Consider the following 115,343-nt stretch of genomic DNA (forward strand, 5'->3'; position numbering starts at 1 on the left):
GATCCCATCCCGAACTCAGCAGTGAAACGATGCATCGCCGATGGTAGTGTGGGGTTTCCCCATGTGAGAGTAGGTCATCGTCAAGATTAAATTCCGAAACCCCTATCTGCGTATGCAGGTAGGGGTTTTGTTTTGTCCGCAGGAAAGTTCGTGCAGCATTACTGAGCAGCTCTTGGCTGTCACCGTCTCCCGACAATGCTAAGGTTCGGCCCTAGCATTTGTATTTTTCCAAGGAAGCTTTTATGCCGGACGCCACGTCGCTCAATGCTGCTTTTATGGTGGTTCAAAGCAACAGTTTGAATGAACTGCGCAGCCTGGTGATTAGCGTAATGCGGCGTTATCCACTGGCGCCCCTGGAAAATGAAATTGCTCTGGTGCAGAGCAATGGCATCGCGCAGTGGCTTAAGTTGGCACTGGCCGAAGATCCGGAAGAAGATGACATGGGCGGCTGCGGTATTGCTGCAGCTATTGACGTGCAGTTACCTGGTAGCTTCATGTGGCAGCTTTATCGCATGGTCCTTGGACGGGATGAAATCCCGGTCAAATCATTGCTCGATAAAGCTCCGCTGACTTGGCGTTTGATGCGCCTCCTTCCGCAACTGATCAACCAGCCACACTTCGAGCCGCTGCAACGCTTCCTGACCCATGACACTGATTTGCGTAAGCGCTATCAATTGGCTGAGCGACTGGCGGATCTGTTCGACCAATACCAGGTCTACCGGGCCGACTGGCTCGAAGACTGGGCAGAAGGTCGTCACCAACTCCGCAACGGCAGAGGCGAAGCCAAGCCCCTGGCCCCGGCGAACTGCTGGCAGGCGGAATTATGGCGAGCGCTGTTGCTGGATGTGGGTGAGGAAGGCATGGCGCAAAGCCGTGCCGGTGTTCATCAGCGGTTTATCGAACGCATCAACAGCCTCGACGTCGCCCCCAGCGGATTGCCTTCACGGGTGATCGTTTTCGGGATTTCTTCACTGCCCGCTCAAGCCCTCGAAGCACTTGCCGGACTGGCCCGTTTCAGCCAGGTTCTGCTGTGTGTGCATAACCCATGTCGTTACCATTGGGCCGACATCGTCGCCGATAAAGACCTGCTGCGGCATCAATACAAGCGTCAGGCCCGCAAAAGCGGAATGCCTGTTGTGCTCGATCCGCAAACGCTCCACCAGCATGCTCATCCGCTACTGGCTGCCTGGGGTAAACAGGGGCGGGACTACATCAATCTTCTCGACAGCTATGACGATCCCAACAGCTATAGCTCCGCATTTCGTGACGGACGCATTGACCTGTTCAGCGATACCCAGCCAAAGAATCTGCTCAATCAATTGCAGGACGACATTCTCGAGTTGCGTCCACTGAGCGAGACGCGAGACTGCTGGCCAGCCGTCGATCTGGAGCAGGACGAGTCGATCCGTTTTCACATCGCCCATAGTGCCCAGCGTGAAGTTGAGATCCTCCATGATCAGTTGCTCGCGCGCTTCAGTGCTGATCCGGACCTCAGGCCCCGCGACATCATCGTGATGGTCCCGGACATCGACAGTTATGCACCGCATATTCGCGCGGTATTCGGTCAGCTTGAGCGCCACGATCCACGTTTCATTCCGTTCACGCTGGCGGATCAAGGCCAGCGTGGTCGCGATCCCCTGCTGATTGCTGTCGAACACCTGCTCAAACTCCCCGATAGCCGTTTTCCCGTCAGTGAGATTCTCGACTTGCTGGACGTTCCTGCATTACGTGCCCGTTTTGGCGTTGAGGAGCGAGACCTGCCGACGCTGCATCGCTGGATCGAAGGTGCGGGCATTCGCTGGGGAATGAATGCCGAGCAACGAGCGGGTTTGGGATTGCCTGAAGCGCTGGAGCAAAACAGTTGGCGATTCGGCCTGCGCCGGATGCTGCTGGGTTATGCCGTGGGCAGCGCCAACGCGTGCGAAGGCATCGAGCCTTACGACGAAATTGGCGGTCTGGATGCCGCGCTCATCGGACCTTTGGTGGCCCTTCTGGATGCGCTGGAGATTGCCCACCAGGAACTGACTCAACCTGCACCGCCCAAACAGTGGGGTGTGCGTCTGCAAGCACTGGTGCAACTATTCTTCCAAGCCAGCAACGAGCACGACGACTACTTGCTGGCCCAGCTGGAAGAGTTACGCGAAACCTGGCTCGACACCTGTGAGTCCGTCGGTTTACAGGACGATTTGACGTTAACCGTGGTACGGGAAGCCTGGCTGGCCGGGCTGGATCAAGGCCGCCTGTCCCAGCGTTTTCTGGCCGGTGCAGTCAACTTCTGCACCTTGATGCCGATGCGGGCGATTCCGTTCAAACGGGTCTGTCTGCTGGGCATGAACGACGGCGACTATCCGCGTGCGCAACCACCGCTGGATTTCGATCTCATGGGCAGTGACTACCGTCCCGGTGATCGATCTCGCCGCGAAGATGACCGTTATCTTCTTTTGGAAGCACTGTTGTCGGCCCGGGATCAACTCTATATCAGCTGGGTTGGCCGAAGCATTCGGGATAACAGCGAACGCCCGGCCTCCGTGCTGATCGGCCAATTGCGGGACCATCTCGCCAGCGGCTGGCGACTGCGCGATGAGGGCAAGGACCTGCTAGAGGCCATGACTCAGGAACACCCATTGCAACCTTTCAGCGCTCGCTACTTTCATGAAGGTGACGCGCTTTTCAGCTATGCCAATGAGTGGCAGGTACTTCATCGCGTCACTGATCAGGTGGCTGACGGTGAAGTACTTGAGGCTTACGTGCAGGAGGAGCCGCTGAGCCTCGGTCAATTGCAGGATTTCGTGCGCAATCCCGTGCGACATTTTTTCAGCCAGCGGCTCAAGGTATTTTTCGAAGCGGCTGAAGTGCCGTTAGCCGATGAAGAACCATTTGTCCTCGATGCGCTGCAACGCTATACCCTCAGCGACAGTCTGCTTGCAGCGGCTCTGGGACGCATTGAACACGCCGATCAGGCACTTGAAGACCAGGCCACACGCTTGCAAAACAGTGGGCTGTTGCCCATGGCCGGTTTCGGCGAATGCCTTCAGCGTGAGTTGATCGAACCGCTGCCGGATCTGGTGCGGCGTTATCAACAACTCCTGGCGTTATGGCCGACACCGCTTACCAGCGCTCTGCCGGTGAATCTTGAATTGGAAGGACTGCGTCTGGAAGGTTGGCTCAGTGGTCTGCACCAGCGTGCAGACGGAGGTTTGCTGTCGGTCACGACCATCCCCAATAGCATTGGCTCAATTAAAACCCGCAAATGGCATCGCTTGACGCGTCCTTGGGTCAATCACCTGGTTGCCTGCGCCAGCGGCATACCGATAACCACCGGGCTGGTGGCCAGCGACGACAGCCTGCTACTGGAGCCGCTGGAGAAGGGCGCCGCACTTGAAATCCTGGGGCATCTCCTGCAAGCCTGGCGCGCCGGCATGCGTCAGCCACTGCCGATTGCAGTAAAAACCGCCTTCGCCTGGCTTGGCCAGACCGATCCGCTGAAAGCCGAAGCCGCTGCCCGGAAAGCCTATGAAGGCGATGGTCAGACTACTGATGGAGAGCGCCGCGAAAGCCCTGCACTCACCCGGCAGTTTGCTGATTACGATGCACTGCTCGCTGACGAAACATTCCCCGACTGGTGCAACGCGTTGTACAAACCGATGCTTGAAGCCCCCTGGCGTTCACTGACCAGCGAGGAGGCTCGTTGATGACCACAAAAACGCCTCTGGCGCTGGCATTCCCCCTGCGCGGCAGCCAACTGATCGAAGCCAGCGCCGGGACCGGCAAGACCTTCACCATTTCCGCGCTTTATCTGCGCCTTGTACTGGGTCACGGGAATGACGCGAGTGGTTACGGGCGTGAACTGTTGCCGCCGCAAATCCTCGTTGTGACCTTCACCGATGCGGCCACCAAAGAGTTACGTGAACGTATACGTACACGCCTGGCCGAAGCCGCGCGGTTCTTCCGTGAGGAGACGACGGCGCCGGATGGCCTGATTGCCGAACTGCGTGATCAGTACGACCCCCAACAGTGGTCAGGTTGTGCAAATCGTCTGGACATCGCCGCGCAATGGATGGATGAGGCAGCCGTCTCAACCATCCACAGTTGGTGTCAGCGCATGCTGCGTGAGCATGCGTTCGACAGCGGCAGCTTGTTTACCCAGACCCTGGAAACCGATCACAGCGATTTGTTGGGCGAAGTCCTGCGCGATTACTGGCGATTGTTTTGTTACCCGATGCAAGGCGATGCGCTGAATTGGGTGCGCAACAATTGGGGCGGTCCGGCGGCATTGCTGCCGCGCGTGCGCGGTTTGTTCGCCAGCGAGCGCGACAGTGTTGAAGGAAAAGAACCGGCAGAGCTGATCAACGAATGTTTGCAGGAGCGACGTAGCGCGCTGCTCGAACTCAAGATGCCTTGGCGCCAATGGGCGGACGAGCTGCTGCTCATCTGTCATCAAGGCGTAACGAGCAAGAGTGTCGACGGTCGAAAAATGCAGGCGCGCTACTTCGAGCCCTGGTTCGAAAAAATCAAAGCCTGGGCCGAAGATGAAGCACTTGAGCAACTGGACATCGGCACCGGCTTCATTCGTCTGACGCCCGATGGCATGGCCGAAGCCTGGAAGGGCGAAGCACCCCGTCATCCAGGATTGGAGGCGATGCCCGGTCTCAAGGCCAGCCTCGACGGACTGCCGACCCCCGATGCTGCCGTTCTGCAACATGCCGCCCATTGGGTTGGAACACGCTTCGAGGAAGAAAAACGCCGCCGCGCGGAGATGGGCTTCGATGACATGCTGCTGCGCCTGGATGCCGCCTTGCAATCCGAGGGTGGTGAGCGCTTGGCGACCTTGATTCGTGAGCAGTTCCCGGTCGCGTTGATCGACGAGTTCCAGGACACCGACCCGGTGCAATACCGGATCTTCGAAAGCATCTATCGCATCGAGGACAACAATCCGGAATGCGGCTTGTTCCTCATTGGTGACCCGAAGCAGGCGATCTATGCTTTTCGTGGCGCCGACATTTACACCTACCTGCGCGCCCGTCAGGCCACTACCGGTCGACTGCATACGCTGGGCACAAATTTCCGCTCCAGCCACGGCATGGTCAGTGCGGTGAATCATGTTTTCGAACGCGCCGAGTCTCGTGAGCTGGGGCGCGGAGCCTTCCTGTTTCGGGAAAAAAATGGCGAAAACCCCGTGCCGTTTCTACCCGTCGAGTCCCAGGGCCGTAAAGAGGTTTTGCGCGTAGAGGGGGAAGTGGTCCCGTCCCTGAATATCTGGCATTTGTCCGCAGAGCAACCCCTGTCCGGTGCTGTGTACCGACAACAACTGGCTGCTGCCTGCGCCAGTGAAATCACGGCACTGCTCAACGGTGGACAGCAAGGGCGGGCGGGGTTTGTCGAGGCTGGCAAGGACTTCAGAGGTCTGCTCCCGGCGGATATCGCGATCCTTGTCCGCGATGGCAAAGAAGCTCAAGCGGTGCGAGGCGAACTCTCGGCCCGAGGTGTGCGTAGCGTTTATCTGTCGGACAAGGACTCGGTGTTCGCCGCACAAGAAGCTCACGATGTGCTGACCTGGCTCAAGGCCTGTGCCGAGCCCGATGTCGAGCGGCCTCTGCGAGCCGCGTTGGCCTGCATCACGCTGAATCTGTCGCTGGCTGAACTGGAGCGTTTGAATCAGGACGAGCTGGCCTGGGAAGCTCGGGTCATGCAATTCCGTGGCTATCGCGAACTCTGGCGCAAGCAAGGTGTGCTGCCGATGCTGCGACGTTTGCTGCATGACTTCCAGCTCCCGCAGGCATTGATTGCGCGCAGCGACGGTGAGCGAATACTGACCAATCTGCTGCACCTGTCCGAATTGCTGCAGCAGGCAGCGGCCGAGCTCGACGGCGAGCAGGCGCTGATTCGTCATTTGTCCGAGCATCTGGCGTTGTCCGGTCAGGCCGGCGAAGAGCAGATCCTGCGCCTGGAAAGCGACGAACAACTGGTCAAGGTTGTGACCATTCACAAGTCCAAGGGCCTTGAGTATCCCTTGGTGTTCCTGCCTTTCATTTGTTCGGCGAAACCGGTGGATGGCAGTCGTCTGCCGCTGCATTACCACGACGAAAACGGCAAGGCTCAGGTGACCCTCAAGCCGACTGCCGAGTTGATTGCCCTGGCCGATGATGAGCGTCTGGCCGAGGATCTGCGCTTGCTGTATGTCGCCCTGACTCGCGCGCAACATGCGTGCTGGCTCGGCGTGACGGATCTCAAACGCGGCAATAACAGCAGTTCGGTGTTGCACCTGTCGGCGTTGGGTTACTTGTTGGGGGGCGGATTGCCATTGGCCGAAACGGTAGGCTTGAAGCGCTGGCTGGAAGACTTGCAGCAGGACTGCCCCACGCTGACCTACGCTGAAATGCCGTCAGCCACCGCCGAGCACTACCGGCCGCCGCAAAATCAGGCGACCTTGCTCGCGCTGCGCGTCCCCAAACGCAAGGCCAGTGAAAACTGGTGGATCGCCTCGTACAGTGCCCTGCGCATTGGTGACCGTTTGAGTGTGGGCAGTGACGAAGCGCCGGAAAGCCCGCAAGCGCAAAAGCTCTTCGACGATGAACGCCTTGATCCGCACGCTCCACGAGAAGTGGCGGCCGGTGGCGGTGATATCCATCGATTCCCCCGAGGCCCCAACCCCGGCACCTTTCTCCATGGTTTGCTGGAATGGGCCGGCGACGAAGGTTTTGCCGCCACCCCACAAGCGGTAGAAGACGCGATTGCCCGACGCTGCAACCGCCGTGGCTGGGAAGGCTGGATCACCACGCTGAGCGATTGGCTGCAACATTTACTCAAGTCGCCACTGCACCTCGGCAGTGGGTCGGCACCGGTGATTTTCGAGCAACTGACCCAGTACCGCGTCGAGATGGAGTTCTGGTTTGCCAGCCATAAAGTCGACGTGCTCAAACTGGATGAACTGGTGTGCCAACACACCCACAACGGCGTTGCCCGAGTGGCGGCCGAACCGGTCTTGCTCAACGGCATGTTCAAGGGCTTTATCGACCTCACCTTCGAGCACGAAGGTCGCTACTACGTTGCCGACTACAAATCCAACTGGCTGGGTGTTGATGACGCGGCCTACACCGAACCGGCCATGGAGCAGTCGATTCTCGACAACCGCTATGACCTGCAATATGTGTTGTACCTGCTCGCCTTGCACCGGCAACTCAAGGCGCGGCTTGTCGACTACGATTACGACCGGCATGTCGGCGGTGCGGTCTACCTGTTCCTGCGGGGTTCGCGTGCCGCCACCCAAGGTGCGTATTTCGCCCGTCCACCCAAAGAACTGATCGAGCGACTGGACCGTATGTTCCAGGGCAAGCCAGAACCGAAGGCCGAACCCGCGTGGGAACAGGGAGTACTGCTATGAGTCGCACCTTCGCCGATTTGCTGCCCACACCCTTGGCGGCCGAAAGCCTGGCGGAACTGGCGCCGTTGAGTCGTGCCGATGACCTGCTGCTGTTACTGACGCGCTGGGTTGAACGCGGCTGGTTGCGAGCGCTGGACAAGGCCTTTGTCGCCTTCCTCCACGAACTCGCCCCCGACGATGATCCGTTGGTGTTGCTCGCTGCTGCGCTGACCAGTCACCAACTGGGCCACGGTCATGTGTGTCTGGATCTGTTCGAGACGCTGAAAGAACCGGATTTCGCCCTGTCGCTGCCCCCTGAAGGTGATCTGCACAGTAGTGGCGCGATGGTATTGCCTTCGCAATTGCTGGAAGCGTTGGACGGTGCCCATTGGTGCAAGGTATTGGCCTCCAGCAATCTGGTGGCGCTGGCCGCAGACGGTCGTGAATCCGCGCAATCTCGGCCTCTGGTTTTATCCGGCAAGCGCCTGTACCTGCGCCGCTACTGGGCTTACGAAAGACGCATCGACGATGCCTTGCGCCTGCGCTTGGCTGAACACGAAACGACGCCGGATGATTTACCCCAACGATTGACCGGTTTGTTCGGTTCCGCCAAAACCGGTGAAGTGATCGACTGGCAGAAACTCGCCTGTGCCCTGGCCACTCGCAGTGCGTTCAGCATCGTGACCGGCGGCCCGGGAACCGGCAAGACCACCACCGTCGTGCGTTTGCTGGCCTTGCTCCAGGCGCCCGCCGTGGAAGCCGGCAAACCCCTGCGCATCCGGCTTGCCGCACCCACCGGGAAAGCGGCGGCCCGGCTCACGGAGTCGATCAGCCAACAGGTCCGGACCCTGGCCGTCACCGAGTCGGTTCGCGGCCAGATCCCCTCTGATGTCACCACCGTGCACCGTTTGCTGGGTAGTCGTCCCGGCACACGACACTTCCGCCATCACGCGGGTAATCGATTGCCACTGGATGTGCTGGTGGTGGACGAAGCATCGATGATCGACCTGGAAATGATGGCCAACCTGCTGGACGCGATGCCGGCCCACGCGCGGTTGGTGTTGTTGGGGGATAAGGATCAGCTGGCATCGGTGGAGGCCGGCGCTGTTTTGGGCGATTTGTGCCGGGATGCCGAGGCGGGTTGGTACAGCCCGCAGACTCGCCAGTGGCTGGAAGCGGTCAGTGGTGAAAGCCTGGAGGCCAGTGGTTTGCAGGCCGACACCCTGGGCACTCATCCACTCGCCCAGCAAGTGGTCATGCTGCGCCATTCGCGCCGGTTCGGTGAGGGCAGCGGCATTGGACAATTGGCGCGCTGGGTCAACCAGCAACAACCTGAACACGCCCGCAAGTTATTGGCCGCTCGAAGCCACGACGATGTGTTTTCCCTGCCGCTCAAGGGTGAGCAAGACCGGGCGCTGGAGCGCTTGTTGCTCGAAGGCCATGGTGAAGGGCCGCAAGGCTATCGCCACTATTTGAATATTCTGCGCAGGCTGCGGCCAGCGCTCGACAGCCCGCTCGACGATGCAGGCTGGACCGAATGGGCGCGAGAGGTGTTGCAAGCCTTCGACGCTTTCCAGTTGCTGTGTGCCGTCCGTAAAGGGCCATGGGGCGTGGAGGGGTTGAATCAGCGAGTGACCGCCGCGTTGCTCAAGGCCCGACTGATCGACAGCGATCAGCAGTGGTACGAAGGGCGCCCCGTGTTGATGACCCGTAACGACTATGGCCTGGGGTTGATGAACGGCGACATCGGCATCGCCCTCAAACTGCCGGAACGTGAGGGACCCGACGCCGGCAAACAGGTGCTGCGCGTGGCGTTCCCACGCAATGATGGTCAGGGCGGCGTACGTTTTGTCCTGCCGAGTCGGCTCAACGATGTCGAAACCGTCTATGCCATGACCGTGCACAAATCCCAGGGCTCGGAATTTGCCCATACCGCGCTGATTCTGCCGGACGCCCTGAACCCGGTGCTCACCAAGGAACTGATCTACACCGGGATCACCCGGGCCAAGCACTGGTTCACCTTGATCGAGCCACGTGCCGGCGTCTTCGAAGAGGCCGTGCGGCGCAAGGTCAAGCGCTTGAGCGGGTTGATGCTGGAGCTCGAAGAGGGGATTGCACCAAGCCCTTGACGCCAGATTGCCCCTTTTCCACTACACTGTTGATGACATCTGTTTCCTGCATTGGAGACGCGCAGCATGGCTGAGGAAGGCAAGCAATCGATCACTATCAAGGCTATGGCCTACTTGGCTGGCGGCTTTCTTGTCGTCTTGGTATCTGCCACGAAGCTACTGGACACTTACTTCGAGATGACGCTGTTGCCTGACGCCAAAGTCTGGTTGTTAGGTGTGTGGGACTGGCTGCTGTTAGAAACGGCAATGCCGAATTGGTCACTGCTGATGATTACCGTGGCTTTAACCAGCATTGTGACTGTAGCGTTTTACTACTACCGCACCGCTGACGAACCCTACAGCGAGTTACATGAGATAGAGCGAAAAATTTACAAAACCAACAACCCTCAGTTTCCACGGTTGACCGATAACCAAACGCTGCTGATGGAAGCTTTGGCCTATCATGCAAACTTCAGAAAGGTTGCAAATCTAGACTCCATTTGCAAACTTGTCTCGCTCGGCAAGTTGGAAGTTGAGGACGGTCTAAAGCAACTACAAGTTAAACGTCTTGTGAGGCAAAAAGTAACCCGGGGTACGTTCGGTGCCACCATTTTCGAACTTACCCTGGCAGGTAAGGACTATGCGTTAGAGCGACTTGAGTTAACGTAATAGAACACCGGACACCTATTTACGTTACGGTTCCGCTACCTGATTCCGTGAAGATTCTTAGTCGGCAAACAACATCTCCCGGCTTTCCCCCATCAACAGGCCCTGATTCTGTTCAGTGACCGAGCGGATGTAATCCCACAACAAGGTGATCCGCTTGAGCTTGCGCAGGTCTTCGCGGCAGTACATCCAGAATTGCCGCGTAATGTTGATCTCTTGCGGCAACACCGGCAGCAGCCGTAGGTCCTGAGCCGCGAGGAAGCACGGCAGAATTGCAAGCGACCGCCCTTGCTGCGCCGCCACGAATTGCGCGATCACGCTGGTGCTGCGCAAATTGGCGCTGGCGCCGGGCAGCACATTCGCCAGGTACAACAGCTCTGAGCTGAATGCCAGATCGTCGACATAACTGATGAATGAATGCTTGCCCAAGTCTGCCGGGCGGCGGATGGGTGGGTGTTTGTCCAGATAGTCCTGGGTCGCGTAGAGCTGTAATTTGTAGTCGCAGAGTTTGCAGCAGACGTACGGGCCATGCTCCGGGCGCTCCAGGGCGATGACGATGTCCGCCTCGCGCTTGGACAGGCTGATGAAGTGCGGCAGCGGCAGGATGTCCACCGAGATCGCCGGATAGGCGTCGACGAAATGGCTCAGCTGCGGGGTGATGAAAAAGCTGCCGAAGCCTTCGGTGCAGCCCATGCGCACATGCCCGGATAACGCGACCCCGGACCCCGAAACCTGCTCGCAAGCCATATGCAGCGTGCTTTCAATCGACTCGGCATAACCGAGCAACCGCTGGCCTTCGGCGGTCAGGACAAAACCGCTGGTCCGGGATTTCTCGAACAGCAACGTGCCCAACGCCGCTTCCAGCGAGCTGATACGCCGCGACACGGTGGTGTAGTCGACCGCCAGGCGCTTGGCTGCGGTGCTGGCCTTGCGGGTGCGGGCGACTTCAAGGAAAAACTTGAGGTCATCCCAGTTCAGCGAGCCTAAAGACGTGATGTTTTTTTGCATGATGGACCGGCTTTTATGTGCGTTCTTATTAGAAGTTTGCACATCTATACTCCAAAAACAGCCCCATAACCAATTCGCAACACACGTCTCATCACAAGGCGACTTTCTCGCCTTGGCTCCCAAGATAAAAACAAGCATCCGGAGACCCACATGAACGCATCGCTCACGCCTAACGAAACCACCGTGCAGAAGGTCAAGCTGTTGATCGACGGCCAGTGGGTCGAATCCAAGTCCACCGAGTGGCATGACATCGTCAACCCGGCGACTCAGCAAGTGTTGGCCAAGGTGCCGTTTGCGACCACCGAAGAAGTCGACGCCGCGATCAGCGCTGCCCATCGTGCCTTCCAGACCTGGAAGCTGACGCCGATCGGCGCGCGGATGCGCATCATGCTCAAGCTCCAGGCGCTGATTCGTGAACACTCCAAGCGTATCGCCGTGGTGCTGAGTGCCGAACAGGGCAAAACCATCGCCGACGCTGAAGGCGACATTTTCCGTGGCCTGGAAGTGGTCGAGCACGCCTGCTCCATCGGCAGCCTGCAAATGGGCGAGTTTGCCGAGAACGTGGCCGGCGGTGTCGACACCTACACCCTGCGTCAACCCATCGGCGTGTGCGCGGGCATCACCCCGTTCAACTTCCCGGCGATGATTCCGCTGTGGATGTTCCCCATGGCCATCGCCTGCGGCAACACCTTCGTGCTCAAACCGTCCGAACAGGACCCGATGTCGACCATGCTCCTGGTGGAACTGGCCATCGAGGCCGGCGTTCCGGCGGGCGTCCTTAACGTCGTGCATGGCGGCAAGGAAGTGGTTGACGCACTCTGCACGCACAAAGACATCAGGGCGGTTTCCTTCGTCGGCTCGACCGCCGTCGGTACTCACGTCTACGACCTGGCCGGCAAGCACGGCAAGCGCGTGCAATCGATGATGGGCGCGAAGAACCACGCCGTGGTGCTGCCGGATGCCAATCGCGAACAAGCGCTGAATGCCCTGGTCGGCGCCGGTTTTGGCGCAGCGGGTCAACGCTGCATGGCCACCTCCGTGGTGGTATTGGTGGGCGCGGCCAAGCAATGGCTGCCGGACTTGAAAGCGCTGGCGCAGAAACTGACCGTGAATGCCGGCAGCGAGCCAGGCACCGATGTCGGCCCGGTGATCTCGAAAAAAGCCAAGGCGCGCATTCTCGATCTGATCGAAAGCGGCATCAAGGAAGGCGCCAAACTGGAACTGGACGGTCGCGAGATCACGGTTCCGGGTTACGAGAAGGGCAACTTCGTTGGCCCGACCTTGTTCTCCGGCGTGACCACCGACATGCAGATCTACACCCAGGAAATTTTTGGCCCGGTGCTGGTGGTGCTGGAAGTGAATACGCTCGACGAAGCGATTGCGCTGGTCAACGCCAACCCGTTCGGCAACGGTACAGGCCTGTTCACCCAGAACGGTGCGGCGGCGCGCAAATTCCAGAACGAAATCGACGTCGGTCAGGTTGGCATCAACATCCCGATTCCTGTGCCAGTCCCGTTCTTCAGTTTCACCGGTTCGCGCGGCTCCAAGCTCGGCGACCTCGGCCCGTATGGCAAGCAAGTGGTGCAGTTCTACACTCAGACCAAGACCGTCACCAGTCGCTGGTTCGATGACGACAGCGTCAACGACGGTGTGAACACCACCATCAACTTGCGTTAAGGAGCCGGACATGAAAATCGCTTTTATCGGTCTCGGCAACATGGGCGCCCCGATGGCGCGCAACCTGATCAAGGCGGGTCACGCCTTGCGTCTGGTTGATCTGAACAAAACCGTGCTGGCAGAGCTTGAGCAACTGGGCGGCAGCATCAGCGCTTCGGCCCGTGAAGCGGCGCAAGGCGCGGAACTGGTGATCACTATGCTCCCGGCCGCTGTACATGTGCGCAGCGTGTGGCTGGGTGAAGACGGCGTTCTCGCCGGTATCGGCCAAGGTGTACCGGCCGTGGATTGCAGCACCATTGATCCACAGACGGCGCGCGATGTAGCCGCCGCGGCTGCCAAGCAAGGCGTGGCCATGGCCGATGCGCCAGTCTCTGGCGGCACCGGCGGTGCAGCCGCCGGCACGTTGACGTTTATGGTCGGCGCCACCCCGGAACTGTTCGCCACCCTGCAACCGGTGTTGGCGCAAATGGGCCGCAACATCGTCCATTGTGGTGAAGTCGGCACCGGGCAAATCGCCAAGATCTGCAACAACCTGCTGTTGGGGATTTCCATGGTTGGCGTCAGCGAAGCCATGGCGCTGGGTGATGCCCTGGGAATCGACACGACTGTGCTGGCCGGGATCATCAACAGTTCCACCGGGCGTTGCTGGAGTTCGGAGATGTACAACCCATGGCCGGGCATCGTCGAAACGGCGCCGGCCTCGCGCGGTTATACCGGAGGCTTCGGTGCTGAACTGATGCTCAAGGATCTGGGGCTGGCCACGGAAGCGGCTCGTCAGGCGCACCAGCCGGTGGTGCTCGGCGCGGTGGCCCAGCAGTTGTATCAGGCGATGAGCCTGCGCGGGGAAGGGGGCAAGGACTTCTCGGCGATCATCAATAGCTATCGCAAACCGCAGTAAAAGAGCGGCTGCGAGAAGCCTGCATTGAAATGAAGACCTGTGGGAGCGAGCCTGCTCGCGAAGAGGGTGTGTCAGTCGACATAGATGTTGGATGACACACCGCATTCGCGAGCAGGCTCGCTCCCACAGTGACTGCATTTATCTGGAGACATTTACCGGGAGATCACATCGTGTGATCTCCCGGTTTTTTGCATCAGGCAAACACGAAATACTTGCGCACGGTTTCAACCACCTCCCACGTGCCTTTCATTCCCGGCTCGATGACGAAAATGTCGCCGGCACGCAAATGGATCGGCTCCTTTCCTTCGGGGGTGATGATGCAGTAGCCCTCGCGGAAATCGCAGTATTCCCACTTCACGTATTCGACATACCACTTGCCCGGCGTGCAGATCCAGGTACCCATGATCTTGCTGCCGTCTTCACTGGTGTAGGCGTTGAGGTTGACGGTGTGCGGGTCGCCTTCGAGTTTTTCCCATTTGCAGGCGTCAAGCACCGGCAGTGGATGAGTATCGCGAAGGACAGTAATCGGTGCGGTCATGTGGACTCCGGGCAGTGGGTTCAGGAACTGAAGTCGCACCCTATAGCGCCCGTGCACCGGTCAGTTGTCTGAACTCGACATCGAGGTGTCCAGAAACGCTCGATCCCGCGACTAAAGGGTCAAGGCGTGTAACAAGGCCTTCGCATAGCCGGGCAGCGCTTCAAAGTCCCGGGCGCAGAGCAGCAGTTTGCGTTGCGCCCAAGGTTCTTGCAGATCCCTGCACTTGAAAGGTGGTTCCCCCGGCCAGCGCTCGACGGCGGCCAGGGGCACGATTGCCATCCCGGCACCGCGGGCGACCATGCGCATCACGCCCTCGAAACCGTCAGTGCGGATGCGGATTTGCAGGCGTGAGCCGATGTGCAGGGCCTGTTCTTCGAGGTACACCGCGAGGGCGCTGTTGGCGTTCAGTCCTATGTAATGGTGGTGCAGGGTGTCGCTGAAACTTAAGGATTCACTGTCGGCCAACGGGTGATCTCGCGGCAGTATCAGCACCAGCGGATCGTCGCGAAAGGCGCGGGTCTGCAAGTCATCGGTGTCCACGGCGTCGGATACGATGCCGAGGTCTGCCGCGCCCTGGCGCAAGGCGTGGGTGATGCGCGCGCTGGGCAGCTCTTGCAGATCGATGTCGAGGTTTGGGTGTTCGTGCAGAAAGTCGGCGAGCAGCTCCGGCAGGTACTCGGTGATCGCCGTGGTATTGCACAACAGCCGCACCTGACCTTTGACGCCCTTGGCGTATTCGGCCAGGTCCTGTTGCATGCGTTCGGCTTGTTGCAGCAGCGCCCGGGCGTGTTTCGCCAAGGCTTTGCCCGCCGAGGTCGGCGTGACACCGCGCCGGCCACGCAGCAGAAATTCGATGCCGAACGAAGCCTCCATGGTGCGGATTCTCGCACTCGCTGCTGCCAGTGACAGATGACTGCGCGCGGCACCGGCGGTGATGTTGCCGCTGTCGAGGATGTTCAGGTAGAGGCGCAGGTCGGTCAGGTCGAAGTGCATGCTTAGTCCCAAGCTCGTTCCCACGCTCTGCGTGGGAATGCCTCAATGGACACTATGCGTCCGCTTCGGCAAGTGACGCGGAGCGTCACGGGCTGCATTCCCACGCAGAGCATGGGAACGATCAAGTCTCAGCCTCTTGCTTTGAAAGAGGCTGCCTCAGTATATGGCAGATTTTCACGAGGCCAATCCAGGCTCAGGATAGCCCCATGAATACACTCGCCGCGTTCTATCAAAACCTCGGACTAGCCTTATCTTTGCTGGTCATCGTCACCTTCATGCTGGCCGGTATCATCAAAGGGGTCATCGGCCTCGGCTTGCCAACCATCGCCATGGGGCTGCTGGGGCTGGCTATGGCCCCGTCGCAGGCTGCCGCGCTGTTGATCATCCCGGCAACGCTCACCAATGTCTGGCAATTGGCATTTGGTGGACATTTACGCGGGTTGATCAAGCGTCTATGGCCAATGCTGCTGGCCATCTTCTTCGGCACCGGCGTGGGCACGCTCTGGATCGGCATGGCCGGAGGTCATTGGGTGGTACGGGGGTTGGGCGCTGCGTTGTTGCTCTATTCGCTGAGTGGTTTGTTCCTGCCAACCTTGCGCGTGGGCAGTCGTACCGAAGACTGGCTCGGTCCGCTGTGCGGCGTACTGACAGGCGTCATCACCTCGGTCACTGGCGTCTTTGTGATTCCGGCTGTGCCTTATCTGCAAGCGCTCGGTTTGAGCAAGGACGAACTCGTGCAGGCGCTGGGCTTGTCGTTCACCGTTTCGACCCTGGCGCTGGCGGCCGGCCTTTGGTGGCGCGACGCCCTGGGTGGAGGTGAGTTGAGCGCGTCGTTGCTGGCGCTGATCCCGGCAGTGCTCGGCATGTGGCTGGGCCAATGGCTGCGTCAGCGGATCAGCGCCGCATTGTTCAAGCGTGTGTTCCTCATCGGCCTCGGCGTGCTCGGCGGCCACTTGCTGATCAGCGGATAGCGGACGACGGGCTGAGCATGTCGATGGCGCGGATTTCGAAGTCCCGTTCCAGGTATTCATCACGCTGTTCGAGAAAGTGCTTCATATGCGGCAGGTTCGAGTGCACGTCCAAGTGGGCCTGGGACTGCCAGATCTCGTAGAAGATAAACAGCGTCGGGTCGTGTTTGTCGCGCAGCATGTGGTACTCGATGCACCCGGGCTCGGCGCGGCTCGCTTTCACATAGCCGCGGAAAAACGCTTCGAAGGCGTCGGATTTTTCCGGGCGCGTCTTGGCGTGCAGGATGAAGCCTTGCAATTCACTCATCAGAAACCTCCTCAAATTAAGAATCGGCGCAAGTCTATGGCAACAATCACCTATTGATTCGTGCGTATTGGTCAAAAGGTTTTTGCGCATTCGGGGCTTATTCCGCGCGAAGCCAATCGCTAACCTGCCGCCATCCAATTTCTGACCTTCCGAGATTTCTCATGAAAAAAGTCCTGTTGCTCAATGGCGGCAAAAAATTCGCCCACTCTGACGGCCGCTACAACGCCACCCTGCATGAAGCCGCGTTGAGCGTATTGGACCGTGGCGGCCTGGATGTGAAAGCCACCTTCATCGACGAGGGGTATGACGTCGCCGAAGAAGTCGCCAAATTTCTGTGGGCCGACGTGATCATTTATCAAATGCCGGGCTGGTGGATGGGCGCGCCGTGGACCGTGAAAAAGTACATCGACGAAGTTTTCACCGAAGGTCATGGCAGCCTCTACGCCAGTGATGGCCGCACCCGTTCCGATGCGTCGCAGAAGTACGGCAGCGGCGGACTGGTGCAGGGCAAGCAATACATGTTGTCGCTGACCTGGAACGCGCCGCAGCAAGCGTTCGACGATCCGACCGACTTCTTCGAGGCCAAAGGCGTGGACGCGGTGTACTTCCCGTTCCACAAGGCCAACGAGTTCCTTGGCATGACCGGGTTGCCGACATTCCTCTGCGTGGACGTGATGAAGCGCCCGAACATTGAAGCCGATGTGGCGCGCTATGAGCAGCATTTGACCGAGGTGTTTGGCCTGTCCGCGTGAGGTTCCATTTGCCCCGCATCCAGCTACTATCAAGCCAGTTTTTGAATGAGGGGCCGCTGTGAAAGCCAGATCCGATGAGTTGCAGATTTTCGTCTGCGTGATTGAGTGCGGGTCGATTTCCGCGGCGGCCGAACAGGTCGGGCAAACCCCCTCGGCGGTCAGTCGCACGCTGTCACGGTTGGAGGCGAAGCTCGATACCACGCTGATCAACCGCACCACACGGCGCATGGACCTGACCGAGGAGGGCAAGTACTTCTTCGAGCACGCCAAGCGGATTCTCGATCAGATGGACGAACTCGAAGAGCGCCTCAGCTCACGTCAGCAAACTCCGTCCGGGCGCTTGCGGATCAACGCCGCTTCACCGTTCATGCTGCACGCCATCGTGCCGTACATTGACGAATTCCGCAGGCTCTACCCGGACATCCAGCTGGAACTCAACAGCAACGATTTGATCATCGATCTGCTGGAGCAAAGCACCGACATCGCCATTCGCATTGGCACGCTTTCCGACTCGACCCTGCATGCACGCTCCTTGGGTTGCAGCCCGCTGCACATCGTCGCCAGCCCGGCTTATCTTGAACAACAGGGTACGCCACGGGCGGTTGCGGATTTAAGTGAGCACGCGTTGCTGGGGTTTACCCATAACGAAGGCCTTAACCAATGGCCGTTGCGCTCGGTGCATGGTGATCGCTGGCCGATCGAGGCGTCGATCAGTGCCTCCAGCGGCGAGACCATCCGGCATCTGGCGCTGGAAGGCCAGGGCATTGCCTGCCTGTCGCACTACATGACCATCGACGACATTCGCGCCGGGCGATTGCAGATGCTGCTGGCGGACTTCAACAGCGGCTATCGCCAGCCGATCAACGCGGTGTACTACCGTAACTCGCAACTGGCCCTGCGAATTCAGTGCTTTCTGGACTTCATGCAGGGCAAGCTGGCGGCTTATGCGAATTCAGACTTCAAGGGCTGATTCGTGATTCCTGCGCAAGAGTGAATTGGGTCAGAGGGGATTTTTCATCAGTGATCACTCCTCGATACTCGTTGCATCACTTATTCACGCAGGGAGTTTCTCCATGAACGTATTCGTAACCGGCGCAGCGGGTTTCATCGGCGGCTCCATCTCCACCGGCCTGATCCGGGCGGGCCACAAGGTCACCGGCCTCGTTCGCAGCCAGGAACAAGCCGATGAACTGAGCGCGTTGGGCATCACCCCGGTGATCGGCACGCTCGACGACAGCGCACTGCTGGCCGAACAGGCTCGCGCTGCCGATGCGGTGATCAACGCCGCCAGCAGCGACCATCGCGGCGCGGTGGAAGCCTTGCTCAGTGCCTTGCGCGGCTCCAACAAAGTGTTCCTGCACACCAGCGGTTCGAGCATCGTCGGCGATGCCTCGGGCGGAAAAACCAGCGACGTTATCTATTTCGAAGACAAGCTGCCGGAACCGACCGTCGACAAGGCCGCTCGCGTGGCCATCGACAACCTGATCCTCGCAGCAGCGAAAGACGGCGTGAATTCGGCCGTGATCTGCAACACCCTGATCTACGGCCACAGCCTGGGCGTCAACCGCGACAGCGTGCAACTGCCACGCTTGCTCAAACAGGCGCGTAAAAGTGGCGTGGTCCGGCATGTCGGTCCGGGGCAGAACATCTGGTCCAACGTGCACATCGAAGACGTGGTGTCCCTGTACTTGTTGGCGCTGACCAAAAACCTGCCCGGCACGTTCTACTTCGTCGAAAGCGGCGAAGCGTCGTTCATCGACATGACCACTGCCATTGCCCAGGCGCTGGAGTTGGACGCGCCGCAAGACTGGCCGTTGAAAGATGCCGAAGCCGAGTGGGGGTACGAAATGGCCAGCTATGGTTTGGGTTCCAATAGCCGGGTGCGGGGGAAAAAGGCGCGTGAGTTGCTGGGTTGGGTGCCGAAGCGGATGTCAGTGATTGAGTGGATTCGGGACGAGATGGTTTGAGTTCGCTTTAGACCGCGTCGCTGCCTTCGCGAGCAGGCTCGCTCCCACAAGGAATTTGTGATCGACGCAAATCCCCTGTGGGAGCGAGCCTGCTCGCGAAGGCATTTCTGAATCCGCATAAACTGGCCGGGCCATCCGCAATTCCGTACCATCCGCGCACTTTCTTCTCGTCACTCCCTGCATGCGGTCCCCTCCATGAAACCAAAACGTCTACGCGCCGATGTCCTGGCCGGGCTCACGACCTCTTTTGCCCTGCTGCCCGAATGCATCGCCTTCGCGCTGGTGGCCCACCTCAATCCACTGATGGGGCTTTACGGGGCGTTTATCATTTGCACCCTGACTGCGCTGTTCGGTGGGCGGCCGGGCATGGTGTCTGGCGCTGCCGGTTCGATGGCCGTGGTGATCGTCGCGCTGGTGGTGCAACACGGCGTGCAGTACTTGCTGGCCACCGTGCTGCTCGGTGGGTTGATCATGTTGGCGTTTGGCATGCTCAAGCTGGGCAAGCTGGTGCGCATGGTCCCGCACCCGGTGATGCTCGGTTTCGTCAACGGCCTGGCGATCATCATTGCCCTGGCGCAACTGGAGCATTTCAAAAGCGGTGACACCTGGCTCAGCGGTACGCCGCTGTACGTGATGACGGGGCTGGTGGCCGTCACCATGGCCATTGTCTACCTGCTGCCGCGTCTCACGCGTGCTGTACCGCCAGCACTGGTGGCGATTCTGGGCGTCGGGCTGGCCGTTTATCTGCTGGGTTTGCCGACCCGTACGCTGGGCGACATGGCGCACATTGCCGGTGGCTTGCCGACCTTTGCACTGCCCGATATTCCCTGGAGCCTTGAAACCCTGCACATCATCGCACCCTACGCGATTTTGATGGCGCTGGTCGGTCTGCTGGAAACCTTGCTGACCCTGAACCTGACCGACGAAATCACCGAGAGCCGTGGCTTCCCCGATCGCGAGTGCGTGGCGCTCGGTGCGGCCAACATGGTCTCTGGCGTGTTCGGCGGCATGGGCGGTTGCGCGATGATCGGCCAGACGGTGATCAACCTCAGTTCCGGTGGGCGTGGGCGGTTGTCCGGGGTAACTGCGGGGGTGATGATTCTGCTGTTCATTCTGTTTCTATCGCCGTTGATCGAACGCATCCCGCGGGCGGCGCTGGTCGGGGTGATGTTTGTGGTGTCCCAGCAAACGTTCGCCTGGGCTTCGCTGCGGGTGCTGAACAAAGTGCCGTTGAACGACGTGTTGGTGATCATTGCCGTGACGGTGATTACCGTGTTCACCGATCTGGCGACTGCGGTGCTGTGCGGGATTATCATCGCGGCACTCAACTTTGCCTGGCAGCAGGCCCGGCAGCTTTACGCCGACAGTCATCTGGAAACCGACGGCAGCAAACTGTACCGGGTGCACGGCACGCTGTTCTTTGCCTCGACGACACCCTTCCTCAATCAATTCGACCCGGCCAATGATCCCGCTCAGGTCACGCTGGATTGCCGTCATCTGAGCTTCGTCGATTACTCGGCCATTGCCGCGCTGAATGCACTGCGCGAACGCTACACCAAGGCCGGCAAGCATCTGCGCGTGCTGCACTTGTCGGAACGCTGCAAGAAACTGCTGAAACGCGCGCGGGTGAGTCACGACTGAGATTGAACGCGACAGGTGTACGATGACCGCGGCGGACGATCCCCTGCCGCTGGGAGACTGACATGATGTACGACACGCTGATTCGCAACGCCCTGATCATCGACGGCAGCAACCGCCCCGGCTACTCCGCCGACGTGGCGATTCTGAACGGTCGCATCGAGCGCATCGGCGACTTGCACGACGCCACTGCCACTGAAGAAATCGACGCTGTCGGTCGCGTGCTGGCGCCGGGTTTCATCGACGTCCACACCCATGACGACACCGTGGTTATCCGCCACCCAGAGATGCTGCCCAAACTCAGCCAGGGCGTGACCACAGTGATCGTCGGCAATTGCGGGATCAGTGCTTCGCCGGTGAGTCTGAAGGGCAATCCACCGGACCCGATGAACCTTCTCGGCACTGCTGCGGCGTTTGTCTATCCCAGGTTCAGCGACTACCGCGCGGCGGTCGAAGCGGCAAACACCACGCTGAACGTCGCCGCACTGGTCGGCCACACCGCGTTGCGCAGCAATCATCTCGATAACCTGTTTCGCACCGCCACGCCGGAAGAAATCAGTGCGATGCGCGAGCAACTGCGAGAAAGCCTTGAGGCTGGCGCGTTGGGTTTGTCCACAGGCCTGGCGTATGCCAGCGCGTTCTCCGCGACCACAGACGAAGTGATGCAACTGACTGAAGAACTGACGGCGTTCGGCGCGGTGTACACCACCCATTTGCGCAGTGAATTTGAACCGGTGCTGGAGGCGATGGACGAGGCGTTTCAGATCGGTCGTCATGCGAAATCCCCGGTCATTATTTCCCACCTGAAATGCGCGGGTGCCGGTAACTGGGGACGCAGTCCGCAACTGCTAGCCTCTCTTGAAAACGCGGCGAAAACCCACCCGGTGGGCTGCGATTGTTATCCCTACGCGGCGAGTTCATCGACGCTGGACCTCAAGCAAGTCACCGATGCTCACCGCATCACCATTACCTGGTCCACGCCGCACCCGCAGATGGGTGGCAGCGACCTGATGGACATTGCCGCCGAGTGGGGCATGTCGTTGCTCGACGCCGCCCGCCAATTGCAACCGGCTGGCGCGGTGTACTACGCAATGGACGAATCAGATGTACGAAGCATCCTCGCGCATCCGCTGTCCATGGTCGGCTCTGACGGATTGCCGGAAGACCCGTTTCCGCATCCGCGCTTGTGGGGCGCATTCCCTCGCGTGCTTGGTCATTTCAGTCGCGATGTCGGACTGTTTCCGCTGCACACCGCCGTACACAAGATGACTGGGCTGTCGGCGGCGCGGTTTGGCTTGAAGGAACGTGGCGAAATCCGCGAAGGGCATTGGGCGGATCTGGTGTTGTTCAATCCGCTGACCATTCGTGACGTGGCGGATTTCAACGACCCGCAACGGGCGGCGGAAGGGATTGACGGGGTGTGGGTCAACGGTGTGTTGAGTTACCGCGATGGGAAAGCGAACGGTAAACGGAAAGGGCGGTTTTTGGCGCGGGAAGGGGATCTGCGTGACGGGTTTCAGTAAGCGTTATTAGTGGTCCGTCACACTAGTGGCACATTGCAATTAAAGAAAGCCGCCGCCAAGCCGAATCGCTGTTATTCGACCCAGCTACAATGGGGGTCTTTTCAGTCAGGGAGTAACTGCATGAGCTTCGGTAAAATCACCCCGATCCTGCGGATTTTCGATGAAGGCAAGGCGTTGGAATTCTACGTCGACTTCCTGGGTTTCAAGGTCGACTGGCAACATCGCTTTGAAGCGAATTTCCCGCTGTACCTGCAAGTCTCCCGTGGCGAGTGCGTGCTGCACCTGTCCGAACACCATGGCGACAGCACGCCGGGTTCGGCACTGCGCATCGAGACGGATGAGCTGGAGGCGTTTCAGCAGCAGCTGATCGCCAAGGAATACACGTTTTCGCATCCACAGATTCAGGCCATGCCGTGGGGCAGTCAGGACATGACCATTGCCGACCCGTTCGGCAATCGGTTGGTGTTCACCAACGCAATCAGCCTCTGAGCTTTCAGCCTTCGTCCGGCACCCGGTGGGTTTGGCGAAACTCGCCCGGGGGCATCCCGCGCCGGCTTTTGAACGTACGGTGAAACGAGCGGGGTTCGGTGAAACCCAAGTACTGGGCGATGTCCTGAATCGGCAGCGTGCTGTTGAGCAGGTAATGCTCGGCCAGCTCCTGACGCAGGTCATCGAGGATTTGCTGGTACGACGTGCCGGCCTGATGCAACTGGCGTTGCAGCGTACGCACCGACACGGTGAGCTGCTCGGCCACTTGCTCCTTGCGCGGCAGACCTTCCTTGAGCAATTGACGCAGGATGCTTTTGACCCGCTGTTCCAGCGATGCGTCCTCCAGTGTGGCCATCAACCCCATGGCATGTTCTTCCAGGGTGCGCAGCAATTGCGCATCGGCCTGGCGCAAGGGCAACTGCAAATACGGCAATGGGACAATCAGTGCCGAATAAGGCTGGTCGAACAGCACCGGACAGTCGAAGAATTGCTCGTACTGCGTCAGCGCAGTCTCGGCTGGGCGTGGATGTTCCAGCCAGACGGCAGCCGGCGACATCTGTGTATCAGCGATCCAGCGCGCGTATTGCAGCCAGGAGCCGAGCACGTTTTCCACCAGGTGCCGGCGGATACGCGGGCGTTGATAGCGACATGTCCAGATCAGGTGCACGTCGCTGTCCTGCACCTCGGTGCGGCTGACACCCATGTCTCCCACCAGTTTCTCGAACGGCATGATGCGGCTCATGGCATCGCCCAGTGTCGCGCAGTTCATGGTGATGTAACCCAGCACGCTCCAGGAGTTGGGTAACACAAAACGCGCGGCGTTGAGCCCGAACAACGGATCGCCCGAGTGTTCGCAGAAATAATCGAGCAGCCGTTCATGGGCTTCACCCGGCAACCGCAGGCTGTTGTCACTCAACTGCTGCGCCTGCAACCCGGCAGCCGCCAACGCAGGCTCGATGGCCACGCCCAGTTGTTCGGCATGGCGCAGGTATTTGAGCAACGGCGGAACGGAAGTGAAGCCCAGGGATTGCATGATCGTCTTCCTTTGATCAGGCCCGCGTGCGCGGATGAATGCGCTGAAAGGTAATTTGAAACCACGGCTAAAGTAAATGGCTGACGCCTGCGCGACGTTTGACTCAATTGGCTACTCGAACTGGCCGGATGCGACCGTGACACTTTCGGGCAGCTGACTAGTATGGGGGCCTGAAATATTACTGATCAGAACCGCAAAAAGGACACACGCATGCGACGCTGGAACGGCTGGGGAGATGCAAGCACGGTGGTCGAGCTGCCGGCCCAGGGCGCGAGTTTTCTCGCCCGGCGGGTGGGGGACGGTCGAGCGCTGCCCGATGCGACGCTTGAGACGGCATTGGCCCGAGTACCGGCCTCGCGGTTGCAGCAACACCCGTTGTACAGCGTGGATGCCCATGATCGTTTGCTGCATGCCCGGGGTCAGAGCCTGCCGGACTGGCTGGCGTTGCGAGAAGGCGCGTTGGGCAATTATCCCGATGCCGTGGCATTTCCCGAAAGCGCCGAACAGGTTCGCCAGTTGCTGGCCCTCGCCCATGAGCAGGACCTGTGCCTGATTCCTTATGGCGGCGGCACTTCGGTGGCCGGGCACATCAATCCACCGAGTTCCGCGCGGCCCGTGGTGACGGTTTCCCTGGCGCGTATGAATCGCCTGCTGGACCTCGACGAACAAAGTTTGTTGGCCACTTTCGGCCCCGGTGCGACAGGGCCGCAAGTGGAAAGTCAGCTGCGCGCCCGGGGTTACACCCTGGGGCATTTCCCACAGTCGTGGGAGCTGTCGACCCTGGGCGGTTGGGTCGCCAGTCGCTCCAGTGGCCAGCAATCGTTGCGCTATGGGCGAATCGAGCAACTGTTCGCCGGCGGGACCCTGGAAACCTTTGTCGGGCCGTTGGAAATTCCCACTTTCCCGGCCTCGGCGGCCGGTCCCGATCTGCGCGAAGTGGTGTTGGGTTGTGAGGGGCGTTTCGGGATCATTTCCGAGGTCAAGGTGCGGGTCAGCGCACTGCCGGCCGATGAACGTTTCTACGGGGTGTTTCTGCCCGATTGGCCGCAAGCGCTGCAAGCCATCCGCCAGTTGGCCCAGGCGCGCGTGCCGCTGTCGATGCTGCGCCTGTCCAACGCGGTGGAAACCGAAACCCAGCTGGCGCTGGCCGGTCATCCGCAGCAGATCGCCTGGCTGGAAAAGTACCTGGCCCTGCGCGGCGCCGGTGAGGGCAAATGCCTGCTGACGTTCGGCGTAACCGGCAATCGCCGGCAAAATGCGCTATCCCTGAGCCAGGCCCGCAAGTACCTCAAGTCATTCGGTGGGGTGTTTACCGGTACCTTGCTTGGCAAGAAGTGGGCGCAGAACCGCTTCCGTTTTCCCTACCTGCGGGAAAACCTGTGGAACGCCGGTTATGTGGTGGACACCCTGGAAACCGCCACCGACTGGAGCAACGTTGATAACTTGCTCACGCTCATCGAAAACAGCCTGCGCGATGCCTTGGCGGCTGAAGGCGAACGGGTGCATGTCTTCACCCACCTGTCCCATGTCTACGGCGAAGGATCGAGCATCTACACCACCTATGTGTTTCGCCCGGCAGTGGATTACCCCGCGACCCTGGCCCGCTGGCAGGCGCTCAAGCAGGCGGCCAGCCAGACCATCGTCGACAACCACGGCACCATCAGTCACCAGCATGGCGTGGGCAAGGATCACGCGCCGTACCTGCTGCGTGAGAAGGGCGTGCTGGCCATGGCCGCCTTGCAGGTGCTGAGCCGGCATTTTGATCCGGCCGGGCGGCTGAACCCTGGCACGCTGTTGCAGGAGTGACGGCCATGAGCCTGGACTGGAACGCCGCGTGGCGACAGCGCGTGCTGCCGACATTGGCGGATGAAACCTGGGACCTGATCGTCATCGGCGGCGGCATCAGCGGCGCCGGTATCCTGCGCGAAGCTGCGCGCCGTGGCTGGCGCTGTCTGCTGCTTGAGCAGCGAGATTTCGCCTGGGGCACCTCCAGCCGATCTTCGAAAATGGTCCATGGCGGCTTGCGTTATATCGCCAAGGGCCAGTGGCGCCTGACCCGCGATTCGGTCCGCGAACGCCAGCGCCTGCTCGACGAAGCGCCGGGATTGGTGGAGCCGATGAGTTTCATGATGCCGCATTACCGTGGTGGCTTTCCCGGACCGCGAGTGCTGGGTGGTTTGTTGTCCATTTATGACGCGTTGGCCGGACGGCGCAGCCATCGCTTCCATGACGCGCAACAACTGCGTTATCTGGCGCCGGGGGTAAAGGAACATGACCTGCTGGGTGGCACCTGTTTTGTCGATGCACTGACCGATGATGCGCGTCTGGTGATGCGCGTATTGGGTGAGGCTCGGGCCGACGGCGCCGTGGTGCTCAACGGCGTGTGCGTGCAGCAATTGCTGCGTGAAGAGGGGCGCGTTTGCGGGGTTCAGGTCGAAGACTGCGAGGGGGGCGGATTACTGACATTGCGTTGTGGTGTGCTGGCCGTGGCCACCGGCGCGTGGGCCGAGCGCTTGCGCCTGCCCGATGCCCCTCGCCAGTTGCGCCCGTTGCGTGGCAGTCATCTGTTGTTGCCGGGCTGGCGCCTGCCAGTGGCGCAGGCCTTCACCTTCCTTCACGAGCGCGACCGTCGACCGGTGTTCGTTTTCCCGTGGGAGGGTGCCACGGTGATTGGCACCACGGACCTCGATCATCGCGAGGATCTGGATGAGAGCGCGAGCATCAGCGCTGAGGAACTCGACTATCTGTTGGCGGCCTGTAATCAGCAATTCCCCGGCGCTGAAGTGGTCGCTGCCGACGTGCTGTCGACCTGGTCGGGCGTGCGCCCGGTGGTGGGCAGTGCGGCGGGTGAACTCAAACCGTCGAATGAAACCCGTGAGCATGTGCTGTGGCACGAGCCCGGTTGCGTGACGCTGGCCGGCGGCAAGCTGACCACCTTTCGCCCGCAGGCCATCGAAGTGCTCAAGGCCTGCGCGACCATGCTCGACCGCCCCTTTGATGATGACGCCGCGCCGGTGTTTGCCGCCGTGCCGCCGCTGGAAATCCCCGGGCTCTGTGGCAGCCAGTGGCGACGCCTGGCCGGGCGGCATGGCCGGGACCTGCCGAGGCTGGCGAAACTGATCAAGGAACTGGGCCATGACAGCGTTGGCGCCACGGACACCTTGTGGGCGGAACTGGCCTTTGCCTGTGATTCGGAAATGGTCCTGCACCTGGATGACCTGCTGCTGCGTCGCACCCGTCTGGGCCTGTTGCTGCCACGTGGCGCCGAGGAATACTTTGCGGCCATCCGCCGACTCTGCCAACCGCGACTCCGCTGGGATGATGAGCGCTGGCAGCAGGAGTTGCAGCGCTATCAGGCGTTATGTCAACGCCATCACGGTCTGCCCGGCAGTCGCGTTGAGCACCCATAACCCTGTAGCAGCTGTCGAGCGCAGCGAGGCAGCGTTCGGCGGCGAAGCCGTCGCAAAACCACCACCCCGCAGATTCAGAAAAACCTCCGGGGTAGAGATGACGAGAACGTTGTTCTCGGACGCAGCCTCGCTCCGCTCGACAGCTGCTACGGGCTACGGATTATAAGAATTCAGGAATGTGCGCGACCCATGCCCATTGAAGAGAGCTCCATGGATAACCACCCGAACAAGCGTTACCTGTTGGCCATCGACAATGGTACCCAGAGCGTGCGTGCGCTGCTCTTCGACCTGCAGGGCAATCTGCTGGGCAAAGGCAAGGTCGAGTTGCAGGCCTATTACTCGACACGACCCGGCTGGGCCGAGCAGGACCCGGAGTATTACTGGGCGAAACTGGGCGAAGCCTGCCAGCAGGTGTGGCAGCAAACCGGTATCGATCGTTCGCAGATTGCCGGCGTATCCCTGACCACTCAGCGCGGCACCTTGATCAATGTCGATGCCCAGGGCAAGCCGCTGCGCCCGGCAATCCTCTGGCTCGATCAACGACAGACTGAAGTCGAAGGCGGGATCAAGGGGCCGTGGGGCTGGCTGTTCAAACTGGTCGGCGCGCAAGCCACCGTGGATTATTTTCGCGCCCAGGCCGAGGCCAACTGGATCGCCCGCCACCAACCCGAAGTATGGGCGGCGACCGACAAGTTTTTGCTGCTCTCGGGGTTTCTCACTCATCGCCTGTGCGGGCGCTTTGTCGATTCCGTGGGCTGTTGCGTCGGCTACCTGCCGTTCGATTTCAAACGTCTGAAATGGGCCGCGCCCAGCGACTGGAAATGGCAGGCGCTGGCGGTGCGTCCCGAGCAATTGCCGAGCCTGCATAAGCCCGGTGAAACCCTGGGCTACATCAGCGCCGAGGCCAGCCGCCACACCGGCATTCCCGAAGGACTGCCCCTGATCGCCGCGGGTGCCGACAAGGCGTGCGAAGTCGTGGGTTCCGGTGTCGTCGACGCTGACACGGTGTGCCTGTCCTACGGCACCACGGCAACGATCACCAGTACCCGGTCGCGCTACCTGGAAATCGTCCCGTTGATTCCACCTTACCCGTCTGCGCTGCCGGATCATTACAACTGCGAGGTGATGATATATCGCGGCTACTGGATGGTCAGCTGGTTCAAGAACGAGTTCGGCCTGCGGGAAATGCAGCAGGCCAAAGCGCAGGGCATTGAACCCGAACAACTCTTCGATGCACTGGTCGACGCCGTGCCACCGGGGTCCATGGGGCTGATGCTGCAACCCTACTGGACGCCCGGCATCCGCGAACCGGGTGTGGAAGCCAAGGGCGCAATGATCGGCTTCGGCGATGTGCATACCCGCGCGCATATCTACCGGGCAATCCTCGAAGGCCTGGCGTATGCCTTGCGCCAGGGCATGGAGAACATCGAGAAACGTTCGAAGGTCTCCGTCAAGCGTTTGCGTGTCGCCGGTGGCGGCTCCCAGAGCGATGCGGCGATGCAGCTCACGGCGAACATTTTTGGCCTGCCGGCCGAGCGCCCGCACGTCTACGAAGCGTCCGGTCTGGGTGCGGCCATTTGCTGCGCGGTGGGACTGGGGCTGCACGCGGATTTTCCCACCGCGATGGCGGCCATGACACGGGTAGGTGCGGTGTTCATGCCGCAACCCGAGGCGCAGCAGATCTATGAGCGACTGTACAAAGAGGTCTACCTGCGAATGTACCGGCAGCTCAAACCGTTGTACCAAAGCATCCGCAAAATCACCGGTTACCCCGCTTAGGAATACACCGCAGCCCTCTGTGGGAGCGAGCCTGCTCGCGAAAGCGGAGTGTCAGTCACCATTGATTTTACTGACCCACCGCATTCGCGAGCAGGCTCGCTCCCACAATGTCCCGTGTTTTTTTTGCACCTTGGGTGTGGCGCTATCGGAGAGCTTTTCTGGTGAGATTGGACAGTGTCAGGGGCTGGGTCGGTTGTTAGGCTCAACCCCACAGCACGTCCAATAAGAACCAAAACAATGAAGCTGACATTCCTCCTGCTGCTGCTTTGTGGAACGGCCCCGATGGCGTGGGGGTGGTCCAACCATACGGTGGGCAGCTACCTGGCGTTGCAGGATCTGTCGGCCTTGCACAATGCTCCTCAGGTTGAAGTCGAGCCGCTGGAGCAGTTTCTCGCGCAACAATACGAAGCCGTGAGCGCGTTGCTGGAAGAACAGGAACAGTTCGCCCGCGAGCACTTCGCCCAGTACCCGCCGCGCCCCGATAACCTGCGGCTGCCAACCGTGCCTGGGGACAACTTGCGGCACGACTTCCTCACCGCGATGCGCATCAATCCACAGATTCATCTGGCGATGGTTATCCAGCCGTTGCCCGGCAAGGATTTGGCCGAGCGTGAACACCTTAAAACCGAGCAGGTCATGGTCGAGCAGACGCTCTCACCGTGGAATCGCCAGCGTTTCATCCGCGTGGCGGACGGCGAAAAAGTAGCGCCCCTGGCCGTGTTGGCCAGCGCTGCCGATGAGCCGGATTACGGCCACGACATCAACCTGTTCAGCGACAACCCAGGCTTGGTCGGCGCGTTGTACGGTTTCGGCCCGCAGTCTTTTGGCGATGCACGGTTTCAGTACAGCTCCCAGGCGCCGTTCCATATGGGGTTCTTCCATGAAAGTGAGGTGGTGTATGCCGCCGCCGGATTTCTTCAGCGCAGCTGGCCGGACTGGCGTGCCTACCAGTACAGGGGTTTGGCTAGATTGGCGTTTGCCACTGGCCATCCTTACTGGGGTTATCGTTTTCTCGGTTGGGGCCTTCACCACGTTCAGGATCTGACCCAGCCTTATCACGCCAAGCCACTGCCCGGTGTCGAACTGGCGAGCCTGCTGCTACTGGAAAGCAAGGCGTTGGCCGGCTTCGACGCCGATAAGCAGGCGGCCATCGAACGGGTCGCCACCCGGCACATGGAAGTGGAGAAATATCAGTCGACCTGGCTTCGTCGCCTGCTGCGCGAAGGCCAGCCACACCCGATGCTCAAGGCTTACGCCGATCTTGTACAAGACGTTCGCTACCCGCCGTACTCAGTGGACTACCTGCTCGAGGTGGTGAGTGCCGAGTCCGCCGACGCATCCGCCGCGTTCGATGAAGCCATCGGGCAGTGGCTGGACACGGCACCGGCCACCAGCGATTTCAGCGCCGGTAACCAGGTGCAGCGCGAAGACTTCGACCATCCGGCACTTAACCGACAGCTGTTCAGACTGCTGGGGCATTTCGGCGCGCACAGCCGGATTTATGTCAGTACGGGATTGGCGCCATAGCCATCGCGGCAACATGGCCCACTGACACAGACATCATAAAAACAATAAAACCAGGGAAGAGGAATAGATCATGAACACTCGATTTCGCCTGTCTGGCGCGGCGCTCCCCGGCGTCGGCCTGGCAGGGCTGCTGCAACTGTGCGCGATCGACGGCGTGCAGGCCAAGGAGTTCAGCGTGCTGGACAATCAGGTCACCGGTTCTTTCGACAGTACCTTGTCCTATGGCCGTTTGTGGCGAGTCCAGGGCCGGGACAAGAACAACGACGACATCAATACCAACGACGGCAATCGCAACTTCGACACCGGGCTGGTTTCCGAGGTGTACAAGATCACCTCGGAGCTTGAGGCCAACTATCAGAACTACGGAATGTTCATGCGCGGCACCGCGTTCTATGACACCCAATTGATGGACAAACGCAACGACTACTACCGCAACAACAACCCGTCGCAACCGAGCCAGAGTTACCCGCAGGATGACCACTTCACTGACCAGACCCGCGATATCGCCGGTAGCCGGGTGGAGATGCTCGACGCCTACGTCTATGGCAACTGGGACGTGGTACAGATGCCGGTCACGGCGCGTCTCGGGCGCCAGGTGTTCAACTGGGGCGAGGGGGTTTTCTACCGGGGCGGGATCAACACCACCAACCCGGTGGACGCGGCCAAGTACCGTTTGCCCGGGGCCGAAGTCAAGGAAGTGCTGGTGCCGGTGGAAGCGCTCAGCTTCAACATCGGCCTGACCGACACCCTGACCATGGAAAGCTTCTACCAGACGAACTGGAAGGAAACCCGCATCGACCCGGTCGGTACGTTCTACTCGCAGACGGACCTGTTCGCCGACGGCGGCAACACCGGCTACAACAACTTTACCAATACCGCGCTGGACACCCCGGTGCCTGGCTTCGGTAACGTGATCGACCTGTACAGCGCGCTGGGCAACAACCCCTCGCTCAACCAGGCCCTGAGCAGCACCGGCCTTTATGCCAACGGGGTGACCCCGACCTTCGGCAATATCGTCAAGGTGGCGACCGTCGGCAAGGATTACAACGCGCGCAATGACGGTCAGTTCGGTTTTGCCTTTCGCTACGTCGCAGAAGAACTCAACAGCACCGAGTTCGGGTTATACCTGGTCAACTACCACGCCAAGGAACCGACTGTCTCCGCCGATCTGGGGGGTTACCAGGGCATCGACATGAATGCCCTGACCAACCTGTTGACCGGAGTCGCCGGCAGTCAGGCGGGGCAACTGGCCAACGGCCTGGCGACCGTGGATGTGATGGGCAATATTCAGGCTCATCGTCGCTACGCGGAAGACATCCGCATGTACGGCTTCAGTTTCAACACCACCCTGGGCCAGGCGTCGGTGTTTGGTGAAGTGGCCTATCGGCCGAACCTGCCCATCGGGGTCGCCGCCACCAACGACCTGATCGGCGACCTGGCCAACGGCGCTGCCGCATTGGCAGGCGGCCAGAGCATCAACATTGGCGGGCAGCAAGTCACGCTCGATGGCCAGATCAACAACGCTGAGCGGGTGGAAGCGTTCAACACTTCCCTGGGCACCATTTACAACTTTGGTCCGAGCCTGTCTTTCGACTCGATGTTCGGCGTGTTCGAGCTGGCATCCGAGCACCTGCGCGGCAGTAACTTGCAGTACACCGCGTATGACGGCAGTAACCGTTACTACGCGGGCACCGGCAACTTTTCCTATGTGTCCGGTGGCCGCCGCAGCGACCAGGTCAACCGCGATTCCTACAGCTACACCGCAATGGTCAATGGCACCTGGAACGACGTGTATGCCGGGGTCAACGTCTCGCCCTACGTCGTCTACAAGGACGATTTCAAGGGCAACAGTTATCAGGCGGGCAACACCATCGAGGGCCGCAAGGCCTACACCCTGGGGATCAAGGCCAACTACCAGAACAAGCTGGAGGCCGAGCTGCAATACACCGAATTCTACGGTGGTGGGCAGGACAACGGCCTGCGTGATCGCGACAACGTCGGCTTCAACCTCAAGTACTTCCTTTGATTGCTACACACAACCCCCCTGTGGGAGCGAGTCTGCTCGCGAAGACGGCCGCACAGCCAATAAAGATGTCGCCTGACACACCGCTTTCGCGAGCAGGCTCGCTCCCACAGGGTATCTGCTGTGTTTTGCAGACCTGCTGGATTTTTTCGGAGAACGATCATGTTTCACACCTCACGCCTGACCAAAACCACACTGGCGCTGTTCCTGAGCCTGGCCGCCGGCAGCACGCTGGCCGCCATCACGCCCCAGCAAGCCGAGCAATTGAAAACCACGCTGACACCGCTGGGCGCCGAGCGTGCCGGCAACGCCGCCGGGACCATCCCGGCCTGGGCCGGTGGTATCACCCAGGCACCGGCAGGCTACAAGCCGGGTCAGCATCACCCGGACCCGTATACGGCGGACAAGCCGCAGTTCACCATCACCAAGGCCAACCTGGAACAGTACAAGGCCCACCTCAGCCCGGGTCAGATCGCCCTGTTCAACAGCTACCCTGACACCTTCCAGATGCCGGTCTATCCTTCTCGCCGGTCGGGCTCGGCGCCGCAGTGGCTGTATGACAACACCTTCAAGAATGCGACGTCGGCCAAGCTGCTCGACGGCGGGACCGGTTTTGCCGATGCCTATGGCGGCGTGCCGTTCCCCGTGCCCAAGGATGGCATCGAGGCGCTGTGGAACCACATCACCCGTTATCGCGGCACCTATGTAGTTCGACGTGCTTCCGAAGCGCCGGTGCAGCGCAATGGCAGCTTCGCGCTCGTGACCTCGCAACAGGAAGGGCTCTTCACCTATTACCGCCCGGGCGGGCAGTTTGCCGACCTGAAAAACACCCTGTTTTACTACCTGGCGTTCGTGAAGAGCCCTGCTCGGCTGGCCGGCGGTGCGGCGTTGGTTCACGAGACCCTGGACCAGCTCAAGGACCCGCGTCAGGCCTGGATCTACGATGCCGGCCAACGCCGTGTGCGCCGCGCGCCGAACCTTGCATATGACACGCCGATCGCCTCATCCGACGGCCTGCGCACGGCGGACGATACCGACTTGTTCAACGGCTCGCCGGATCGTTACGACTGGAAGCTCAAGGGCAAGCAGGAAGTCTACATTCCCTACAACAATTACAAGGTCGGCAGCCCTGAGGTGAAGTACGCGCAGTTGCTCACACCGGGTCACCTCAACCCGCAATACACCCGCTATGAGCTGCACCGGGTCTGGGTAGTCGAAGGCACGCTCAAGCCGGGCTCGCGGCATATCTATTCCAAGCGCGTGCTGTTTCTGGACGAGGACAGTTGGGGTGCCGCACTGGTGGATCAATATGACGGGCGAGGGGAGTTGTGGCGGGTGTCGATGGCCTACCTGAAAAACTTCTACGACCTGCCCACCACCTGGAGTGCGCTGGACGTTTTCCATGACTTGCAGGCGCGTCGTTACTACGTGCAGAACCTGGATAACGAAGAACCGGCCACCGTGGACTTCGCCCAAGCGGTGCCGGAAGACGCGTATTTCATGCCGTCGGCGTTGCGTCAGCGCGGGACGCGGTGACTCACCTGACGCATTCGCGAGCAGGCTCGCTCCCACAGGGTAATGGGTTGATTGATCGTGCCCACGCTCTGCGTGGGCATGCAGCCCGTGACGCTCTGCGTCACATTTAGGAGCGGACGCAGAGCGTCCGTTGCGGCATTCCCACGCGGAGCGTGGGAACGATCAAAAGTGAATGTCAAACGCGGAAATGGCTGACCATCATCTGCAACTGATTCCCCAACCGCGCCAGTTCAACGCTCGACGCGGCGGTTTCGTCGCTGGCAGCGGCAGTCTGTTCCGACACGTCACGTACATTGATGATGCTACGGCTGATCTCTTCGGCCACGGCGCTTTGCTGTTCGGCAGCGGCGGCGATTTGCTGGTTCATCGACTGGATGTTGGACACGGTGCGGGTGATGTTTTCCAGTGACACACCGGCCTTGCGGGTCAGCGCAACGCTGCTGTCGGTGAGGGTGCGGCTGTTGTTCATGACCGCCGACACTTGTTGCGTGCCGCTCTGCAGAGCGGCCACCAGGCCTTCGATCTCTTCGGTGGATTTCTGCGTGCGCTGGGCCAGGCCCCGAACTTCATCAGCCACCACGGCGAACCCACGACCGGCTTCACCGGCTCGGGCGGCTTCAATCGCGGCGTTGAGCGCCAGCAGATTAGTCTGTTCGGCGACGGCTTTGATCACGTCCATGACGCTGCCGATCTTGTCGCTTTCCTGTTGCAGCACACTCATGGCTTCGGTGGAGCGCACCACTTCGCTGGCCAGGCGTTCGATCTGGGCGATGGCTTCGTTGACCACCTTGTCACCCTCGCGCGCTTCGCCGTCTGCCGCTGCGGCGGCTTGCGAAGCTTCTTCGGCATTGCGCGCGACTTCCTGCACGGTCGCTGTCATCTCGTGCATGGCAGTGGCGACCTGATCGGTCTCGACCTTCTGGCTGTTGACGCCGGCGCTGGTTTGCTCGGTCACGGCGGACAGTTCTTCGGCGGCGCTGGCAATCTGGGTGACGCCGTCGCGGATGCCGCTGATCAGGTCGCGCAGAGTCACGCCCATACGTGCGATGCCTTGCTGCAACACACCCAGTTCGTCACGGCGAGTGACGTTGACGTTCTGCGTCAGGTCGCCGCTGGCGATGCGTTCCACCACAGCTAATGTGTCGCGAATCGGGCCGGTGATTTGACGAGTGATGATCACGGCGGCAATCACGCCGACCAGCAACGCGAGCAAGGTGCTGATCAATTGCAGGGTGCGGGCCTTGGCGCTCTCGGCATCGCGGCGGTCGAGCTGAATCTGATACAGCTGATCGCTCAGAGTGACGATGGCGGCGCCCTGGTCAGTCATTTCCTTGCGAGCCTGCACGGCGTCAGTGTTGGCCGCTTTATAAGCCTGCAAGGCGCTTCGATAGTTGGCCAGCGCGGTTTCCAGCTGACGCAGGGCATCTAACTGAGTCTCGGCGAATTGCACATTGAGTGGTTTGAGGCTGGCAATCGCCGCATCCAATTGGCCGACGGCTTTTTGCTCGGTTTCGACGTTGGTGGTGGCGGTGTAGCCGCGCACTTCGTAGCGGGCCAGGATGAACGCTTCCTTGGCGGCTGTGATGGCCTGGAATTGTTCGAAACGCTGATCACCCAGGGGCATTTGCTGCACCCGGGAACTGAGGGCATCGATCAAGGTGCTGGCGGTTTGTGCATGAGCTGCCATGGCGTCGCGGGCACTGTTGCCGGTGCGGTAGGCGCTGCGCATTTTGTTCAGGGAGGTCTGGTACGCCGCAATGACGGTGCCTTGCTCTTTAAGAAGCTTGAGGTTTTCCGGGCTCTTGAATGTCGACAGCAATGTTTGCTGTTGGGCCGAGAAGGCATCGAGGGTGGTCTGTACGTTCTGCGCGGCGGTTTCGTCGCCATTGGTCAGCATGTATTGCAGACGCACCACGCGCAGCTTGGTCAAGCCGGCGTTGAGCTGGGTGATGTCGCTCATCCAGTTGCTGCGATCAATCAAGCTGCCCAGGCTCGTCCAGCCCGTCAGGGCCAGGACGCAGGTCAGAGCCAGGACCAGGCCGAATCCCAGGCCCAGTTTCACGTTCACGCTGATATTGCCGAACCAGCTTTTCATCAATCCCTCCAGGAATGTTGTGCTTCTTGATCATCGATTGGCTGGAAGATTGTTGTTTTTGGGCGCCAGCAAGGTAGGTAGCAGGTTTGTATCGGCCGTATTTGCGAGAGCTGAAAGGATTTTGTAGGACGGAATCTGTAACAAGAGTTTTAAGCTTTTTTTCACATGAGTTTCACCCGCTGCCAACGCACGCCTCATTACCCTCTCGGGATTGAATGACAGTGGTACTGGCCGGCGAGGCGGTTTGATGTGGAATTGAGACTGAACCTGCTCGGGATAAAACGCTCGATTGATTTGAGCCGCTATGCCCGCTATCGCAATGCAGCGGTGGTGCTGGCTGCCGCGCTGCTGGCGGTCCCATTGACGGTATGGCTGTTACAGCCTGACGCCGTGCCGGATCTGGCCCATGGCAATGTCGCGGGCGCCAAGGCATTAGCGGACGGCTGGGCCAAGGGCGACATGATCGTGCTGGTGCGCCATGTCGAACGTTGCGATCACTCCGCGGCCCTTTGCCTGGCGGGCAGTGAGGGCATCACCGAGCGCTCCCGAAGCGTTGCGGTCAGCGTGGGCGCGCAGTTCCAGCGCCTCGGGCTGAACAAGGCCGACATTTACCACAGTCCGATCCTGCGTGCTGCACAGACCGCCGATTTTATGTTCAGCAAGGGTGGCTTCGGTGAGGATTGGCTAATCAGTTGCAAAGGCACAATGTTGCGTGAGGCCTTGGCGCACAAAGTAGCGGGCCGCAATCTGATTCTGGTGACCCACAGTGAATGCATGACGCAACTCGAAAAGAACCTCAAGTTGCCAACCTTGACTTTGGGTTATGGCGCCTCGCTGTTTATCTCCGCTCCAACGCCTCAAACGACACACATGCTGGGTTTCATTGACGCCTCCGACTGGCACACGGTGACCACCCAATGACTTTTCCTCAGGATCAGGACACATCATGCTGAATTTTTCCCGACACCGCTTTTACTGGGTGAACTTCGGTATTGCGCTAGTCTGCGCAGCTGCGGTTTTCCTGATGTTCGACATGACTACCATCGACATCGCCTTCAACAATCTTTTTTTTGATCCGGTCACCCAGACCTTCCCGCTCGACCAGGTTCACTTATTCGAGAAAGTCACCCACAAGTGGGCGCGCATCATTCCCAACTGGACCGCAGAAATCGCCTTGATCGGCATGATGCTGTCGTTTGCCTGGCCACTGGTCAACCCGCAAAAGCGCCCGCGTATCGGTCAATTTCTGGAGCGGATCAAAGCCGCCCCCGTGCTGCGGTTTACCTATGAGCATCGCCGCGACTTTATCTTTGTGGTGGTGGCGTTTGCCGTCTGCACCGGTGTGATCCATTTCCTCAAGGCCCACACCAGCGTGTATTGCCCGATTGAAACGACCCTCTATGGCGGCAAAATTGCGCACATGGAGTGGTACAACAACTTCCAACTGTTCCATGAAGCCGGTGACGGTCGCTGCTGGCCGGGTGGGCATGCGTCGGGTGGTTTCACCATGCTTGCGCTGTACTTCGTTGCGCGTCGCTACCAGTGGCGATATTCCAAAGCGGTGTTGTGGTTCTCGTTGGTGCTCGGTTTCGTCTACGGAACAACAAGGGTTCTGCAAGGCTGGCACTACATGTCCCACACCTTCTGGGCCGGGATCTTCGTTTGGCTGGCGTGTTTGCTGACGGCCCTGGCGTTTTACGGGCGGGCAAGACTGGACGTGCCGGTGCTGAAAAAGGGTTCGGCGTCAGCGGACATGAGCACCAAGCTGGACGCTGCACCACCCACCACTGTGTGAAAAACAGACAGTGAAAGGTTGTCCGTTCTTTCAGGCAAAAAAAAGCCCGCGGGAGGGCGGGCAAACTGTAGTTTCTTGAAGAGCGAGGACAATGTACCGATTGTTGAGGCGCGACGGGGTGAAGAAAAGTTCATGTAGATGAACGTCCACGGGCCAGAGCGTTCACGGCAAATGATCCGCCGCAAAGTCCGCCTCCGAACGCGTGCGCAACTGACCCTTGCGGCAGGCTTGCTGGAATCGTTCGTAGTCGCGCTCATTCTGGTCGGTGTAACTTTTTGCGTACTTGATCAGCGCCTCTGCCAACGCATCGCTCTTGCCGATGTACCCGCTGATCTGCGAGGCGTGCCCGGATGATTTGGCATGGGCGCGAGCAAGGGCGCGACCACACAAGCGTGCGTAGGCAGCAAATGCTTCGGTGTCGAAGGTTTCCAGTTCGGCTGAGATTTTCATGTCGCGCAACTGGCGCACATAAAAGTGTCGACCGCTGGGGCCGGTGGTCCAGCCGAGGAACAGGTCACTGGCCGATTGCATCAATCGCTGACCGTCGACCACTCGCTGACCGTTATGTCGCACACGGGATTTCGCCTTCACGTAATCGGCGAGCACCGAACGCCGCGCTTCCTTGAATTGCAGGAACAGCGGGAACTCTTGCTCATCCGTCAGCAGCGCCACCAGGCAGCGCGTGCCGACACTGCCTACACCCACCACTTTGAACGCCATGTCGTGAACGTGAAAACGTGACAGTAGTTCACGACGGTCAGCTTGCAGCGTGGTTCGGTAGTCGCCCATGAATGTGTCATACAGCGGGCGCCAGTCCGAAAGGCGCAGCCAGTCATCGTCGGCATCCAGCAGCGTGGTGTTTTTGTGCAGGTGGAAAATTTCCGGCAAGTCATCGCGAATGACCAGATGACCTTTCGCGTGACGTTCGCTGATTTTCGGCAGCAGTTCGGCATGCGTACGCCGCTCGGCTTTTGCAATGGCACGCTCCACGTGCTCCAGCGTGCCTTTGCTCGCCTGCCTGAGCAAGTCATCGTAACTGATGGACTCGTACCAGTTATCCAGTGAGCTTTGTTGGGCGCACTCCAGCATGCTTTCCTGATAGGCGCCGACCACTTGGCGGCAGACGGTTTCTTCCACCGTCTCACCGTGGCGCAGGTCCCGGGCCGCCACCATGAAACTCGCCACCAGGCGTTTCAGGTCCCATTCCCACGGGCCAGGGTGGGCTTCGTCAAAATCATTGACGCTAAACAACAGATTGCGCTCGGGTGTGGCAAAACCGCCGAAATTCATCAAGTGGCAATCGCCACAGATCGTCGATACCAGACCCATGTCGGGTGTGGCGGCCAGGTCATGCGCTTGCAGCAAGGCGTTGCCTCGATAAAAGGCGAACGGCGACACGAGCATGCGGCCATACCGTAACTCGACCAGCGATTTGATCCGGCCTTCGCTGGACCGCTTGATCAGCGGCAGCGGATCACGCGTTCCTTTCCCCATGGCCGCCTGAGCACTGCGCGAGCAGTTTTTGCGAGCATCCTTGCCTTGCTTCAAACGGTCTTCGAGGGTGGTCATGAGGGCTCTTTTTGGTTGGCGTTATTAGGTGAATTCGAACTGAGTGTAGAAGGGGAGTGTGTGATTGTCTGAAGGGTTTGAGCGGTTACGGGTTGCCGGATTAACAGGCAATTGGGTGGGGAAATCAGCAAAATATCCGGCCCCAGTCATTCTGAGTAGCCAGAATGTTATGTATACGATAATTTTAGTCATGAATGTTACGGTAACGGCACATGGACTACTCACTGATCATCTCCCGCCTCGGTAAGCAAATACGCGAAAAACGTATCAATCGTGGCCTGACGCAAGTCCAGCTCGCCGAACTCGCGGGGCTGACACGACATAAAGTCATCGCGGTAGAAAAAGGCACCCTTAGCGTCGGGATGATCGCTTTTGCGCGAATCCTGGCTGCGCTGGACTGTGAGTTATCGGTCATTCCGGCGGCGATGCCGACGCTTGAAGAGCTTGGGGATCTGTTCGCATGAAAATGACTTCGCTCAGTGTCAGCACTCCAGAAGGCAATAGCGGCAGAATCTTCAGCTCGCCTCCAGACATTGTTAGCGGCGCTGGAGGTCGTGCTTGACCGCTATCCGCAGCATCGAGAACGAGCCCCTCATGTTGTCAGTGCCATCCAACGAGCGGCTGCGCCATTTGTGCTGATGTTTGGGTAGGTTGTTTCGAGGAGAGGAAGGGGCGAGGAGGCTTCTGAACGGAAATCAATTAATTGAATGACGAGCGTTAGATTTTTATCTGATCAAATTTCCCATGGGCAGGAAACTTCCAGGGTACGCGGAACGCAGCGCCGCCTCTGATCAGATTTGCTTGAGCGGTAATTGCAGGCCACCAACGCACCAGGTTATGAGCCTTGTTCCAATAGGACTCATTTCTCCAATGCCTGGCCAGGCAGAAAACGGGTAGTCCAGATTCGCGAAACGCTCGTTTTTCTATATCGCCCTTTGTAAATTTATCTTGTGAGATTACCGCCCAGCCGCCTTCGTTACTCAGCACTGAAATCCAGTCAATGTCGGTGGTGTTTTGCGGAAATTTATCTCGCAGTGGCAATACCGAATGGCCTTCTATTTTAGTCAACTCATTCAACGCACGGGCCAATGCGGGAGGAAGGTTATTATCCAGCAAGAAGTTCAAGCGGCATTCCTTTGCTCAAAGTGCACCGCGGCTTCAACGGCTGCCGTAGAAATTTCATAGAGAAGTGCCACCCGTTTGGTGTCTTTTCCCTCTGTCTTATAAGCGCTGAAAATCGTCGCGGTATCGATTCCTGCCGTTGTGAGAACGGGTTTGCCGAAATTGCGAGAAGGGTCCAGAACGATGGCTTTACTGCGCTTGACGGGATACCAACGTTGAGCCGCCTCTGATTCCGTGTAGTCAATGCCCTCGTATAGAGAAGGTTTAATGACTTGCTCGAAGGCATATTGACGCTTTATCAGATCCAGAAGGGACTCATCCCCTGTTTCACTCAGGACGGTAGCGAAAATGCTTCGGCCATCGGTTTGAAAACGTTTGCAGGTAAACGGATAGGCCTGGTTAAACAATTCTTTTGCTTGCTGTGAGGCATTGCGGATGGCTTGCAGGCTGATACCGTGTTGGCGGAAGGCATGCACGAAGCGAATTTCAATGAGGTCATGAAAGCCTAGAACGGCCTCATCCAGGTCAGCCAGTTCAGAGCTCCAAATCCCCGGATACTGAACACCATGCGCGGTATATCCGAATAGCCACCGGCGAATATCGGCAGCCGGAATCCCCGTGTAAAGGGAGGCTTCTGCCGGTGTGTACAAGCCAATACCGACAAGGCGACCAGGCAGTTTGATGGTTTGCAATGTGGCCTCCTTGTCAGCCGGTGATTCGGCGAGGTGATTCTGGTGGGAAGGACGATCTCAAGCAACCGGTCGTGGACGAACTGCCATTTTGTGGGTTCAGCGTAGGTCTAAAGGTTGATCGGCACAATCAGCTCAGAGTCGTTAAGGTTTGAAGGAAATTTCCGATGAGCCTGTCCTTTAATTCGCCCGCAAGATGACCAGAAGTGAACTGAGGCTGTTGGCTGGAAACGTTCTGCTGAGTTGAAACCAAAAAAGCACCTGCGATGTTTTCGCCAGGTGCTTTCGTTATTGATGAGCTACGGCCATTTCGTTACATCGTCTAAACCTGTGCCCGCAATCGTCTACCGACGACATCCATCAAATCACAACCATCGCGCAGCGAAGTCACCAGTACCCGCGCCAGTTCACTGTGAACACCTTCGCCAAACGCGATGTTCTCCAGCAATTGAGTCGCGGTACGGATGCGGTAAGCCGCGGTTTCGTGCAATACGTCCAGCGGTGCTTCGGTGTCGATCAGCAACGACGCGATGGTGCAGTCGATGCCGGTGATAGGCATGTATCGATCCATGACAACCCCTCCATTGGGTAAACGAACGCGAGTATTCAGTGTTGGCTGGCGGATGGGGTTTCAGGTAGCCCATCGGGCGGGTCGAGGTTGTCCAGCGCGCGGTTTACCAACAGCTCGGCCAGTACGCTCAACTGCTGAATCGCCAGTGCCACATTGCGACGCGAGCCTTCGAGCTCACAGGCGAGGTCGGTGGTCATGACGTTGAGGGAGGCCAGTGTTTCGCAGGCGTGAGCGAGCAGGGTAGGAGTGTCGATTTCGGGGAGGAGGGTGAAGACGTGGCTGATGGGGTCGGGGCGTTGTGGGTTGCGCAGACGAGCGCTGACGGTGCGTTCGGTGGAATCAGCGAGATGAGTCAAATCGGGAGTGTCTGCATCTGAGCGTGCCTCAGATCCAGGTGGATTTGGAGTTATCTTTTTCAAATTGAATATCCTCACACTATTGATAAGAGCTACCAATCCCCTGCTGTCAAACAGGATTGGGTGGCAGCTGTGCGCGGGTTGACAGACCGGAAGTGTGAGAACCCGGTGCACCCGAAGATGCCCCGCGCACAGCCACCATAACGAGACTGCATGCGCGTGAGCATGCCGCCCGGTCGGGAGGGAGTGCAGATTACACTTTTCAGCCTGTCAAAGCCGATCGCTGTTTTGTAGCGACATCTGAAGGCTATCGACGTAGAACCGCATCCGCCAGTTCATGAAATTCGATACGAGTTGCGGGAAGTTTCCTAGGACGTGGACTACATCCATTTGGATAGCGTGCGAATCAGAGCATGACCCCTTACTAGTGGGGGGGCAGCAAGATCTAGGTCGATGTGATGGGACGATGGCTTGCCAAAAGTGAGCGAAAAATAAAAAAAGCCCGACACGAGGGCGCAATGCTGTTCACTTAAGCAATTTCAGTCACGACGCATGCTTGTAGCAGCTGCCGAAGGCTGCGTCGGCCGGTCCGCGCTCGGGCAAAGCAGTCGTGAACCCGGCTGCCGTGGTGTACCTGACGCACCGCAATGGCTGATTTTACGACTGCTTCGCCCGAGCGCGGACCGGCCGACGCAGGCTTCGCCAGCTGCTACAGATCGCATAACGGCTTAAGTGAACAGCATTACGACACGAGGGCGGGCTTCTTATCTGAGCAGCGGGTTAACCTCGTTTAGCTTCAGCTTCCATCATCACAAGGTTCTGCTGCTTGGTGGCTTCTGTCAGCACTTTGCTGTAGATACGCTTTTTTTGATTTGACTTGGCGTTACGAATAAAGTCGGCAAAGGGGCTCTTGGCGCCCTTAGTAAAAACATGCTTGTTCGACATCATTAATGCGCTCCTGATCCTGACCCGAGCTGAGCCGTTAAATCAGCTCGCATGTGTCGCTCGGTGATTTGGTAGTCAACTTTATTGCCCCCTGCTTTGTAAAGTCGTGCTGAATTGTCGATCGCACATGGCCGGCTCCAATTCTCAATATTCAGTAACCTCACCTTCCCTCAAAACCCACCCAGCCTCCCCAGCCATCAACCTGTACTGAACCTGCCGCATCCTCCCCGTCCGTCCCGCCTCAACATCCGCACTGTCATAAATCGGAAACCGGCGCACCAACATGTTCTCCACCACTGCAAACTCTTCTTCCCCCTGATACCCCTCCGCCATTTTTGCGTTCTCACTAACGGCCGGAAGGTAAATCTCGCTCAGCGATTTTTTGCGGTTGGCTGCATAGGCGACCAACTCACCCGGCATCCCGCGACCAGGTGATCGGGCGAAGACGTAAATCTCCGGTGAGCCATCGCGATCCAGGTCGGCGACTTCCGCGCGTGCGATGTTGCCGGTGAGTGGTCGAGTGATCTGCGCGTTGTCGATTTCCAACCCTTGAGGCGAAATGCGCACCACGGGGTTCCCGTCGACCCATTCCCCTTTCACATGAAATCGTATGCCTTGCAGTTCTAGCGTCTGATCAAACGGTTGGGCGCTGTCCGTCGAGGGGCTGAGGTTCAATGAAAGGCTGTAATAAGCGACCTGGTTGCGCCGTGCAGCGTTGCGCATGAGGTACACCTGAACCGTGTACTCGCCATCGACGGGCAACGGGCCCATGAAGTGGTTGCCCATGATCGATCCGTTGAACAGCGCAGAGTCGGCCCCCTTGGCGGTGATGTTGAAATAGGCGGATGCCTTGGAGGGCTTGAGGTCGACGGTCAGTATCTGGCCTGCCTTCGCATTGACGCGGTACTGCGCGGTGTTCGGGCCTTTGATCGATTGGTTGAACCTGACGCTATCGGCGCCTTTATCGAAAGGGACGTGCTCGACACGAGGTGCAAGTTCGGTGGCGGCGTGTGCATACGTGGAAACCACGGCCAACAGAACGACGATGATCAAGCGGTTCATGTTTTTTTCCTGAGTGGACCTGAGGCGAAAGGATAGATAAACCCGGCGAGGAGGCGAAGACACAAAACCGACAAACGTCACGGGTGAGTAGAGGCTGCGCTGCTAGGCTTGCCTACTCTGTTGCTTCCCATCAGGAGTCACGGCCATGAGTACTGCACTGGAAAACGTTCTGTACACCGCAAAAACCCACACTGTCGGTGGCCGCACCGGTACCGGCAAGTCCAGCGATGGCGAACTCGACGTCACCTTCAGCTCCCCCGGCTCGGGCAAGCCCGGCACCAATCCGGAGCAACTGTTTGCCCTCGGCTATTCGGCTTGTTTCATCGGCGCGATCCAGGTGGCGGCAGGCAAGATGAAAATCAAATTGCCGGAAGACACATCGGTGGATGCCGAGGTGGACTTGGGTAAAACCAGTGCCGGGGACTTTCAGCTGGCCGTCAGGTTGAACGTCAACATTCCCGGCTTGGAGGCGGGGGTGAAGCGTGAACTGGCTGAGGCTGCGCATCAGATGTGCCCGTATTCGCGGATGACGCGTGGGCATGTAGAGGTGGAGTTGAAGGTGGTTTAAATCCCAGCCACATACTGAAATTGCCTTTGTGGGAGTGAGCCTGCTCGCGATAGCCATCGTGCATACAATATGGATGTCGCATGACACACCGCCATCGCGAGCAGGCTCACTCCCTCAGGTGGATCAGCGGTGTGGCGACGATCTCGACACTTTAATGTTATCCAGCATCCGATTCACCGCCAGTTCCGCCAGCATTACACTCGCCGAGGCCAGCGACTCACAGGCATGCGCCAACAGGTCTTCGCCCTTCATATCCGGCGAAACGAAAATCGTGCTTGGCTTGCGGGCCACGGACGCTTTGAGGGGGGACCTGAGCGGTGATGGTGTTGCCGACCATGGCCGAGTCAGGTCCGGACGGCCTCAAGTGAAGCGGTTGTTGGAGCGTGCCCGTGCCTTGGCGGGGGTCGCCACCAGGGTCTTCTGGGTTATCAACGGCGTGACCTGCACGATGACTGTGGCTGGTGCCGAGAGTGCACCGAGCGAATCCGTGGCCTGGTAGGTGACGGTGGTGGAGAAGGGACTGGTGATCTTTTGCGGTGCAGTAACGCCATTATTTTTCAGCGACTATTTAGGCGCGCCGTTGCATGAACTATCGATCTCTCTGAGCAGCGTGTCGTTCTGGAAAATTTCCAAATGCACCTGGCAGGTCGCATCTTCAGGCATGCTCAGGCTAACTCCGTTAGACGAAACGCCGCTTTGCACCTCGCCTTGCTGACTAATACCGGCGCTTCCGTTCGAGCTGTTTTGGCGCACTGTCATTCGATACTGAAGTGACAGAGGCGTAGGGTTCTCAATGTGAGGACGGATCATCACAATCGCTCCGCTGCGCTGCATTTCGATCGACACGCCCAACTGGGAAAAGTCCATCATAGGGTTTACCTCTGCGTCGCGTTGGCGCTCATGTTATCGCCGTGCTGTATGATCGAGACCGTACCACCGAACCCGGTTTGATCAACTGTCGCCTGGTTAGCTTGCCCATACTGGCCGACAAACGCCTGATTGTACGCACCGTTCTGAACGACACTGGCCAGGTTGGAAGTGCCTTGCTGCACGACGCCGGTCTGGTTGTAAGCACCAGATTGATTGATCTCCAGACCGTTGTTCAATCCTTCCTGCTTGGCAGAAATCGAATTGACAACATTGCTTTGGTTGATCACCGCCCGATTGCCAATCCCCACCTGACTTTGAGCAAGACGTTGTGCGGCGCCATTCTGATCGACTCGTGTTTTGTTGTACGAGCCGATCTGCGAAATGGTGGCGACGCTGTTGCCCACGGTTATGCCGGCATAGCGCGTCTCGGGGGTCAGGTCTGCTGCCTGGCATAGTGCGCAGGTGGCGGACAGCGTAGCGGCCAGCCACCAGCGACGATTATTTTTGAGCGCCATTAATCTCTCCGTTTGTTAGCAATAGACTTTCGATTGGGGCAGCCGGCAAGGTGGTCATGAGTTCGTCATAACTTTTTAGATAGCCTTGCAACAACGGTTTGTGGAGATCGTCCGGGTTCTTCAGGTTCCAGCTACCGTCGCGGGCTCCTTGGGCAATCATGTGGATCAGTGCGGTTTCAATCGCTTCGCGCACGCATTGCTGAACAGGTTCGTTGCGCGACAACCCTGTTTCAACTTCTAGCAGGTGTTTGAATGAGACGAAGCGGAAAATGCCGAAGTCGACCTGAATCGAAAACACTGTTTTGGTCGTCGTGATGCTCTGAATAATGTCGCCAGTTCTGATGTCTACCGCCCTCAAGTTGACCGTAACCTGATCTTGCCGGTACAACTCCGATGGCCCGACGCCTAGATAACGAACACCAATGCCACCTGTTCTAACATTGCTTTCATAGGCGACGATGGCGCCCTCAATTACCATGTTAGCAGCACGTAATGGCGGTAACTGGCCTTGGGCCTTGTCTTGGGGATCCTCTAGTGCACGGATTATTTTGCGTTCTGTGAGCAGATCTTGCAGGTTTTCACGTTCGACCGGTTTGAACCAGCGGGAATCTCGCAGCGCGGTGATTAAGAGCGATGCAGCCCCTTGGGTCACCGAGGTTGAAAACGAGCTGTCAGGCGCCGGTTTGTATTGGCCGGTCTGATCGCGCAGGCCATATACCGCGACACTGATAGGGCCAGCAGGCGCAGGCAGGTTAGTCAAGTCACGGAGGCTCTGTGTAGCGGGCGCGAGCGTTGCCGGGGACAAGGTCGACGCGGGTCGAGACGTGACACAACCAGCGAGTAGTATTGCGGCAGATACAATCGACAATAACGAACGGACACGCATTTTCTTTCTCTTCCTGCACAAAAAAAACCCGCCGAAAAAATCGGCGGGGTTAAACAACTTAGTGCTGGTAGATAGTAGCGACGTTGCCGTTGCCGCCCGTCTGGCTGACGTTAGCAGTCAGATTATTGCCTGCCTGGGTCAGGCCAACGGTGTTGGTGGCAAGGAGTCCATTGCCGGTCTGGCTCACAACAGCGCGGTTGTTGGTACCGATTTGCAGCAGCGATTCTTCGTTGAAGGACGCGGTTTGAGTGCTGGAGGCAGAGTTGTTGTTGCCATATTGTTTAACGTCAGCGTTCAGGACACTGCCGTTCTGGTAAACAGTGGCACTGTTGAAGTCACCTGATTGCAGGGCATTAGCCGAGCTGAAGCCAGAGTTGACTTGCTGCACATAACCGATGTTGCTGTTGCCGCTTTGCTGCAGGCTGGCCGAAACCTGGATGTTTTTCTGCTGAGCCACGGTGCCGGTGTTGCCATTACCTGCTTGATGAAGGCTGGCTACAGCGCTGGTGTTGTCTTGCTGAGAAATGGTGCCGGCGGTGTAACTTCCGGATTGAGTAATAGTAGCGCTGGTGCCACGGTTAATATTTTGAGATGCGGTAGCTGTATTATTGTTGCTGTCACCCTGATTGATACTGGCCGATGTGTTGAAGTTGTTGTCTTGCGCGATTGTAGCGTTGCTGAAGCTGCCAGCCTGTGTCAGATCGGCACGCTGGATGTTTTCGCCAATTTGATTGATGACCGCACCGTTATTGTTACCAGCCTGGTTAGCGGCGGCACTGTTGTTAGCCCCATTTTGGTTGATGCTCAGAGCACTGTAGGTAGCGGTCTGATTGATCGGTGTTTTGGGGGCTGAGACGGTGCCAGCAATGTTGTTGCGGCCAGTCTGATTGATACTGATCGATGATCCGGTCGCACCGCTCTGGTCAACGTTCAATTTGTTACTGGAACCGTTCTGCGTAGTATTGACGCTGCTGGAGTCAGCCATGGCCGAACCGGACAGTGCTACCAGAACTGCGAGAGACAGAAGTGATTTACGTGAGTGCATTACAAACATCCTTTTTGAGTATGTGCTTATTGGTAGGGTATTGCGGGTTGGTTTTACAGCAGCTTTTATGGTTGATTGACTTGAAACTGTGTGGTCTGTCCGGTGTTCTTGTCGGTGGTAACAATTTGCAGCAGCCCACCTTGAAGATTGGTAATCGCGATGCGGAAGTCGGTGGTCTCAACAACCCCGGGTGAAAGTTGGCCGTCGGCGCCGACGATGCTCGAGGTCACGGCAGAGGACACCCGGCTTAGAATGGCGCTTTGCAACATGCTGTTAAATTGAGTCAGAGCAGTCTGTCCGGAAGCCGAAGAGGACGACTTTTCAGTATGGTCATTTTGCGCCTGCGCCTGGTTCAACAGTACCGGGCCGTTCAGCGGGTTACCGCCGAAGGAAGGGTTGTTGGGCACGTATACGAGTTCGCTGGCGTGTGCGGTATGTACTAAGCCAAACAAAAGCGTCAGGTTGATTACAGCCAAAGAAATACGGTGCATATAGGTGCCTTTCATAGCTCGTCGCGCCCCAAGTCGGGATCGCCAAAAAACTGTGCTAGTTGGTAATCAAGAATTGCCTGGTAAACCTGAGCAGCTGCGTTAGTTCCAATGGCAGGAATGAGCGTGCGGTTTGGCGGAAGAAACATCTGAAAAAGGCGACGGTTGCCGTAGTCGACAAACACCTGACTACCCAGGCGCGCGGTTGGTCGCTCGGTAATGGCAACTGTGAAGTTTCCGGCCTCATCCTTTTCACTCCACGCAATGGCAAAACTGTCGTAAAACGCTCGCCCCGCCATGGTGATTGTCTGTCCAATCACGACCCCCCCGACGTCTTTATGGTTAAGCGTTCGGTGTTGATCAACACTTGCGGTACTGTTAACGCTCTCCTGCGCAAAAACGGTAAAAACAACGCCTAGTTGGAGGGCAATAATGCTGAAAAGTTGAGGGCGGTTCATTGTTGTAATGGCACCGATACAGGTATGAAGCGATTTAAATACAAAAAATGGCATTTAGCCACTAAAAAAATGCATTAATTAAAGTTTGTTTTTGACGTCAATTTCTTGTTTTCTTTGTAGTGTAATTTATGGAAATTAACGTATGCGACAATAGAAATATGGCGTCATTTTTTTGTTGTAAGCGTGGGCGCATACGGAATTTTGTCTTAGTGCTGCTGGTATGAATTTTCTGTTGCTGAAGTTTATCCATTTAACGGCGACTTTCTTCAGGGCTTCGTATTCATCGAGGTGATGATCCTCAGTCCAGCCGCCCGCCAGTTGGATCAGCTCACACGCGAGCCAGTGTCGAAGGCTTTAGGCTTAAGGGCGCGCCGTGTCATGCACGGGATCGTGTTGGCGCAATAGGGTGCAAGAATGGGATTGGCATTGCAGTATCGAGCGGTGCTGCACGATCCTTTATCCGTATGGCTGGGTGTGATCTGGCGGAGGAAGCGCTGGCCGATCCAGCGAACGACGGTGACCGCCTTGCTGTTCCAGATCGCCTTGTAACGCGGGCCGTCCGGACATTCACTGGCTGGCTTGCCGCGCCATGGGATCAGCGTGTAGTCGTCGGGCATACCCTGAAGGCGCTCGCACTCGCCTGGGTCACCATGTCTTCTTTAAGGATGTGCCTTGACAGCCATCGTCCTATGAATCTTTCCTTTATGCAGGGAGTGTGTTCGGTCGGCAGAACGCCGGGGAGGATGTTGCTGAAAAGCTGCTGAAACTGACGTGAATCGACATGAATCCACAACAACCTTCAGCAACACATGAACCCCCAGATGCAGCGAAGCCCGCACTGGGCGGGCTTCGTTGGTGTCGCATTTGGTGGAGCCGGGGGGATTTGAACCCCCGTCCGCCAGTACTCCGCTGTCGGTACTACATGCGTAGCCGTGTCTATTAAGTTAACCCTCAGCGACCCGACGGGCAGGGTGCTTTGGGCGAGTTGTGTAAGTTTTAGCCGCTTCGTCCACAACGTACTGCACGGCGATTCTGTTCTATATGACAATCACTTTGGGTTTACAGACATCCCCTGATGATTGCTGGACCCGAAGGTACCAGGAGGGAAGGGCTAAGGCTGCTTACGCAGCGAGAGCGTATTCCCCGTAGGTTTCGTCATTGGCAACTATAAGAAGTTGCAACAGTGGATTTACGAGTTCTGTTACCAACTCGGCATGCACCTAAAGTTTCGCAACCGGCGTCGAATCCTAAACGGCCCCGAGCCTGTTGCTCTGTGAATCAAAGTGAGCAACAAGCCTGCGCAGTGTACGCCAACAAGGCTCAGAAGGCCAACCCGAAGGTTGGCCCTGAGCGCTGCGGTTATTTACCGCCTTTCTTGGCATTCTTCATGGTCTGGATGAGCTCACTCGTTTCACCAATGCAATCTTTAGTGCCTTGTTCAGTACCTTTTGCCTGATCCGCTTTGGCCTTCTCTACGCCTTCCTTGATCGTACCCATCATGTCTTCTGAACTCTGGAACTCCGCCTGGTTATTTTCGATCGTTTTCAGGTTGACCGCGCATAGGTCTTCAGCAGCAAATGAAGCAGAAGCCATCAGGGAAGCAGTAACGAACAGGCCGAACAGTACAGAATGTTTCATGTGCATCTCCTTGAACTGAAGAACCAGGCATCACTGACCATCTGGGCGAGCTGCCGAGTTTTGGAAGGCCCCACGTTTGCGGGACTTGATAGGTGGACTGCGGCGACAAGTCAGGGTTCGAATTTTCTACGGCAGGGCTGTCGATTCCAGCAAGAAGCATTACAGAAGGCGCATAAACACGCCTTCCTTGATGTTTGCTTCAGGTCACCCTGGCCTTGGTAACGCGGTCCACTAGATAGACTAGCCCGTGGTAGTCGATTGTGCTGTGTTGTGTCAGCCCTATCTCACAAGTGCGACTGGTCGAGATTCCCTCGCTGCACTGCTGAACCGCGTCCTTGAGCGTTCTCAACGCATGAGCATTCAATTCCGGCGTAGTGAATCCCTTGTCGCCGGCAAACCCGCAGCAGTGAATCCCTTCTGGAATGACCACGGTTTTGCTGCATTTGCGCGCCAGCTCGATCAACGCCTGGCTCTCGCCCAGATGCTGGGTGCTGCAGGTGACGTGCACCGCAATCGGCGCTTCCTGCGGAGTGAAATCCAGGCGATCCATCAAATGCGTACGGATGAAACGCACCGGGTCGTACAGGTCCAGTCGAACCTGGCCCAAATCCTCAACCAGCCGTAACGTGCAAGGGCTGGTGTCGCAGTAAATCGGGTCGAGCCCGCCGCGACTGGCGTGTAGCAAGGCGCCAATCAGTTCCTGGCGTTTGTGTTCGGCCTGTTCGGCGTAACCTTTGGAGGCAAATGGCTGGCCGCAGCAAAGGTTGTCCTGATTGTCCGGGAAGACCACCTGGTAACCGGCCTTTTCCAGTAGTCTGCGGGTTTTGTCGTACAGCGACATTTGCTCTATATCACCGGCCGCCGGGCCCATGACCCGCGAAACACACGCCGCCAGGTACACCACCCGGGGGCGCTCGTCCGACACGGTCGGACTGAAGCGAATGGCTTTTTCCGGCTGGGGCATGGCATTGGTCCATTGCGGGATCTGACCTTTGGACAGCTTGGTCAGTGTCGCCGAAAGTTTTGCCAGGCGTGGTGCTCCCAACAGCATCCGCGCGCCGTTGGCGACGTGCAGGGTGAAGCGGGCGCCTTGCAGTGCCGTGGCGAAATTTCCTTCGAGCCAATTCGCCGTTTTCACATGCTTGGCGTTACGGCTGCGGAGCTTTTTCACCAACTCGCCGGTATTGATGCCTACAGGGCAGCGCTGCGCACAAAGACCGGTGGCCGCGCAGGTGTCGATGCCTTGGTATTCGTAAGCCGCTTCGAGTTCGGTGGTGTCGACGCCGGCGCGCTTTTTCGCCTGAATATCCCGCCAGATCACGATGCGCTGGCGCGGGCTCAGGGTCAGGCCTTTCGAGGGGCACACCGGTTCGCAGAAACCGCACTCGATGCACTTATCCACAATCTCGTCGGCGGCCGGCAAGGGTTTCAGGTGCTTGAGGTGGATTTGCGGGTCTTCGCTGAGCACCACGTCCGGGTTGAGAATGCCGCTGGGGTCGAGCAGGCGTTTGAGCTGCCACATCAATTGGTAGGCATCACTGCCCCACTCCAGCTCGACGAAGGGCGCCATGTTGCGTCCGGTGCCGTGTTCAGCCTTCAGCGAACCGCCGAATTCCACTGCCACCAACTGCGCCACGTCGTCCATGAACGCCTGGTAGCGTGCGACTTCTTCCGGGTTGTTGAAGCCCTGGGTGAAGACGAAGTGCAGATTACCTTCCAGCGCGTGTCCGAAAAGGATCGCTTCGTCGTAGTGATGTTTGTCGAACAACTCGATCAGGCGGTTTACCCCGATGGCCAGTTGTTCCACCGGGAAGGTCACGTCTTCGATGATTACGGTTGTGCCGGTTTTACGAACGGCGCCGACGGCGGGGAAGGTGTCTTTGCGGATCGCCCAGAGGCGGGCGTTTTCCACCGGGTCTTCGGTGAAGTCGACCTGCTTCTCCACCGGGAACGAAGTCAGCGACGCCATGATTTGCGCCAGTTGTTCCTGCAGCAAGGTGGACGATGCGGCGCGGGATTCGATGAGCAGCGCGCAGGCATTGTTCGACAGGTGCTGTACGAAAGCGGGCATGCCGGGTTTGCTCTGCACCGAGCGCAAACTGCGCCGGTCCAGCAGTTCCACGGCCGACACCGGTTGGCTTTTCAGCACGGTCACGGCGTTACAGCAGGTTTCCACGTCGGGGAACACGATCAGCGCCGAGGCTTTGTTCGGGTGGTCGATTACCGTGTCGTAAGTCACCGCGCTGATAAAGCCGAGGGTGCCTTCGGAGCCCACCAGCAAGTGGCTCAAGATATCCACAGGCTCGTCGAAATCCACCAGGGCATTGAGTGACAGGCCAGTGGTATTTTTCAGACGGTATTTGTGGCGGATTCGCGCAGCCAATTCGGCATTGGCGCGGGTCTCGCGGCCCAAGGTGGCCAGACGTTCAAGCAGTGCAGCGTGGCTTTGACGAAACGCCGCGACACTGGCCGCGTCCTCTGTATCAAGGCGGCTACCGTCGGCCAGTACCAGCCGAATGCCGGCCAGCGTGTGATAGGTGTTCTGTGCCGTGCCGCAGCACATGCCGCTGGCATTGTTGGCGACGATGCCGCCGATTTTGCAGGCGTTGATCGACGCCGGGTCCGGGCCGATCTTGCGTCCGAACGGCGCCAGCCAGGCATTGGCCTGCGCGCCGATCACGCCCGGTTGCAGACGGATTTGGGTGCCTTGGCCACGGATCTCGCGGCCGTTCCAGTTATCCCCCAGCACGATCAGCACCGAGTCGCTGATAGCCTGGCCAGACAGGCTGGTGCCAGCGGCGCGGAAGGTCACCGGGACCTGATCCCGTTGCGCCAGTTTGAGCAGCGCGACGACTTCGTCTTCCGACTCGACGCGAATCACCAGTTGCGGAATCAGTCGATAGAAGCTGGCGTCAGTGCCGAAGGCCAATGTAGACAGCGGGTCGTCGAAACGTCGCTCTTGGGGGATCAGTTGCTGCGCATCTTTCAGGAAAGCCGCCGGTAGACTCATTGGTCCTCCAGGATCAAAACCACCAAGTCTTTCGGACCATGAGCGCCGTAGGCCAGTATCTGTTCAATGTCGGCGGTTTTCGACGGACCGGACACCAGCAGAGCGTTGGTCGGCATGCCTTGGGCCCAGTTGAATTCCTGCTGTACCTGATAGAAGTTGTCGCGGATCTCGCTAGCCTTCAGCAGGGCGAAATGCACCGGCGGTACCAGGCTCATCAAACGCGGTTCTTCGCGCGTTGGCCACAGAATCAGGCTGCCGGTCGCGGCGATGGCGCCAAGGGTGCCGGTCAGGCTGGCCGGGGTGTCATTGAACAACTCGGCTTTCCACTCTTCAATCGGGCGGTCGTAGGCCTTGAGTGCCGGCAGCCCCGGATTATTCGCCCAATGCTGTGAGAGGCGTTGACCGTGAGGCGTAGTCGGCGCGATCAACAGGCTTGGCAATTGGCGATCCTGCAACAACTGAGCTAATAGCGAAGGCCAGCCGTCGCTCGACGTCAGATGAATTTCGGTGTGCACCGCTTCCATCAATTTGCGCAGCTGCGGGATGCGTTGTTCAGCGGTATAGGTGTAGGGCGCTGTCACCAGTTCGACGTCAAACTCGTCAGGCACAGGCGTGGTGCCGGTCAGACTTTTCCGAAGTTTGGCGAGGATGTTTTGCTTGGCGCTCATCAGCGGTCTCCCTGTTTGGCCATATGGTCGCGGGCCATGTCGTGCAGTGAGCGGGCAGCGGGTTTTGGTGCGCTGTGGTTCTGCGTCCACGGGCCGACATTGTCTGGCGTGAGCGCGCGTAAACGCGTGGCGAAGAAACCGAACAGTCTGTACAGCGTCGGCGAGCTGTTGAGCCTGGCCCAGGCGTTCCAGATGAACCGTTCTTTGCGCGAATACTTGCTGCCTTGGCCACGCATGACTTGATGCGGGCTGTCCGGCGCTTTGACGTTCTCCTCACGAAGGCGACGCAACAGTGCCGGAATTGGGATTTTTACCGGGCAGACTTCGCCGCACGCACCGCAAAGCGATGAGGCGCTGGGGTGGTCCGGGACTTTCGCCAGGCCGACCATGTGCGGCGTGATGATTTTTCCGATAGGCCCAGGGTAAACCTCCCCATAGGCGTGGCCGCCGATTCGGGTGTAGACCGGGCAATGATTCATACAGGCGCCGCAGCGGATGCAGTTCAGGGTCTGACGCAATTCGCTGTCGGCAAACGCCTGGCTGCGACCGTTGTCGAGCAGGACCAGGTGCACTTCCTGAGGGCCGTCGAGTTCATGTTCCTTGCGTGGGCCGGAGATCATGTTCACGTAGGTGGTGATCGGAATGCCCAGCGCCGAACGGGTCAGCAGCGACAGCAGCGGCACCACATCGCGCAGGTTTTCCACGACTTTTTCGATACCGGTGACGGCGATGTGCACCGGTGGTACGGCGGTGGTCATGCGCCCGTTGCCTTCATTTTCCACCAGCAACAAGGTGCCAGTTTCGGCCACGGCGAAGTTGACACCGGAGACGCCGATGTCCGCTTCGAAAAATTTCTGCCGCAAGACTCTGCGACCGATCTGAATGAGTTGGTCAACGTCCTTGGTGTATTCCACGCCAAGTTTGTCGTGGAATAAGGACGCGACCTGACCGGCATTCTTGTGGATCGCCGGCATAATTATGTGTGAAGGCTTCTCGTGGTCGAGCTGGACGATGTACTCCCCCATGTCCGACTCCAGGCACTCAATGCCTTGAGCTTCGAGGACATGGTTCATCTCCATCTCTTCGCTGACCATCGATTTGCCCTTGATCACTTGCCGCCCCTCGTGAGCGCGGATGATCGAGAGGACGATGCCATTGGCCTCGTCCACCGTTTCCGCCCAGTGCACTGTCACACCGTTGCGGGTCAGGTTCTGTTCAAGCTGTTCGAGCAGGTCGGGCAACTTGGATAATGCACGGGCGCGGACAGCGTTGCCCAGCGCTCGCAAATGTTCTCGTTCGTGGGCATCGCCGAAGGACGCTGCCCGCTTGGCCATCAGCGAATCCATTGCCGTGCGAAAGTTGTTTCGCAGTTGCTTGTCGCCCAAAGCCTTGTGAGCCCGGGCGCGAAAATCTTCCTCGACGCTGACCGTCGGAATAATCGTGGACGTGCTCATCGGGCACCTCCGGTTCGCTGCCAGAGGAAACTGGCCAGGTGTTGGCCGCGCAGCGCTTCCTTCTGTTTCTCCAGCGAGCCGTTGATGTTCATCAGGCAACCGCAGTCGGCACTGAGTACCTTGTGCGCGCCGGACTCCTTCAACGACCGGGTCTTGTCCGCCACCATCGCGCCGGAAATGTCCGGCATTCGGACGCTGAAAGTCCCGCCAAAGCCACAGCATTCACTTTCATGATCATGATTGACCCGCTCCACATTGCTCAATTGCGCCAATAACTCGCGACCGTGCAGGTGGGTGTTCATCTCGCGGCGGGCCGAGCACGAGGTGTGCAACGCCACTTTGACCGGTTCGCCGCTGTCCTTGAGCTGCACTTTGCAGACAAACAACAGGAACTCGGCCAGTTCATACGTCCTGGCCGCCAATGCTTGAACCTGTTTCAGCGTGTGCGGTTCGTCCTTGAACAAGTCGGCGTAGTGTTCGCGCAACATCCCGGCACACGAACCTGACGGCACCACCACCGGATAATCCCCGGCGAACAGCGCCAGTTGCGAGCGAGCTACGGTCCTTGCCTGCTCGGTGTAACCCGAGGTGTAGGCCGGTTGTCCACAGCAGCTTTGCCCTTGCGGGTACTCGACACGAATGCCTTCGCGTTCCAGCAAGTGGATCGCGTCCATCCCGGCTTCCGGGTAGAACAAATCCACGACGCAGGTCCCGAACAGGTAGACCCGTGACGGTTTCTCGCTGGGGTATTGCCGAGGCTCGGGCAGTGGCGGGGCGACGCGGGTCGCGTTCGGCACAGCGTTGTAAAAAAGCTCGCTCATCAGGCGTCTCCGGGTGGTCCCGGTTATCCGTCCGCTGCGGCGGCTGAAAATAGTGTGGGCAACTTTCAGCAGCCTTGCAGACCGGGTTGTGAATTGCTGACGCCGGAATCGTGGTCCGGCGTCGGTTTTTGCTTTTTAACCTGTACTACTTAATGCACCAGCATGCCGGTGAACCAGTAGGCCTGAGCCAGGGTGATCAAACCGACTATCGTTGCAAAGAATAGGCTGTGCTTGAGGGTGAAGCGGAACAGATCCGATTCTTTGCCCACCAGGCCGGTCGCGGCGCAGGCTACGGCGATCGATTGTGGCGAGATCATCTTGCCGGTCACGCCGCCGCTGGTGTTCGCCGCCACCAGCAACACATCGCTAACGCCGATCTGATGCGCAGTCGTTGCTTGCAACGAGCTGAACAGGGCGTTGGACGAAGTGTCGGAACCGGTCAGGAACACACCCAGCCAACCGAGGAATGGCGAGAAGAACGGGAAGGCTGCGCCGGTACCGGCCAGCACCAGGGCCATGGTCGACGACATGCCCGAGTAGTTGGTGACGAAGGCAAACGCCAGCACCATGCCGATCGACAGGATCGGCCAGCGCAGCTCGTAGAAGGTCTCTTTCAAAGTGGTCAGACCAGTTTTGATGTTGATCTTCAGTACCAGCATCGAGATCAGCGCGGAGAAGAAAATAGCGGTGCCTGTCGCGGAGATCGGATCGAGCTTGAACACCGCCGGAAGGGCGGTTGGAGCCGCCACGATCGGTGCAACCTTGATCACCATTTGATCCAGGTGCGGGATGGCGAAGTTGAACACCCAGCTGTACATCGAGCCGCCGGCAGCGAACATTGCCTTGAACGGTTTCAGGGTCCAGATGGTGACCAGCACGGTGAGGATCAGGAACGGCGACCAGGCTTTGATGATTTCCAGGAGGCTGTAAGGCGAAGCGACAGTAGTGCGCTTCTGGCCGAAACCACCGGCGCTGGCTGTTACCACGGACGCCGAGACGGCGCCGACGATGTGCTGGCCGGCGGCGCGTTTCGGTTGCCAGACCTTCAGGAACAAGGTCAGGGAAATCAGGCTGGCCAAGGCCGAGGTGATGTCCGGCAGCTCCGGGCCGATGAAGTTCGAAGTGAAGTACTGGGTGACGGCAAAGCTCAGGCCGGCCACCAGTGCGGCAGGCCAGGTCTCCCGAACGCCGCGCAGGCCATCCATCATGAACACCAGCCAGAACGGCACGAACAACGACAGCAGCGGCAGTTGGCGACCGGTCATGGCGCCGATCTTGAACGCGTCGATGCCGGTCACTTGCCCGGCGACGATGATTGGAATCCCCAGGGCACCGAATGCCACGGGCGCGGTGTTGGCGATCAGGCACAGGCCTGCCGCGTACAGCGGATTGAAGCCCAGGCCGACAAGCAATGCAGCAGTAATCGCCACCGGCGCACCGAAACCGGCGGCGCCTTCGAGGAATGCACCGAAGCAGAACCCGATCAGCAGCACCTGCAAACGCTGGTCGTCGGTGATCGACAGTACCGAACTGCGGATCACTTCAAACTGGCCGCTCTTGACCGTCAGTTTGTAGAGGAATACGGCCGCCACAATGATCCAGGCGATGGGCCACAGACCATAGGCGAAGCCGTAACCGGCGGCAGCGAATGCCATGTCGACCGGCATCTGGAAGGCAAAGATCGCCACGGCAATGGACAACGCCAGGGTGATGCTGCCCGCCACATGACCTTTGAGGCGGAACACCGCCAACGCCAGGAAGAAAAATACGATAGGAATGACGGCCGCGAGGGCGGAGATGCCGAGACTGCCGAGCGGGGTATAGAGCTGTTGCCAGGTTTGCATATGGGGTGGCCCCTAATTGTTGTTGGTCAGACACTGGGCAGCGGTTTTGGTTAATTGGTAATACCAATTTACAATCGCTGTTGGCTAGGGTAAAAGCCTTATGTGCGGTGTGTCAATTTGCCGCCCTAAAACTTTTGTCGAATACGCCGTATGCAATGTTGTTGAGCGGTTTGATCGAGCGTCGTCTGGCCAGGTGATGTCGCCGCGCCAATAGACCAGAATAGACCGCCCGGCGAGTGGTCGGGATCGTGGAGAAATGAGTTATGGGGTTTGATCAGATTCGTCAGCGCCGTTTGTCTGACGATATTGTCGAGCGGCTCGAGGGAATGATCCTTGAGGGCACGCTGAAGTCTGGCGAGCGCTTGCCGGCCGAGCGGGCACTGGCCGAGCAGTTCGGCGTGTCACGCCCTTCGTTGCGTGAGGCGATTCAGAAACTGTCCGCCAAGGGCTTGCTGGTCAGTCGTCAGGGCGGTGGCAATTATGTCGTCGACTCGTTGGGGTCGACCTTCAGCGATCCACTGCTGCATCTGCTGGAAAATAACCCCGAGGCGCAGCGGGATCTGCTGGAATTTCGCCACACCCTGGAAGCGTCTTGCGCTTATTACGCGGCATTGCGCGCCACCGATGTGGACCGTGAGCGGCTGACGGCCGCGTTTGACGTATTGCAGGACTGTTATTCGCGCCATGACGACGTGAGTCGGGCCGAAGAGGGGGCGGCGGACGCCAGTTTTCACCTGGCCATTGCTGAAGCCAGTCATAACGCGGTGTTGTTGCACACGATTCGCGGGCTGTTCGATCTGCTCAAACGCAACGTGGTGACCAACATTGGCGGCATGTACAAGCAGCGCACGGAAACCCGCGACATGCTGATCACGCAGCACCGGGAGTTGTACCTGGCGATTATCGAAGGACGGGCGGAGCAGGCGCGCGAAATCTCCAGTCGACACATCTTGTATGTGCAGGAAGTGCTGGAAGAGGTGCGTCAGGAAGTGCAGCGCATGGCTCGGGCGGAGCGGCGCAAGGGGATGTAGTCGGCAAACGATCGTTCCCACGCTCTGCGTGGGAACGATCAGGGTGGGAACGATCAGGGTGGGAAATTAATCTTCCTTGCCCTTGTTACGCACTGCACGCGCCAATTCACGACCAGCGTCGCGTTCGCGTTCGGTGTCGCGCTTGTCGTATTCCTTCTTGCCCTTGCCCAGCGCGATCTCGCACTTGACCATGTGCTTGCTCCAGTACCAGGACAGGCACACGCAGGCATAGCCTTTCTGCTGCACGGCGGTGGCCAGCTTTTCCAGCTCGCGGCGGTTGAGCAGCAATTTTCGGGTACGGGTCGGGTCAGCAATGACGTGGGTGCTGGCAGTCATCAGCGGCGTGATGTGACTGCCGAGCAGCCAGGCTTCGCCATCCTTGAGCAGCACGTAACTGTCGACCAGTTGCAGCTTGCTTGCCCGCAAACTTTTTACTTCCCAGCCGGCCAGGACCAGACCAGCCTCGAACTTATGCTCGATGAAGTAATCGTGTCGCGCCTTTTTGTTCTGCGCGATGGTCCCTGTGGGGTGTTTCTTCTGTTTAGCCATAGGGGCGGCATTATAGGGAGTTGCGCGCAAGTCGGCTACGGTATCGCTACGTGCTTGAGCAGGTTGATTGAATCCCGGACAATGCGGCCTCTTTTTTGAACGCTTGGGCGTGATAACGATGTCGACAGACAAGGTTTCTGTCCACGGCAGTTGGGCTAGCCGCTGGGTCTTCATACTCGCCGCGACCGGTTCGGCCGTGGGCCTGGGTAGTATCTGGAAATTCCCGTACATGGTCGGCGTCTACGGCGGCGGGGCTTTCGTGCTGATGTTCCTGGCCTGTATCGCGCTGATCGGTGTGCCGGTCATGCTGGCTGAAACCCTGATCGGCCGTCGTGCCCGGCAAAGTCCGGCCAACGCCTTGAAGGTGCTGGCGCTGGAGGCGGGGCACTCGGCCAAATGGTCCTGGGGCGCGTTCGCCGGGATGATCACGGCGTTGCTGATCCTGTCTTTCTATAGTGTGGTCGGCGGCTGGTCGCTGGATTACATCATCGACATGGGGCGTGGCGATTTTCAGGGGGTAACGGCTGATCAAGTCGGCGCGTACTTTGGCAACGTGATTGCCGATCCTTGGCGCCTGACACTTTGGCACACGATTTTCATGCTGCTGTCGGCCGTTGTGATCGCCAAAGGCGTGGTCGCCGGGCTTGAACGCAGCTTGCGCATCATGATGCCGCTGCTGTTTGTGATGGTCATCGTGCTGCTGGGTTACAGCATGACCACCGGCCATTTCATGGAGGGCGTGCATTTCATGTTCGACTTCCACCCGGAAAAAGTCCTCGACGGTTTGCTGCCCGCCATGGGCCATGCGTTCTTCTCGCTGAGCGTGGGTGTCGGCTCGATCATGATCTACGGTGCCTACATGCCGAAGCACTCGTCGATTTCCGGGACTATTGTCGGTGTGGCGCTGCTCGACACGTTCGTTTCGCTGGTTGCCGGTCTGGCATTGTTTCCGATTGTGTTCGCCGCGGGTCTGAACCCCAGCGAAGGCCCTGGCCTGATGTTTGTCAGCCTGCCATTTGCCTTCGGCAACGTAGCTTTCGGCCAGTTGATGGGCGTAGTGTTCTTCGTGCTGGTCGCCGTCGCTGCCTGGAGCTCGGCAATTTCACTGCTGGAGCCGATGGTCGCGTACCTGGTTGAACGCACCAAGGTCAGCCGAGCCTGGGTGACGTTCTGGTTGGCTTTCACTTGCTGGTTCGTTGGTCTGGGCACCGTGTTTTCCTTCAATATCTGGAAGGAAGCCAAGTTTTTCGTGAACGAAGGCGGGATGTTCCACCTCTACCAATGGGGCGCGGCCGGCGGTCTGGACTTCTTTGGCGTGATCGACTTCTTCACCTCGCGGATCATGTTGCCACTCGGTGGTTTGTGTTTCGTGGTGTTTGCAGGCTGGATCATGGGGCGTGAAGCGGTGCGTGACGAGTTGTCGATCCGCAGCCCGATGCTGTTTGGCTTGTCCCTGTTCTTGATGCGCTATGTGGCGCCCATCGGCATTCTCGTAGTGTTTGCCGCCCAGCTGTGGAAGTGACGCCGACATGACAACGCATATTCAACGTTCGGCCCTGCTGCCGTACCCGGCGCAGGCCCTGTATGACCTGGTCAACGACGTAGCGCGTTATCCGGAGTTTCTGCCTTGGTGCTCGGCCGCCGAAGTGCTTGAGAGTTCACCTGAGCACATGCGCGCCCGCGTAGGGGTGGCCAAGGGTGGGTTGAGTCAGCATTTTGTTACTAGAAACACACTGGTTCCCGGCCATTCCATCGAAATGAATCTTGAAGAAGGCCCTTTCACTCAATTGCACGGCATCTGGTCGTTCAAGCCGCTGACTGAGAAGGCCTGCAAGATCAGTCTGGACCTGTCGTTCGACTACGCCGGACCGATTGTTCGCGCGACGTTGGGGCCCTTGTTCAATCAGGCTGCCAACACGCTGATGGACGCGTTCTGCCAGCGCGCCAAGCAGATTCATGGTTGAGGCCGTGATCGAGGTCGAGGTGGTGTATGCCGCCGTTGATCGTCAGGTGTTGCTGGTGGTCGCTGTGCCTGAGGGTACTTCGGTTCGTGAGACGTTGCGCCAATCTGCGGTAGGCGCGCAGTTTCCTGAGCTGGATCTGGATAATTGCCCGGTGGGAATATTCGGCAAGGTCATTGCCGACCCGCACGTGCGCCCGGTTCAGGCGGGGGATCGCATCGAGATTTACCGGCCATTGCTGGCGGATCCGAAGGAGGTGCGTCGGTTACGTGCCGCCAAGGCGGCCGAGGCCAAAGCCCGAAATCAGTGAGTGGCTAAACGCTGGACAATAAAAAACCCGGACATTCCGGGTTTTTTATTGCGTCGCAAATTATTGCGGCGAGGTGTTCAGCGGTTCTGGCGTCGGGACTGGAACGGTTTCTACGCCGTCGACGTCCTTCTGGATCTGGTCCAGCAACGAGCCTGGCTTGACCGGTTTTTCAGGTTTCGGCAACTCGAGGTGTTCTACGGGTTCTTTGATTGGCGTGTCGGTGCCGAGAATGGCTTCATCGCGGCTCATGCCGGGCATGAAATCACCAGAAAGGCTGACAAGCTGATCATTTGAGTTGAAGATAACAGTAACGCGTTCCTGCTGGCGTTCACCGCCACCCGGTTGCATGCTGTACAGATAATCCCAGCGATCGGCATGGAACGTGTCGGTCAGCAGAGGGTTACCCATGATAAACCGTACTTGCTTACGGGTCATTCCCGGGCGTAACTGGTCTATCATGTCCTGCGTGACGACATTGCCCTGCTGGATGTCGATTTTGTAAACCCCGGGGAATGAACAACCGGCGAGTGCGAGCAGTCCCACAAAGGTGAAACTGGTTAGCAAGAGCTTGGTGTTTTGCATCGGTGGGCGACTTCCACTATCTTGGCTGGGACAACGTAAACGCCGATCATACCCGCAATAAGAGAAGCTGCGAAGCAGCATCGCGAGAAAGCTGACCATGGTTGAAAATAGCGAACTACGCAAAGCAGGCCTCAAAGTGACCCTGCCACGGGTCAAAATTCTGCAAATGCTCGATTCCGCCGAGCAACGCCACATGAGTGCCGAAGACGTTTACAAGGCGCTGATGGAAGCTGGTGAGGACGTCGGTCTGGCCACGGTTTACCGTGTACTGACTCAGTTCGAAGCAGCTGGCCTTGTGGTACGGCACAACTTCGACGGAGGCCACGCGGTCTTCGAACTGGATGATGGCAAGCATCACGACCATATGGTCAATGTCGAAACCAGCGAAGTGATCGAATTCTTCGACGAAGAAATCGAGCGCCTTCAGAAAGCCATCGTCGACAAGTATGGTTTCGAGATGGTTGATCACAATCTGGTGCTGTACGTACGCAAGAAAAAGTAAGCATGTCGCGCGAATGTCACATTCGCGAAACGAACGAAGGCGACCCATGGGTCGCCTTCGTGCTGTCTGCCGTTCTTAAATTTTTGCGGTGACGACCATTTTTTTCGCGTGAGCCAAGGACTCCTTGGTCAGGTCGATGCCACCCAGCATCCGCGCCACTTCCTCCACTCGATCATTCTTGCTCAGCTTGGAAACGGCTGTGTGGGTTGCCTCTTCGCCGCGAACCTTGTGCACGAATAGATGCTGGTGACCCTGCGCCGCCACTTGCGGCAAGTGAGTCACTGTCAGCACCTGCCCGCGTTCCCCGAGTCGACGTAACAATTGGCCAACGATCTCGGCGGTCGGACCGCCGATACCCACATCGACTTCGTCGAACACCAGGGTGGGTACACGAGAGGTCTGTGCGGTGATCACCTGAATCGCCAGGCTGATCCGCGACAGCTCACCGCCGGATGCGACTTTGGCCAAGGCTTTTAATGGCTGGCCAGGGTTGGCGCTTACCAGTAACTCGACTTGCTCCAAGCCATTGGGCAGCAGTTCATCGCTGCTATTAGGGCGTAACTCGATGGTAAAGCGACCGCCGGGCATGCCGAGTCGCTGGATTTCCTGTTCAACGGCACTGGCCAGGCTGCTCGATGCTTGATGGCGCAAGTCACTCAGCTCGCGTGCCTTCTCCTGATAATGACGGGCGTAGGAGGCCAGTTCATCGCTAAGCCGCTCGATGGATTCATCGTTGGCATTCAGGGTTTCGATTTCATCCAGCAGGCGCTGCTGCATCTCCGCGACCTCCGTCGGCTGGATGCGGTGTTTGCGCGCCATGGTGTAGATCGCATCGAGGCGCTCTTCCAGATATTGCAGGCGCGCCGGGTCGGCGTCGAAGTTGTCGAGGAAGCGGTTCAACTCGCCCACTGCTTCTTCTACTTGAATCTGCGCGCTGGTCAGCAGGCTGCTGGCCTCGCCCAGGGCGCCGATCGAGTTGTTGACGCTTGAGAGGCGGTTGAGGCTGGCGGTCAGGGCATTCAGGACATTGCCGGAATCACTTTCGCTGCACTGCTCGACGACTTGCCGGCAGATGCCCAGCAGCGTTTCGGCGTTGGTGAGGTTCTTGTGTTCCTGTTCCAGTTGCTCCAGCTCGTTTTCGCCAAGACCAAGGTTCTCCAGCTCTTCGAGTTGATAGCTGAGCAATTGATGGCGAGCGCGTTGCTCGTCACCGGAGTTGGAAAGGCGCTCCAGTTCCTGGCGGGTCTGGCGCCAGCGTTGGGCGGCCAGTTGCACCTGACGGGCAAGGTCCGTTGCGCCGGCGTACTCGTCGAGCAGGCGGCGGTGGGTGTCTGTTTTGAGCAGCGATTGGTGTTCGTGTTGGCTGTGGATATCGATCAGCAGTTCGCCCAGAGCCTTGAGGTCGCCGAGCGGGCAGGGCGTGCCATTGATGTAGCCGCGGGAGCGCCCTTCAGCGGTGATCACCCGGCGCAGGATGCACGGGCCATCACTTTCGAGGTCGCGCTCAGCGAGCCAGGCGCTGGCTTCCGGGATATCGACCAGGTCGAAGGTCGCCAGAATGTCGGCCTTGTCGGCGCCGGGGCGGACCACACCGCTGTCGGCGCGATCACCGAGGGTCAGGCCCAGAGCGTCGAGCATGATCGACTTGCCGGCGCCGGTTTCCCCGGTGATCACGCTCATCCCGCGATCGAGTTCGAGATCGAGGTGTTCAACGATGGCGTAGTTATGTACGGACAGGTGCACGAGCATAAAGGCCGCTCCCAGGCTTTAGGTCTGGTTATTTATACAGTGTTTTATTTGCGCCTGACAATGCCCCTGTCTGGCTTGATTTGCTCGGCCTGACGAAATGCCAGGCGTATCGGTCAATCGCATTGCAGTGCTTTTTGTAGGGGTAATCGCAACCAACCCCTTGAAGCTGATTTTTGCGGCCCCATATACCGGGACAGAAGCGTGAGTTGAGCTCACGGACGAAATTGAAAGGAGAAATCTATGGCTGACGAACAGACAGTGGATACGCAAAATCAAGAGGCCAACCAAGGCTCCGCGGCTTCGGGTGAAGACCTCGCGGCTCGTGTACAAGTGCTCGAAGAGCAGCTGGCAGGCGCGCAGGATCAGGCTTTGCGTGTTGCCGCCGATCTGCAGAACGTCCGCCGTCGCGCCGAGCAGGATGTAGAAAAAGCGCACAAATTCGCCCTGGAAAAATTCGCAGGCGATTTGCTGCCGATCATCGACAGCCTGGAGCGTGGTCTGGAGTTGTCCAACCCGGACGACGAAAGCATCCGCCCAATGCGCGAAGGCATCGAGCTGACCCTGAAAATGTTCCAGGACACCCTCAAGCGCTATCAGCTGGAAGCCATCGATCCGCATGGCGAACCGTTCAACGCCGTTCAACATCAGGCAATGGCCATGCAGGAAAGCGCCGATGTCGAGCCGAACAGCGTGCTCAAGGTGTTCCAGAAGGGCTATCAGCTTAATGGCCGCCTGCTGCGCCCGGCCATGGTCGTGGTCAGCAAGGCCCCTGCACCAGTTTCGCCTTCGATTGACGAGCAGGCTTGAAATTGGCCGCAAGGCCCCCATTTATAAGTCAAGCGTTTAAGTGCTACCGCAGTTAGCCACCACTGCTGCGGCAACCAAATCCAAAGTTTCGGGAGAGTGAACATGGGCAAAATTATCGGTATCGACCTGGGGACTACCAACTCCTGCGTCTCCGTGCTGGAAAACGGCGTAGCTAAAGTTATTGAAAACGCTGAAGGCGCGCGTACCACGCCGTCGATCATCGCTTACGCCAACGATGGCGAAATCCTCGTAGGCCAATCGGCCAAGCGTCAGGCTGTGACCAATCCGCATAACACCCTGTACGCGGTGAAGCGTCTGATCGGTCGTAAGTTCGACGAAGAAGTCGTACAGAAAGACATCAAGATGGTCCCGTACAAAATCGCCAAGGCTGATAACGGCGATGCATGGGTAGAAGTGAACGGCCAGAAAATGTCGCCGCCACAAATCTCGGCTGAAATTCTGAAGAAAATGAAGAAGACCGCCGAAGACTACCTCGGCGAGCCGGTGACTGAAGCGGTGATCACCGTTCCGGCCTACTTCAACGACAGCCAGCGTCAAGCCACCAAAGACGCCGGCCGCATCGCGGGCCTGGACGTTAAACGTATCATCAACGAACCAACCGCGGCCGCTCTGGCTTACGGTATGGACAAGGCGAAGGGCGATCACACCGTGATCGTTTACGACTTGGGCGGCGGTACTTTCGACGTTTCCGTGATCGAAATCGCTGAAGTCGATGGCGAGCACCAGTTCGAAGTATTGGCCACCAACGGTGACACGTTCCTGGGCGGTGAAGACTTTGACATTCGTCTGATCGACTACCTCGTCGACGAATTCAAGAAAGAAAGCGGCATGAACCTCAAAGGTGATCCGCTGGCCATGCAGCGCCTGAAAGAAGCCGCTGAAAAAGCCAAGATCGAGCTGTCTTCTGCTCTGTCGACCGACGTGAACCTGCCGTACATCACTGCAGACGCCACCGGTCCCAAGCACTTGAACGTGAAGATTTCTCGCGCCAAGTTGGAAGCACTGGTTGAAGACCTGGTTCAGCGCACCATCGAACCTTGCCGCATCGCTCTGAAAGACTCCGGTATCGACGTTGGTGCGATCAACGACGTGATCCTGGTAGGCGGTCAGACCCGTATGCCACTGGTTCAGAAGCTGGTAACCGAGTTCTTCGGCAAAGAAGCTCGTAAAGACGTGAACCCGGACGAAGCGGTTGCCATGGGTGCAGCTATCCAGGGCGCGGTATTGGCCGGCGACGTTAAAGACGTTCTGCTGCTGGACGTTAGCCCGCTGACCCTGGGTATCGAAACCATGGGTGGCGTGATGACCGCGCTGATCGAGAAAAACACCACGATTCCTACCAAGAAATCGCAAGTGTTCTCGACTGCCGATGACAACCAGGGCGCTGTGACCATTCACGTGCTGCAAGGTGAGCGTAAACAAGCGGCTCAGAACAAGTCCTTGGGCAAGTTCGACCTGGCCGACATTCCACCAGCACCACGTGGCGTGCCACAAATCGAAGTGACCTTCGACATCGACGCCAACGGCATTCTGCACGTAGGCGCCAAAGACAAGGCCACCGGCAAAACTCAGTCGATCGTGATCAAGGCCAACTCCGGTCTGTCCGAGGAAGAAATTCAGCAGATGATTCGCGATGCTGAAGCCAACGTCGACGCAGACCGCCAGTTCGAAGAGCTGGCAACCGCTCGCAACCAGGGCGATGCGCTGGTTCACTCGACGCGCAAAATGGTCGCTGATGCAGGCGATAAAGTGACTGCCGAAGAGAAGACAGCAATCGAAGCCTCTGTTGTTGCTCTGGAAGCCGCTGTTAAAGGCGACGACAAAGCTGCAATCGAAGCCAAGGTTGAAGAGCTGTCGAAAGTATCTGCTCCAGTGGCGCAGAAGATGTACGCCGAACAGGCCCAGCCTGCTGAAGGCGCGGCACCGCACGACGAAAAAGCTGAAAAGGCTGACGACGTTGTCGATGCCGAGTTCGAAGAAGTCAAAGACCACAAGTAAGTTGTTGGTCGCCCGGTTGACTGCCTTCAGGCGGTGACTGGTAGGATGTCGCCGCGCGGGAGCTTGCTCCCGCGTTGGCGTGTCTGGAGTTAGCGAATTTTTACAGCATGCGACAACGCTCGCGTGTTGATGGTATGGCCGGGAATGCTCCTGCTTTTCGAGCCGAAAGTACCGCAATGAATCAAAGACCAGGATCGTTGAATTGACGTGAGTTGGGTCCGGGCCTGTATTGGGGCTCAACGAGTTTGGCAAGGCTCAGGAGAGGTTTGCCGGACGTCCTCAAGAGTGCAAAGACTTATGGCAAAGCGTGACTATTACGAAGTATTGGGTGTTGAGCGTGGCTCAAGCGAAGCGGACTTGAAAAAGGCCTACCGTCGCCTGGCGATGAAGCACCACCCGGACCGTAATCCCGATGACAAAGCGTCGGAAGAGATGTTCAAAGAGGCCAACGAAGCCTACGAAGTGCTGTCCGATTCCGGCAAGCGCGCGGCATACGACCAGTACGGTCATGCCGGTGTCGACCCAAGCATGGGCGGCGGCGGTGCAGGGTTTGGCGGTCAGAACTTCTCCGACATCTTTGGCGATGTCTTCAGTGACTTCTTCGGCGGCGGTCGCGGCGGTTCCCGTGGCGGTGCCCAGCGCGGCAGCGACCTGCGTTACACCCTGGAACTGGATCTGGAAGAAGCGGTACGCGGTACTACCGTGAATATCCGTGTTCCATCACTGGTCAACTGCAAGCCGTGCGACGGCTCCGGTGCCAAGAAAGGCTCCTCGCCAGTCACTTGCCCGACGTGCGGCGGTATCGGCCAGGTTCGCATGCAACAGGGCTTCTTCTCGGTGCAGCAAACCTGCCCGCGTTGCCATGGTCAGGGCAAGATCATTTCCGACCCTTGTAACTCCTGCAACGGCGAAGGTCGTGTCGAAGAGTCCAAAACCCTTTCCGTAAAAGTGCCGGCCGGTGTCGATACCGGTGACCGCATTCGCCTGTCCGGCGAAGGCGAAGCGGGCGCTCAGGGCGGACCAACGGGCGACCTGTACGTGGTGATCAATGTGCGCGAGCACGCGATCTTCCAGCGCGACGGCAAGCACCTGTTCTGCGAAGTGCCGATCAGCTTTGTCGATGCGGCATTGGGCGGCGAGCTGGAGATTCCGACCCTCGATGGTCGAGTCAAACTGAAAATCCCTGAGGGGACCCAGACCGGCAAGCAGTTCCGTGTGCGCGGCAAAGGCGTTGCGCCAGTGCGCGGTGGCGGTGCGGGTGACTTGATGTGCCGTGTGGCAGTCGAAACCCCGGTCAACCTGGGTCGTCGCCAGCGTGAATTGCTGGAAGAGTTCCGCAGCTCCCTGGCGGACGACAACAGCCATTCGCCAAAGACCACCGGTTGGTTTGAAGGCGTTAAGCGCTTCTTCGGCGATTTGTAAGGAGACGGGCATGCGACGTATTGCAGTGATGGGCGCCGCCGGGCGCATGGGCAAAACCCTGATTGAGGCGGTGCAGCAAACGCCTGGCGCCGGTCTGACGGCTGCCATTGATCGTCCTGACAGCACGCTGGTGGGGGCGGATGCCGGTGAATTGGCTGCTCTTGGTCGAATTGGCGTGCCATTGTCGGGTGATCTGGCTCGGGTGGTTGACGAGTTCGACGTGTTGATCGACTTCACGCACCCGACGGTGACCCTGAAGAATCTCGCGTTCTGCCGCAAGCATCGCAAAGCGATGATTATCGGTACCACCGGTTTCAGCGTTGAAGAGAAGCAGTTGCTGGCGGAAGCAGGCAAGGACATACCGATTGTCTTCGCGGCCAACTTCAGCGTCGGCGTCAATCTTTGCCTCAAGTTGCTCGACACGGCTGCTCGCGTGTTGGGTGATGATGTCGATATCGAAATCACTGAAGCTCATCATCGGCACAAAGTCGATGCGCCGTCCGGCACTGCCGTTCGTATGGGTGAGGTGATTGCCGATGCGCTTGGACGTGATTTGAAGAAGGTGGCGGTTTATGGTCGTGAAGGCCAAACCGGTGCTCGTGCTCGCGAGACAATTGGCTTCGCTACCGTGCGTGCCGGTGACATCGTGGGTGATCACACGGTGTTGTTCGCTGCCGATGGTGAGCGTGTCGAGATCACCCACAAAGCGTCTAGTCGCATGACCTTCGCCAAGGGCGCGGTGCGTGCTGCGTTGTGGCTTGATGGTCGTGAGCCAGGCCTTTACGACATGCAAGACGTGCTCGATCTGCGTTAAGATGCCCCCGAAATCGGGTTCAAGCCCTGCGTTTGAACCCGGTTTTACCCCGCCAAGCGACGACCTGTCGCATTCTCCAGCCTTTCAGGCTCATTGGCGGTAGACCAAAAATGCCTTTTTCTGTAAGCTACAGCTTTAGTGTGTCCACTAAAAGCGCGCAGAATTATTCAGTGAAGAAGCGGGGTGACGTGTCCATACGTCACTCCGCTTTTTTACAACCTGCGATCGCCCTTTCAGGCTTTATTTACGGGAGGTCTTCTTGACTAAGCCAGCCATACTCGCCCTTGCTGATGGCAGCATTTTTCGCGGCGAAGCCATTGGAGCCGACGGTCAAACCGTTGGTGAGGTGGTGTTCAACACCGCAATGACCGGCTATCAGGAAATCCTTACCGATCCTTCCTACGCCCAACAGATTGTTACCCTGACATACCCGCACATCGGCAACACCGGCACCACGCCGGAAGACGCCGAGTCTGACCGCGTCTGGTCTGCTGGCCTGGTCATCCGTGACCTGCCACTGGTTGCGAGCAACTGGCGTAACACGATGTCCCTGTCCGACTACCTGAAAGCCAACAACGTTGTGGCTATCGCCGGTATCGACACCCGCCGCCTGACACGCATCCTGCGTGAGAAAGGCGCACAGAACGGCTGCATCATGGCCGGTGACAACATTTCTGAAGCCGCCGCCATCGCCGCCGCACAGGGTTTTCCTGGCCTCAAAGGCATGGACCTGGCTAAAGTCGTCAGCACCAAAGAGCAGTACGAATGGCGCTCGACTGTCTGGGATCTGAAAACCGACAGCCACGCGACCATCGAAGCTTCCGAGCTGCCGTACCACGTGGTGGCCTACGACTACGGCGTCAAGCTGAACATCCTGCGCATGCTGGTCGAGCGCGGTTGCCGCGTGACCGTCGTGCCTGCACAAACGCCTGCTGCTGATGTGTTGGCTCTGAAGCCAGACGGTGTGTTCCTGTCCAACGGTCCTGGTGATCCGGAGCCTTGCAACTACGCAATCCAGGCGATCAAGGACGTGCTGGAAACCGAAATTCCGGTATTCGGCATTTGCCTTGGTCACCAGCTGCTGGCTCTGGCCTCCGGCGCCAAAACCCTGAAAATGGGCCACGGCCACCACGGTGCCAACCACCCGGTCCAGGATCTGGACAGCGGTGTAGTGATGATCACCAGCCAGAACCACGGTTTTGCGGTAGACGAAACGACCCTGCCCGCCAACGTTCGCGCGATTCACAAATCGCTGTTCGACGGCACCCTGCAAGGCATCGAGCGTACCGACAAGAGCGCCTTCAGCTTCCAGGGCCACCCGGAAGCCAGCCCTGGCCCGAACGACGTAGCGCCATTGTTCGATCGCTTCATCAACGAAATGGCCAAGCGACGCTGATCGCTCGCCCAGATGTGGCAGAGCTTGGGGGCGGTCCCGACACCGGCGGCCCCCTCAAGGCTTCAAAGATTGAACAAGACGGCTTGCCGACTGACCTGCGGATTTGAGTGACAAACCCATGCCAAAACGTACAGACATTAAAAGCATCCTGATTCTCGGCGCTGGCCCGATCGTTATCGGCCAGGCCTGCGAATTCGACTACTCCGGCGCCCAGGCCTGTAAAGCCCTGCGCGAAGAGGGTTACCGCGTCATCCTGGTGAACTCCAACCCAGCCACCATCATGACCGACCCGGACATGGCCGACGCCACGTACATCGAGCCGATCAAATGGCAGACCGTTGCCAAGATCATCGAGAAAGAGCGTCCGGACGCGCTGTTGCCAACCATGGGCGGCCAGACTGCTCTGAACTGCGCACTGGATCTGGAGCGCGAAGGCGTGCTGGAGAAGTTCGGCGTAGAGATGATTGGCGCCAACGCTGACACCATCGACAAGGCTGAAGACCGTTCGCGCTTTGACAAGGCGATGAAATCCATCGGCCTGGACTGCCCGCGTTCGGGTATCGCCCACAGCATGGAAGAGGCCAACGCCGTTCTGGAGCGCCTGGGCTTCCCCTGCATTATCCGTCCGTCCTTCACCATGGGCGGCACCGGTGGCGGTATCGCTTACAACCGTGAAGAATTCGAAGAAATCTGCGCCCGTGGTCTGGACCTGTCGCCGACCAAAGAGCTGCTGATCGACGAATCCCTGATCGGTTGGAAAGAGTACGAGATGGAGGTTGTCCGCGATAAGAAGGACAACTGCATCATCGTCTGCTCCATCGAAAACTTTGACCCGATGGGCGTGCACACCGGTGACTCGATCACCGTTGCTCCTGCACAAACCCTGACGGACAAGGAATACCAGATCATGCGTAACGCCTCGTTGGCGGTGCTGCGTGAGATCGGCGTGGAAACCGGCGGCTCCAACGTTCAGTTTGGCATCTGCCCGGACACTGGCCGTATGGTCGTGATCGAGATGAACCCGCGTGTATCCCGCTCTTCGGCACTGGCTTCGAAAGCCACTGGTTTCCCGATTGCGCGTATCGCTGCCAAGCTGGCGATCGGCTACACCCTGGACGAACTGCAGAACGAAATCACCGGCGGCGCTACTCCTGCCTCCTTCGAGCCGTCCATCGACTACGTCGTAACCAAACTGCCACGTTTCGCCTTCGAGAAATTCCCGAAAGCCGACGCCCGCCTGACCACTCAAATGAAGTCGGTGGGTGAAGTCATGGCCATCGGCCGGACTTTCCAGGAATCCCTGCAGAAAGCCCTGCGTGGCCTGGAAGTGGGCGTTTGCGGTCTGGACGAGAAGCTCGACCTGAGCAACCCGGAAAGCATGAGCGTGCTCAAGCGCGAACTGACCGTGCCGGGCGCCGAGCGTATCTGGTACGTGGCCGACGCCTTCCGCGCTGGTCTGTCGGTCGAAGACATCTTCGGCATGAACATGATCGACCCGTGGTTCCTGGTGCAGATCGAGGATCTGATCAAGGAAGAAGAGAAGGTCAAGACCCTGGGGCTGGCCAGCATCGACCGCGACTTGATGTTCCGCCTCAAGCGCAAAGGCTTCTCCGACATGCGTCTGGCCAAGCTGCTGGGCGTGACCGAGAAGGCCCTGCGTCGCCATCGTCACAAGCTGGAAATCTTCCCGGTCTACAAGCGCGTTGACACCTGCGCGGCCGAGTTCGCCACCGACACCGCTTACCTCTACTCGACGTACGAGGAAGAGTGCGAAGCCGCGCCGTCGGGCCGCGACAAGATCATGATCCTCGGCGGCGGTCCAAACCGTATCGGCCAGGGCATCGAGTTCGACTACTGCTGCGTACACGCGGCACTGGCGCTGCGCGAAGACGGTTACGAGACCATCATGGTCAACTGCAACCCGGAAACCGTTTCCACCGACTACGACACCTCCGATCGCCTGTACTTCGAACCAGTCACCCTGGAAGACGTACTGGAAATCGTCCGCGTCGAGAAGCCGAAAGGCGTGATCGTCCAGTACGGCGGCCAGACTCCGCTGAAACTGGCTCGCGCCCTGGAAGAAGCCGGCGTGCCGATCATCGGCACCAGCCCTGACGCTATCGACCGTGCCGAAGACCGCGAGCGCTTCCAGCAAATGGTTGAGCGCCTGAACCTGCGTCAGCCGCCAAACGCCACCGTGCGCAGCGAAGACGAAGCAATTCGCGCCGCCGCCAAGATCGGTTACCCGCTGGTGGTCCGCCCGTCCTACGTATTGGGCGGTCGCGCGATGGAAATCGTTTACGAAGAAGAAGAGCTGAAGCGCTACCTGCGTGACGCGGTGAAAGTGTCAAACGACAGCCCGGTGCTGCTCGACCACTTCCTCAACTGCGCCATCGAAATGGACGTGGATGCGGTCTGCGACGGCACCGACGTGGTGATTGGCGCGATCATGCAGCACATTGAGCAGGCGGGTGTTCACTCCGGTGACTCCGCGTGCTCCTTGCCGCCGTACTCGTTGCCTGTACACATCCAGGATGAGATGCGCGAACAGGTCAAGAAAATGGCCCTGGAGCTGGGCGTTGTCGGCCTGATGAACGTTCAGTTGGCGCTGCAAGGCGAAGACATCTACGTCATCGAAGTCAACCCGCGCGCTTCCCGTACCGTACCGTTCGTGTCCAAGTGCATCGGTGTTTCCCTGGCGATGATCGCGGCTCGCGTGATGGCCGGTAAAACCCTGAAAGAAATCGGCTTCACCAAAGAAATCATCCCGAACTTCTACAGCGTGAAAGAGGCGGTGTTCCCATTCGCCAAATTCCCTGGCGTGGACCCGATCCTGGGCCCAGAGATGAAGTCCACCGGTGAAGTGATGGGCGTGGGCGACACCTTCGGCGAAGCATTCGCCAAGGCCCAGATGGGCGCCAGCGAAGTGCTGCCGACCGGTGGTACTGCGTTCATCAGCGTGCGTGACGACGACAAGCCGCTGGTTGCAGGCGTCGCCCGTGATCTGATCAACTTGGGTTTCGAAGTGGTTGCCACTGCCGGTACTGCCAAGCTGATCGAAGCTGCGGGCCTGAAAGTGCGCCGTGTGAACAAGGTTACCGAAGGTCGTCCGCACGTGGTCGACATGATCAAGAATGACGAAGTCACCCTGATCATCAACACCACGGAAGGTCGTCAGTCGATTGCCGACTCGTACTCCATTCGTCGCAATGCCTTGCAGCACAAGATCTACTGCACCACGACTATTGCTGCTGGCGAAGCCATCTGCGAAGCGCTGAAGTTCGGTCCCGAGAAGACCGTGCGCCGCTTGCAGGATCTACACGCAGGATTGAAGGCATGATCAAATACCCAATGACCGTCCAGGGCGCGAAAGCCCTGGAAGAAGAACACGCTCACCTGACCAAGGTCGTCCGTCCGAAGCTCAGCCAGGACATCGGAACGGCCCGCGAGTTGGGTGACTTGAAGGAAAACGCCGAATACCACGCTGCTCGTGAGCAGCAGGGAATGGTCGAGGCGCGGATTCGTGACATCGAAGGCCGCATTCAGAATCAGGTCATCATCGACGTCACGACCATTCCTCACACAGGCAAAGTGATTTTCGGCACCACCGTTGAAATCGCCAACGTCGAGACGGATGAGCGCGTCACTTACCATATCGTGGGTGAGGATGAGGCTGATTTCAAACTCGGCAAGATTTCCGTCGGTTCGCCACTGGCCCGCGCCTTGATTGCCAAGGAAGAGGGCGACGTGGTTGCCGTCAAAACGCCGGGTGGCGTCATCGAGTATGAGATTGTCGAAGTTCGCCACCTCTAAAGGCCTGCGCCCGCTACGAGCGGGCGCCATGGCTTGGCAGCTGACTCAGATGTTGTGGGTCGGCGGTCTGTGGCTGTTATACATCGGTTTGGTGCCGGCGTTGGGCCGAGTAGGTCTGGCGCCGCTGCTGATCGACGAAATTGCAGGCACGCTGAACGCGCTGATGGTGGGATTTGCCGCAGCGTGTGTGATTTTTCAGGCTTTGGTGCTGGTACAGGCCGAGGGCCTTGCCAGTCTATGGCGCGATATTCGCGGGCAACTGCTGATGATGGCGCTGTATGCGAGCGCGATGTTTTTCGTCGTGCGCCTTGGGTGGCCGGATGCAGTGCGTTGGCAGGTATTCGGCTATCTTGTTCTGGGATTTACCGGGCTGGTGCTGGTGTTGCAGCCGGAACCGGGAAGGAGCGGCAGGGTGCGCGAAGCACACCCTTGACCCTTGCCATCACTTGAAGCGATGAACGTTCGACAGCTGTTTGTTGACGCTGAAGTTCTTGCGGTAAATCAGTGCCATCTTGCCGATGACCTGAACCAGATCCGCTTTACCGACCTTGCAGAGTTCTGCAATGGACGCCAGGCGCGATTCGCGATCGAGGATGTTGAGCTTGATTTTAATCAGCTCGTGATCCGCCAAAGCGCGTTCAAGTTCGGCTAACACACCTTCAGTCAAACCGTTGTCAGCCACAATCAAAACTGGTTTCAGATGGTGGCCAATGGATTTGTACTGTTTCTTCTGCTCTTGAGTGAGCGGCATAATCTGACCCTTTCGTCTGGATTCTGTAAAATGGCGGCCATTTTACCCGAGGGCTCGTGGATCCGCCCAATTAATCACGACCCTTATCATCGAGGTGCCCAATGGCGCGTTCCAAGACAAGCCTTGGTTGGCTGAAAAGACATGTCAACGATCCCTATGTGAAGCAGGCGCAGAAGGATGGCTACCGCTCGCGTGCGAGTTACAAACTTCTGGAGGTCCAGGAGAAATACAACCTGATCCGTCCCGGCATGAGCGTTGTCGACCTGGGCGCGGCGCCCGGGGGGTGGTCGCAGGTGACTAGCCGTCTGATCGGTGGTCAGGGGCGTCTGATCGCTTCGGACATTCTGGAAATGGACAGCATTCCGGACGTGACTTTCATCCAGGGTGACTTCACCGAGGACGAAGTGCTCGCGCGGATCCTTGAAGCCGTGGGTAATTCGCAGGTGGACCTTGTGATTTCCGATATGGCCCCCAATATGAGTGGTACGCCTGAAGTGGACATGCCCAAAGCCATGTTTCTTTGCGAGCTGGCGCTTGATTTGGCGGAACGGATACTCAAGCCGGGTGGTAATTTCGTGATCAAGATTTTTCAGGGCGAAGGGTTTGATGTTTACCTGAAGGATGCTCGTCGGAAATTCGATAAGATCCAGATGATCAAGCCAGACTCTTCGCGTGGCAGTTCCCGCGAGCAATACATGCTGGCTTGGGGTTACCGCGGTAGTGAGTAAAACGAGGTTTTTTGGCGGGGCGATAGGTTTTTCGTATTTCGCCCCGCGAGCATTAGCGAATATTGTGTAGAAAGTGTTTCACAAAGGGTTACAGACGGCGCCTGCCAGAGCCGTAGGTAATGTAGTAAGTTAGGCCGGTGAATATCATGCGAAGCGCGCGCCATTAGCGGCGCTAGCTTCAGAGGGTAGTTAATTGAACGATATGGCAAAGAATCTGATCCTGTGGTTGATCATCGCGGCTGTCCTGGTGACAGTGATGAACAACTTCTCCAGCCCTAACGAGCCGCAGACCCTCAACTATTCCGACTTCATCCAGCAGGTCAAGGATGGCAAGGTCGAGCGCGTAGCGGTTGACGGCTACGTGATTACCGGTAAACGCACCGACGGCGACAGCTTCAAGACCATTCGTCCGGCAATCCAGGACAACGGCCTGATCGGCGATCTCGTGGACAACCACGTCGTGGTCGAAGGCAAGCAGCCTGAACAGCAAAGCATCTGGACTCAGCTCCTGGTCGCAAGCTTCCCGATCCTGGTGATCATCGCCGTGTTCATGTTCTTCATGCGGCAGATGCAGGGCGGAGCGGGCGGTAAAGGCGGACCGATGAGCTTCGGCAAGAGTAAGGCGCGCCTGCTCTCCGAAGACCAGGTAAAAACCACATTGGCTGACGTTGCCGGTTGCGACGAAGCCAAGGAAGAAGTCGGCGAACTGGTCGAATTTCTCCGTGATCCGGGCAAGTTCCAGCGCCTGGGTGGGCGTATTCCTCGCGGCGTACTGATGGTCGGTCCTCCGGGTACCGGTAAAACCTTGCTGGCCAAGGCAATCGCCGGCGAAGCGAAAGTGCCATTCTTCACCATCTCCGGTTCCGACTTCGTTGAAATGTTTGTCGGCGTCGGTGCCAGCCGTGTTCGAGACATGTTCGAGCAGGCCAAGAAACACGCGCCATGCATCATCTTCATCGATGAAATCGACGCCGTTGGTCGCCACCGTGGCGCCGGCATGGGCGGCGGTCACGATGAGCGGGAGCAGACTCTCAACCAGTTGCTGGTAGAGATGGACGGCTTCGAAATGAATGACGGCATCATCGTTATCGCTGCAACCAACCGCCCTGACGTATTGGACCCGGCATTGCTGCGTCCAGGTCGTTTCGACCGTCAGGTTGTGGTGGGGCTGCCAGACATACGTGGTCGCGAACAGATTCTCAAGGTTCACATGCGCAAAGTGCCGATGGGTGACGACGTCGCTCCAGCGGTAATCGCTCGCGGTACACCTGGTTTCTCAGGTGCAGACCTGGCTAACCTGGTGAACGAGGCTTCTTTGTTCGCCGCCCGTGCCGGCAAGCGCATCGTCGAAATGAAAGAGTTCGAACTGGCGAAAGACAAGATCATGATGGGCGCCGAGCGCAAATCCATGGTCATGTCCGAGAAGGAAAAGCAGAACACTGCTTATCACGAAGCTGGCCACGCTATCGTTGGTCGCGTCGTGCCTGAGCATGATCCGGTCTACAAGGTCTCTATCATCCCGCGCGGTCGTGCGCTGGGTGTGACCATGTTCCTGCCGGAAGAAGATCGTTACAGCCTGTCCAAGCGTGCGCTGATCAGCCAGATCTGCTCGCTGTACGGTGGCCGTATCGCTGAAGAAATGACCTTGGGCTTCGATGGTGTCACCACCGGTGCGTCCAACGACATCATGCGTGCCAGCCAGATTGCGCGAAACATGGTGACCAAGTGGGGCTTGTCGGAAAAACTCGGTCCGTTGATGTATGCCGAAGAAGAGGGTGAAGTGTTCCTCGGTCGCGGCGGCGGTGGTCAGGGCGCAAGCTTCTCCGGTGAGACCGCCAAGCTGATTGACTCGGAAGTACGCAGCATCATCGATCAGTGCTACGGCACGGCCAAGCAGATCCTCACGGATAACCGCGACAAGCTTGATGCCATGGCGGACGCCTTGATGAAGTACGAGACGATCGATGCTGATCAGATCGACGACATCATGGCGGGTCGTGCGCCTCGCGAGCCTCGTGACTGGTCAGGCGGTACCGGTACTTCCGGAACACCTCCGGTAGTACAGGATGAGCGTCCGGAAACACCGATCGGCGGTCCCGCTGCTGACGTATAAGGTTTGAAATGACTTCTGTTCAGTCCTCAACCCGGTTGCCTTGCGGCAACCGGGTTCTTGATTTGGCCCAGACACATGTCATGGGCATACTCAACGTCACTCCTGATTCCTTTTCTGATGGCGGCCGATACAGCCAGCTCGATGCAGCTCTGCGCCACGCCGAGTCAATGGTGGCGGCAGGCGCAACGCTGATAGATGTCGGTGGCGAGTCAACCCGTCCAGGTGCCCGGGCGGTTTCGCCGCTTGAGGAGCTGGAGCGCGTTGCGCCTATCGTCGAGCGCATCCATTGCGAGCTGGATGTGATTATTTCGGTCGATACCTCCACGCCAGCGGTCATGCGCGAGACTGCGCGGCTGGGTGCGGGTCTGATCAATGATGTGCGCTCGCTACGTCGAGACGGTGCCCTGGATGCAGCGGCAGCCACCGGGTTGCCCGTGTGTCTGATGCATATGCTCGGTGAGCCGGGCGATATGCAGGACAATCCGTACTACCAGGACGTCACCAAAGAAGTGGGAGTATTTCTCGCTGAGCGCATGGCTCAGTGCGCGTCGGTGGGTATCCCGCCGGAGCGGATTATTCTTGATCCGGGTTTTGGGTTCGCTAAAACCTTGCAGCACAATCTAAGCTTGTTTAAGCATATGAAAGCCTTGCATGCCTTGGGGCGACCTCTGTTGGTCGGAGTTTCGCGAAAGAGCATGATTGGTCAGGCCTTGAATCGACCGGTTGGTGAGCGTCTGTATGGTGGTCTGGCGCTCGCAGCGCTGGCTTCGGCCAATGGGGCGCGTATATTGCGCGTCCATGATGTAGCCGAAACAATGGACGTGGTGCGGATGATCGCCGCAGTGGAATCAGCCGAATAAAAATGATGGAGCACTTATGAGCAAAAAATATTTTGGCACCGACGGTATTCGTGGCCGGGTCGGTGAATATCCGATCACTCCTGATTTCATGCTCAAGCTCGGCTGGGCTGCGGGCATGGCGTTTCGCAAGATGGGCGCCTGCAAGGTGCTGGTTGGCAAAGACACCCGAATCTCTGGCTACATGTTCGAGTCGGCACTCGAGGCCGGTCTGACGTCGGCAGGCGCTGACGTGATGCTGTTGGGCCCGATGCCTACACCGGCGATCGCCTACCTGACGCGCACCTTTCATGCCGAAGCCGGCATCGTGATCAGTGCCTCGCACAATCCTCACGATGACAACGGCATCAAGTTCTTCTCCGGAAAGGGCACCAAGCTTCCGGATGAAGTCGAGTTGATGATTGAAGAGTTGCTCGATACGCCGATGACTGTGGTTGAATCGAGCAAGATTGGCAAAGTTTCGCGTATCAACGATGCCTCTGGCCGTTACATTGAATTCTGCAAAAGCAGCGTCCCGACCAGTACCAGCTTCACGGGCCTGAAGATCGTCATCGACTGCGCCCACGGCGCAACCTACAAGGTTGCCCCGAGCGTGTTTCGTGAGTTGGGGGCTGAAGTCGTTGTGCTGTCTGCTCAGCCTAATGGCCTGAACATCAATGACAATTGCGGTTCGACCCATATGGGCCAATTGCAGGCTGCGGTATTGGCTGAGCACGCAGATCTGGGTATTGCTTTCGATGGTGACGGTGATCGCGTCCTGATGGTCGATCACACTGGCGCCATCGTTGATGGCGACGAGCTGCTGTACATCATCGCCCGCGATCTGCATGAGCGGGACAAGTTGCAAGGTGGCGTGGTCGGTACGTTGATGAGTAACCTGGGGCTGGAGCTGGCCCTGGCTGATCTGTCGATTCCATTCGTGCGTGCCAACGTTGGCGACCGGTATGTCATCGCTGACTTGCTTGAGCGCAACTGGTTGGTCGGTGGTGAGAACTCGGGGCATATCGTCTGCTTTAACCACACCACTACAGGTGATGCGATCATCGCGGCATTGCAGGTTCTGATGGCGCTGAAAAGGCGTTCAGAAGGTCTGGCGCAGGCTCGTCAGGCGCTTCGCAAGTGCCCGCAGGTGTTGATCAATGTCCGATTTGGTGGCGGTGCGAATCCGCTCGATCATCCGTCGGTCAAGGAAGCCAGTGATCGTGTTACCAAGGCTATGGCGGGTCGTGGTCGTGTGCTCTTGCGCAAGTCCGGCACGGAGCCATTGGTGCGTGTCATGGTTGAAGGTGAGGACGAAACACAGGTTCGCGGTTACGCCGAAGAGCTGGCAAAACTGGTTACTGAAGTTTCTGCCTGAATTCGGCTTGCCAGCCATGATTGTGTTGGGTAACATCTGCGCCCACTTTGACCGACGAGGTACAGCATGCGTCGCCCTATGGTAGCTGGTAACTGGAAGATGCACGGTACCCGCGCCAGCGTCGCTGAGCTGATCGATGGCCTTGGTCATCTGGCCTTGCCGAGCGGTGTTGATGTAGCGGTATTCCCGCCTTGCTTGCATATCAATCAAGTGATTGATGGTTTGGAAGGAAAGTCGATTTCGGTCGGTGCGCAGAACTCTGCGATGGAATCCGGGCAGGGCGCATTGACCGGTGAAGTTGCGCCGAGTCAGTTGGTGGATGCAGGCTGTTCCCTGGTGCTTGTCGGGCACTCTGAGCGCCGCCAGATAATCGGCGAGCGAGACGAGATACTGATTCGCAAGTTCGCAGCGGCACAGGCATGTGGCTTGATTCCGGTGTTGTGTGTAGGGGAGACCCTTGAGCAACGTGAAGCCGGGAAAACTCTTGAGGTTGTCGGGCGTCAGCTAGGCAGTATCATTGAGGAGCTGGGTGTCGGTGCTTTTGCAAATGCAGTAATTGCTTACGAGCCGGTCTGGGCCATTGGTACCGGGCTGACTGCTTCACCGCAACAAGCGCAGGATGTGCATGCAGCCATTCGCGCCCAGTTGGCGGAAGAGAATTCTGAAGTCGCACAAGGTGTGCGGCTTCTATACGGCGGCAGCGTGAAGGCGGCCAATGCGGTCGAACTGTTCGGCATGCCGGATATCGATGGGGGGCTCATTGGTGGAGCTTCCCTGAATGCAGATGAGTTCGGTGCGATTTGTCGCGCCGCGGGAAACTGAAAAAATGCTGGAAACAGTCGTAGTCGTTTTTCATCTGCTGGGTGCATTGGGCGTAGTTGCTCTGGTATTGCTGCAGCAGGGTAAAGGTGCGGATGCTGGCGCGTCTTTCGGAGCAGGTGCTTCAAATACTGTGTTCGGAAGCCAAGGTTCCTCTACCTTTCTTAGTAAGTTTACTGCTATACTTGCCGCAGGTTTCTTCATAACCAGCTTAGGGTTAGGTTACTTTGCTAAAGAGAAAGCTCAGCAGCTGACTCAAGTAGGTCTCCCAAATCCGGCAGTGTTGGAAGTTCCAAAGCAGCAGCCGGCTTCTGATGATGTCCCGGTGCTTCAAGAGCAAAAGTCGGCTACTCCAGCGACTGATGTACCTCCAGCTCAAGAGCAGAAGTAAGAAGGGTTTCAAACGTAGTATTGCCGAGGTGGTGGAATTGGTAGACACGCAACCTTGAGGTGGTTGTGCCCATAGGGTGTAGGGGTTCGAGTCCCCTTCTCGGTACCAATTATCAGGAGAGCCCGCTGTTGCGGGCTTTCTTGTAGGTGGAAGGTTACATTGACCCTGTTAGGGATCGGTCGTATACTTCTGCCCCAGCTTTGTCGCGGGGTGGAGCAGTCTGGTAGCTCGTCGGGCTCATAACCCGAAGGTCGTCGGTTCAAATCCGGCCCCCGCAACCAGTTTAAGGAGCCCCTTTTAAGGGGCTTTTTGTTAGCTGGACACTTTCTACGCCGCTGTTCGACGGCGTTTCAAGGATGGGCGTTTCGCCCATTTTTTTATTTTGCATAGCATGCACATACATGCACGAGGGGGTTCAGGTGTCGAGCAAGCTAGAAGAGTTGCAGGCCTTGTTGGCCCCGGTGGTCGTGGCCCTGGGCTATGAATGCTGGGGTATCGAGTTTTCGGCTCAGGGTCGTCACTCGATGTTGCGCGTTTATATCGATAAAGAGGGCGGTGTACTGGTGGACGATTGCGCCATTGTCAGCCGTCAAATCAGCGGTGTCCTGGATGTTGAAGATCCGATTGCCGTTGAATATACCCTTGAGGTTTCCTCGCCTGGCATGGAACGCCCGCTGTTCACTATTGAGCAGTTTGCAAAATTTGCCGGTGAACAAGTGAAGATCAAGCTGCGCTCGCCTTTTGAAGGACGACGCAACTTTCAGGGCCTTCTGCGTGGTGTAGAAGAGCAGGACGTCGTGGTGCAGGTAGAAGACCATGAGTTCCTGTTGCCGATCGATATGATCGACAAGGCCAACATTATTCCCAGTTTTGACTGAGACGCGGATCCCGCGGATCCAATGGCTTGCGAAAGGCGAGGCGTACGATGAGCAAAGAAGTACTGCTGGTTGTTGAGTCGGTATCCAATGAAAAGGGCGTACCGGCAAACGTAATTTTTGAAGCGCTGGAGCTGGCTCTGGCCACTGCTACCAAAAAGCGTTTCGAGGACGAAGTCGATCTGCGTGTGGAAATCAATCGCCACACGGGTGCTTACGAGACATTCCGTCGTTGGACGGTCGTTGAAGAAGCAGATTTGGACGATCCGGCCATTGAAACCTGGCCGAGCAAGGTTGCCGAAACGCATCCTGGTTCCAAGGTTGGCGATGTCGTCGAAGAAAAAATCGAATCCATTGAGTTCGGCCGTATCGCTGCACAGACTGCCAAGCAAGTCATCGTGCAAAAAGTTCGTGAAGCCGAGCGCGCTCAAGTCGTTGATGCCTATCGCGAGCGCCTGGGAGAAATCATCTCCGGCACCGTGAAGAAAGTGACCCGCGACAACGTGATCGTCGATCTGGGCAACAACGCTGAAGCGTTGCTGGCTCGTGAAGACATCATCTCTCGCGAAACCTTCCGTGTCGGCGTGCGTCTGCGTGCGCTGCTCAAGGAAATCCGCACCGAGAACCGCGGCCCGCAGCTGATCCTGTCGCGTACCGCGCCGGAAATGCTGATCGAGTTGTTCCGCATCGAAGTGCCGGAAATCGCTGAAGGCCTGATCGAAGTAATGGCTGCGTCCCGTGACCCGGGTTCGCGCGCCAAGATCGCGGTCCGCTCCAAGGACAAACGCATCGACCCGCAAGGCGCTTGCATCGGTATGCGCGGTTCGCGCGTCCAGGCAGTGTCGGGTGAGTTGGGCGGTGAGCGTGTGGATATCGTCCTGTGGGACGACAACCCGGCTCAGTTTGTGATCAATGCAATGTCGCCGGCTGAAGTGGCGGCAATTATCGTTGACGAAGATGCCCATGCAATGGACATCGCCGTTGGCGCAGATAACCTGGCTCAGGCCATCGGTCGTGGTGGTCAGAACGTGCGTCTGGCTAGCCAATTGACTGGCTGGACCCTGAACGTGATGACCGAATCGGACATCCAGGCTAAGCAGCAAGCAGAAACCGGCGACATCCTGCGCAACTTCATCGACGAGCTGGAAGTCGACGAAGACCTGGCACAGGTGCTGGTAGATGAAGGCTTCACCAGCCTGGAAGAGATTGCCTACGTACCGTTGGAAGAAATGCTCAACATCGACGGCTTTGACGAAGAAACCGTCAACGAGCTTCGCGCTCGTGCCAAGGATCGTTTGTTGACCAAAGCCATCGCTACTGAGGAAAAGCTGGCAGACGCCCATCCGGCCGAAGACCTGCTCTCGCTTGAGGGTATGGACAAGGATTTGGCGATGGAACTGGCGGTGCGCGGCGTAATTACCCGCGAAGACCTGGCCGAGCAGTCTATTGACGACCTGCTCGACATCGACGGCATTGACGATGATCGTGCCGGCAAGTTGATCATGGCCGCCCGAGCCCACTGGTTCGAGTAATTAGGCGCGGCCTGAGGAGAGAAGTGCATGACGCAAGTCACGGTGAAACAACTGGCCGATGAGGTCAAAACACCGGTAGAGCGCCTGTTGCAGCAGATGCGTGAGGCAGGTCTGCCGCACACCGCCGCCGAAGAAAATGTGACTGACAGTGAGAAGCAATCGTTGCTGACTCATTTGAAAAGCAGCCACAAGGCGAAAGTGGAAGAACCACGCAAGATCACGCTGCAGCGTAAAACCACCAGCACCCTGCGTGTTGCTGGCAGCAAAAGCATCAGCGTTGAAGTCCGTAAAAAGAAAGTGTTCGTACAGCGCAGCCCGGAAGAAATCGAAGCCGAGCGCAAACGCGAACTGGATGAACGTCGCGCAGTAGAAAATGTTGCTCGTCAGAAGGCTGAAGAAGAAGCCAAGCGTCGCGCCGAAGAAGAAGCGCGTCGCCAGCCTGCTGCTGCGCAATCGGCTACTTCCGGCGCTGTTGCTGCGCCTGCTGCAGTTGCCGAACCTGTGCGTGAAAGCGCGCCGGTTGTAGCGGCTGCACCAGCACCGTCTGCTGATGTTCGCAACAAGCAGAACGAGCAGCGCCGTCCGGACAAACCACGTGCCGACGATAACAATCGTCGCAGCGGCGGTGGCGATGGAGAGCGCAAAAACGCTCCGCATCGTGCTTCGGTCAAAGAGAAAGCGCCTGCGCCACGTGTTGCGCCACGTACTACCGACGAAGAAAGCGATGGCTTCCGTCGTGGTGGTCGCGGCAAGGCCAAGCTGAAGAAACGCAACGCCCACGGTTTCCAGAGCCCAACCGGCCCTGTCGTGCGTGATGTGCAGATTGGCGAGACCATCACTGTTGGCGATCTCGCCAATCAGATGTCGGTCAAGGCTGCTGAAATCATCAAGTTCATGTTCAAACTGGGTACTCCAGCGACCATCAACCAGGTACTGGATCAGGAAACTGCTCAGCTGGTAGCCGAAGAGCTGGGCCACAAAGTGACCCTGGTCAGCGACACCGCCCTGGAAGATTCCCTGGCCGAGTCCCTGAAGTTTGAAGGTGAGACGTTCTCCCGTGCACCGGTTGTGACCGTAATGGGCCACGTTGACCACGGTAAAACCTCGCTGCTCGACTACATCCGTCGTGCCAAGGTAGCTGCTGGCGAAGCCGGCGGTATCACCCAGCACATCGGTGCGTACCACGTTGAAACTGATCGCGGCATGGTCACTTTCCTCGACACCCCGGGTCACGCCGCGTTTACCGCAATGCGTGCTCGTGGTGCCAAGGCGACCGACATCGTGATCCTGGTGGTTGCAGCGGACGACGGCGTGATGCCGCAGACCATTGAAGCCGTTCAGCACGCCAAGGCTGCCGGTGTTCCACTGGTTGTTGCAGTGAACAAAATCGACAAGCCGGGCGCCGATCTCGATCGCATCCGTAGCGAACTGTCGGTTCACGGCGTGACCTCGGAAGAGTGGGGCGGCGACACCCCGTTCGTATCGGTTTCGGCGAAAGTCGGTACTGGCGTGGACGAGTTGCTCGAAGCTGTTCTGCTGCAAGCCGAAGTTCTCGAACTTAAAGCAACACCTTCGGCCCCTGGCCGTGGCGTTGTGGTTGAATCGCGTCTCGACAAAGGTCGTGGCCCGGTAGCTACCGTTCTGGTTCAAGACGGTACCCTGCGCCAAGGCGACATGGTCCTGGTCGGTTCGAACTATGGCCGTGTACGTGCCATGCTCGACGAGAACGGCAAGCCAATCAAAGAAGCCGGTCCTTCCATCCCTGTCGAGATCCTCGGCCTGGACGGTACCCCGGACGCTGGCGATGAGATGAGCGTGCTGTCGGACGAGAAGAAAGCCCGTGAAGTGGCTCTGTTCCGTCAAGGCAAGTTCCGCGAAGTCAAGCTGGCCCGTGCTCACGCCGGCAAGCTGGAAAACATCTTCGAAAACATGGGTCAGGCAGAGAAGAAGACGCTCAACATCGTCCTCAAATCCGACGTCCGTGGTTCGCTGGAAGCGTTGAACGGTGCCTTGAACGGCCTGGGTAACGACGAAGTGCAAGTGCGTGTTGTTGGTGGCGGTGTCGGTGGTATCACCGAATCCGACGCTAACCTGGCACTGGCCTCCAACGCTGTACTGTTCGGCTTCAACGTGCGTGCCGATGCTGGCGCTCGCAAGATCGTCGAGCAGGAAGGTCTGGATATGCGTTACTACAACGTGATCTACGACATCATCGAAGACGTCAAGAAAGCCCTCACCGGTATGCTGGGCAGCGATGTTCGCGAGAACATCCTGGGTATCGCTGAAGTGCGTGACGTGTTCCGTTCGCCGAAGTTTGGCGCGATTGCCGGTTGCATGGTTATCGAAGGTGTTGTTCACCGTAACCGTCCAATCCGTGTACTGCGTGAAGACATCGTTATCTTCGAAGGCGAGCTGGAATCCCTGCGCCGCTTCAAGGATGACGCTTCCGAAGTACGTGCCGGCATGGAATGCGGTATTGGCGTCAAGAGCTACAACGACGTCAAACCTGGCGACAAGATCGAAGTTTACGAGAAGGTTCAGGTTGCTCGCAGCCTCTGACTCGCGCACTTCAAGGGCCACGGCGAGCCGCCGCATGCAAGTGCGCGGCACGGCGTCAGGACTCTAAACGCAACGCCCGGTCTGGCTTTTGTCAGGCCGGGCGTTTGCCGCTTTCAGACCCCTCGGGTTTCACCGTGGGGCAGTAACAGGTAACAAGACATGGCAAAAGAATACAGCCGTACCCAACGTATCGGCGATCAGATGCAGCGTGAGCTGGCACAGCTGATCCGTCGTGAAGTCAAAGACCCGCGCGTCGGCCTGGTCACCATTACCGCTGTTGAAGTCAGCCGTGACGTCGGTCACGCCAAGATCTTCATCACCGTGATGGGTCAGGACAACGCCGAAGACATCGCACAAAGCATCAAGGTGCTCAACTCCGCCGCTGGTTTCCTGCGTATGCAGTTGGCCCGCGAAATGAAGTTGCGCAGCGTTCCTCAGTTGCACTTCCACTACGACGAAAGCGTCGTGCGTGGCGCGCACCTGTCGGCCCTGATCGAGCGTGCGGTGGCTGAAGACAATCAGCACCCGGTAGCCGCTGAACCCGAAGACGCCAAGGAGTAATCGGTGGCTCAGGTCAAACGTATCCGTCGTAACGTCAGCGGCATCATCCTGCTCGACAAGCCGCTGGGGTTCACCTCCAACGCCGCGTTGCAGAAGGTCCGCTGGTTGCTGAACGCCGAGAAGGCCGGACACACCGGCAGTCTCGATCCGCTGGCCACCGGCGTGTTGCCGTTGTGCTTCGGTGAGGCGACCAAGTTCTCGCAGTACCTGCTCGACTCTGACAAGGCTTATGAAACCCTGGCGCAACTGGGCAAGACCACCACCACGGCCGATGCCGAGGGTGAAGTTTTGCAGGAACGCCCGGTGACCGTTGGTCGCGCCGATGTCGAAGCTGTTTTACCCGGTTTTCGTGGGCAAATCAGTCAGATACCGCCGATGTACTCGGCGCTCAAGCGTGATGGTCAGCCGCTGTACAAGCTGGCCCGTGCAGGCGAAGTAGTGGAGCGCGAACCGCGTTCTGTTACTATTGCGCGCTTGGAATTGCTGGCCTTTGAAGGTGATACTGCGCGGCTTGCGGTGGATTGCAGCAAAGGCACCTATATCCGCACCCTGGTGGAGGATATTGGTGAGAAACTCGGTTGTGGCGCTTACGTTGCTGAACTGCGACGTACCCAGGCCGGGCCTTTCACGCTGGCGCAGACCGTCACGCTTGAAGAGCTGGAAGCGGTACATGCCGAAGGCGGCAATGAAGCGGTTGATCGCTTCCTGATGCCATCGGACAGCGGCCTGCTGGATTGGCCTCTGTTGCAGTTCTCGGAGCACAGCTCGTTCTACTGGCTTAACGGCCAACCGGTTCGAGCCCCGGATGCACCGAAGTTCGGCATGGTACGGGTACAGGATCACAACGGTCGCTTCATCGGTATCGGTGAAGTGAGCGAAGACGGGCGCATCGCGCCACGTCGACTGATTCGGTCAGAATGACCGGAACCAGTTTGGTGTAAAAGCGTAGCGAGCGAAGGGAAGACAAGGAAAAAACAGGCGAGGAAGCGGAGTTGACTGCTGTCAATGAGCATTCCGAGCCGGTTTTTGACGCAGGATTACCAAGCGCAGCAGCTTTTGCACAAACTGGGACGAGGGTGGCTGTTAACAGGCACGGTCACTACTCATTTTTAGATACAGGGATTTGTCCCTGGCCTGTTGAAGCTGTTTTTCTGAAACAGTTTCCTGATAAAAGGATTGCCTCATGGCTCTCGACGTTCAAGAAAAAGCTCAAATCGTAGCTGACTACCAGCAAGCTGTTGGTGACACTGGTTCGCCAGAAGTGCAAGTTGCACTGCTGACCCACAACATCAACAAGCTGCAAGGTCACTTCAAGGCCAACGGTAAAGATCACCACTCCCGTCGTGGTCTGATCCGCATGGTAAACCAGCGCCGTAAGCTGCTGGACTACCTGAAAGGCAAGGATCTGGGTCGTTATCAGACTCTGATCGGTCGCCTGGGTCTGCGTCGCTAATAAGCGATTGCGCTAGAGGTTGGTTGTCTGTCGCGCGTCAGTGGGTTTCCCGCTGGCGCATGGCAGGCTCCCAGCCTCAAGTTTTATCTGGATATACGTTTTACCCTGGACAGGCGTTGGGCCGACTCCCGACATTGCCCAAGAATTTCGCAAGAAGACAAGTTCCCCAAGAGCCACAAAAGAAGGTAGGACACCGTGAACCCGGTAATCAAAAAATTCCAGTTCGGTCAGTCGACCGTTACCCTCGAGACTGGCCGTATCGCCCGTCAGGCCTCCGGCGCAGTATTGGTCACCGTTGACGACGACGTCAGCGTATTGGTGACTGTCGTTGGTGCCAAGCAAGCCGATCCAGGCAAGGGCTTCTTCCCTCTGTCCGTTCACTACCAGGAAAAGACTTACGCTGCCGGTAAGATCCCTGGCGGTTTCTTCAAGCGCGAAGGCCGTCCTTCCGAGAAAGAAACCCTGACTTCCCGACTGATCGACCGTCCGATCCGTCCGCTGTTCCCAGAAGGCTTCATGAACGAAGTGCAGGTTGTCTGCACCGTCGTTTCCACCAGCAAGAAGACCGATCCGGACATCGCTGCGATGATCGGTACCTCGGCTGCCCTGGCCATCTCCGGCATTCCTTTCGATGGCCCGATCGGCGCTGCCCGCGTTGCGTTCCACGAAAGCACCGGTTACCTGCTGAACCCGACTTACGAACAACAGAAAGCTTCGAGCCTGGACATGGTCGTTGCCGGTACTTCGGAAGCCGTGTTGATGGTTGAATCGGAAGCCAAAGAGCTGACCGAAGACCAGATGCTGGGCGCGGTACTGTTTGCTCACGACGAGTTCCAGGTTGTGATCAACGCTGTCAAAGAACTGGCCGCTGAAGCTGCCAAGCCGACCTGGACCTGGGCTCCACAGCCTGAAGCCACCGCACTGCTGGGCGCTATCCGTGCCGAGTTCGGCGACGCGATCTCCCAGGCTTACACCATCACCATCAAGGCCGACCGTTACGCTCGTCTGGGCGAACTGAAAGACCAGGTGGTTGCCAAGCTGTCCGGTGAAGAAGGCCAGCCTTCCTCCAGCGAAGTCAAAGCGGCTTTCGGCGAAATCGAATACCGCACCGTTCGCGAAAACATCGTAAACGGCAAGCCACGTATCGACGGTCGCGACACCAAGACCGTACGTCCGTTGAACATCGAAGTCGGTGTTCTGCCTAAGACCCACGGCTCGGCGCTGTTCACCCGTGGCGAAACCCAGGCTCTGGTTGTTGCAACACTGGGTACCGCCCGTGACGCACAACTGCTGGACACCCTGGAAGGCGAGAAAAAAGACCCGTTCATGCTGCACTACAATTTCCCTCCGTTCTCGGTAGGTGAGTGTGGTCGCATGGGTGGCGCCGGTCGTCGCGAAATCGGTCACGGCCGTCTGGCCCGTCGTTCGATTGCAGCCATGCTGCCTGCCGCTGACGTGTTCCCGTACACCATTCGTGTTGTGTCGGAAATCACCGAGTCCAACGGTTCGAGCTCCATGGCATCGGTCTGCGGCGCTTCCCTGGCCCTGATGGATGCTGGCGTTCCGATGAAGGCACCGGTTGCCGGTATCGCCATGGGTCTGGTTAAAGAAGGCGAGAAATTCGCCATCCTGACCGACATCCTGGGTGACGAAGACCACCTCGGCGACATGGACTTCAAAGTAGCCGGTACCGCCAAAGGTGTTACCGCGCTGCAGATGGACATCAAGATCAAAGGCATCACCGAAGAAATCATGGAAATCGCTCTGGGCCAAGCCCTGGAAGCGCGCCTGAACATCCTCGGTCAGATGAACCAGATCATCGGCCAGTCGCGTACCGAACTGTCGGAAAACGCTCCGACCATGATCGCGATGAAAATCGACACCGACAAAATCCGTGACGTTATCGGTAAAGGCGGCGCGACCATTCGTGCGATCTGTGAAGAGACCAAGGCTTCGATCGACATCGAAGACGACGGCTCGATCAAGATCTTCGGCGAAACCAAGGAAGCGGCTGAAGCAGCACGTCAGCGCGTTCTGGGCATCACCGCAGAAGCTGAAATCGGCAAGATCTACGTGGGTAAGGTTGAGCGCATCGTCGACTTCGGCGCATTCGTCAACATCCTGCCAGGCAAGGACGGTCTGGTTCACATCTCCATGCTGAGCGACGCTCGCGTTGAGAAAGTGACCGACATCCTGAAAGAAGGCCAGGAAGTGGAAGTACTGGTACTGGACGTGGACAACCGCGGCCGTATCAAGCTATCCATCAAGGACGTAGCAGCAGCCAAGGCTTCGGGCGTTTAATCACTCCCCACGCCTGACCGCTTCAACGTTATAAAAAATGCCCCGCAGTGAAAACTGCGGGGCATTTTTTTGTCTGCAAAACGGGGTGTGAAGTTGCTGGCCTTCGAACCCGGTGCTAGGTTTAGCCCACTGCCCGTGTAGCTCAGTTGGTAGAGCAGCGCACTCGTAACGCGAAGGTCGCAGGTTCGACTCCTGTCTCGGGCACCATCCACCTGTTGTTTCAACTTTGTGCTCAAAGTCCTTCCAGCGTTTTTTGTCGAATTGATGTAAAAGTCCATATAAATCGGCAACCAAACGTCCTATATTCGGTACCTGCACACGCACCACTTTGCAGTTTTCAGATGATCCCCGAATGGTTCTGAAGGCCAGACAAGCCGGGCTTCTACCGGTTTTTTGCGTCAGAGAGATCCTTGATGATCCAGATCCATCTTCCATTCCCCAGATCAGCGAGAACGACATGACCGTTAAAGAATTGACCCAAGAAGCCAGACACGAAGAAGCGCTCAAAAAGTACTTGGTGGATTCGCCCCAGCTCGCCGAAGAGATCAAGGACCTGCCGGCCGACGATCAGAAAGACCAGATTCAATGGGCGTTTGAGGACGAGGCCGAAGCCCAGGGCTTGCAGCCGTGGGAATTGACGCTCAAATACACCTCCACCCCGGAAGAGTTCGAGGCTGCGCGCCTGGTGCTGCACAAGGAGGCGGCCGAGGTGCTGGGTGTCGAGTGGGAAGAATATTGCGAGATGAACAATCTGGTGGTTTGAGAGCAGCTTCAGGTTTCAAGCGGCAAGCTACATGCCAAAGCAAACCTGCTTGAAGCCTGGAGCTTGCCGCTCGTAGCTGGGGCTCAGAGGCTCAAACGCATCGACAGATCGATAGCCTTCACGTCCTTGGTCATCGCGCCAATCGAAATGTAATCGACCCCGGTTTCGGCGACTGGCAGCAACGTACTTTCATTGATTCCGCCGCTGGCCTCCAGTTTGGCCTTGCCCGCGTTCAGGCGCACGGCTTCACGCATGTCATCCAGGCTCAATTCATCGAGCATGATGATGTCAGCACCCGCCGTCAGAGCTTCCTTGAGCTCGCTCAGGCTTTCCACTTCGATCTCCACCGGTTTGCCCGGGGCGATCTTGTGCGCGGCGTTAATGGCTTCAGGGATGCCACCGCTGGCGGCGATATGGTTTTCCTTGATCAGGAAGGCGTCATACAGACCGATGCGGTGGTTGTGGCAGCCGCCGCAGGTCACGGCGTACTTCTGCGCCAGACGCAGACCGGGCAGGGTTTTGCGGGTGTCGAGCAACTTCACTTGGGTGTTGGCGACAAAATCAGCCAGGTACTGCGCACGCGTGGCCACGCCTGACAGCAATTGCAGGAAGTTCAGTGCACTGCGTTCGCCGCTGAGCAGCGAGCGCGCCGGGCCTTCGAGGTGGAACAGCACCTGATTGGGTTTTACCCGTTCGCCGTCACACACTTGCCAATGCACTGCGACCCGTGGGTCCAGCTGCCGGAACACCGCATCAACCCACGCAGTGCCGGCAATGACGGCGGCATCACGAGTGATGATGGTGGCTTTTGCCAGGCGTTCGGCCGGGATCAACTGCGCGGTGATGTCGCCGCTGCCGATGTCTTCTCGCAACGCACGGCGTACGTTGGCTTCGATTTCGGCGGTCAGGTCGGCGAGACGTAGATTCGGCATAACGGGCTCCACAAACAAAGTGGTCCGATTATAGGGCCATGGCACGAGTCAACCCAAGGTCTCATAGACGTTCCATTCGCGGCAATGATCGCATCTGGAGGGGCTATCGCGGCATACTGGGCGCCAACACAGTCGTCGTTGAAGGAACCGGTATGCAGTTGGACCCCGCGAGTGGTTGGTGTCAGGACGTGCGTTTATGCCCCTCACCCAACTTCAATGCGCGCCCCTCGGGCGAAATTTCCCTGCTGGTGATCCACAACATCAGCTTGCCGCCAGCGCAGTTCGCCACCGGCAAAGTGCAGGAATTCTTCCAGAATCGTCTGGATGTCACGGAGCATCCTTATTTTGAAGGCATTGCTGACTTGCGGGTGTCCGCCCACTTTCTGATTGAGCGCGACGGTGCTGTCACTCAGTTTGTCTCTTGCATTGAACGTGCCTGGCACGCCGGTGTTTCGAGTTTCGAGGGCCGGGACACCTGTAACGATTTTTCGGTGGGCATCGAGCTTGAAGGCACGGATGATCTGCCGTTCACCGATGCTCAGTATCTTGCGCTGACGGCTTTGACCCGACAGCTGCAAAACGCCTACACCGGCATCACTGCGCAGCGCATTTGCGGGCACAGCGACGTCGCGCCGGGGCGCAAGACCGATCCAGGACCGGCGTTCGACTGGGCACGCTATCGCGCGGCCCTGGCAAAAGAGGAAGGACAATGAGTTTTCTGGTGTTGCTGTTGGCGGTGTGGATCGAGAAATTCTCGGCACTGCGCCATCGGGTCCAGCGAGATGGCGGTTGGGTGCGCGAGCTGAACAAGCTTGAGGTCACGCCACGTCTGATCGACCGGTCATGGTTAATCCTGATCATTATGGTGTTGTTGCCGGTCGCGCTGTTGGGGTTACTGCTCGTGGTGCTGGAGCCCTTGGCCTACGGTCTGCTGGCGTTACCGGTGCATTTGCTGGTGGTGATTTACAGCCTGGGCCGAGGCGATCTGTTGGCGGGCTTGGGGCCATTTCGCGATGCCTGGCGCCGGGAAGACCTGCAAGCCGCTGAGCATGTGGCCGAACGTGACCTGGATATTTGCGCCGAAAGTGGCGAGCAATTGCTGGAACGGGTCGAAGCACACCTGCTGTGGGAGGCTTATCAAAGTTTCTTTGCGGTCATTTTCTGGTACTTCCTGCTGGGGCCGGTTGCGGCCCTGAGTTATCGCTTGCTGGCACTGGCCGAGGAGCATGGGCAGAACCCGGCCGTGGTCGAGCGCGCGGCACAATTGCGCCACGCCTTTGATTGGGTGCCCGTGCGGTTGCTGGCGATGAGTTTTGCGCTGATCGGCAATTTTGTGGCGGTCAGCCGGGTGATGTTGCATGAGTTGCTGAACTGGAACATCAGCGCTGCTCAGCTGATCGAGAAAGTCGGGCTGGTAGCCGGTGAAATTCCGGCCCCGGTCGTCGGACCGGATGGCATCAACAGCCTGGACCGGATCTGGGAGTTGCTACTGCGCGCGGCAGTGCTCTGGTACGCCGGTTTTGCGCTGTGGACGGTGCTCCCGTAACACTTCAATCCCAGTAGCAGCAGGCTGCTACAGGGATTGATCTCCCCGCGTTAACCTTAAGTTACAAAACATCCTGCCGATTTAAGATATACAGGGATAGCGCTCGATAGTGGCTATCTGCCGCTGGCCTGCGCCTGCCAAATAAAAATAAGAACTCAAAGGGAGACTTCCAGTGAAGAGCTTGCTCTATCCCGCCGTCGCGCTGATGAACCGCCTGAGCTTCGGCATGAAGTTCAGCCTGATCAGCGTGCTGTTCCTTGTGCCCATGCTGGTGACCAACTTCTATCTGGTGCGCGACTCCTATCGTGAATTTCAGGGCACACAAGTCGAACTGCAGAGCCTCAACCTGCTGGGCAGCGGCCTGACCCTTCGGCGAGACCTGGAGACACTGAATAATCTGGTACAGATCAACGTCACGCTGGGCCAGTCCGGCAAGGCCGGCAATGTCGAGTCGAAGATCGGCACGCTGGAGCAAAGTATCCTGGCGCGCCTGCAAGGGCTGACGGCAATGACCACTGATCCAGAGCAGATCACCGCTTTTGATGGCAAGCGCGATGAAATGATTGCCGCTTTCAAGGCCCAGCAAGCGGAAACCTCCCTGCAAAGTAAAAGCGGCATGATCGGCAAACTGCTCGGCAGCGCGCAGATTTTCAGCCAGATCATCGCCACTCAGGCCGGCCTCAGTCGCGACAATCAAAGCGACATGCGTCAACTGAGCGAACTGATCACCAGCGTCACTCCACCTGTGACCCAACTGCTGGGCGAAGGCCGCGCGATGGGTTCCTTTTCGCTGGGGCAAGGCTTTATCAACTCGGCGTCGAGCACTCGATTTGATGAGCTGTTGGCGCAGATCGAAAAGCTTCAGGGCGAATACGGCCTGAAATTGCAGGACGCCTTGGGCTCCAGCAAAGCGGCGCGTGAAACCCTGGCCGCTCAAGCGGATAGCAGCAAGGCTTCGCTGAAAAAAGCCAGTGAGCTGTTCGAAGAAAAAGTGGTGATGGCGGACACACTCGATACACCCTGGCAGGGTTTTTACGATCAGGTCACTGGCCTGATGGACCAAACTTACCAACTCAACGAAGCCACCTTGAAATTCCTCGGTACCCAGTTGCAGCAGCGACTGGAGCAAAACCGCACTCACATGATCTTGCAGGCCGTGGCGCTGTCGGTGGTGTTTGTGCTGATTTTCTACCTTTACGGCGGCTTCTACGCTTCAACCCGCACCACCCTCAAGCGGCTTGGCGCCATGATGGACACAGTCGCTGCCGGCGACATGACGGTGACCTTCCGTGCGCAAAGCCGCGATGAACTTGGCGAGTTGGGTGAGGTGTTCAACGGCACCGTGAAGAAAATCCATGACCTGATCGAGCGAGTCGGCAAGACCGTCAATGAGGTCGAGCGTCAGGCCGGGCAGGTTCAAAGCGTTTCTACCCAGAGCAACCAGGCAGTGGCCGGGCAGCGTACGCAGATCGAGCAGGTCGCCACGGCCATGAACCAGATGTCGGCCACCTCCCTTGAGGTGGCGCGCAGTGCCGCCGCCGCGGTCAGCAGCGCCCACAGCGTCAATGACGAGACCATCACCGGCCGCGGGCTGGTGGCGTCCCAGCAGGGCAGCATCGCGCAATTGGCCAGTGAGATCGATCAGTCGGTGCTGGTGATCAATCAATTGGCCAGCGACAGCCAGTCCATCAGCCGTGTGCTGGAGGTGATCAAAAGCATCGCTGAGCAAACCAATCTTTTGGCCCTTAACGCGGCCATCGAAGCCGCTCGGGCCGGTGAGCAGGGGCGTGGTTTTGCGGTGGTGGCCGATGAGGTCCGCACGCTCGCCAAGCGCACCCAGCAATCGACCGAAGAAATCGAGCAGATGATCAGCAAGCTCCACAGCGGCGTCGGTGCGGCGGTGAAGGCCATGAGCATCAGCCATCAGGTGGCCGACGGCACGGTCGGGCAATCGGAAAAGGTCCAACAGGCGCTGGAAAACATCCTCGGTGCCGTCGGCATGATCGTTGACCAGAACCAGCAAATCGCTGCCGCCGTCGAGCAGCAGACCGCCGTCGCCCACGACATCGATCAGAACATCGTCGAAATCAACCGTGCCGGCGAGCGCACCGCCGAAGGTGCGCACCAGACCGAGGATGCCAGCCGTGCGTTGTCGGCTCAGGTGGTGGAACTCAAGCACCTGATCAGCGCATTCCGGGTGTAATACCCCGCTGTGGGAGCGACCTGTGGCGAGGGGACTTATCGGAACGCCGCAGGTCACTCCCACAGGTTTTATGCACCATCTGTAGTATTTGTGTCCATTGCAGGTGAGACCTGTCCTGTTTTCCTCCGCAGTCTTGTTTTTGGTCTTCAATAAGGATGATCATCCAGTCTGACCTGCCCTGAGGAGGCTCGGCGATGTCTGTTCTAACCATGGGAATTCAGGGTCACTGCGCCCATTGCGGGTGTACCTGTGTGCTCGAAGCCTGGCAGCTCAACGCCATTGCTATCAACGAGTCGTTCGCCTGTACGCACTGCCATAAAACCTTGCAGTTGATCGACCCGAAACAGATCAGGCGCTTCAAGTCTCTCGACTCACTGGCCATGCTCCGGGCGAGCACTCTGGTGATGGTGTGCACCGCGGTTCTGGTGGCATTGGTCATGGAATGGATCGGAATGCTCAGCGTGGTTGAACAGCTGAATTTTTCGCTGATCGCGATTCTGGTCTACTACGCCGTCAATCAGTTCGCCCGACATCGGCGACACCTGACGCTGATTCTGGAAGCCGCCAAGGCCCATGCCGACTGATTACCAGTTGAACAACTCGCAAGCATTAGCCGTGCTGATGGCGGCCAATTGCCCAGGGCTGATCGCCATGATCTGCGCCAGTGCCGCGCAGATCGCCGGCAGGTGCGCCGGGCTGTTGCGTTGACCGGGAAACATGGCGGGAGCCATGTCCGGTGAGTCGGTTTCCAGCACCACGGACGCCAGCGGCAAATTGGCGAGCACGCGATGCATGCGCAGCGCCTGTGGCCAGGTCGCGGCGCCGCCCAGACCCAGTTTGAAACCGAGCTTGATGTACTCGTGCGCTTCTTCCTTGCTGCCCGCAAAGGCGTGGATGATCCCTGCGCGTTTCAGACGAAAGCGTTTCAATGTGGCAATCACCGCCGCATGGCTGCGCCGCACATGAATCAGCGCCGGCAGGTTGAAGTCCGCCGCCAGTTGCAGTTGCGCATCGAACAGCGCCTGTTGACGCTCTCGGTCGAGGGTTTCGATGAAGTAATCCAGACCGATTTCGCCCACGGCGCACAACTGCCGATGGCCGGCCAGACGCGTCAGCCAGTCGGCGAGCGCCTGTAAATCTTCAGGTCGGTGATCATCCAGGTAAACCGGGTGCAAACCGAATGCAGCATGCAAGTCTGGATCGCTTTGCACCAACTCCCAGACTCGCTGCCAATTCGCCTGATAAACCCCCAACACCACCATCCGCCGCACACCCAGGGCGCGGCTTTCGGCCAGCAGCGCCTGACGGTCCTCGTCGAAATCCGGAAAATCCAGATGAGTGTGGCTGTCGATCAGCTCCACGGTTCAGTCCCGCCGAATACGCTGCTTGAAAGTCCGCGCGATGGCCTGCACGCCGGGTTGGTAATCGGACTGCTCGATGGCGGCCAGTGCGAGCGCAAGGGCTTTGTCGGCGATCAACTGATGCTGCTGGGCCATGGCGTTGACCGGCAGCGGCAGAAAGTCCAACAGCTGGGTGTCGCCGAACGTTCCCAGGCGCAACGGACGGGTTTTCAGCGGATAGTCATGCAAGGCATCGAACACACCCTGAAGCAGCACGTAGGAGGTGGTCACCAGCGCATCCGGCAAATGGCCCAGACGCTGGAGCATTTCTTCCATCAACTGCTTGCCGCACTCGCGGCTGAACGACTCGCCGTGCTCGATCAATACCTCGCCCTGGAAGCCGTCCAGCGCTTCTTTGAAGCCGGCCGCGCGTTCCTGACTGATACTCAACTCGGGGCGCGCGCCGATCAAGGCGATCTGCTTGGGCAACGGGTCCAGTAGACTGCGGGTCAAGTGCAGGCTGGCCTCGCGGTCATCACTGATCACCGAGCAGAAATGCTCGGGCTCCATGACCCGGTCGATGGCGATGATCGGAATGCCCTTGGCCTGCAACTGGCGATAGCTGTCATCACCTGTCGGCAGGCAACTGGCGACGATCAGCGCATCGCAGCGCCGGGCGCGGAACAGTTGCAGCAATTGCCGTTCACTGTCCGGCGCATCGTCGGAACTGGCGATCAGCAATTGATAGCCGCGTGCCCGGGCGCCTTGTTCCAGCAGTTTGGCGATTCGTGCGTAACTGGGGTTTTCCAGGTCCGGCAGAATAAACCCCAAGGTGCGTGTGTGCCGACTGCGCAACCCGGCGGCTTGAGGGTTGGGCGTAAAGCCATGTTGTTCGACGACCGCGCGCACGCGCTCGACAGTGGCACTGCTGATGCGTTGCTGTTCGGCCTTGCCATTAATGACATAACTGGCGGTGGTTACGGACACACCGGCCAACTGTGCGATATCACTGAGTTTCAACTCGGGATTTCCTTGTTTTTTCGAGCTTGCCCGACATTTTCGCCAATCCTACCCGAATCAGGCAGACGACTAATGTCCAAGCACATCCGACAAGTTGGGCTTCAAGGATGAGACATTATCGAGTAACGTGCCAAGCATTCTAGATTAAACGTTTCAGCAGGCGTATTTTCGGGGCTGTAAGCACCTTTGGCCGGTTCTGCCGTGAAACCGCCAAAAGTGAAGATTAGGCGCCTGTGCTGATTCATTCAAAACAATACCTGGCGTCATCAGATGCCAAAAAGGAGAAAGCATGCTCGAGCTCACCCTAGAGCAGATTTCCATGGGCCAATCGGCTGTGGATAAGTCCGCTGCGTTACAGTTATTGGCCGAGCATTTGATCGCTGATGGCCTGGTTGCCGAGGGCTATCTGGCCGGCTTGCAGGCGCGAGAAGCTCAGGGCTCGACCTTTCTCGGACAAGGTATTGCCATCCCCCACGGTACACCGCAAACCCGCGATCTGGTGTTTACCACCGGCGTGCGGCTGATGCAGTTCCCCGAGGGCGTGGATTGGGGCGACGGCCAGATCGTTTACCTGGCGATCGGTATCGCGGCCAAGTCCGATGAACATTTGCGATTGTTGCAACTGCTGACCCGCGCCCTCGGCGAAACCGATCTGGGCCAGGCTCTGCGCCGTGCCAGCTCCGCCGAGGCCTTGTTGAAACTGCTGCAAGGCGCGCCGCAGGAATTGGCGCTGGATGCACAGATGATCGGCTTGGGTGTGTCCGCCGATGACTTCGAGGAACTGGTCTGGCGCGGTGCGCGTTTGCTGCGCCAGGCCGATTGCGTCAGCAACGGTTTCTCCGCCGTGTTGCAACAGGTCGAAGCGTTACCGCTGGGCGATGGCTTGTGGTGGTTGCACAGCGAACAAACGGTGAAGCGCCCGGGCCTGGCCTTCGTCACCCCGGACAAACCGATGCGCTACCTCGGCCAGCCACTCAGCGGTCTGTTCTGCCTGGCCAGCCTCGGTGAGGCGCATCAAGCCTTGCTCGAACGTCTTTGTGCGTTGCTGATTGAAGGTCGCGGTCACGAACTGGGCCGCGCCACCAGCAGTCGCAAGGTGCTCGAAGTGCTGGGTGGCGAACTGCCGGCGGACTGGCCGAGCGCTCGCATCGCCCTGGCCAACGCCCACGGCTTGCACGCGCGCCCGGCGAAAATCCTCGCGCAACTGGCGAAAAGTTTTGAAGGTGAAATTCGCGTACGCATCGTCGACGGCCAGGACAGTGCGGTATCGGTAAAAAGCTTGAGCAAACTGCTCAGTCTCGGCGCCCGTCGGGGCCAAGTGCTGGAATTCGTTGCCGAGCCGAGCATTGCCGCCGATGCCTTGCCGGCCTTGTTGACTGCCATCGAAGACGGCCTCGGTGAAGAGGTCGAGCCATTGCCGGCGGTGAGCCAACAGCACGAAGCAGTTGCCGAGGTGGCCGAAGTGCTGCTCGCCCCGGCGTCCGGCAGTGTCATTCAAGCCATCGCCGCGGCCCCGGGTATTGCCATCGGTCCGGCGCATATTCAGGTGCTGCAAATCATCGATTATCCGTTGCGTGGCGAGTCTGCCAGCATCGAACGTGAGCGTCTCATACACGCAATGGCGCAGGTGCGTCGCGACATCCAAGGCTTGATCGATCGTAGCAAGTCCAAGGCCATCCGCGAGATTTTCATCACTCACCAGGAAATGCTCGACGACCCGGAGCTGAGCGATGAAGTCGACACCCGTCTCAAACAAGGCGAAAGCGCCGAGGCGGCGTGCATGGCGGTGATCGAAGCGGCGGCCCGGCAACAGGAATCGTTGCAGGACGCATTGCTCGCCGAGCGGGCGGCTGATTTGCGCGACATTGGCCGTCGTGTGCTGGCGCAACTGGCTGGCGTTGAAACGCCGAGCGAGCCGGACCAGCCTTACATTCTGGTGATGGACGAAGTGGGGCCGTCCGATGTGGCGCGTCTCGACCCGGCTCGCGTCGCCGGTATTCTCACGGCTCGGGGCGGCGCCACGGCGCACAGCGCCATTGTTGCCCGGGCGCTGGGCATTCCAGCGCTGGTCGGTGCCGGGGAGGCCGTGTTGCTGCTGGCGCCGGGTACGCCTTTACTGATTGATGGCCAACGCGGTCGCTTGCATGTGGACGCCGATGTGTTGACCTTGCAACGCGCCACGGAAGAGCGCGACACCCGCGAACTGCGTTTGCAAAGGGCCGCTGAACAACGCCATCAACCGGCCCTCACCACCGATGGTCACGCGGTCGAAGTGTTCGCCAACATTGGCGAAAGCGCGGGCGTCACCAGCGCGGTGGAGCAGGGCGCCGAAGGCATTGGCTTGTTGCGCACCGAACTGATTTTCATGGCCCACCAGCAGGCGCCGGACGAAGCTACCCAGGAAGTCGAATACCGTCGCGTCCTCGACGGCCTGGCAGGTCGGCCGCTGGTGGTGCGTACCCTCGACGTCGGTGGCGACAAACCGTTGCCGTATTGGCCCATCGCCAAGGAAGAAAACCCGTTCCTCGGCGTGCGGGGCATTCGCCTGACGCTGCAACGTCCGAAGATCATGGAAGCGCAATTGCGCGCCTTGCTGCGGGCCGCCGACAACCGTCCGCTGCGCATCATGTTTCCGATGGTGGGCAACGTCGATGAATGGCGTCAGGCGCGGGACATGACCGAACGTTTGCGTCTGGAAATCCCGGTTGCGGACCTGCAACTGGGGATTATGATCGAAGTGCCGTCGGCGGCCTTGTTGGCGCCGGTGCTGGCCAAAGAGGTCGACTTCTTCAGCGTCGGCACCAACGACCTGACGCAATACACCTTGGCCATCGACCGCGGTCATCCGACCTTGTCCGCCCAGGCCGACGGCTTGCACCCGGCGGTGCTACAACTGATCGACATCACCGTGCGCGCGGCGCATGCCCATGGCAAATGGGTCGGCGTGTGCGGCGAACTGGCGGCCGACCCGCTGGCGGTGCCGGTGTTGGTCGGACTGGGTGTGGACGAACTCAGCGTCTCGGGTCGCAGCATTGCCGAGGTCAAGGCGCGTATTCGTGAGCTCAACCTCGCCCAGACGCAAACTCTCGCCCGACAGGCCCTGGCCGTGGGTAGCGCCAATGAAGTGCGCGCATTAGTGGAGGCTCTGTAATGGCCCGGATTTTAACCCTCACCCTCAATCCGGCACTGGACCTGACCGTCCAGTTGCCACGCCTGGAACCCGGTCAGGTCAACCGCAGCGGCGCCATGCACACCCACGCCGCCGGTAAAGGCGTGAACGTGGCGCAAGTGTTGGCGGACCTCGGCCATCAGCTGACCGTCAGCGGATTTCTCGGAGAGGACAATCTTCAGGCGTTCGAAACCCTGTTCGCCAAACGCGGTTTTGTCGACGCGTTTATCCGGGTTCCGGGCGAGATTCGCAGCAACATCAAACTGGCGGAAAGCGACGGGCGCATCACCGACCTCAATGGTCCGGGGCCGAGGGTCAGTGAAGCCGCGCAGCAGGCGTTGTTTGATCGCCTTGTGCAGATTGCGCCCGGTCATGATGTGGTCGTCGTCGCCGGAAGTTTGCCGCAAGGCGTCAGTGCGCACTGGCTGCAGGCGTTGATTGTGCGCTTGAAAAAACTCGGATTGAACGTCGCCCTCGACACCAGCGGCGAAGCCTTGCGCGTTGCACTCAAGGCCGGCCCGTGGCTGATCAAGCCCAACACCGAAGAGCTGGCCGATGCGCTGGGTTGCGAGGTCGTTTCGGTGGCTGCCCAGGCCAAAGCCGCGAGCCGTTTGCACGCTCTAGGCATCGAGCACGTGGTGATCTCCCACGGGGCGGATGGCGTGAACTGGTTCAGTGTCGGTTCGGCATTGCATGCCACGCCGCCCAAGGTCAGCGTCGCCAGCACGGTGGGCGCGGGCGATTCGTTGTTGGCCGGCATGCTCCATGGATTGCTCAGCGCCGATACGCCTGAACAGACCCTGCGCACCGCCACGGCGATTGCCGCGATGGCGGTCACCCAGATCGGTTTCGGCATCGGCGATGCCAAGCAATTGGCGCAGCTTGAACAGGGTGTGCGCGTGCGTCCCCTGACAGAACAATAAGAGGGTTTGTGATGAAATTAGCCATTGTTACGGCCTGCCCGAACGGCATGGTCACCAGTGTGCTGTGCGCCCGTTTGCTTGATGCGGCGGCACAGCGCCAGGGCTGGAGCACCAGTGTCGAAGTCAACGATGCGGCGCACCCGGAACGTCAACTATCGGCGGCCACGATCGAGGCGGCCCAGTGGGTGTTGCTGGTGACCAGCGCGTCGGTGGATATGTCGCGATTCGTCGGCAAGCGGGTGTTCCAGAGCACCCCGGCGCAAGCCCTGCAAGATGTTGAAGCGGTGCTGCGTCGCGGTGCTGAAGAGGCTCAGGTTTACGTCACCCCCGAAGCCGTGGCCGAGCCTGTCGCCCTCGTAAAAAACGCCCCGCGTCTGGTCGCGATTACCGCGTGCCCGACCGGCGTCGCTCACACTTTCATGGCCGCCGAAGCCTTGCAGCAAGCGGCCAAGCGTCTGGGTTATGACCTGCAAGTGGAAACCCAGGGCTCGGTCGGCGCGCGCAATCCGTTGAGCGCGGCGGCGATTGCCGATGCCGATGTGGTGTTGTTGGCCTGTGATATCGAAGTCGCCACCGAGCGTTTCGCCGGCAAGAAGATTTACCGCTGCGGCACCGGCATAGCGCTGAAACAGGCCGAAGCGACGCTGAATAAAGCACTGGCCGAAGGTCGGCAGGAAACCGCTGCCACGGGTTCACAAGGCCCGGCCAAGCAAGAGAAGACGGGCGTTTACAAACACCTGCTGACCGGCGTGTCGTTCATGCTGCCGATGGTGGTGGCGGGCGGGTTGATGATTGCGTTGTCCTTTGTGTTCGGCATCACCGCGTTCAAGGAGCCGGGCACATTGGCGGCTGCGCTGATGCAGATCGGCGGTGACACCGCATTCAAGTTGATGGTGCCGCTGCTGGCAGGCTACATCGCCTACTCGATTGCCGACCGGCCGGGCCTGGCGCCGGGGATGATCGGCGGGATGTTGGCAAGCACCCTGGGTGCCGGTTTTATCGGCGGGATCATTGCCGGTTTCATCGCCGGTTATGCGGCGCAGGCGATCAACCGCTACGCGCGTTTGCCGCAGAGTCTTGAGGCGCTGAAGCCAATCCTGATCATCCCGCTGCTGGCGAGTCTGTTCACCGGGCTGGTGATGATTTACGTGGTCGGCAAACCGGTGGCCGGGATGCTGGAAGGGCTGACGCACTTCCTCGACAGCATGGGCACCACCAATGCGATTTTGCTCGGTGTGTTGTTGGGCGGGATGATGTGCGTGGACCTTGGCGGGCCGATCAACAAGGCGGCTTATGCGTTCTCGGTGGGGCTGCTGGCGTCGCAGAGTTATGCACCCATGGCCGCGACCATGGCTGCCGGCATGGTGCCGCCGATTGGCTTGGGCATTGCCACGTTCATTGCGCGACGAAAGTTTGCCCAGACCGAGCGCGAGGCCGGCAAAGCGGCGCTGGTGCTGGGCTTGTGCTTCATCTCCGAAGGGGCCATTCCGTTTGCTGCGAAAGACCCGTTGCGGGTGATTCCGGCGAGCATTGCCGGTGGCGCCCTGGCCGGGGCATTGTCGATGTATTTCGGCTGCAAACTGATGGCGCCGCACGGCGGATTGTTTGTATTGGCGATCCCGAATGCGATCAACCATGCGCTGTTGTACCTGCTGGCGATTGTCGCCGGGAGTATTCTGACGGCGGTGGCGTATGCGCTGCTCAAACGGCCTGTAGCTGTGGAGCTGGCGCTGGAGCCCGCCCAGGCCTGACACCACCAAACCCTTGTGGGAGCGAGCCTGCTCGCGATGAGGCCCTCACATTCAACATCTTTGTTGACTGTCAGACCGCTATCGCGAGCAGGCTCGCTCCCACAGGTGGGCATGTACTTTAGTTTTCCTTTTCAGGGAGAACACCATGAGCGAATTTGACCCCGGTCGCCGTCTTGTCATCCAGGCGGTGGGCGCGGGGCTACTGTTACCGGGGCTTGCGCCGGCCGTGATCGCTTCGGTCAGGGATCGTCCGCAACTCACCGATGGCGTGCAGTCCGGCGACGTGCTGGGTGACCGGGCGATGATCTGGAGCCGCTGCGACCGTCCGGCGCGGATGGTGGTGGAATGGGATACCCGCAGTCTGTTCAGCAACCCGCGCCGATTGGTCTCGCCATTGGCTGATGCCCGCAGCGATTTCACCGCGCGGGTGGAGCTCACCGGGCTGCCCGCCGATCAGGCGATTTTCTATCGCGTGTCCTTCGAAGACGCCCAAAGCGGTGTCGCCAGCGAACCCTGGTTCGGCCATTTGCGCAGCGTGCCACAAACCCGCCGTGACATTCGTTTTGTCTGGAGCGGCGACACCGCCGGCCAGGGCTTTGGCATCAACCCGGACATTGGCGGCATGCGCATCTACGAAGCCATGCGGTTGCGCCTGCCGGACTTTTTTATCCACAGCGGCGACACCATCTATGCCGACGGCCCCATACCCGCGCAACTGACCACCGAAAGTGGCCGGGTGTGGCGCAATATCACCAGCGAAGCCAAGAGCAACGTCGCGCAAAGCCTCGACGATTTTCGCGGTAACTACCGCTACAACCTGATGGATGAAAACATCCGCCGCTTCAACGCCGAGGTCCCGCAGATCTGGCAATGGGACGACCATGAAGTGGTGAACAATTGGTCGCCGGGCAAGCCACTGGATGTGCGCTATCAGGAGAAAGATATCCCCGACCTGGTCGGCCGCGGGCGTCAGGCCTGGCTCGAATACGCACCCATGCGCTTGCAGAGTGCCGACAATGGCGGGCGGATTTATCGCAAGCTCGGCTATGGGCCGCTGCTCGATGTGTTTGTGCTCGATATGCGCAGTTATCGCGGCGCCAACGATGACAACCTCGGCGCTGCAAAACCCTTTCTCGGGCGTGAGCAACTGGACTGGCTCAAGCAGGAAATGAATGGCTCGCAAGCGCAGTGGAAAGTCATCGCCGCCGACATGTCGATTGGTCTTGGCGCGCCCGACGGAGAGGTCAGCCCCGGCGTGACACGGTGGGAAGCGGTGGCCAATGGTGACCCGGGACCGGCGCAGGGGCGGGAGCTGGAAATCGCTGAATTGTTAGGATTCTTGCGGGCGCAGCAGGTGCGCAACTTTGTGTTTTTGACGGCGGAAGTCCACTACTGCGCGGCGCATCATTACCACCCGGATCATGCCGCGTTTCAGGACTTTGATCCGTTCTGGGAGTTCGTCGCCGGGCCTTTGAACGCAGGGAGTTTTGGGCCGGATCGGCTGGATAAGACATTCGGCCCTGAGGTGATTTTCGAGAAGGCATCACCGACGCACAACGCCTCGCCGTTTGCCGGGTTTCAGTTTTTTGGCGAGGTGAATATTGATGGGCAGACGGGGGAGATGAGGGTGGTGTTGCGGGATCTGGATGGGGTGTCAGTGTTTGAGCAAAAGGTGCAGCCGGTCTGAGAGGGCTGCGCTCATTTTAGGTTCGCCACTGAACCAATGTGGGAGCGAGCTTGCTCGCGATTGCGGTATAACAGCCAACAATGTGTTGAATGTTAAACCGTCATCGCGAGCAAGCTCGCTCCCACAGGGGATTGGTAGCGTCAGTAGACGTCGCGGCGGTAGCGACCCTGTTCGATCAGCCGATCTACCTCAGCAATCCCGAGCACCTCGTTGAGCACGTGATCCACGCCCGACGCCATCCCTTGCAAGCTGCCGCAGATGTAAATGACCGCGCCATCGGCCAGCCATTTCTTCAGCTCATCGGCTGACTCACGCAGGCGATCCTGCACATAGATCTTTTCGGCCTGATCCCGCGAGAACGCCAGGTCGAGCCGCTCCAGGTCGCCTGAAATCAGCCACTCTTCCAACTCATCGCGGCACAGGTAATCGTGTTCCCGATGACGTTCACCAAACAGCAGCCAATGCCGTTGTTGCCCATCGGCAATCCGCGCCTTGAGCAAACTGCGCAGCCCGGCGAGGCCGGTACCGTTGCCCAGCAGGATCATCGGTACCGGTTCGGCCGGCAGATGAAAGCCACTGTTGCGCCGCACGCGCAGGCTGATGGAACCACCCACGGGCGCGTGTTCGGTCAGCCAGCCGGAGCCGATGCCCAGGCTGCCGTCGGCGTGCATTTCCTGACGCACGATCAACTCCAGCACGCCATCAGCAGCAATCGAGGCGATGGAGTATTCGCGCATGGCCAACGGCACCAGTGCATTGAGCAATGCCTGAGCGTGCAGGCCGACCAGATGGGCTCTGTTCTCAGGCAGTTGGCGCGTGGCGAGCGCTTGTTCCAGAGGTTGTGACAAGCCATCAAACTCAACAGTGGCACGACCGTCGATGCCCAAACCATCGAGGAAGTGCTCGATGGCCCACGGGCAATTACGCGGCAGCACTTCCACCAGATCACCGGCCAGCCAACTGCTGGTGGAGGGGGCGCAGAGGCCCAGCAAGTACACCGGAGAACCGATGCTGTCCGGGTTCATTAATTCGCGGCTGACCAGTGTCCAGTTGTCGTAGCTCGGTGCTTGCCAGGTGTCGACCGGTGTCTGTCCGGTCAACAGACCCAGTTGGTGCTGCCAGTGACGCAAGGCGTACGGGTCGCCGCTGTCGACTTCTACCGGCGCGAACAACGTCTTGCCGCCATGCTCACCCAGCCAGGTGTGCAAGCGTCGGGCGAAGCCGCAGAAGTGTTGATACTGGCGATCACCGAGGCCCAGCACTGCATAGTTCAGGCTTTGCAGGCTCGATGCCCGACCCAGCACCTTGCGTTCGAACCCGCGTGCACTGTCCGGCGCTTCGCCGTCACCGAAGGTGCTGACCACGAAGAGCGCGTTATTGGAATCCAGTAAATCCTGTTCGCTGACACTCGCCAGCGGTTGCACCTTCACCGGCAGTCCGGCGGACTGCAATTGTCCGGCTGTCTGCCATGCCAGTTGCTCGGCAAAACCGCTTTGGCTGGCGAAACCGATCAGCCACGCGGGTGCATCGCTGCCCGGTTGTGCGAGGTCTTTGCGTGCGTTCTTGATCTGTTTTTTCTTGCGTCGGCGATCCAGGTACAGCAACCAGCCCGTGACGAAAAACAACGGCATGGCCAGCGAGCTGATCATCAGGAGGATCCGCCCGACCATGCCGAAGTAGCTGCCGACGTGCAGCGCGTAGATGCTGGTGAGCAATTGCGCCTTGAGGCTCTTGTCGCTGTAACGATCGTGCTGCTTGACGATGCCGGTCGCCGGATCGAGGGTGATCTGGTTCAGGGCACGGTCGTGGGGGGAGGTTTTCAGCAGGTAGAACACAGTCGCCGGTTGGCCGGCTACGGGCGGCATACGGACGTTGTAAGCGCTGAGTTCCGGGCCTGCGGCGCTGTAGACGCTGCTCCAGATGGCCGAATAGTCGGCGGTTGGTGGCGGACCGCTCGGCGCAGGACCGCGACCACCACGAACTCGCTCGTTTTGCGGTGCGTCGGACAGCAGACGGGTCAGGCCTTTGTTGTACCACTCATACGACCAGAACAACCCCGTCAGCGCCGCCAGGAGGTAAAACACCAGGCACCAGGTTCCGGCTATCGAGTGCAAATCCCAGTTGAAGCTGCGACCCTTTTTCTTCCAGTCCAGGGTCAGCCAGGCACGCCAGCTTTTCCACTGGCGCGGCCAGCGCAGGTACAGGCCGGACAAGCAAAAGAACACCAGAATCAGCGTGCACGCGCCGGTGATGTTGCGGCCGGTGTCGCCCATGGCAAGGAAGCGGTGCAGTTGCAGCATCAAGCCGAAGAAATCCTGGCCGGTGGCGTCGCCCATGAACTCGGCGGTGTACGGATCGAAGTAGCGCATCTCGCCACGGCGTTGGCCCGGTGGCGGGGTGAAAAACACCTTGGCCGCATTGCCGCTGTCGGTCTCGACGGAGAGCATCGAGACTTTTTTTCCGGACGCGGCTTCGATACGCTCAACCAGTTCGACGGGCGGCAGGACGCCGGCAACCTGCTTCTCGACCTGCAACACAGAAGGGTTCAGCACACTCAGGATTTCATCCTGAAACGATACCGTTGCCCCGGTGATGCCCATCAGGGCCAGGACCAGCCCGGCACTGATGCCGAAAAACCAGTGCAACTGGAACAGGGTTTTCTTCAACACGTCGCTCGCCTTGTTCGTTCAAAAAATGTCATCACGGCGCGCATTATGCCGTGGGTTGTCGAGAAGCATTCTTTTTTACACACAAAAGCCCCGTTCATGTAGATGAACGGGGCCTGGCGTTATTGCCAGCCACTTCGATCAGAAGTGGAAGTTGGTGCTCAGCAATGCCGTACGGCCCGGCGCCTGATTGGCGAAGTGGGTCGAAAAGGCTTTGTCGTAATACGTTTCGTTGGTCAGGTTCTGCACGTTCAGCTGCAGGTCGATATTTTTGGTCAGCTTGTAGGCCGCCATCGCGTCGTAACGAACGTAGGATTCAACCATGGTGGTGTTGGCCACGTTGCCGAATACGTCGTCGACATAGAACGCACCGCCACCGACCGTCAGCCTTGGCAGGACCTGATAGGTCGTCCACAGGCTGGCGCTGTTTTTCGGTGTGTTAGGCAGTTCGTTGCCATCGTTGACTGCACCGAGCGGGCCGCCGTCGATTTGCTCGCTGTCCATGTAGGCGTAACCGGCGAACACTTGCCATTTATCGGTGATCCTGCCGGTGGCCGACAGTTCGATACCCTGGACGCGGGTTTTGCCGGCGTTTTCATAGGTGTTGGTATTGACTTGAACGCGTGCGTTCTCTTTCTCGGTGCGGAAGATGTCGGCGGTCAGCGAAAGCTGATCATTGAGCAGATCCCACTTGGTACCGATTTCGTAGTTCTTGGTGGTTTCCGGTTTCAAATCGTTATTGACGGTGCCGCCGCCCAAAGGATTGCCTTCGGAGCCTTCGCTCAAGGTGTTGCCCGGTGGTATGGCCGAGGTCGCGTAGGACGCATAGATGCTGCCGTTTTCCGCCGGTTTGTAAACGACGCCGAACTGCCCGGTGACAAACTCACTGGTGTCTTTGTCTTTGGCAGTGGTCACACCGGACCCATCGAAGGTTTTGTAGTCGGTTTCGAAATGGTCGTAGCGCAAGCCCATGTTCAACAGCCACTGCTGGGACAATTCCAGGGTGTCGAACACATACATCGCGTACGTGTCGGCCTTGGTGTCGGTGCCGGCGTAGTTACGCGAAATCGCACCGTTCCATGGATCGTTCGGGTTCGGGTTGGACAGCGAGGTGCAGTTGTAACCGCTTGGCGCGCCGATCAACGCCGGGTTGCAGGTGTTAGTCACTGCCGCTGTTCGCGGGGTGGTGTCGGTGTTGACACTGTACGAGGATTTCTGGCTCTCCTCGTGGGTGTACTCGACACCGGTGGAGTAGCTGTTCTTGAACCCGGCGATGTAGATATCACCAAACAGATCGGTCTGGTTGGTCGTGGTCTCGGTGTTGCTGACCCGGGTGTTAGCCCGACGCCAGACGGTGCCATTGTTGACGTTGCCCTTGCTGTCGTCCGGCTGGGTCAGGATGTAATCCTGCATGCTGCTACCGTGACGCAAGGTGTTTTTGACGGTCATCGCGTCATTCAGATCGTGCGCGATGGCGAAGGTCGAGATATCGGTGCGGCCTTTGCGAAAGTCACGGTCATTGAGGCCGTAGAAGTTTGTGCTGTCGCCGCCGTCGTCCGGTTTGTCCGGGTTGGATTTGGTCCGGGCAGCCGAACCTGCGGTCGGAATGGAGTAAGGAATGCCCGAATCCGGCGTGTCGTTATTTTCCAGATGGTAGTAATCGAGGTTGACGCGGGTGTCGGTGCCCAGGCCGAAAGCCAGCGACGGTGCGATGCCCCAGCGGTCGTAGTCGACGCTGTCACGGCCGGCGACGTTGCTTTCGTGGCTCAACAGGTTCAGGCGGCCCGCGGTGGTGTCATTCAACTGATAGTTGCCATCCATGGTGTAACGCTGGGTCTGGTCCGAACCCCAAGTAAAACCACCATCAAACGAGTCGCCCAAATGAGCCTTTTTGCTCACCAGGTTGATGCTGCCGCCAGCAGCGCCACGGCCACCGATGGCCGAGTTCGGGCCTTTGCTGACTTCAATCGATTCGACGGCGAAGATTTCGCGGCTCTGCGAACCGGTGTCGCGCACGCCGTCCAGGTAGGTATCGCCCTGCGCGTCGAAACCGCGAATGAACGGACGGTCGCCCTGGGGGTTGCCACCTTCACCGGCACCAAAAGTGATGCCTGGAACGGTACGCAGCGCGTCCTGCATATTGAGGGCGCCCGTGTCCTTGATGACTTGTTGCGGGATGACGGTGATCGAACGCGGAGTATCGACCAAGGGCGCTGTGTACTTGGACGAGTTGGCTTTTTCGACGAAGTAGGATGTCTCGTCCTGAGCCTCGCCAGTGATGGCGGTAGCGCCCAGCGACAGCACATTACTCGGTGCTTTTTCGTCGGCTTTTTCCGCCGCGAAAACCATGTGACCCGCAGAGCCGGCGGTAATTGCCATGCCAATGGCCGATGCGAGCAGACGTGGTGAGCTGACCGGTACGTGTGGTTGTTGACGCGACATTTTGAATTCCCTTCCCCAAGGATTTGAGGCCGCGGAATATAGGGTAGACGCGTATTTGTATCAATTGCGAAACGTTACTATTCGCGAAGAATTTACATTCTTTACAATTTAACCTTACGGTTTTTGGTGTTTCGTCCGTCGTGAGGGTTTTACTTGAGCAATAAGAATCAATACCATTGGCGCCCCTTTGGTCTCAGGTGTCTTTGCCATGCTGTTGCACATTCCCGGCTTGTTCGCGAAAGAAGAAGTGCAGCGCATTCGCGAGGCTCTGGAGCAGGCTGATTGGGCGGACGGCAAGATCACCGCCGGTTATCAGTCGGCCAAGGCCAAGCACAATCTACAGCTGCCTGAAGGCCATCCACTGGCCAAGGAAGTGGGGGCGGCGATGCTCGAACGCTTGTGGAAAAATCCACTGTTCATGTCAGCCGCGTTACCGCACAAGGTTTTTCCCCCATTGCTGAACTGCTACACCGCCGGCGGCAGTTTCGATTTTCATATCGATAACGCGGTGCGCCAGCCCAAGGGCAGCATCGAGCGGGTGCGCACCGATCTTTCGGCAACGCTGTTCTTCAGCGAGCCCGAGGACTACGACGGCGGTGAACTGGAAATCCAGGACACCTTCGGCACCCAGCGCGTGAAGTTGCCGGCGGGCGACATGGTCTTGTATCCCGGCACCAGCCTGCACAAGGTCAACGCCGTCACACGCGGCACGCGTTACGCCTCGTTCTTCTGGACCCAAAGCCTGGTGCGCGAAGACAGTCAACGCGCCTTGCTGTTCGAGATGGACGGGGCGATCCAGCAGTTGACGCAGGACATGCCGGATCATCCATCGTTGATTCGTCTCACCGGCACCTATCACAACTTGCTTCGCCGCTGGGTCGAGGTATGAGTTATCAACTGCGCCGCGAGGAAGTCCTCGACGGTGATTCCCTCAAGGCCATGCTGGAGGAAAGCCCGGCGCGCGCAGCCCAGGCGATTTTGATGGCGGCTCGCGAGGGCGTACTCGATGCCCAGGCCTTGCTGGGGCAGATTCTGCTGGACGGGAACGGCATCGCACAGGATCAGGCGTTGGCGTTGCGCTGGTTCGTGATCGCAGCGCGTGGGGGGCACCTGATGGCGCGCAACATGCTCGGGCGTTGTCATGAGCATGGCTGGGGTTGCGTCGCTGATGCCTCGATTGCCGCGCAGCATTATCGGGTCGCAACAGACGCCGGGCTGGATTGGGCGATGTACAACTATGCCAATCTGCTGGCGACCGGACGAGGAGTGATTAAAGATCAGCAGCAAGCGCTGAATCTCTATCGCCGTGCCGCCGAACTCGGTCATGCGAAATCGATGAACCTGCTCGGACGTTATCTGGAAGAAGGGCACGTTTGTCCGATGGATCTGTCGGCAGCTCGCGACTGGTATCGACGTTCAGCAGTCGGGGGGGATTTTCGCGGGCAGTTCAGTTATGCCGCTGTGCTGGCCGAAGAGGGAAATACTGAAGAGGCGCTGGCCTGGTTGCATAAGGCGTTGGCCGGTGGAAATCTGAATTTCCTGCGAGTCGCGATCAAGTCGTTGTTGAATGCCTTGAATCCACAAATCCGCGAGTTGGCAGTGATCTATGCCTTGCGCATTGACGAACTAGAGCTGCAACTGACACCTCTTTAACGCAGACACAAAAAAGCCCATGACACGTCATGGGCTTTTACTTGCAGCTTGCAGCTTAAAACTCGCAGCTGCCCTTAAACGTAAAACGACTTCAACGGCGGGAAACCATTGAATTCAACGGCGCTGTAGCTGGTGGTGTACGCACCGGTCGACAACCAGTACAAACGATCACCAATCGCCAGGTTCAGCGGCAGGCCGTACTTGTAGTTTTCGTACATGATGTCAGCGCTGTCGCAGGTCGGGCCGGCGATGACGACTTCTTCCATCTCGCCTTTCTTCTCGGTCCAGATCGGGAACTTGATGGCTTCGTCCATGGTTTCGATCAGGCCGGAGAACTTGCCCACGTCCGTGTACACCCAACGCTCTACAGCGGTACGGGATTTACGCGCTACCAGCACCACTTCACTGACCAGGATGCCAGCGTTGGCGATCAACGAACGGCCTGGCTCCAGAATGATTTCCGGCAGGTCGTCACCGAAGTCTTCCTTGAGGAAACGGATGATTTCTTCAGCGTAGGTTTCCAGGCTGTTGGTGCGGGTGATGTAGTTGGCCGGGAAACCGCCGCCCATGTTGATCAGCTTGAGGTGAATACCGTCTTCTTCCTTCAGGCGTTCGAAGATCACTTTGACCTTGGCGATAGCCGCGTCCCAGACGCTGATGTCGCGCTGTTGCGAGCCGACGTGGAACGAGATGCCGTAAGGCACCAGGCCCAGGTCACGGGCGAGGATCAGCAGGTCCATGGCCATGTCGGTCTGGCAGCCGAATTTGCGCGACAAAGGCCAGTCAGCGGTGGTCGAGCCTTCGGTGAGGATGCGCACGTAGACTTTCGAACCCGGTGCGGCCTTGGCAATGTTGCGCAGGTCGGCTTCGGAGTCGGTGGCGTACAGACGCACGCCCTTCTCGTAGAAGTAGCGAATGTCTTTGGATTTCTTGATGGTGTTGCCGTAGCTGATGCGATCCGGGCCGACGCCCTGGTTCATCACTTTGTCGAGCTCGTAGATCGACGCGATGTCGAAGTTCGAGCCTTTCTCTTTGAGCAGGTCGATGATTTCGACGGCCGGGTTGGCCTTGACCGCGTAGTAGACCTTAGCGAATTCGAAACCGGCGCGCAGGTCGTCATAGGCCTGGCTGATCATCGCGGTGTCGATCACCACGAACGGGGTTTCTTGTTTGTCGGCGAAGGCCTTCATTTTGTTGAAGGTATCGCGCGCGAAATAGTCTTCGACGTTGATCGACATGCTGGGAACTCCTACTGGCAAACTGAAATTAACAATGGGTGCAAATGAACGTCCTCCGTATCCCCACTTTGGTTCGCCTACTTCCCAAG

The 115,343-nt window shown here is 58.6% G+C and carries 95 protein-coding genes, 3 tRNA genes, 1 rRNA gene, 1 other RNA gene and 3 pseudogenes; 64 read left to right on the top strand and 39 right to left on the bottom strand.

Going from position 1 to position 115,343, the window contains the following annotated elements:
- The 5 genes from rrf to J2Y56_RS16740 all read left to right on the top strand — a co-directional run.
- A 5S ribosomal RNA gene (rrf, locus tag J2Y56_RS16720) occupies window positions 1–86 on the top strand; the annotation flags it as partial.
- 156 nt (window positions 87–242) lie between these two features.
- The gene (gene recC / locus J2Y56_RS16725) at window positions 243–3,692 is read left to right on the top strand and encodes an exodeoxyribonuclease V subunit gamma (RefSeq protein ID WP_310351464.1); all 3,450 of its coding nucleotides are present in this window, start codon (window positions 243–245) and stop codon (window positions 3,690–3,692) included.
- On the top strand, window positions 3,692–7,381 hold the full coding sequence (gene recB, locus J2Y56_RS16730; protein WP_310351466.1) for an exodeoxyribonuclease V subunit beta: 3,690 nt from the start codon (window positions 3,692–3,694) through the stop codon (window positions 7,379–7,381). The genes recC and recB overlap by 1 nt, the downstream gene beginning before the upstream one ends.
- On the top strand, window positions 7,378–9,489 hold the full coding sequence (recD, locus tag J2Y56_RS16735) for an exodeoxyribonuclease V subunit alpha (protein WP_310351467.1): 2,112 nt from the start codon (window positions 7,378–7,380) through the stop codon (window positions 9,487–9,489). The genes recB and recD overlap by 4 nt, the downstream gene beginning before the upstream one ends.
- Before the next feature lie 66 nt (window positions 9,490–9,555).
- Window positions 9,556–10,137, top strand: coding sequence for a hypothetical protein (locus J2Y56_RS16740; protein WP_007946326.1), 582 nt, complete (start codon window positions 9,556–9,558; stop codon window positions 10,135–10,137).
- Between the two features lie 57 nt (window positions 10,138–10,194).
- Here J2Y56_RS16740 and J2Y56_RS16745 read toward each other — a convergent pair whose 3' ends face one another.
- Window positions 10,195–11,142, bottom strand: coding sequence for a LysR family transcriptional regulator (locus J2Y56_RS16745; protein WP_007946324.1), 948 nt, complete (start codon window positions 11,140–11,142; stop codon window positions 10,195–10,197).
- A 150-nt stretch (window positions 11,143–11,292) separates the two neighbouring features.
- On the opposite strand from J2Y56_RS16745, the gene J2Y56_RS16750 reads away from it, so the two are divergent.
- A complete protein-coding gene (locus J2Y56_RS16750; RefSeq protein WP_310351470.1) occupies window positions 11,293–12,819 on the top strand; it encodes a CoA-acylating methylmalonate-semialdehyde dehydrogenase in 1,527 nt (508 codons plus the stop codon).
- Window positions 12,820–12,829: 10 nt separating this feature from the next.
- Window positions 12,830–13,717 carry a 3-hydroxyisobutyrate dehydrogenase gene (gene mmsB / locus J2Y56_RS16755; protein WP_310351472.1) on the top strand — a complete coding sequence of 296 codons (888 nt, stop codon included), beginning with the start codon at window positions 12,830–12,832 and terminating at the stop codon, window positions 13,715–13,717.
- A gap of 193 nt (window positions 13,718–13,910) precedes the next feature.
- On the opposite strand, the gene J2Y56_RS16760 is transcribed toward mmsB, so the two are convergent.
- Window positions 13,911–14,255 (bottom strand): cupin domain-containing protein, encoded by a 345-nt coding sequence (locus J2Y56_RS16760; RefSeq protein ID WP_007946320.1) that lies wholly within the window; start codon window positions 14,253–14,255, stop codon window positions 13,911–13,913.
- 111 nt (window positions 14,256–14,366) lie between these two features.
- The gene (locus J2Y56_RS16765; RefSeq protein WP_310334358.1) at window positions 14,367–15,248 is read right to left on the bottom strand and encodes a LysR substrate-binding domain-containing protein; all 882 of its coding nucleotides are present in this window, start codon (window positions 15,246–15,248) and stop codon (window positions 14,367–14,369) included.
- A gap of 206 nt (window positions 15,249–15,454) precedes the next feature.
- On the opposite strand from J2Y56_RS16765, the gene J2Y56_RS16770 reads away from it, so the two are divergent.
- On the top strand, window positions 15,455–16,219 hold the full coding sequence (locus J2Y56_RS16770; protein ID WP_310334355.1) for a sulfite exporter TauE/SafE family protein: 765 nt from the start codon (window positions 15,455–15,457) through the stop codon (window positions 16,217–16,219).
- On the opposite strand, the gene J2Y56_RS16775 is transcribed toward J2Y56_RS16770, so the two are convergent.
- A complete protein-coding gene (locus J2Y56_RS16775) occupies window positions 16,209–16,523 on the bottom strand; it encodes a putative quinol monooxygenase (RefSeq protein ID WP_007946316.1) in 315 nt (104 codons plus the stop codon). The genes J2Y56_RS16770 and J2Y56_RS16775 overlap by 11 nt on opposite strands.
- A gap of 161 nt (window positions 16,524–16,684) precedes the next feature.
- Here J2Y56_RS16775 and J2Y56_RS16780 point away from each other — a divergent pair, with 161 nt between their 5' ends.
- From J2Y56_RS16780 to J2Y56_RS16805, 6 genes are all read left to right on the top strand, one after another.
- A complete protein-coding gene (locus J2Y56_RS16780) occupies window positions 16,685–17,275 on the top strand; it encodes an NAD(P)H-dependent oxidoreductase (RefSeq protein WP_007946314.1) in 591 nt (196 codons plus the stop codon).
- A gap of 58 nt (window positions 17,276–17,333) precedes the next feature.
- Window positions 17,334–18,245: a LysR family transcriptional regulator gene (locus J2Y56_RS16785; RefSeq protein ID WP_007946312.1), complete on the top strand. Its 912-nt coding sequence runs from the start codon at window positions 17,334–17,336 to the stop codon at window positions 18,243–18,245.
- A 103-nt stretch (window positions 18,246–18,348) separates the two neighbouring features.
- Window positions 18,349–19,242: an NAD-dependent epimerase/dehydratase family protein gene (locus J2Y56_RS16790; protein WP_310351475.1), complete on the top strand. Its 894-nt coding sequence runs from the start codon at window positions 18,349–18,351 to the stop codon at window positions 19,240–19,242.
- 195 nt (window positions 19,243–19,437) lie between these two features.
- Window positions 19,438–20,883 carry a SulP family inorganic anion transporter gene (locus J2Y56_RS16795; RefSeq protein ID WP_310351478.1) on the top strand — a complete coding sequence of 482 codons (1,446 nt, stop codon included), beginning with the start codon at window positions 19,438–19,440 and terminating at the stop codon, window positions 20,881–20,883.
- 62 nt (window positions 20,884–20,945) lie between these two features.
- Complete coding sequence (locus J2Y56_RS16800; protein WP_007946309.1) at window positions 20,946–22,403, top strand: amidohydrolase family protein; 1,458 nt, start codon at window positions 20,946–20,948, stop codon at window positions 22,401–22,403.
- Window positions 22,404–22,523: 120 nt separating this feature from the next.
- A complete protein-coding gene (locus J2Y56_RS16805) occupies window positions 22,524–22,892 on the top strand; it encodes a glyoxalase superfamily protein (RefSeq protein ID WP_007946308.1) in 369 nt (122 codons plus the stop codon).
- Between the two features lie 4 nt (window positions 22,893–22,896).
- Here the strand turns inward: J2Y56_RS16805 and J2Y56_RS16810 are convergent, their stop codons facing one another.
- On the bottom strand, window positions 22,897–23,925 hold the full coding sequence (locus J2Y56_RS16810; RefSeq protein WP_310351481.1) for an AraC family transcriptional regulator: 1,029 nt from the start codon (window positions 23,923–23,925) through the stop codon (window positions 22,897–22,899).
- A 210-nt stretch (window positions 23,926–24,135) separates the two neighbouring features.
- On the opposite strand from J2Y56_RS16810, the gene J2Y56_RS16815 reads away from it, so the two are divergent.
- The 6 genes from J2Y56_RS16815 (at window position 24,136) to J2Y56_RS16840 (ending at window position 34,200) form a co-directional block, all read left to right on the top strand.
- The gene (locus J2Y56_RS16815) at window positions 24,136–25,731 is read left to right on the top strand and encodes an FAD-binding oxidoreductase (protein WP_310351483.1); all 1,596 of its coding nucleotides are present in this window, start codon (window positions 24,136–24,138) and stop codon (window positions 25,729–25,731) included.
- Window positions 25,732–25,736: 5 nt separating this feature from the next.
- On the top strand, window positions 25,737–27,335 hold the full coding sequence (locus J2Y56_RS16820; protein WP_310351485.1) for a glycerol-3-phosphate dehydrogenase/oxidase: 1,599 nt from the start codon (window positions 25,737–25,739) through the stop codon (window positions 27,333–27,335).
- Window positions 27,336–27,545: 210 nt separating this feature from the next.
- On the top strand, window positions 27,546–29,114 hold the full coding sequence (locus J2Y56_RS16825; RefSeq protein ID WP_033049301.1) for an FGGY-family carbohydrate kinase: 1,569 nt from the start codon (window positions 27,546–27,548) through the stop codon (window positions 29,112–29,114).
- Window positions 29,115–29,351: 237 nt separating this feature from the next.
- Window positions 29,352–30,641, top strand: a complete 1,290-nt coding sequence (locus J2Y56_RS16830; RefSeq protein ID WP_310351488.1) for a phospholipase — start codon at window positions 29,352–29,354, stop codon at window positions 30,639–30,641.
- 70 nt (window positions 30,642–30,711) lie between these two features.
- Complete coding sequence (locus J2Y56_RS16835) at window positions 30,712–32,667, top strand: DUF1302 domain-containing protein (protein WP_007946301.1); 1,956 nt, start codon at window positions 30,712–30,714, stop codon at window positions 32,665–32,667.
- A gap of 159 nt (window positions 32,668–32,826) precedes the next feature.
- Window positions 32,827–34,200 carry a DUF1329 domain-containing protein gene (locus tag J2Y56_RS16840; protein ID WP_310351491.1) on the top strand — a complete coding sequence of 458 codons (1,374 nt, stop codon included), beginning with the start codon at window positions 32,827–32,829 and terminating at the stop codon, window positions 34,198–34,200.
- Window positions 34,201–34,375: 175 nt separating this feature from the next.
- On the opposite strand, the gene J2Y56_RS28490 is transcribed toward J2Y56_RS16840, so the two are convergent.
- Window positions 34,376–35,239, bottom strand: a complete 864-nt coding sequence (locus J2Y56_RS28490) for a methyl-accepting chemotaxis protein (protein ID WP_405046863.1) — start codon at window positions 35,237–35,239, stop codon at window positions 34,376–34,378.
- A pseudogene (locus J2Y56_RS28495) lies at window positions 35,234–36,295 on the bottom strand (methyl-accepting chemotaxis protein); the annotation flags it as partial. The pseudogene J2Y56_RS28495 and the gene J2Y56_RS28490, both read right to left, overlap by 6 nt.
- Before the next feature lie 249 nt (window positions 36,296–36,544).
- Here J2Y56_RS28495 and J2Y56_RS16850 point away from each other — a divergent pair.
- Together J2Y56_RS16850 and J2Y56_RS16855 are read left to right on the top strand one after the other, a co-directional pair.
- Window positions 36,545–37,216 (top strand): histidine phosphatase family protein, encoded by a 672-nt coding sequence (locus J2Y56_RS16850; protein WP_310334336.1) that lies wholly within the window; start codon window positions 36,545–36,547, stop codon window positions 37,214–37,216.
- A gap of 25 nt (window positions 37,217–37,241) precedes the next feature.
- Complete coding sequence (locus J2Y56_RS16855; RefSeq protein WP_310351495.1) at window positions 37,242–38,090, top strand: phosphatase PAP2 family protein; 849 nt, start codon at window positions 37,242–37,244, stop codon at window positions 38,088–38,090.
- 162 nt (window positions 38,091–38,252) lie between these two features.
- Here the strand turns inward: J2Y56_RS16855 and J2Y56_RS16860 are convergent, their stop codons facing one another.
- Window positions 38,253–39,659: a DUF2252 domain-containing protein gene (locus J2Y56_RS16860; protein ID WP_310351497.1), complete on the bottom strand. Its 1,407-nt coding sequence runs from the start codon at window positions 39,657–39,659 to the stop codon at window positions 38,253–38,255.
- Between the two features lie 212 nt (window positions 39,660–39,871).
- On the opposite strand from J2Y56_RS16860, the gene J2Y56_RS16865 reads away from it, so the two are divergent.
- Window positions 39,872–40,123: a helix-turn-helix domain-containing protein gene (locus J2Y56_RS16865; protein ID WP_310334332.1), complete on the top strand. Its 252-nt coding sequence runs from the start codon at window positions 39,872–39,874 to the stop codon at window positions 40,121–40,123.
- 253 nt (window positions 40,124–40,376) lie between these two features.
- Here J2Y56_RS16865 and J2Y56_RS16870 read toward each other — a convergent pair whose 3' ends face one another.
- The 6 genes from J2Y56_RS16870 to J2Y56_RS16895 all read right to left on the bottom strand — a co-directional run bounded on the left by J2Y56_RS16870 (window position 40,377) and on the right by J2Y56_RS16895 (window position 44,404).
- Complete coding sequence (locus tag J2Y56_RS16870; protein ID WP_310351499.1) at window positions 40,377–40,784, bottom strand: hypothetical protein; 408 nt, start codon at window positions 40,782–40,784, stop codon at window positions 40,377–40,379.
- A complete protein-coding gene (locus J2Y56_RS16875) occupies window positions 40,781–41,473 on the bottom strand; it encodes a hypothetical protein (RefSeq protein ID WP_007942929.1) in 693 nt (230 codons plus the stop codon). The genes J2Y56_RS16870 and J2Y56_RS16875 overlap by 4 nt, the downstream gene beginning before the upstream one ends.
- Before the next feature lie 319 nt (window positions 41,474–41,792).
- Entirely contained in the window at window positions 41,793–42,041 is a 249-nt protein-coding gene (locus J2Y56_RS16880; protein WP_310334327.1) for a hypothetical protein, read from the bottom strand.
- A gap of 35 nt (window positions 42,042–42,076) precedes the next feature.
- Window positions 42,077–42,460 (bottom strand): DUF6124 family protein, encoded by a 384-nt coding sequence (locus J2Y56_RS16885; RefSeq protein WP_007942927.1) that lies wholly within the window; start codon window positions 42,458–42,460, stop codon window positions 42,077–42,079.
- A 717-nt stretch (window positions 42,461–43,177) separates the two neighbouring features.
- A complete protein-coding gene (locus J2Y56_RS16890) occupies window positions 43,178–43,345 on the bottom strand; it encodes a hypothetical protein (protein WP_007942925.1) in 168 nt (55 codons plus the stop codon).
- 141 nt (window positions 43,346–43,486) lie between these two features.
- Complete coding sequence (locus J2Y56_RS16895; protein WP_007942924.1) at window positions 43,487–44,404, bottom strand: hypothetical protein; 918 nt, start codon at window positions 44,402–44,404, stop codon at window positions 43,487–43,489.
- A gap of 145 nt (window positions 44,405–44,549) precedes the next feature.
- Between J2Y56_RS16895 and J2Y56_RS16900 the strand changes: the two genes are divergently transcribed.
- Window positions 44,550–44,972, top strand: a complete 423-nt coding sequence (locus J2Y56_RS16900) for an organic hydroperoxide resistance protein (RefSeq protein WP_007942923.1) — start codon at window positions 44,550–44,552, stop codon at window positions 44,970–44,972.
- A gap of 123 nt (window positions 44,973–45,095) precedes the next feature.
- Here J2Y56_RS16900 and J2Y56_RS16905 read toward each other — a convergent pair.
- The 15 genes and pseudogenes from J2Y56_RS16905 to J2Y56_RS16975 all read right to left on the bottom strand — a co-directional run.
- Window positions 45,096–45,281 (bottom strand): annotated as a pseudogene (locus J2Y56_RS16905) (DUF6124 family protein); the annotation flags it as partial.
- 255 nt (window positions 45,282–45,536) lie between these two features.
- Window positions 45,537–45,842, bottom strand: a complete 306-nt coding sequence (gene csgH, locus J2Y56_RS16910) for a curli-like amyloid fiber formation chaperone CsgH (protein WP_007942922.1) — start codon at window positions 45,840–45,842, stop codon at window positions 45,537–45,539.
- 5 nt (window positions 45,843–45,847) lie between these two features.
- Window positions 45,848–46,357: a hypothetical protein gene (locus tag J2Y56_RS16915; protein WP_007942921.1), complete on the bottom strand. Its 510-nt coding sequence runs from the start codon at window positions 46,355–46,357 to the stop codon at window positions 45,848–45,850.
- Window positions 46,341–47,243 (bottom strand): CsgG/HfaB family protein, encoded by a 903-nt coding sequence (locus J2Y56_RS16920; RefSeq protein WP_007942920.1) that lies wholly within the window; start codon window positions 47,241–47,243, stop codon window positions 46,341–46,343. The genes J2Y56_RS16915 and J2Y56_RS16920 overlap by 17 nt, the downstream gene beginning before the upstream one ends.
- A 58-nt stretch (window positions 47,244–47,301) precedes the next feature.
- Complete coding sequence (locus tag J2Y56_RS16925; protein WP_310351505.1) at window positions 47,302–48,288, bottom strand: hypothetical protein; 987 nt, start codon at window positions 48,286–48,288, stop codon at window positions 47,302–47,304.
- A gap of 65 nt (window positions 48,289–48,353) precedes the next feature.
- Window positions 48,354–48,794, bottom strand: a complete 441-nt coding sequence (locus tag J2Y56_RS16930) for a curli assembly protein CsgF (RefSeq protein WP_238543851.1) — start codon at window positions 48,792–48,794, stop codon at window positions 48,354–48,356.
- A complete protein-coding gene (locus J2Y56_RS16935) occupies window positions 48,791–49,288 on the bottom strand; it encodes a CsgE family curli-type amyloid fiber assembly protein (RefSeq protein ID WP_081502727.1) in 498 nt (165 codons plus the stop codon). Before J2Y56_RS16935 ends, J2Y56_RS16930 begins: the two co-directional genes overlap by 4 nt.
- 422 nt (window positions 49,289–49,710) lie before the next feature.
- A pseudogene (locus J2Y56_RS16940) lies at window positions 49,711–49,878 on the bottom strand (cytosine methyltransferase); the annotation flags it as partial.
- 221 nt (window positions 49,879–50,099) lie between these two features.
- Window positions 50,100–50,493, bottom strand: a transfer-messenger RNA (tmRNA) gene (gene ssrA, locus J2Y56_RS16945).
- Between the two features lie 100 nt (window positions 50,494–50,593).
- Complete coding sequence (locus tag J2Y56_RS16950) at window positions 50,594–50,872, bottom strand: hypothetical protein (RefSeq protein WP_007942915.1); 279 nt, start codon at window positions 50,870–50,872, stop codon at window positions 50,594–50,596.
- 199 nt (window positions 50,873–51,071) lie between these two features.
- A complete protein-coding gene (locus tag J2Y56_RS16955; protein WP_310351506.1) occupies window positions 51,072–53,882 on the bottom strand; it encodes an FAD-binding and (Fe-S)-binding domain-containing protein in 2,811 nt (936 codons plus the stop codon).
- Complete coding sequence (locus J2Y56_RS16960; RefSeq protein ID WP_310334314.1) at window positions 53,879–54,550, bottom strand: lactate utilization protein C; 672 nt, start codon at window positions 54,548–54,550, stop codon at window positions 53,879–53,881. Before J2Y56_RS16960 ends, J2Y56_RS16955 begins: the two co-directional genes overlap by 4 nt.
- Window positions 54,550–56,004 carry a LutB/LldF family L-lactate oxidation iron-sulfur protein gene (locus J2Y56_RS16965; RefSeq protein WP_310334313.1) on the bottom strand — a complete coding sequence of 485 codons (1,455 nt, stop codon included), beginning with the start codon at window positions 56,002–56,004 and terminating at the stop codon, window positions 54,550–54,552. The genes J2Y56_RS16960 and J2Y56_RS16965 overlap by 1 nt, the downstream gene beginning before the upstream one ends.
- The gene (locus tag J2Y56_RS16970; protein ID WP_007942911.1) at window positions 56,001–56,825 is read right to left on the bottom strand and encodes a (Fe-S)-binding protein; all 825 of its coding nucleotides are present in this window, start codon (window positions 56,823–56,825) and stop codon (window positions 56,001–56,003) included. Before J2Y56_RS16970 ends, J2Y56_RS16965 begins: the two co-directional genes overlap by 4 nt.
- A gap of 149 nt (window positions 56,826–56,974) precedes the next feature.
- Window positions 56,975–58,669, bottom strand: a complete 1,695-nt coding sequence (locus tag J2Y56_RS16975) for a lactate permease LctP family transporter (protein WP_150782261.1) — start codon at window positions 58,667–58,669, stop codon at window positions 56,975–56,977.
- Between the two features lie 263 nt (window positions 58,670–58,932).
- On the opposite strand from J2Y56_RS16975, the gene J2Y56_RS16980 reads away from it, so the two are divergent.
- A complete protein-coding gene (locus J2Y56_RS16980; RefSeq protein ID WP_007942909.1) occupies window positions 58,933–59,700 on the top strand; it encodes an FCD domain-containing protein in 768 nt (255 codons plus the stop codon).
- Between the two features lie 66 nt (window positions 59,701–59,766).
- Here the strand turns inward: J2Y56_RS16980 and smpB are convergent, their stop codons facing one another.
- Window positions 59,767–60,249: an SsrA-binding protein SmpB gene (gene smpB / locus J2Y56_RS16985; RefSeq protein ID WP_007942908.1), complete on the bottom strand. Its 483-nt coding sequence runs from the start codon at window positions 60,247–60,249 to the stop codon at window positions 59,767–59,769.
- Window positions 60,250–60,367: 118 nt separating this feature from the next.
- Here smpB and J2Y56_RS16990 point away from each other — a divergent pair, with 118 nt between their 5' ends.
- From J2Y56_RS16990 to J2Y56_RS17000, 3 genes are read left to right on the top strand one after another with little or no spacing between them, the layout of a single operon-like run.
- Window positions 60,368–61,771 (top strand): sodium-dependent transporter, encoded by a 1,404-nt coding sequence (locus J2Y56_RS16990; RefSeq protein WP_150782259.1) that lies wholly within the window; start codon window positions 60,368–60,370, stop codon window positions 61,769–61,771.
- Between the two features lie 7 nt (window positions 61,772–61,778).
- Complete coding sequence (locus J2Y56_RS16995) at window positions 61,779–62,213, top strand: type II toxin-antitoxin system RatA family toxin (RefSeq protein ID WP_007942905.1); 435 nt, start codon at window positions 61,779–61,781, stop codon at window positions 62,211–62,213.
- Entirely contained in the window at window positions 62,206–62,520 is a 315-nt protein-coding gene (locus J2Y56_RS17000) for an RnfH family protein (protein ID WP_310351509.1), read from the top strand. Before J2Y56_RS16995 ends, J2Y56_RS17000 begins: the two co-directional genes overlap by 8 nt.
- Window positions 62,521–62,580: 60 nt before the next feature.
- On the opposite strand, the gene J2Y56_RS17005 is transcribed toward J2Y56_RS17000, so the two are convergent.
- Entirely contained in the window at window positions 62,581–63,102 is a 522-nt protein-coding gene (locus J2Y56_RS17005) for an outer membrane protein assembly factor BamE (RefSeq protein ID WP_310334311.1), read from the bottom strand.
- Between the two features lie 97 nt (window positions 63,103–63,199).
- Between J2Y56_RS17005 and fur the strand changes: the two genes are divergently transcribed.
- Complete coding sequence (gene fur / locus J2Y56_RS17010) at window positions 63,200–63,604, top strand: ferric iron uptake transcriptional regulator (RefSeq protein ID WP_003197684.1); 405 nt, start codon at window positions 63,200–63,202, stop codon at window positions 63,602–63,604.
- Window positions 63,605–63,679: 75 nt separating this feature from the next.
- On the opposite strand, the gene recN is transcribed toward fur, so the two are convergent.
- Window positions 63,680–65,353 (bottom strand): DNA repair protein RecN, encoded by a 1,674-nt coding sequence (recN, locus tag J2Y56_RS17015; RefSeq protein ID WP_059181640.1) that lies wholly within the window; start codon window positions 65,351–65,353, stop codon window positions 63,680–63,682.
- Window positions 65,354–65,593: 240 nt separating this feature from the next.
- Between recN and grpE the strand changes: the two genes are divergently transcribed.
- From grpE to J2Y56_RS17055, 8 genes are all read left to right on the top strand, one after another.
- Complete coding sequence (grpE, locus tag J2Y56_RS17020; RefSeq protein ID WP_150782301.1) at window positions 65,594–66,160, top strand: nucleotide exchange factor GrpE; 567 nt, start codon at window positions 65,594–65,596, stop codon at window positions 66,158–66,160.
- Window positions 66,161–66,262: 102 nt separating this feature from the next.
- Window positions 66,263–68,179 (top strand): molecular chaperone DnaK, encoded by a 1,917-nt coding sequence (gene dnaK, locus J2Y56_RS17025; RefSeq protein ID WP_310351514.1) that lies wholly within the window; start codon window positions 66,263–66,265, stop codon window positions 68,177–68,179.
- 297 nt (window positions 68,180–68,476) lie between these two features.
- A complete protein-coding gene (dnaJ, locus tag J2Y56_RS17030) occupies window positions 68,477–69,601 on the top strand; it encodes a molecular chaperone DnaJ (protein WP_007942897.1) in 1,125 nt (374 codons plus the stop codon).
- A 10-nt stretch (window positions 69,602–69,611) separates the two neighbouring features.
- Complete coding sequence (dapB, locus tag J2Y56_RS17035; RefSeq protein WP_310351517.1) at window positions 69,612–70,415, top strand: 4-hydroxy-tetrahydrodipicolinate reductase; 804 nt, start codon at window positions 69,612–69,614, stop codon at window positions 70,413–70,415.
- Between the two features lie 259 nt (window positions 70,416–70,674).
- Window positions 70,675–71,811: a glutamine-hydrolyzing carbamoyl-phosphate synthase small subunit gene (gene carA / locus J2Y56_RS17040; RefSeq protein WP_310351519.1), complete on the top strand. Its 1,137-nt coding sequence runs from the start codon at window positions 70,675–70,677 to the stop codon at window positions 71,809–71,811.
- 118 nt (window positions 71,812–71,929) lie between these two features.
- On the top strand, window positions 71,930–75,151 hold the full coding sequence (gene carB / locus J2Y56_RS17045; protein WP_007942893.1) for a carbamoyl-phosphate synthase large subunit: 3,222 nt from the start codon (window positions 71,930–71,932) through the stop codon (window positions 75,149–75,151).
- Window positions 75,148–75,624, top strand: coding sequence for a transcription elongation factor GreA (greA, locus tag J2Y56_RS17050; RefSeq protein WP_007942892.1), 477 nt, complete (start codon window positions 75,148–75,150; stop codon window positions 75,622–75,624). The genes carB and greA overlap by 4 nt, the downstream gene beginning before the upstream one ends.
- 28 nt (window positions 75,625–75,652) lie before the next feature.
- Window positions 75,653–76,057: a hypothetical protein gene (locus J2Y56_RS17055; protein ID WP_007942890.1), complete on the top strand. Its 405-nt coding sequence runs from the start codon at window positions 75,653–75,655 to the stop codon at window positions 76,055–76,057.
- 9 nt (window positions 76,058–76,066) lie between these two features.
- Here J2Y56_RS17055 and J2Y56_RS17060 read toward each other — a convergent pair whose 3' ends face one another.
- Window positions 76,067–76,375 (bottom strand): YhbY family RNA-binding protein, encoded by a 309-nt coding sequence (locus J2Y56_RS17060; RefSeq protein ID WP_007942889.1) that lies wholly within the window; start codon window positions 76,373–76,375, stop codon window positions 76,067–76,069.
- 101 nt (window positions 76,376–76,476) lie between these two features.
- On the opposite strand from J2Y56_RS17060, the gene rlmE reads away from it, so the two are divergent.
- From rlmE to J2Y56_RS17145, 17 genes are all read left to right on the top strand, one after another.
- Window positions 76,477–77,103, top strand: coding sequence for a 23S rRNA (uridine(2552)-2'-O)-methyltransferase RlmE (gene rlmE / locus J2Y56_RS17065; protein ID WP_007942887.1), 627 nt, complete (start codon window positions 76,477–76,479; stop codon window positions 77,101–77,103).
- A 202-nt stretch (window positions 77,104–77,305) separates the two neighbouring features.
- Window positions 77,306–79,216, top strand: a complete 1,911-nt coding sequence (gene ftsH, locus J2Y56_RS17070) for an ATP-dependent zinc metalloprotease FtsH (RefSeq protein WP_033048677.1) — start codon at window positions 77,306–77,308, stop codon at window positions 79,214–79,216.
- Window positions 79,217–79,224: 8 nt separating this feature from the next.
- Complete coding sequence (folP, locus tag J2Y56_RS17075; protein WP_310334304.1) at window positions 79,225–80,076, top strand: dihydropteroate synthase; 852 nt, start codon at window positions 79,225–79,227, stop codon at window positions 80,074–80,076.
- Window positions 80,077–80,092: 16 nt separating this feature from the next.
- On the top strand, window positions 80,093–81,430 hold the full coding sequence (gene glmM / locus J2Y56_RS17080) for a phosphoglucosamine mutase (RefSeq protein WP_007942882.1): 1,338 nt from the start codon (window positions 80,093–80,095) through the stop codon (window positions 81,428–81,430).
- A 66-nt stretch (window positions 81,431–81,496) separates the two neighbouring features.
- Window positions 81,497–82,252 carry a triose-phosphate isomerase gene (gene tpiA, locus J2Y56_RS17085; RefSeq protein ID WP_007942877.1) on the top strand — a complete coding sequence of 252 codons (756 nt, stop codon included), beginning with the start codon at window positions 81,497–81,499 and terminating at the stop codon, window positions 82,250–82,252.
- Window positions 82,253–82,256: 4 nt separating this feature from the next.
- A complete protein-coding gene (secG, locus tag J2Y56_RS17090) occupies window positions 82,257–82,640 on the top strand; it encodes a preprotein translocase subunit SecG (protein WP_010463489.1) in 384 nt (127 codons plus the stop codon).
- 22 nt (window positions 82,641–82,662) lie between these two features.
- Window positions 82,663–82,748: transfer RNA gene (locus J2Y56_RS17095), tRNA-Leu, on the top strand.
- Window positions 82,749–82,844: 96 nt separating this feature from the next.
- A tRNA-Met gene (locus J2Y56_RS17100) sits at window positions 82,845–82,921 on the top strand.
- 138 nt (window positions 82,922–83,059) lie between these two features.
- Entirely contained in the window at window positions 83,060–83,518 is a 459-nt protein-coding gene (gene rimP / locus J2Y56_RS17105; protein WP_010463487.1) for a ribosome maturation factor RimP, read from the top strand.
- A gap of 47 nt (window positions 83,519–83,565) precedes the next feature.
- Window positions 83,566–85,047, top strand: a complete 1,482-nt coding sequence (gene nusA / locus J2Y56_RS17110) for a transcription termination factor NusA (protein WP_007942874.1) — start codon at window positions 83,566–83,568, stop codon at window positions 85,045–85,047.
- Between the two features lie 27 nt (window positions 85,048–85,074).
- The gene (infB, locus tag J2Y56_RS17115) at window positions 85,075–87,606 is read left to right on the top strand and encodes a translation initiation factor IF-2 (protein ID WP_007942873.1); all 2,532 of its coding nucleotides are present in this window, start codon (window positions 85,075–85,077) and stop codon (window positions 87,604–87,606) included.
- A gap of 159 nt (window positions 87,607–87,765) precedes the next feature.
- On the top strand, window positions 87,766–88,167 hold the full coding sequence (gene rbfA / locus J2Y56_RS17120; protein WP_007942872.1) for a 30S ribosome-binding factor RbfA: 402 nt from the start codon (window positions 87,766–87,768) through the stop codon (window positions 88,165–88,167).
- A gap of 3 nt (window positions 88,168–88,170) precedes the next feature.
- A complete protein-coding gene (gene truB / locus J2Y56_RS17125) occupies window positions 88,171–89,088 on the top strand; it encodes a tRNA pseudouridine(55) synthase TruB (RefSeq protein ID WP_007942871.1) in 918 nt (305 codons plus the stop codon).
- Between the two features lie 262 nt (window positions 89,089–89,350).
- Window positions 89,351–89,620, top strand: a complete 270-nt coding sequence (rpsO, locus tag J2Y56_RS17130; RefSeq protein WP_003177875.1) for a 30S ribosomal protein S15 — start codon at window positions 89,351–89,353, stop codon at window positions 89,618–89,620.
- 195 nt (window positions 89,621–89,815) lie between these two features.
- Window positions 89,816–91,921 carry a polyribonucleotide nucleotidyltransferase gene (pnp, locus tag J2Y56_RS17135; protein WP_007942868.1) on the top strand — a complete coding sequence of 702 codons (2,106 nt, stop codon included), beginning with the start codon at window positions 89,816–89,818 and terminating at the stop codon, window positions 91,919–91,921.
- 131 nt (window positions 91,922–92,052) lie between these two features.
- Window positions 92,053–92,128: transfer RNA gene (locus tag J2Y56_RS17140), tRNA-Thr, on the top strand.
- 250 nt (window positions 92,129–92,378) lie between these two features.
- Window positions 92,379–92,684, top strand: coding sequence for a DUF6388 family protein (locus tag J2Y56_RS17145; protein ID WP_007942833.1), 306 nt, complete (start codon window positions 92,379–92,381; stop codon window positions 92,682–92,684).
- An 83-nt stretch (window positions 92,685–92,767) separates the two neighbouring features.
- On the opposite strand, the gene nadC is transcribed toward J2Y56_RS17145, so the two are convergent.
- Entirely contained in the window at window positions 92,768–93,616 is an 849-nt protein-coding gene (gene nadC, locus J2Y56_RS17150) for a carboxylating nicotinate-nucleotide diphosphorylase (protein WP_007942832.1), read from the bottom strand.
- A gap of 152 nt (window positions 93,617–93,768) precedes the next feature.
- On the opposite strand from nadC, the gene ampD reads away from it, so the two are divergent.
- The 4 genes from ampD to J2Y56_RS17170 all read left to right on the top strand — a co-directional run bounded on the left by ampD (window position 93,769) and on the right by J2Y56_RS17170 (window position 97,949).
- The gene (gene ampD / locus J2Y56_RS17155) at window positions 93,769–94,329 is read left to right on the top strand and encodes a 1,6-anhydro-N-acetylmuramyl-L-alanine amidase AmpD (protein WP_007942831.1); all 561 of its coding nucleotides are present in this window, start codon (window positions 93,769–93,771) and stop codon (window positions 94,327–94,329) included.
- Window positions 94,326–95,162 (top strand): regulatory signaling modulator protein AmpE, encoded by an 837-nt coding sequence (gene ampE / locus J2Y56_RS17160; protein ID WP_310334293.1) that lies wholly within the window; start codon window positions 94,326–94,328, stop codon window positions 95,160–95,162. Before ampD ends, ampE begins: the two co-directional genes overlap by 4 nt.
- Before the next feature lie 172 nt (window positions 95,163–95,334).
- Entirely contained in the window at window positions 95,335–97,365 is a 2,031-nt protein-coding gene (locus tag J2Y56_RS17165; protein ID WP_310351525.1) for a methyl-accepting chemotaxis protein, read from the top strand.
- A 194-nt stretch (window positions 97,366–97,559) separates the two neighbouring features.
- Window positions 97,560–97,949: a hypothetical protein gene (locus J2Y56_RS17170; RefSeq protein WP_310351527.1), complete on the top strand. Its 390-nt coding sequence runs from the start codon at window positions 97,560–97,562 to the stop codon at window positions 97,947–97,949.
- On the opposite strand, the gene J2Y56_RS17175 is transcribed toward J2Y56_RS17170, so the two are convergent.
- Window positions 97,950–98,726: a TatD family hydrolase gene (locus J2Y56_RS17175; RefSeq protein WP_150782317.1), complete on the bottom strand. Its 777-nt coding sequence runs from the start codon at window positions 98,724–98,726 to the stop codon at window positions 97,950–97,952. It lies immediately after the preceding gene.
- A 3-nt stretch (window positions 98,727–98,729) separates the two neighbouring features.
- Entirely contained in the window at window positions 98,730–99,725 is a 996-nt protein-coding gene (cra, locus tag J2Y56_RS17180) for a catabolite repressor/activator (protein ID WP_033048671.1), read from the bottom strand.
- 289 nt (window positions 99,726–100,014) lie between these two features.
- Here cra and ptsP point away from each other — a divergent pair, with 289 nt between their 5' ends.
- From ptsP to J2Y56_RS17200, 4 genes are all read left to right on the top strand, one after another.
- Window positions 100,015–102,876: a phosphoenolpyruvate--protein phosphotransferase gene (gene ptsP / locus J2Y56_RS17185; protein WP_310334290.1), complete on the top strand. Its 2,862-nt coding sequence runs from the start codon at window positions 100,015–100,017 to the stop codon at window positions 102,874–102,876.
- Complete coding sequence (pfkB, locus tag J2Y56_RS17190; protein ID WP_310351531.1) at window positions 102,876–103,817, top strand: 1-phosphofructokinase; 942 nt, start codon at window positions 102,876–102,878, stop codon at window positions 103,815–103,817. The genes ptsP and pfkB overlap by 1 nt, the downstream gene beginning before the upstream one ends.
- Before the next feature lie 11 nt (window positions 103,818–103,828).
- Complete coding sequence (locus tag J2Y56_RS17195) at window positions 103,829–105,568, top strand: PTS fructose-like transporter subunit IIB (RefSeq protein WP_310351534.1); 1,740 nt, start codon at window positions 103,829–103,831, stop codon at window positions 105,566–105,568.
- Window positions 105,569–105,713: 145 nt separating this feature from the next.
- Entirely contained in the window at window positions 105,714–107,255 is a 1,542-nt protein-coding gene (locus J2Y56_RS17200) for an alkaline phosphatase D family protein (RefSeq protein ID WP_310351537.1), read from the top strand.
- Between the two features lie 140 nt (window positions 107,256–107,395).
- Here the strand turns inward: J2Y56_RS17200 and J2Y56_RS17205 are convergent, their stop codons facing one another.
- Window positions 107,396–109,924: a sulfite reductase flavoprotein subunit alpha gene (locus J2Y56_RS17205; RefSeq protein WP_310351540.1), complete on the bottom strand. Its 2,529-nt coding sequence runs from the start codon at window positions 109,922–109,924 to the stop codon at window positions 107,396–107,398.
- 138 nt (window positions 109,925–110,062) lie between these two features.
- Complete coding sequence (locus J2Y56_RS17210) at window positions 110,063–112,363, bottom strand: TonB-dependent siderophore receptor (RefSeq protein WP_310351542.1); 2,301 nt, start codon at window positions 112,361–112,363, stop codon at window positions 110,063–110,065.
- Between the two features lie 208 nt (window positions 112,364–112,571).
- Between J2Y56_RS17210 and J2Y56_RS17215 the strand changes: the two genes are divergently transcribed.
- Window positions 112,572–113,252, top strand: coding sequence for a Fe2+-dependent dioxygenase (locus tag J2Y56_RS17215; RefSeq protein ID WP_150782324.1), 681 nt, complete (start codon window positions 112,572–112,574; stop codon window positions 113,250–113,252).
- Entirely contained in the window at window positions 113,249–114,016 is a 768-nt protein-coding gene (locus J2Y56_RS17220) for a tetratricopeptide repeat protein (protein ID WP_310351543.1), read from the top strand. Before J2Y56_RS17215 ends, J2Y56_RS17220 begins: the two co-directional genes overlap by 4 nt.
- A 74-nt stretch (window positions 114,017–114,090) precedes the next feature.
- Here J2Y56_RS17220 and J2Y56_RS17225 read toward each other — a convergent pair whose 3' ends face one another.
- Window positions 114,091–115,254 (bottom strand): type III PLP-dependent enzyme, encoded by a 1,164-nt coding sequence (locus J2Y56_RS17225; RefSeq protein ID WP_027924486.1) that lies wholly within the window; start codon window positions 115,252–115,254, stop codon window positions 114,091–114,093.
- Window positions 115,255–115,343: the final 89 nt, after the last annotated feature.

It is taken from the genome of Pseudomonas sp. BE134 (assembly GCF_031456105.1).
Lineage (GTDB): Bacteria > Pseudomonadota > Gammaproteobacteria > Pseudomonadales > Pseudomonadaceae > Aquipseudomonas.

Coding starts and splice junctions, on each gene's coding strand:
- recC (WP_310351464.1), top strand. CDS start 243: ATGCCGGACGCCACGTCGCTCAATGCTGCTTTTATGGTGGTTCAAAGC.
- recB (WP_310351466.1), top strand. CDS start 3,692: ATGACCACAAAAACGCCTCTGGCGCTGGCATTCCCCCTGCGCGGCAGC.
- recD (WP_310351467.1), top strand. CDS start 7,378: ATGAGTCGCACCTTCGCCGATTTGCTGCCCACACCCTTGGCGGCCGAA.
- J2Y56_RS16740 (WP_007946326.1), top strand. CDS start 9,556: ATGGCTGAGGAAGGCAAGCAATCGATCACTATCAAGGCTATGGCCTAC.
- J2Y56_RS16745 (WP_007946324.1), bottom strand. CDS start 11,142: ATGCAAAAAAACATCACGTCTTTAGGCTCGCTGAACTGGGATGACCTC.
- J2Y56_RS16750 (WP_310351470.1), top strand. CDS start 11,293: ATGAACGCATCGCTCACGCCTAACGAAACCACCGTGCAGAAGGTCAAG.
- mmsB (WP_310351472.1), top strand. CDS start 12,830: ATGAAAATCGCTTTTATCGGTCTCGGCAACATGGGCGCCCCGATGGCG.
- J2Y56_RS16760 (WP_007946320.1), bottom strand. CDS start 14,255: ATGACCGCACCGATTACTGTCCTTCGCGATACTCATCCACTGCCGGTG.
- J2Y56_RS16765 (WP_310334358.1), bottom strand. CDS start 15,248: ATGCACTTCGACCTGACCGACCTGCGCCTCTACCTGAACATCCTCGAC.
- J2Y56_RS16770 (WP_310334355.1), top strand. CDS start 15,455: ATGAATACACTCGCCGCGTTCTATCAAAACCTCGGACTAGCCTTATCT.
- J2Y56_RS16775 (WP_007946316.1), bottom strand. CDS start 16,523: ATGAGTGAATTGCAAGGCTTCATCCTGCACGCCAAGACGCGCCCGGAA.
- J2Y56_RS16780 (WP_007946314.1), top strand. CDS start 16,685: ATGAAAAAAGTCCTGTTGCTCAATGGCGGCAAAAAATTCGCCCACTCT.
- J2Y56_RS16790 (WP_310351475.1), top strand. CDS start 18,349: ATGAACGTATTCGTAACCGGCGCAGCGGGTTTCATCGGCGGCTCCATC.
- J2Y56_RS16795 (WP_310351478.1), top strand. CDS start 19,438: ATGAAACCAAAACGTCTACGCGCCGATGTCCTGGCCGGGCTCACGACC.
- J2Y56_RS16800 (WP_007946309.1), top strand. CDS start 20,946: ATGATGTACGACACGCTGATTCGCAACGCCCTGATCATCGACGGCAGC.
- J2Y56_RS16805 (WP_007946308.1), top strand. CDS start 22,524: ATGAGCTTCGGTAAAATCACCCCGATCCTGCGGATTTTCGATGAAGGC.
- J2Y56_RS16810 (WP_310351481.1), bottom strand. CDS start 23,925: ATGCAATCCCTGGGCTTCACTTCCGTTCCGCCGTTGCTCAAATACCTG.
- J2Y56_RS16815 (WP_310351483.1), top strand. CDS start 24,136: ATGCGACGCTGGAACGGCTGGGGAGATGCAAGCACGGTGGTCGAGCTG.
- J2Y56_RS16820 (WP_310351485.1), top strand. CDS start 25,737: ATGAGCCTGGACTGGAACGCCGCGTGGCGACAGCGCGTGCTGCCGACA.
- J2Y56_RS16825 (WP_033049301.1), top strand. CDS start 27,546: ATGGATAACCACCCGAACAAGCGTTACCTGTTGGCCATCGACAATGGT.
- J2Y56_RS16830 (WP_310351488.1), top strand. CDS start 29,352: ATGAAGCTGACATTCCTCCTGCTGCTGCTTTGTGGAACGGCCCCGATG.
- J2Y56_RS16835 (WP_007946301.1), top strand. CDS start 30,712: ATGAACACTCGATTTCGCCTGTCTGGCGCGGCGCTCCCCGGCGTCGGC.
- J2Y56_RS16840 (WP_310351491.1), top strand. CDS start 32,827: ATGTTTCACACCTCACGCCTGACCAAAACCACACTGGCGCTGTTCCTG.
- J2Y56_RS28490 (WP_405046863.1), bottom strand. CDS start 35,239: ATGGGCGTGACTCTGCGCGACCTGATCAGCGGCATCCGCGACGGCGTC.
- J2Y56_RS16855 (WP_310351495.1), top strand. CDS start 37,242: ATGCTGAATTTTTCCCGACACCGCTTTTACTGGGTGAACTTCGGTATT.
- J2Y56_RS16860 (WP_310351497.1), bottom strand. CDS start 39,659: ATGACCACCCTCGAAGACCGTTTGAAGCAAGGCAAGGATGCTCGCAAA.
- J2Y56_RS16865 (WP_310334332.1), top strand. CDS start 39,872: ATGGACTACTCACTGATCATCTCCCGCCTCGGTAAGCAAATACGCGAA.
- J2Y56_RS16880 (WP_310334327.1), bottom strand. CDS start 42,041: ATGGATCGATACATGCCTATCACCGGCATCGACTGCACCATCGCGTCG.
- J2Y56_RS16890 (WP_007942925.1), bottom strand. CDS start 43,345: ATGATGTCGAACAAGCATGTTTTTACTAAGGGCGCCAAGAGCCCCTTT.
- J2Y56_RS16895 (WP_007942924.1), bottom strand. CDS start 44,404: ATGAACCGCTTGATCATCGTCGTTCTGTTGGCCGTGGTTTCCACGTAT.
- J2Y56_RS16900 (WP_007942923.1), top strand. CDS start 44,550: ATGAGTACTGCACTGGAAAACGTTCTGTACACCGCAAAAACCCACACT.
- csgH (WP_007942922.1), bottom strand. CDS start 45,842: ATGATGGACTTTTCCCAGTTGGGCGTGTCGATCGAAATGCAGCGCAGC.
- J2Y56_RS16915 (WP_007942921.1), bottom strand. CDS start 46,357: ATGGCGCTCAAAAATAATCGTCGCTGGTGGCTGGCCGCTACGCTGTCC.
- J2Y56_RS16920 (WP_007942920.1), bottom strand. CDS start 47,243: ATGCGTGTCCGTTCGTTATTGTCGATTGTATCTGCCGCAATACTACTC.
- J2Y56_RS16925 (WP_310351505.1), bottom strand. CDS start 48,288: ATGCACTCACGTAAATCACTTCTGTCTCTCGCAGTTCTGGTAGCACTG.
- J2Y56_RS16930 (WP_238543851.1), bottom strand. CDS start 48,794: ATGAAAGGCACCTATATGCACCGTATTTCTTTGGCTGTAATCAACCTG.
- J2Y56_RS16935 (WP_081502727.1), bottom strand. CDS start 49,288: ATGCCATTTTTTGTATTTAAATCGCTTCATACCTGTATCGGTGCCATT.
- J2Y56_RS16950 (WP_007942915.1), bottom strand. CDS start 50,872: ATGAAACATTCTGTACTGTTCGGCCTGTTCGTTACTGCTTCCCTGATG.
- J2Y56_RS16955 (WP_310351506.1), bottom strand. CDS start 53,882: ATGAGTCTACCGGCGGCTTTCCTGAAAGATGCGCAGCAACTGATCCCC.
- J2Y56_RS16960 (WP_310334314.1), bottom strand. CDS start 54,550: ATGAGCGCCAAGCAAAACATCCTCGCCAAACTTCGGAAAAGTCTGACC.
- J2Y56_RS16965 (WP_310334313.1), bottom strand. CDS start 56,004: ATGAGCACGTCCACGATTATTCCGACGGTCAGCGTCGAGGAAGATTTT.
- J2Y56_RS16970 (WP_007942911.1), bottom strand. CDS start 56,825: ATGAGCGAGCTTTTTTACAACGCTGTGCCGAACGCGACCCGCGTCGCC.
- J2Y56_RS16975 (WP_150782261.1), bottom strand. CDS start 58,669: ATGCAAACCTGGCAACAGCTCTATACCCCGCTCGGCAGTCTCGGCATC.
- J2Y56_RS16980 (WP_007942909.1), top strand. CDS start 58,933: ATGGGGTTTGATCAGATTCGTCAGCGCCGTTTGTCTGACGATATTGTC.
- smpB (WP_007942908.1), bottom strand. CDS start 60,249: ATGGCTAAACAGAAGAAACACCCCACAGGGACCATCGCGCAGAACAAA.
- J2Y56_RS16990 (WP_150782259.1), top strand. CDS start 60,368: ATGTCGACAGACAAGGTTTCTGTCCACGGCAGTTGGGCTAGCCGCTGG.
- J2Y56_RS16995 (WP_007942905.1), top strand. CDS start 61,779: ATGACAACGCATATTCAACGTTCGGCCCTGCTGCCGTACCCGGCGCAG.
- J2Y56_RS17000 (WP_310351509.1), top strand. CDS start 62,206: ATGGTTGAGGCCGTGATCGAGGTCGAGGTGGTGTATGCCGCCGTTGAT.
- J2Y56_RS17005 (WP_310334311.1), bottom strand. CDS start 63,102: ATGCAAAACACCAAGCTCTTGCTAACCAGTTTCACCTTTGTGGGACTG.
- fur (WP_003197684.1), top strand. CDS start 63,200: ATGGTTGAAAATAGCGAACTACGCAAAGCAGGCCTCAAAGTGACCCTG.
- recN (WP_059181640.1), bottom strand. CDS start 65,353: ATGCTCGTGCACCTGTCCGTACATAACTACGCCATCGTTGAACACCTC.
- grpE (WP_150782301.1), top strand. CDS start 65,594: ATGGCTGACGAACAGACAGTGGATACGCAAAATCAAGAGGCCAACCAA.
- dnaK (WP_310351514.1), top strand. CDS start 66,263: ATGGGCAAAATTATCGGTATCGACCTGGGGACTACCAACTCCTGCGTC.
- dnaJ (WP_007942897.1), top strand. CDS start 68,477: ATGGCAAAGCGTGACTATTACGAAGTATTGGGTGTTGAGCGTGGCTCA.
- dapB (WP_310351517.1), top strand. CDS start 69,612: ATGCGACGTATTGCAGTGATGGGCGCCGCCGGGCGCATGGGCAAAACC.
- carB (WP_007942893.1), top strand. CDS start 71,930: ATGCCAAAACGTACAGACATTAAAAGCATCCTGATTCTCGGCGCTGGC.
- greA (WP_007942892.1), top strand. CDS start 75,148: ATGATCAAATACCCAATGACCGTCCAGGGCGCGAAAGCCCTGGAAGAA.
- J2Y56_RS17055 (WP_007942890.1), top strand. CDS start 75,653: ATGGCTTGGCAGCTGACTCAGATGTTGTGGGTCGGCGGTCTGTGGCTG.
- J2Y56_RS17060 (WP_007942889.1), bottom strand. CDS start 76,375: ATGCCGCTCACTCAAGAGCAGAAGAAACAGTACAAATCCATTGGCCAC.
- rlmE (WP_007942887.1), top strand. CDS start 76,477: ATGGCGCGTTCCAAGACAAGCCTTGGTTGGCTGAAAAGACATGTCAAC.
- ftsH (WP_033048677.1), top strand. CDS start 77,306: ATGGCAAAGAATCTGATCCTGTGGTTGATCATCGCGGCTGTCCTGGTG.
- folP (WP_310334304.1), top strand. CDS start 79,225: ATGACTTCTGTTCAGTCCTCAACCCGGTTGCCTTGCGGCAACCGGGTT.
- glmM (WP_007942882.1), top strand. CDS start 80,093: ATGAGCAAAAAATATTTTGGCACCGACGGTATTCGTGGCCGGGTCGGT.
- tpiA (WP_007942877.1), top strand. CDS start 81,497: ATGCGTCGCCCTATGGTAGCTGGTAACTGGAAGATGCACGGTACCCGC.
- secG (WP_010463489.1), top strand. CDS start 82,257: ATGCTGGAAACAGTCGTAGTCGTTTTTCATCTGCTGGGTGCATTGGGC.
- nusA (WP_007942874.1), top strand. CDS start 83,566: ATGAGCAAAGAAGTACTGCTGGTTGTTGAGTCGGTATCCAATGAAAAG.
- infB (WP_007942873.1), top strand. CDS start 85,075: ATGACGCAAGTCACGGTGAAACAACTGGCCGATGAGGTCAAAACACCG.
- rbfA (WP_007942872.1), top strand. CDS start 87,766: ATGGCAAAAGAATACAGCCGTACCCAACGTATCGGCGATCAGATGCAG.
- rpsO (WP_003177875.1), top strand. CDS start 89,351: ATGGCTCTCGACGTTCAAGAAAAAGCTCAAATCGTAGCTGACTACCAG.
- J2Y56_RS17145 (WP_007942833.1), top strand. CDS start 92,379: ATGACCGTTAAAGAATTGACCCAAGAAGCCAGACACGAAGAAGCGCTC.
- nadC (WP_007942832.1), bottom strand. CDS start 93,616: ATGCCGAATCTACGTCTCGCCGACCTGACCGCCGAAATCGAAGCCAAC.
- ampD (WP_007942831.1), top strand. CDS start 93,769: ATGCAGTTGGACCCCGCGAGTGGTTGGTGTCAGGACGTGCGTTTATGC.
- ampE (WP_310334293.1), top strand. CDS start 94,326: ATGAGTTTTCTGGTGTTGCTGTTGGCGGTGTGGATCGAGAAATTCTCG.
- J2Y56_RS17170 (WP_310351527.1), top strand. CDS start 97,560: ATGTCTGTTCTAACCATGGGAATTCAGGGTCACTGCGCCCATTGCGGG.
- ptsP (WP_310334290.1), top strand. CDS start 100,015: ATGCTCGAGCTCACCCTAGAGCAGATTTCCATGGGCCAATCGGCTGTG.
- pfkB (WP_310351531.1), top strand. CDS start 102,876: ATGGCCCGGATTTTAACCCTCACCCTCAATCCGGCACTGGACCTGACC.
- J2Y56_RS17195 (WP_310351534.1), top strand. CDS start 103,829: ATGAAATTAGCCATTGTTACGGCCTGCCCGAACGGCATGGTCACCAGT.
- J2Y56_RS17200 (WP_310351537.1), top strand. CDS start 105,714: ATGAGCGAATTTGACCCCGGTCGCCGTCTTGTCATCCAGGCGGTGGGC.
- J2Y56_RS17210 (WP_310351542.1), bottom strand. CDS start 112,363: ATGTCGCGTCAACAACCACACGTACCGGTCAGCTCACCACGTCTGCTC.
- J2Y56_RS17215 (WP_150782324.1), top strand. CDS start 112,572: ATGCTGTTGCACATTCCCGGCTTGTTCGCGAAAGAAGAAGTGCAGCGC.
- J2Y56_RS17220 (WP_310351543.1), top strand. CDS start 113,249: ATGAGTTATCAACTGCGCCGCGAGGAAGTCCTCGACGGTGATTCCCTC.
- J2Y56_RS17225 (WP_027924486.1), bottom strand. CDS start 115,254: ATGTCGATCAACGTCGAAGACTATTTCGCGCGCGATACCTTCAACAAA.